The organism is Polaromonas sp. LjRoot131 (assembly GCF_964252805.1).
Classification (GTDB): Bacteria; Pseudomonadota; Gammaproteobacteria; order Burkholderiales; family Burkholderiaceae_C; genus Polaromonas.
The window spans coordinates 55,476-141,942 of the sequence record NZ_CAXUPF020000007.1; the positions used below are offsets into that span (position 1 = coordinate 55,476).

The following is an 86,467-nucleotide window of genomic DNA, read 5'->3' on the forward strand; positions in this document are numbered from 1 at the left end:
CGCTCTCGGGGGAAGGATCGGAGTACGGCATGGACAGCCACTGCCGGATGACGCCGTCGAACTCGACCTCGTGGCGGCGGTGGTGGGCGGGGTTCATCAGGTAGCCGAGCGGCACCTCGAACACGTCGGCCACTTCGCCGGGGTTGGGCTGCAGCGCGAACCCCGGCTTCACCAGCGCTACCACCGGCGTGATGATGAAGGCCGTGCCGGTGACGTAGGTGGGCAAGGTGCCCAACACCTCCACGTGGTCGCGCGGCAGGCCGATTTCCTCGTGGGCTTCGCGCAAGGCGGTGTCCACCGCGTCGCGGTCGGTGTCGTCCGTTCGGCCGCCGGGCAGGGCCACCTGGCCGGAATGCGTGGAGAGGTTGGTGGTGCGTTCGGTCAGCAGCAGGGTCAACTCGGCGCGCATGACCAGCGGCACCAGCACGGCCGCCAGCGCCGGCGTGCGGTCGGTGAATTTTTTCTCGACGCTGTGTTCGGGCGTCCAGACCGGCGGATGCCGGAAGCGCTCACGCAGGGCCTGCGCCGACAGCCGTTCCATCGGCACGCCGGCCAGGTGGTCGTCAATGCCCTGCACCGGGATACTGCGAGGGTCAAACTTGGGCAGCGGCTTGGAGGAGTTCATGAGAAGAGGAAGAGGAGCACAGCGTAACAGGCACAAAAAAGCCGCTCATTGAGAGCGGCTTTTTCAGGGGAAACGCTGCTTTTACGCAGCCTTGGCGCCCAGCTTTTCCTTGATACGTGCGGATTTGCCGCTGCGGCTGCGCAGGTAGTACAGCTTGGCGCGACGCACATCACCGCGGCGCTTGACTTCAATCTTGGCGATCAGCGGGCTGTACACCTGGAAGGTGCGCTCGACGCCTTCGCCATTGGAGATCTTGCGGACGATGAAGCTGGAATTGAGGCCGCGATTGCGCTTGGCAATCACCACGCCTTCAAAAGCCTGCACGCGCTTGCGGGTGCCTTCAACCACGTTCACGCTGACAATGACGGTGTCGCCAGGTGCGTAAGCGGGAATGGTTTTGTTGAGGCGGGAAATTTCTTCCTGCTCGAGAGTCTGGATCAGATTCATGATTTTTCCATCTAACTTTTTCGTTCATGCACGCGCTACGCTAAAGACCGCAAATCCATGGATTCATCCGAAGATGGTTCAGATGGTTGCAGTGGCCGCCAGAGGATCGAAAAGCCTTTGATTATAGCAAGCCAGGGCTTTGCTCAAGCGTCCTTGTCCGGGTTTTCGACCAGATCGGCCAGAAAAGCTTCATCGCTTTCGCTCAAATGGCCGCTTTCACGCGCTTTTTGCACCAATTCGGGGCGTTCGTGTTGCGTCAAAGCCAGCCGCCGCTCGCGCCGCCAGCGCTCGATGTGGGCGTGGTTTCCGGACATCAGGGTGGCCGGCACCGGCTGGCCGCGCCAGCTTTCAGGCCGGGTGTAGTGCGGGCAGTCGAGCAGGCCGTCGAGCGCGGGGTTGAAACTGTCGAACTGGTGGCTGCCCTCGTCGTTGAGCACGCCGGGCTGCAACCGGGCCACCGCGTCCAGCAGGGCCATGGCGGCGATCTCGCCGCCCGACAGTACAAAGTCGCCCAGGCTGATCTGCAGGTCGACGTGGGCCTGGATGAAGCGCTGGTCCAGCCCCTCGTAACGGCCGCAAACCAGCACCGCACCGGCGCCGGCCGACCAGCTTTCGACACCGGCATGGTCGAGCACCTTGCCTATCGGTGAGAACAGCACCGTGGGCACCTTGGGCGCACCGCCGGCAGCGCGGTCGGCGTGTATGGCTTGAAGGCACAGCGCGAGCGGCTCGGCCATCATCACCATGCCGGGGCCGCCGCCAAATGGCCGGTCGTCCACCCGGCGGTAATTGCCGTCGGCATATTCTCGCGGGTTCCAGAGCTTGACCTCTACCAGGCCTGATTCATAGGCACGGCGGGTGACGCCGCTGGCCAGGAAAGGCGCGAAGAGTTCGGGAAACAGGGTGATGACGTCAAAGCGCATGGAAAGGCTATTTTGCGCGAGCCGGGCGCTGAGGGGAAATGGGACTGGAAAGGCCCCGAAAGAGACCCCGGAAAAGCGGCAGGCCTCAGTAGTCGGGCTGCCAGTCCACGGTGATGCACTTGCCGGCGATGTCGACGGCGTCGACATAGACCGAGACAAAGGGAATCATGCGTTCGGCGGTGGCGCTGCTGCCGTCTTCCTGCTGGGCGGTGTATTCCACGCAGAGCACGGAATGCGGGCCGGTGGCCATCAGGTCGCGTACCAGCCCCAGTTCCACGCCTTCGCGGTTGACCACTTTCAGGCCGATCAGGTCGACCCAGTAGTACTCGTCCTTGGAGGCGGCGGGGAAGCTGCTGCGCGGCAAAAAGATGCGCGCGCCGCGCAAGGCCTCGGCGGCATTGCGGTCGTCCAGGCCGGTGAACTTGGCGACGACGGAATCGGAATGGACTTTGGCCTCGTCCACGCTGAGCGTGACGGTGCCGGAAAACACGGTGAAGCCCGGGCGGAATTTGGCGTCAGGCGCCTGCAAAAACCAGGATTTTGCCGCGAAAAGCGCTTCTGGATCGGTGCTGTGCGGCAGGATTTTCACCCAGCCCTTGACGCCCCAGGCATCCAGGATGCGCCCGACTTCGATGGCGTCGTCCGGCAGGCTTGAGGGTGTCAAGCCCGCGGACGGCGAGAGGCCGGGCTGCATCGAAACTTGGAAATAAGTTTCTGGAGATCAGGCGGCCTTGGCGGCGCCTTGCTTGACCAGGCGTTCCACGGTCGGGGACGGCTGTGCGCCGACACCGATCCAGTGGGTCAGGCGGTCTTGCGCAATGCGCAGGCTCTCTTCGCCACCTTTGGCAATCGGGTTGTAAAAACCGATGCGCTCGATGAAACGGCCGTCGCGGCGGACGCGCTTGTCAGCCACAACAATGTTGAAAAAAGGACGGTGCTTGGAACCGCCGCGTGCAAGTCGAATGACGACCATGATTTATCCTTCGGGTGGTGGGGCTTACCGGTAAAGTAGATACCCCAATGTTCTGCAGCGCTTGAGACACACGACATGGCCACCCGGCCAGCGAATTGCTGCAAAGCCTGAGATTATAGCCTGCCGGACGGTTTTCCCGGAAATTCGCCCTTCTTCCCTGCCTTTCGCTGCCTCCAACCGCCCTGCGCGCCCTCCCCCATGCCCCTCATACGCCCCAGCCGCGACGAAGACATTCCCGCCGTTACCGCCATTTACGGCCACCACGTGCTGCACGGCACGGGAACCTTTGAAACCGAACCGCCCAGCGTCACCGACATGGCGGCCCGACGGGCCGACGTGCTGTCCAAGGGCCTGCCCTACCTGGTCGCGGAGCAGGACGGCCAGATCGCCGGCTTCGCCTACGGCAACTGGTTCAAGCCGCGGCCGGCCTACCGGTTCTCGGTGGAAGACTCGATTTACCTGGCCCCCGACCAGCACCGCAAGGGCCTGGGCCGCGCCCTGCTGGCCGAACTGCTGGCACGGTTTGAGGCTGCGGGCATACGCAAGGCCATGGCGGTGATCGGCGACTCGGCCAATGCGGGCTCGGTCGGCGTGCACCGCTCGCTCGGCTTCACCGAAGTCGGCACGGTTCGCTCCTGCGGCTGGAAATTCGGCGCCTGGCGCGACATCGTCATCATGGAAAAGACCCTGGGTGCAGGCGACACGCAGCCGCCGCCCGAGCAGCCCGCCGCATAATCGCCGCATGCAAACCGTCTCCTCCTCTCCCAAAGCCCCCAAAAACAAAACCCTGGCAGCCTGGCTGGCCTTGATCACCGGCCAGCTCGGCGTGCACCGCCTTTACCTGTTCGGCCTGGGCGACGTCTGGGCCTGGCTGCATCCCATCACCGCCGCGCTGGGCTGGTGGGGCGTGGAACGCGTGCGGCAGTACGGCCAGGACGACCACCTGGCCTGGGTGCTGATTCCCCTGCTGGGTTTCACCCTGGCCGGCACGGCCCTGACCGCGATTTACTACGGCCTGATGCCGACGGAAAAATGGAATGCGCTGCACAACGCCGGCACACCGGCCACCCAGGCCGGCAACACCAACTGGCTGACCATAGGCGCGGTGGTGTTTGCGCTGCTGTTCGGCACGATTTCACTGATGTCCAGCATCGTGTTCAGCTTCCAGCGCTACTTCGAATATCAAGTTGAAGAAGCGAAGAAGATAAGCCAGTAGAGCCCCCACGCTTTTCACTGCGTGTAATGCGCTGCCCCCCGAGGGGGCCGCTGCGCCTGCGGCCCGGCAAAGCCGGTTCCGCGGCCCCTGCTTGATTAAGAGCCCTTCTCGCCAGGTGTGTTTCGTCTGATCAGAACACCTGAAGACTGACCCAATACGCGATAGCTGCCACGAAAGCCGAGGCGGGGATGGTGAAAATCCAGGCCCAGACGATGTTGCCGGCCACACCCCAGCGCACGGCCGAGGCGCGCTGCGTGGAGCCCACGCCGACAATGGCGCCGGTGATGGTGTGCGTGGTGGAAACGGGAATGCCCAGCGCAGTTGCCAGGAACAGCGTCAGCGCGCCGCCGGTCTCGGCGCAAAAGCCGCCCACAGGCTTGAGCTTGGTGATCTTCTGGCCCATGGTTTTCACAATGCGCCAGCCGCCGAACATGGTGCCGAAGCCGATGGCGATGTAGCAGACGATGACCACCCAGATGGGCAGGTGCTCGGTGGTCGCCATCATCCAGACCGGCAGGCCCTGCACGTTGCTGGTCGTCGCGGCGATCAGCAGCAGCCAGATGATGCCGGCGGTTTTCTGCGCGTCGTTGCCGCCATGGCCCAGGCTGTAGGCGCCCGCGGACACCAGTTGCAGCCGGCGGAACCATCGGTCGGCCTTCGACGGGGTCGTCCTGCGACACACCCAGGCCACCGCCACCATCATCAGCGAACCCAGCAAGAATCCCAGCAGGGGCGACACGAAAATAAAGGCCACCACCTTGAAGACGCCCGATGCGATCAGCGCGCTGGCACCGGCCTTGGCGATCACGGCCCCGACGATGCCGCCGATCAGCGCATGCGAGGAACTGCTGGGGATGCCGTAAAACCAGGTGACGATGTTCCAGGTGATCGCGCCCATCAACGCGCCGAACACCACATGGGTGTCGACCACACCGGGCATCACGATGCCCTTGCCTATGGTCGCCGCAACGCTCAGGTGGAAGATGAAATACGCGAGGAAGTTGAAGAAGGCGGCGAACAGCACCGCCTGCCCCGGCTTGAGCACGCCCGTCGACACCACCGTGGCGATGGAGTTTGCCGCGTCATGAAAGCCGTTCATGAAGTCGAAGGCGATGGCCAGGAAGACCAGCAGGAACACCACCCACAGGGTGGCCTGTACGGTTTGCATGATTCAGGCGCCCGGGTTCAGGAGTTCTCGAGGACGATGCCCTCGATCAGGTTGGCCACGTCCTCGCACTTGTCGGTGATGGTTTCGAGGAGCTCATACACCGCCTTGAGCTTGATGACTTCGCGCACGTCGGGCTCTTCGCGGAACAGCCGGCTCATGGCCGAGCGCATCACGCGGTCGGCGTCGGATTCGAGCTTGTCGATTTCCTCGCAGGTCTTGAGCGCAGCCTCGGCCGTCGCGGCGTCGCTGACTTTTTCGATCAGCGCCACGGCGTCCTGCAGGCGTTCACAGCATTTGACGCTGAGGTCGGTCAACCGGACGATGTCCTCGGTCATGTGGCGCACGTCATACAGCGCCATGGTTTCGGCCGAATCCTGGATCAGGTCGGCCACGTCGTCCATGGTGTTGATGAGCTTGTGGATCTGCTCGCGGTCTATCGGCGTGATGAAAGTCTTGTGCAGCGCACGGTTGACTTCATGCGTGATGCGGTCGGCGGCGCGCTCGGCGTGGTCGACTTCACGGTTGAAGGCTTCGCGCTTTTCCACATCGCTGTAGTTGGCGACCAGCTTCGAAAAAGCGTGGGCCGCCTCCACGATGCGTTCTGCATGCTGGTTGAACATCTCGAAAAAATTGCCTTCGCGCGGCAGCAATTTGCCAAACAGCATGTCAGTTCCTCAGGAAATATGTCAAAAATATGACGTTTTTGTGACTGCCGGAAGTTTACCTTGCCCCCACGGTCGCTCACTGCGTGTAGCTTCCTGCCCCCCGAGGGGGCCGCTGCGCCTGCGGTCTGGCAAAGCCAGTCCCGCGGCCCCGGCTTGGTTAAAAGGTTGCCCGATCAGGCGCTGCGGAAGATGAAATACACCGCCCCTACCATGCACAGCGCCGCCCACAGGTAATCGAGCTTGAGCGGTTCGTTCAAGTAGAACACCGCGAAGGGCACGAACACGCTGAGGGTGATGACCTCCTGCATGATCTTGAGCTGGCCCACGCTGAACTGGGTGAAGCCTATGCGGTTGCCGGGCACCTGCAGCAGGTATTCAAATAAGGCGATGCCCCAGCTGATCAAGGCCGCGACGTACCAGGGCGAGGTCGCCAGGTTCTTCAGGTGGCCGTACCAGGCGAAGGTCATGAACACGTTGGACAGCAGCAGCAGGCCTATGGTCTGCGCCGACACCGGCAATGACTGGAGGAATTGCATCGAAAGGACTCCGGACTAGGCGTCAGCCGAAATGGCCGACCAGGATCAACACCACGGTCAACGTCACCAGGGCCAGCGCGGTGGAGACCACCACGCTGGCGGTGATCAGCTCTTCGGCGACCTTGTAGCGCTGGGAAAACAAAAATACATTGGCGCCGATCGGCAGGGCCGACGCCACTACCATCACCGCCATGGGCACGCCGCTCACGCCCAGCAGCCGGCACAGGCCGAACACCAGCAGCGGATGCAGCAAATTTTTCACCCCTGCCAGGGCCAGCGCCTGGCGCCAGTGCTCGCCCACACGTGTGTTGGCCAGGGTCACGCCGACCAGCACCAGCGCCAGCGGGCCGAAGGCGGTGGCCAGCAACTCCAGCGGTTTGTCGACGACGGCGGGAATCGTGAACCCGGTCTGCGCGAACAGCAGGCCGGCGATGATGGGCAGCGGCACCGGGTGCAGCAGCGCGTTTTTCACGGCCATCATCACGGTGGCCACCGGGTGCCGCGGCGCGCTCGTCACTTCGTCGCTGGTGCCCTGTTTTTGTTCATGCGCCACCGCAAGCTCCAGCACCACGGTGGCGCTGGTCAGCAGCACCAGCGAATGCACAGAGACCAGGGTGAACAGCGTCACCAGCCCCTGGGGCCCGTACATCAGGCCTATCAGCGCGATGCCGATCATGACGGTGTTGGAAAAGGTATTGGCCAGCGCCAGCACGGCGGCGCGGCGATTGAAGCCCTGCACCAGCAGGGTGCCGCCGAAAAGCACGATGACAGCCAGGAAGTAGGCCAGCACCGGCTTGAAATCGAGCTGCTCGATGCGCACCCGGCTCATGGTGCGAAACAGCAGGGCCGGCGTCAGCAGCAGAAAGATCAGGTTGGAAAGGTCCTTGATGGCATTCGCCCTGATCCACTGCGCCCGGCCGGCGAAAAACCCAGCGGCAATCAACAGCACCACCGGGAACAGGGACTCAAAGACAAGCGTGTTCATTGGCGCAATCTTAGCTTGCCATCCCTGGTCTGCTGCTCCCGGTGGCGGCCTAGAACGCCAGCTGCATACCCACTTTCAGGCTGCGCCCCGGCAACGGCGCCTTGGGAAAAGCCGTGGTCGTCAGCACCGATGACGCGCTGTAGGCCAACTGGTTGGTCAGGTTGTCCACCCTGGCGTACCAGAGGACGTTGCTGGCGCCCGCCTTCATGCGGTAGGTGGCCCCCAGGTTCCACAAGGTGTAGGCCGAGGTCGCACGCTGGCCGGCGGCCACGCGGTTTTGCGCCGTCGAGTGGTCGAAGCCTATGCTGCTGCCCCAGGGCCCGCTGGCCCAGACCAGGCTGGCGCCCAGGCGTGCCGGCGCGATGCGCGGCAGTGGCTGGCCGTTGCTGAGGTTGGTGGCGCGCACGACATCCCCGCGCAAAGCCAGGTCCAGGCTGGACGCGCCTTCCACCAAGCGGATGTTGCCGCTCGCTTCCAGGCCCACGAAGCGCGCGCGCACACCAGTGTAGGCAAACTCCGGCAGCAGGCTGTTGTCCGGGTTGCCGTCGTCCACGCCGTCGCCGTCCAGGTCGGCCGGGTTCAGCGCACCGTCTTCCTGGCCGTAGTTATTGCCCGTGGCCAGCAGGCCGATGTAGTTCTTGAAGCGGTGCACATAGGCGTTGGCGCTGAAGCTGTTGGCGCCCGACTTCCAGCTGGCACCCAGGTCCAGGCTGGTCGACTTTTCCTTGCCCAGGGTGGGATCGCCGGTTTCCCAGGCCTTGGTCGCCACGTGTGGGCCCTGGGCGAACAGCTCATAGTCCTTGGGCGCGCGTTCGGTGTAGGCCAGGTTGCTGGTGAGCTGCCAGCCCGGCGCCGCATTCCACAAAGCGCCCAATGCATAGCTGTGCGGCGTGAAGTCGCGCGTCAGCGGCGCAAAACGCGCCACCAGCGGGTTGCCCAGCGACTCCACCTTGACCGACTCCAGCCGCCCGCCAAAACTGAGTTTGCCCCAGCCCGTGGCGTACTCTTCATAGGCGAAAACGGCGTTCTGCGACGTCTTGCTGTAGGGCGCGAAAGCCTCCGCGCCGTCGGCCGAGAAGCGGTTGTTTTCGGCCTGGAAGCCGACCAGGCCTTCCAGGTTGCCGATGCGCGCATGCCGCGCCTCCAGCCGCACATCGCTGCCCTTGTTCTTGAACACAGTGCCGGGATTCGGGCCTTCGAACTCGGTGTGCTGGTAGTCGGTGTGGCTCAGCTGGCCCTTCACGCTGCGGATGAAGCCGCCCAGGTCGCGCACCTCGCCTTCCAGCGCCACGCGGTTCGACTTCATGTCAATCGTCACGTCGTCTTCCGCCACCGTGCCGTAGTTGCTGCGGTAGGTGCTGACCGACGCGCCCAGGTAGCCGTGGTCAAAAAACACCGAGCCGCCGGCCGCGCCGCCGCGGACTTTGCTGTCAGAGTTGCAGATGCGGTTGGTGATGGTATTGATGCCGCCCTTGCCGCAGGCCAGGTCCGTGGGCACCTTCACGTCGCCGGTTTCCCGGTTGAACACGTCCACATGCAGGGCATAACGGTTGTTGCCGCCTTCGAGCAGCACACCGCTGCTTTTTTCGCGGTTGCCGCTGGCCAGGCCCAGGTCGACTTTGCCGCCCACGCTGCCCTTTTCATCGAACAGCGGCTCGCGCGGGATGCGGTTGTCGATGACGTTGACCACACCGCCCACGGCGCTGCCGCCGTAGAGCAAGGCGCCGGGGCCGCGCAGCACCTCGATGCGTTCGATGCTGATGGGATCGGCCGTCACCGCGTGGTCATAGCTCAGGCTGGAAGCATCCAGCGTCGCGCCGCCATTGCCCAGGATGCGGATGCGGTCGCCGTCCAGGCCGCGGATGATGGGGCGGCTGGCATTGGGGCCGAAGTAGGTGCTGCTCACGCCGGGCACGCCGTCCAGGGTTTCGCCCAGCGTGGTTTTGGAGCGCAACAACAGACCGGTGCCCGAGTACTGCGCCGCGGGCACGATCAAATCGGTGGAACCGAGCGGGTTGCCGGTGACGGTGATTTCTTTCAGGCTGGACGCGGGCGCCAGCGAGGCGGTCTGGGCACTCGCCAGGCCGCAAGAGAGCGTTGCCGCGACGCAGAGCGCGTGGCTAATAAAAGGTGGTTTCATGGTGACTCGCTGAATCGGGAAAAACAAAAAGAGCAAAGCTGCGCCTGGCCTGGCGGCCGGCGCTCAACAAGCAGGGGGAAATTCAGCGAGTGGAAGGCGGGCCGCGCGCGTCGAACAGCGCCGCCCAGCGGGCGAGTGCTTCGCCGCGGGAGATGTCAAAAGCCACACTGGAAAGTACCAGCGGCAAACTCAGCATGGGGAACGTGGGCGCCGCCTGGCCATGGCTGGCCTGGTCGAACAGGCGGCAGTCCGAATCGCCGTCATGCGAGGAAAACAGCGAGGCCAGCCAGCCGGCGTCACCCTCTTCTTCGGCATGCGCAAGCGCGGAATGTTCTTGCTGGTGCTGGTGCTGATGGCTGTCGTGATGCACATTCGAATTCGAATGGATGTGTGCCTGCGGGCCATGCACCACACCGTGCATCAGCCCCAACAGCTGCGCAAGCAGGAGCGCGGCGACCAGCAGCCAGACCAGGCCCCCGTGGCGACTCAGACCCCGGCGCTCACTTGACGCTGGTGGCATCCGTTATGCGGTAGTAAAGGCCATAAGAATCGTCATTGAGGACCAGGAAGCGTCCCTCCACCACGACCGGCTCCATGCTGTATTTCACCGGCGTCTTGGTCTTGACCTCGACCATGCTCTCCGGCCCGCCGGGCAGGCAGAAGGCGCAGGTCAGCGGCACCGACGACAGCAGGAAATGTTTTTGCTTTTCGCCCGGGTCCAGCGGCATCATGAAACCCTGGATGCGCTGCGTCTTCTGGTTCAGCGCCATCTGGTCCAGGGTGAAGACCGGCAGGATGCGGTTCTTCTCGTTTTTGGTTTTCACCGCCGTCAGCACCGACCAGGGCACCACGTCGGTCCGGGCCGCCAGCGGCGGAAACGGGCTGTTGGCGCCATGCACGCCCGCACCCTGGCCCACCGGCAGGTCAAAACCCGGCGCCGCTGCGGCCGGCTTGGCCCCGCCCGCCACCGGCGAAGACAAGGTCTGCGCCTGCAGGCCCACCGCCGTGATGGACAGGCCGCAAGCGAGCGCGGCGGCACGGCTCAGGCAATGGCGAAGGATGGGATGCATGCGGGACTCCTGGAGGTGTGGCGCCGGTTCAGGCCTGGATAATGCCCCAGGCTCAGTGAACGTGCTTCATGCCGCAGTATTTGCCGACGGCCAGTCCTTTGCAAGCGGCCTGCAGTTCTTTTTCGCAGACCTCGTCTTTTTTACCCGACTCCAGACATTTGGCCGCGTTTTCATGGGCGGCGGCCATGGCGCGGTGGCGCTGGATGTCTTCCTTGGTTTCCTTGTCATTGTGCTGCGCATGGGCCAGCGAAAAAACGGCGCTCAGGGCCAGCGCAGCCATGCCGCCCAGGACGGGCGAGAACTTGAGGAATTGCTGGGCGAAACGAAGGCTTGGCATAAAAGTTACCTTGATTGGAGAAGTTCAAACACACTGACCCGGTAGGCCTCCCAGGCGGGCAGCAGCGCGGACGCCAGCGCCACCCCCAGGGCCAATACCGGCACACTTACCAGTTCGACCGGCCACGACATCGCGCCGATCAACACGGATTTTTCGAGCTGCAGCGCCCAGCCCAGCAGCGCCGTCAAGCCCTGCCCCGCCAGCACGCCCAGCACGGTGGCGAGCAGCGCCAGCCACAGGGCCTCGCACAGCAGCAGGCCGGCCACCTTGCCCGGCGGCGCGCCCAGCATGCGCAGCAGCGCCAGGTCGGCCCGGCGCTCGCGCACCGCGCCCCACAGCGCGATGAACACGCTGAGGCCGGCCGTGAGCAGCAGCACGCCGGCCAGCGCGCGCAGCACGTCGGTGCCCACACCCACCATGCTGAGCAGGCGCGTGATCTCCAGCGCCGGCGCGGCGGCCTGCATCTCGGTGCTGCTGTTGATGTAGCGCGGAAAGGTCACCGCCGCCAGCGGCGTTTTGTACTGGATCAGCGCCAGCGTGATTTCACGGTCTTCTTCCAGCACCTTGCGGTCGTCGTCATCCAGCGCGGTGTCGGTCTCGTGCACCTGCCAGACCGATTCGGTGGCGGTGAGCACCAGGCGGTCCAGCACGGTGCGGCTGGGCGCCAGCACGCCCGAGACGACATAGGGGCTCAGCTTGTGCTCTTCACCGCCGCCGCCCAGTCCGTGCGTGCCGGTGAAGCTGTCGCCCACTTTGAGGCCGGTCTGCCGCGCGACCTGCGCGCCTATCACCGCCTGCATGGGCTTGACCCACAGCGTGCCCTGCGCCAGTTGCGCCTCGTAGTGGCTGATGTAGTCGGGCGTGGTGCCCACGATGCGAAAGCCGCGAAAGCTGTCGCCCAGGCTGATCGGAATGACCTTGGCGACCTGCGGGTGCTTTTCGAGTTCCTTCACCGCGGCCAGCGGCACATTGCCGGTCGGCACGTCGAGGTGGAACACGCCCGAGAGAATCAGCTGCATGGGGCTGCCCTTGGCGCCCACCACCACGTCGATGCCCGCCAGGTCGCGGTCAAAGGCCTGGTTGATCTGGTGGCCGACCAGCAGCAAAAAAGTGATGGAGGCCAGCCCCAGCGTGAGCAGCAGCAGGTTGAGCGCCGCGGCCAGCGGACGCGACCACAGGTAGCGCCAGGCGAAAGCAATGGTCTTCATGGCTGCCGACGCCCCAGCTGCAAGGCCTGGAGGCCTTTTTCGTCCCTGAAAAATTCCGCCACGCGCGCATCGTGCGTGGCGATCACCAGCGTCGCGCCCTGCTGCCGCGCCGTGGCCCGCAGCAAGTCCAGCGAAGCCGCCGCGGCCTCGTCGTCCAGGCTGGCCGTGGGCTCGTCCGCCAGGATCACCTGCGGCTTGAGCAATACCGCGCGCGCCAGCGCCACGCGCTGCGCCTGGCCGCCCGAGAGCTGCGCCGGCTTGCGCTGCGCCAGCGCCTGTACGTCAAGCGCGGCCAGCGCCTCGCTGATGCGGCTTTCGTCGGCCGACCGGCCCGCCGCCCACTGCGCCATGGCCAAGTTGCCATGCACCGTAAGCGCCGCGCTCAAATGCAATTTCTGCGGCAGAAAGCCGACGGTGGCGGCGCGCCAGGCATCGCCGGCGGCCTTGCCCAGCGCCTTCATGGCTTGGCCCGCGACCATGATGTCGCCTTCGGCCGGCGCCAGCAAACCGGCGGCCAGCGCCAACCAGGTCGACTTGCCCGAGCCCGAAGCGCCGCGCAGCAGCAGCACGCCGCCCTGGGCCACTTCCAGGTCCTCGAAGCGCAGTTCGGGGCCACCGCCTGCGTAACGGTAAACAAGCTGGCGCGTGCTGATCATGAGGAAGCCGCGCCGGTCGCGCAGTCCGCGCACACGCCGCGCACCGCAAAGTCCATGCTCATGCCCTGGTAGCCCAGTGCCTTCAAGGCTTCCAGCGCGGTCTGCGCGGCGCGCTCCAGGTCTTTCGCGCTGGCCTTCAACGCACCCGAACGCTTGCCGGACAGCGCGCCCGCCAGCGGGCTGTCACGGTGACAGGTCTGGCATTCAAAGTGCGGAATGGCATGCACGCTGCTGGGCATGGCCTGGTAGCGCCGCACGCGGTTGGCATCCACCCGGCACAGCAGCAAACCCACCTGCGTGAGCCGGTCGATCAAGCGATACAGCGTGACACGGTCCAGCACCGATTCGGCATCGCCAGCCAGCGCCGCCCGCAATTGCGCATGGGTGTAGCTGGTGTCCGGGTGCGCCAGCAGCCAACCCAGCACCAGCCGCGCGGCCGCCGTGCGGCGCAGGCCGTGGGCGGAGAGCAGCGTGTCTATCGGGTCGGCCGGGCGGTCAGTCATGGGAGAAAAGTTGGGCGCAACGGGGAAAGCTGCGGATTTTCAATTAACGCAATCGAGTTGCATTATTACCGCAATTGCGCCTGTTTCCAGCCCGGCTTTGTAAAGTCAATCCCGGTAAGGCTTGTGACTCCGGGGAGCCTGCGGCAGCTGTTCGTCGAGCGACTGGCGATAGCGCAGGCAGCCCTGCAAAAACTGCGGCCACTCGGGCACCACAGGAAGCGGGTCCGACTTCTCCGGCAGCAGCGACCATAGCGCGGGATGGTGCCAGCACAACTCGTGCCCGGTGCTGTCGCGATGTTCGCGAATGCCTTGCCGCAGCTTCTTCACTTCCGCGATGAGCTGTTCACGCGACAAGCCTTCAAGGTCAGCGTCCATGATGCCTCCGTAACATGACATGTTCAAGTGTACGAACACCCTCATCATAGGCATCGCCGAAAGTGCCTGCTTTCGGCCTGCATGCATGAAACACCTCATCAGCGGTAAATCAAACCCGACAGCTGCCACGCCATACGCCTGCGTATTTGCGGCAGGCGTGACATCATCGACATCGCGAGATTGCGCAGCGCACGCAGTGCGGGCCGAACCGTGGCCAGCCGGGTCAGGCGATCGGCCAGGGCGACGATCTGGCGGGCCACGGGTTGCCGCTCCGCGGCGTAGGCGTCAAGTGAAGTCGTACTGCCGGCCAGTGCCTCCTCCAGCGCACCAGCGAGGCTGATTGCATCGAGAATGCCGGCATTCATGCCCTGGCCACCGGCCGGGCTGTGCACATGGGCAGCATCGCCTGCCAGCAGGATACGGCCGGCGCGGTAGTTTTCAGCCACGCGATGGTGCACGCGGAAGCGGGAACCCCACACCACTTCTTGCACCACGGCGCGTTGGCGCTGCGGCCCGCGTGCATCCAGGAGCGCCTGCACGTAGGCAGCATCGGCTTGCTCCGGGGCATCGCTGACAGTGGCCACCACGCGATGCACGCCGTCGGGCAGAGGGGCCAACACCACCATGCCGGCAGGCGAGAAGTACAGGATCACTTCGTCGGTCGGAACGCCCCCGCTCAGGCGCACGTCGGCCAGCACAAACGATTCACCGTAGCTGCCGCCGTTGAAGGCGATGCCGGCACTCTCGCGCACAGCACTGTGCATGCCGTCGGCGCCGACCACAAAGCGCGCGCGTATGCAGCTGCCGTCGTCCAAGGTAGCCGTCGCACCTGACGCATCCTGCGCAAGCGCGGCCAATGTACGCGGACGCAGTACGCGCCCTCCCAACTCCACCAGGCGCTGCAGCAACACACTCTCGGTGACAGCTTGCGAGACCATCAACGTGTACGGGTACTGCGTGGGCAACTGATCGAAACCGATGGGCATAAGCACCCGGTCGCGGTCGCGGATGGTGAATCGCCGGGCCTGCAAGCCGCGCGCGACCAGCCGCTGGGTGACGCCCAATGGCTCCAGCACTTCCAGCGTGCGGGCGTGAACGACTGCCGCGCGCGAGGTATTGGCACCTTCAGCCTGCCGGTCGATAACGCAGGCGCGCACGCCACGTGCCAGCAACGAAGTAGCCAGCGTAAGGCCGGTGGGACCGGCACCAACGATCAGGACGTCTGTGTCGAAGCCCGTGGATGAGGCGGGGAAATTGAGATTGCTCGAGGGAAAAGTCATGATTACTCCAAAAAGTCAACAAGTGTTGGTCAACAACCGTTGGCAATAATAATTAACGTTGCCAAAAAAGTCAACAACTGTTGACCTATACTTGTTGACATGACCGAAACATCCCCCATTCCATCCCCTCCCCGCCGCTCCGACGCCACCAAGTCCGCCATCCTGGCGGCCGCGCGAGAGCAATTCGCCGCCAGTGGTTACCAGGCGGCAACCATCCGCGCCATTGCGACGGCAGCCGGGATCGACCCTGCCATGGTCATGCGCTATTTCGGCAACAAAGAGAAGTTGTTTGCAGCTGCCGCCGAGTTCGATTTGCGCCTGCCCGACCTGAGCGATATGCCGCGCAAAGACGTGGGCGCCGCGCTGGTGGAACATTTCCTGAATCGCTGGGAAGACGACGAAACCCTGATGGCCCTGTTGCGTACGGGTGTCACCAACGAGGCGGCTGCCGCGCGCCTGCAGGAGATCTTTGCCACCCAGATGGCCCCTTTGATTGCCAAGCTCAGCGGCGAGCCACGCGCGGCAGCCGCCGGGCGCGCAGGGCTGATCGCCTCGCAAATACTGGGGCTGGCCTTGTGCCGCTATGTGCTCAAGTTGCAGCCGGTGGTCGGGCTAAAGCGCGCGGACATCGTGCGCCACGTGGGCGTCACCGTCCAGGCTTATCTGTACGACAAGTGGGACGACAACTGAATCCAGTTGACAGCCGCCGGGCGTCCACGCTGTGGAAGGGAAAAATCCCTCAGGTTCCAGCACGGGTATCCGGCCATTGATCTGCCGCAGCAATCCGGCCCTGCGCTATAACGTCACATGAACGTAGCATGGCCCGGCACCAGCCCGGAAGATCCGCCCCTCATACTCATCTCACGGTAAATACCATGTCCCCCAAACACCCCACCCATCTGCGCGCCCACACCTACCACGGCCTGGCCCCCGGCCCGCGCCTGCTGGTCACCGGCGCCGTGCACGGCAACGAGACCTGCGGCACACGGGCCATCACGCAGTTGCTTGAAGAAATTGACGGCGGCGCGCTCAGCATCGAACGCGGCACCGTGACCTTTGTGCCGGTGACCAACCCGCTGGCCTACCGCCTCAAGCAGCGCATGGGCGAGCGCAACCTGAACCGCAACATGGCGCCCAGCGCGATTCCGCAGGATTTTGAAGACCGCATCGCCAACGTGCTGTGTCCGCTGCTCGATGCGCACGACGTGCTGCTGGATCTGCATTCCTTCCACACGGGCGGCGCGCCCTTCGTCATGATCGGCCCGCAGAACAACCAGGGCGCGCTGGAACCCTTCACCCACGCGCCCGAGGAAATGCAGCTGGCGCTGCACACCGGGCCGCACCGCATCGTCGAAGGCTGGCTGGAAACCTATGCGCGCGGCGTGAAGCGGCGCACGGCTTTGGCCGAAGCGAGCGGCGGCGGCCGCGCCCAAAGCCTGGTGACCGACCCGAATTACGGCGTGGGCACGACCGAGTACATGCGTTCGCGCGGCGGCTACGGCGTGACGCTGGAATGCGGCCAGCATGAGGACCCGCAGGCGGTTCAGGTGGCGCGTTACGCGATCCTGCAGACGCTGGGCTTGCTGGGCCTGATCGCGCAGCCCGCCGCGCCGGTCCCCATGGAACGCGAAATCCTGCGCCTGGTCGACGTGATAGACCGCGAGCATGCGGGCGACAGCTTCACCCGCGAGTGGCACAGCTTTGACGCGGTCAAGGCCGGCGAGGCCATAGGCACACGGCACGGCGGCGAGGCCATCACCGCACCGGCCGACGGCTTTGTGGTGTTTCCCAACCCGCGCGGCGAAGTCGGCCAGGAGTGGTTTTACTTCGCACAACGGCGGGCGTAAACGCCGGACCGGCCCCTGAGCGCCGGGTTGACAGCGCCACGCCATCGCCTTAATATAGCCAAACAGCTATATAACCAATCAGGAACATGACACCCTCCGCCGACACCCTGAACAAGGCCTTCGCCGCCCTCGCCGACCCGACCCGCCGCGCCATCGTCGCGCGGCTTGCCGCCGGTGAGGCCACGGTCAATGAACTGGCCGCCCCCTTTGACATGAGCCAGCCTTCCATCTCCAAGCACCTGAAAGTGCTGGAACGCGCGGGCCTGATTTCACGCGGGCGCGCGGCGCAGACCCGGCCCTGCCGCCTGGAAGCCGCCCCGCTGCAGGAAGTCGCGAACTGGATGGCGCTGTACCGCCATGTCTGGGAAGACAGCTTCGAGCGGCTCGATGCGTTTTTGCAATCGTCAGCCGCCACACCCTCCACTCCATCGAAAGGAAAGAAAAATGCCGCCAAATGATGACAAGACAGCCGGCAACCCGGCCTTCCTGATTGACCGCGTGTTCAAGGCGCCGCGCGAACGCGTCTGGCAAGCCTGGAGCGACGCCGCCCAGCTCGGCCACTGGTGGGGCCCCAAGGGCTGTGCCATCGAGGTCTTTCGTTTTGAGTTCAGGCCGGGCGGCTTTTTCCACTACGCCATGAAGTTCCCGAATGCGCCCACGATGTGGGGGCGCTTCAACTACCGCGAAATCGCCCCGCAGGAACGCCTGGTCTGGCTCAACTCGTTCTCGAATGAAAACTGCGGCATGGCGCGCGCGCCTTTCAGCGAAGACTGCCCGCTTGAAATCGAAAACTCTGTGAGCTTCACGGAGCGCGATGGCAGCACCATCGTGTCATTGCGCGCCCGGCCCTTCGGCGAGAGCGCCGCCGAACGCCGGTATTTCGAGGACTTGCATCCGTCCATGGCCCAGGGCTACGGCGGGACCTTTGACCAGCTGGCGGCGCACCTGGGCGGCTAGCGCCCGGCTCAGTCCTTCACGCGCGAGGCAAAGGTCTTGCGGAATTTCTCGACCTTGGGGCCGACCACAAAGGCGCAATAACCCTGGTTGGGGTTGTTCTCGAAGTAATCCTGGTGGTAGGCCTCGGCCGGCCAGTAATTTTCAAGCGGCAGTACTTCCGTGACGATGGGCTTGCCGAAGGTTTTGTCCTGGCTGACTTCGCGGATGAAATCGTCAATCACCGCTTTTTGCTCGGGCGTTGAGTAATAGATTCCGCTGCGATACTGCGTTCCGGCATCGTTACCCTGGCGGTTCAGGCTGGTCGGGTCGTGGATCACAAAAAAGATCTCGAGGATTTCCTTCAGCGTGATGTCAGCCGGATCGTAGGTGAGCTTGACCACCTCGTTGCTGCCGGTGCGGCCGGTGCAGACTTCTTCATAGCTGGGCCGCGCGGCCTGGCCGTTGCTGTAGCCGGATTCAACGTCGGTCACGCCGCGCACCTTGACGTAGACCGCCTCGGTGCACCAGAAGCAGCCCCCGCCCAGGGTGATGGTTTGAAGGGATGAGGACATGGCAATCTCCGCTGAAAACCGTTGGTCGTGAAATGAGCGGAAATCTTACGCTGCGGGCGGTGCGCATGCCATGACCAGCCCGCTTGCCCTTGCGAGGCAGGGGCTCAATCGCGGCGGCGCGCGCCCTTGGTGCGGTGCATGGGGCCGACGGCGCGGCGCATCAGCCGCAGCAAGGCCAGCGCGGCAATGGCGCCGGCTACGGCCAGGCCTAGCGAGCCCATGCTGAACACCGTGTCGTTGGTCTTGCCGTGGCTGAGGATGGAGGCCACGAAGTCGCCGCCGATGTAGGCGCCGAACACGCCGACACCGAGGTTTTCGAGGATGAGGATTTTTTCGCGGGTGCCTGCGAGCAGGCAGGCGGCGCCACCGAAAAGAGCACCCACCACACACCAGATATACGGGTTGATGCCGTTCTCCTGAAGACTATGAACTGCCCCATGGTCGCAGCTTTAGGCCCCCAGCGGGCGGACATACTTTCCCCAAGGTCTTTCGCCGGAGGGCGGGCCGGCGATCTTCAGGCCTTTACCGCCGGCGCCATCGCGCGCACCGCCTGCACAAACGCCGACAGCGCCGCATGGCCGCCGCGCGCCGTCTTCCACAGGCAATGTGTGTCGTAGGGCGTGGTGCTGGCATCCAGCGGCACAAAGGCCGCGCCCGCCATGGCCGACTGCCTCAACGCGGCCGGCACCAGCGCCACGCCCATGCCTTGCGACACCAGCGAGACCACACTGAGCCAATGCCGCAGTTCATAACGCATCTCGGGGTAAAAGCCGGCTTCGGTGCAGATCGCCAGGATGCGCTCGTGGTAGTCGGGCGAGACCGCGCGCGACACCACGGCAAAGGGCTCACCCTGCAAGGCCGAAAGCGACAGCGAGCGCTTGCGGGCCAGCGCATGGCCGGCAGGCAGGCAGCAAATGAAAGCCTGGCTGGACACCAGGATTTGCGACAGCTCGGGCGGCACACGCGTGGTGTGCACAAAACCCAGGTCCAGCCGGTCGTGAGCGAGTTCTATCAGTTGTTCGCTGGAACTGAGCTCTTTCAGCGTCAGCCGCAGCAACGGGTGTTCGGCCTGGAAGCGCTCCAGGATATGAGGCAGGCCGCTGTACAGCATGGTGCCCGAGAAACCGATGGCCAGGCTGCCGGCCATGCCCTGGCCCACGTCGCGCGCATGGCCGGCCGCCTGCGCGGCCTGGTCCAGCAGGGCGCGCGCTGCCGGCACAAAGGCCTGGCCGGCGGCCGTCAGCTGCACGGACTTGCTGCTGCGCGTGAACAGCTTCGCGCCTATGGAGGCCTCCAGTTGCTGGATGTTCAGCGACAGCGGCGGCTGGGAGATCGACAGGCGCCGCGCCGCACGGCCGAAGTGCAGCTCTTCGGCCAGGACCAGGAAATAGCGGAGGTGGCGGAATTCCATGAATATGTTTTTTATATCGTTGAATCAATAATTGATATTAGACAACTATTCATGCTTGTCAAACAATCACCCATGGCCGCCGGCGCCCCAGGCCGCGCCCCTACACTGCAAATCAAGCCCCCTTCCCCTCTTTCCGGAGACACAGACCATGAAAACCACCTTCAACTGGCAGGACCCGTTTTTCTTCATGGAGCAGCTCAGCGACGATGAGCGCGCCATCGCCGACGCGGCCCACGCCTTTTGCCAGGAAAAGCTGCAGCCGCGCGTGCTGATGGCGGCGCGCCACGAGAAGTTCGACCGCGAGATCATGAATGAGGCGGGCGCCATGGGTTTCCTGGGCTCCACGATTGAAGGCTACGGCTGCGCCGGCCTCAACTACGTGAGCTACGGCCTGGTGGCGCGTGAAGTCGAGCGTGTGGACAGCGGCTACCGCAGCGCCATCAGCGTGCAAAGCTCGCTGGTCATGCACCCCATCAACGCCTACGGCAGCGAAGCGCAAAAACAGAAATACCTGCCCAAGCTGGCCACCGGCGAATGGGTGGGCTGCTTCGGCCTGACCGAGCCCAATCACGGCTCCGACCCGGCCAGCATGCTGACGCGCGCCAAGCCTGTCGACGGCGGTTTCATCCTCAAGGGCTCCAAGATGTGGATCACCAACAGCCCCATCGCCGACGTCTTCGTCGTCTGGGCCAAGCTGGAAGATCCCGACGGCAAGGTCGGCGGCCAGGAAAGCATCCGCGGCTTTGTGCTCGAAAAAGGCATGAAGGGCCTCAGCGCCCCCAAGATCGAAGGCAAGATGAGCTTGCGCGCCTCCATCACCGGGGAGATCGTGATGGACGACGTGTTTGTGCCCGAAGCCAACCTGCTGCCCAATGTGAGCGGCCTCAAAGGCCCCTTCGGCTGCCTCAACAAGGCCCGCTACGGCATCGCCTGGGGCGCTTTGGGCGCGGCCGAAGACTGCTGGTTCCGCGCGCGCCAGTACACCCTGGACCGCCAGCAGTTCGGCCGCCCACTGGCGCAGAACCAGCTGATCCAGAAAAAACTCGCCGACATGCAGACCGAGATCACGCTGGGACTGCAGGCCTGCCTGCGCGTGGGCCGGCTGATGGACGAGGACAAGGCCGTGCCGGAAATGATCTCGCTGATCAAGCGCAACAGCTGCGGCAAGTCGCTGGACATCGCCCGCATGGCGCGCGACATGCACGGCGGCAACGGCATCCATGACGAATACCACGTGATCCGCCACATGATCAACCTGGAAACCGTCAACACCTATGAAGGCACGCACGACGTGCATGCCCTGATCCTGGGGCGCGCGCAGACCGGCCTGCAGGCCTTCTATTAAGAAGAGCTTCGTTTAGTCACCAGGCGGGGCTGCCACCGGCAGCCGGATGCCTCCGCCTGCGTGAACCTGCGCCCGGCTTTACCGCGGGTTTACGTTCCCGGCCGTGGGCACCCTGCCGCCCCCGTGTAGCCTAGGCGGTTTTGGGTTGACGGTCGGAAAGTAAGCAGATATATTACTAACCAGTCAGTCAGTAACTATGTCACTTACCAAACTCTTCAGCGACAACACCGCCGTCGCCGCCAAACGTGAGCGCCGCAAGGAAGCACGCCCGGGCGAACTGCTCGACGCCGCGCTCGACCTTTTTGTCGAAAAAGGCTTTGCCGCGACCCGCGCCGAGGAAGTCGCCGCCCGCGCCGGCGTCTCCAAGGGCACGCTTTTCCTCTACTTCCAGAGCAAGGAAGAACTGTTCAAGGCCGTGGTGCGCGAAAACATCTCGGGCCGCTTCACCGAATGGCGCGCCGAACTGGACGTCTTTGAAGGCACCACCCCCGAATTGCTGGCCTACTGCATGAACAGCTGGTGGGAACGGGTAGGCCTGACGCGCGCCTCGGGCCTGACCAAGCTGATGATGAGCGAGGCCAAGAACTTCCCCGACATCGCGGCCTTCTACCAGCAGGAAGTCGTCATGCCGGGCCAGGCGCTGATCCGCAGCATCCTGCAGCGGGGCATGGACCGCGGCGAGTTCCGGCCCATGGACCTGGACTACGCGGTCTACCTCGTGATCGCGCCCATGATTTTCCTGATCCTGTCCCGGCACTCCGCCGGCGTGTGCGTCAGCAACGACAGGGAACTGGACGCCCAGAAATACATCGCCTTCCAGGTGGAAACCATCCTGAACGGCATCTCCGCACCGGCCGGCGCCGCCGTCCGGGCCCCCAGGAAGGCCGCGGCATGAAGCGCTGGGTCAAGTGGGCGATCGCCGGGCTCATCGTGCTGCTCATCGCGGGCGGCGTGCTGCGCGCGCTGGCCGCGCGCAAGGCCCAGCAGCAGGCGCTGGCCGCCGGCAGCGCGGCCAAGGACATGGGCCAAGTGGAACTGGCAGGCACCGACGTGGTCAAGGCCCAGCTGCGCGAAGTCGTGCAGGGCCTGCCGGTCTCCGGCTCGCTCAAGGCCGTCAACTCCGCCGTCATCAAGGCCAGGGTCGCCGGCGAACTGCAGGGGCTGGCCGTGCGCGAGGGCGACGTGGTCAAGGCCGGCCAGGTGATCGCGCGCATCGACGCCGCCGAATACCGGTCGCGCGTGCGCCAGGCCCGCGAGCAGGCCGAGTCCGCCAAGGCCCAGGTCGACGTGGTGCAGCGCCAGTACGACAACAACAAGGCGCTGGTGGACCAGGGCTTTATTTCCAAGACCGCGCTGGACACCTCGCTGGCCAACCTCAACGCCGCGCAATCCACCTACAAGGCCGCGCTGGCCGCCACCGACGTGGCCGCCAAATCGCTGGACGACACCGTGCTGAAGGCACCGATTTCCGGCCAGGTGTCGCAGCGCCTGGCGCAGCCCGGCGAACGCGTCGGCATTGACACCAAAATCGTGGAGATCGTGGACCTGAGCCGGCTCGAGCTCGAGGCCACGCTGAGCGCCACCGACTCCATGGAGGTCCGCGTGGGCCAGAGCGCCCAGTTGCAGATTGAAGGCAGCCGCCAGCCCGTGACGGCCGTGGTCGCGCGCATCAACCCCAGCGCGCAGGCCGGCAGCCGCAGCGTGCTGGCCTACCTCAGCATGGACAACCCCGGCGTGACCGGGACTACCGGCGAAACCAGCGCCCCGCCCCTGCGCCAGGGCCTGTTCGCCCAGGGCACGCTGGGCACGGCGCGCGCCTCGCTGCTGTCGGTGCCGGTCAGCGCCGTGCGCACCGACAAACCCGCGCCCTACGTCCAGGCCATTGAAAACAGCGTGGTGGTGCACAAGCCCGTCGAGCTCGGCGCGCGCGGCACCGCCGGCGGCGATGCCGTGGTGGCGGTGAAGGGCCTGGAGGAAGGCGCGCTCATCGTTCGCGGCGAGATAGGCGCGCTGCGCGAAGGCACCAAGGTGCGCTTCACGCAGCTGTCCGCGGCCGGCTCCGCGCAGCCTCCCGCCAGCACGCCCGCCAAACCGGCGCCCTGAGGTTTCACGCGCATGTGGTTCACGCAGGTCAGCCTCAAGAATCCCGTGTTCGCCACCATGGTCATGCTGGCCATCGTGGTGCTGGGCCTGTTCTCCTACCAGCGCATGCAGGTCGACCAGTTCCCCAACATCGACTTCCCGGTGGTCGTGATCACCGCCGAATACCCCGGCGCATCACCTGAAATCGTCGAGAGCGAAGTCACCAAGAAGATCGAGGAAGGCGTCAACTCCATCGCCGGCATCAATGCGCTGACCTCACGCAGCTACGAAGGCCAGTCCGTTGTCATCATGGAGTTCCAGCTCTACGTTGACGGGCGCCGCGCCGCCGAGGACGTGCGCGAAAAAATCTCGGCCATCAGGCCCAACTTCCGCGACGAGGTGAAAGAGCCGCGCGTGCTGCGCTTCGACCCGGCCAGCCGCGCCATCTGGTCGGTGGCCGTCTTGCCCCAGGCAGGCAGCGGCAAGGCCATGGATGCGGTGGAGCTGACCAACTGGGCCGACCAGGTGCTGAAAAAACGCCTGGAAAACGTGCGCGGCGCCGGCTCGGTCACGCTGGTGGGCGGCACCAAGCGCGAGATCAACGTCTACCTGAACCCGCAGGCCATGGAGTCGCTGGGCATCACGGCCGACCAGGTGGTCAACGCCGTGCGCAACGAAAACCAGGACCTGCCGGTGGGCGCCATCCGTTCGCTGCAGCAGGAGCGCGTCGTCAAGATCGACGCGCGCATGAAGCGGCCCGAAGACTTCGGCAAGATCATCGTGGCGCGCAAGGGCGCGGCCGGCGGCACGGCCACGGCCGTCACCGTCGACCAGGTGGCCCGCATCGCCGACGGCGCGCAGGAACTCGACAGCCTGGCGCTTTACAACGGCCAGCGCACCCTGCTGCTGACGGTGCAAAAAGCCCAGGACGAAAACACCATTGCCGTGGTCGACGGCCTGAACAAGGCCGTGGCCGAACTGCAGCCGCTGCTGCCTCCCGGCGCGCGGCTGCAACTCATAGGCGACGGCTCGCGCCCGATACGCGTGGCGGTCGAGAACGTGCGCCGCACGCTGATCGAAGGCGCGCTGCTGACGGTGCTCATCGTCTTCCTGTTCCTGAACTCCTGGCGCTCCACCGTGATCACCGGGCTGACGCTGCCGATCTCCATCATCGGCACCTTTTTGTTCATGAACCTGTTCGGCTTCACCATCAACATGATCACGCTGATGGCGCTGTCGCTGTGCGTGGGCCTTTTGATCGACGACGCCATCGTGGTGCGCGAGAACATCGTGCGCCACGTCCAGATGGGCAAGGACCCCTACCGCGCCTCGATGGACGGCACCCAGGAAATCGGCCTGGCCGTGCTGGCCACCACCTTCTCCATCGTGGCCGTGTTCCTGCCCATAGGCTTTATGGGCGGCATCATCGGCAAGTTCTTCCACGAGTTCGGCGTGACCATCGTGGCGGCGGTGCTGATCTCGATGTTCGTGAGCTTCACGCTGGACCCCATGCTCTCCAGCATCTGGCACGACCCGGCTATCGAAGCCCATGGAAAGCGCGGCGCACCCGTCACCTTCTACGACAAGACCATAGGCCGCGTGACCGGCTGGTTCGACCGCGCCACCGAATCCCTGAGCGACAGCTACCAGGGCATCCTGCGCTGGTCGCTGGGCCACAAGCTGGCCACGCTGGTGATGGCCGTGGCGATTTTTGTGACCAGCATCTTCATGGTGCCGCTGCTGGGCACCGAGTTCGTGCCCAAGGCCGACTTCTCGGAAACCTCGCTGAATTTCTACACGCCGGTCGGCTCCTCGCTGGAGAACACCGAGGCCAAGGCGCGCCAGGTCGAGGCCATCGTGCGCGAGTTCCCGGAGGTGAAGTTCACGCTGGCCACCCTCAACACCGGCAACGCCCAGGGCAAGATGTACGCCAGCGTCTATGTGCGCCTGGTGGATCGCAAGGCGCGCACGCGCAGCGTCGACGAGATGTCGGGCGTGCTGCGCGAACGGCTCAAGCAGGTGCCCGGCATTACGGTGACGCACGTCGGCCTGCTCGACGCGGTGGGCGGCAACAAGCAGGTGGAGTTTTCCCTGCAGGGCCCCGACCTGAAAGAGCTGGAGCGCCTCACCCGCGCCATCAACGACAAGATCCGGGGCATCCCCGGCCTGGTCGACCTGGACTCCAGCGTCAAGGCCGACAAGCCGGTGATCGAGGTCGACGTGCGGCGCGACGCCGCCTCCGACCTGGGCCTGTCGGTCTCGCAGATCGCCGCCTCCCTGCGCACCCTGGTGGCGGGGCAGACCGTCGGCAACTGGCGCGCGCCCGACGACCAGACCTACGACGTCAACGTGCGCCTGGCGCCCGGCGCCCGCACCGCCCCGCAGGACCTGGAGCGCCTGCCCTTCATGAGCAGCGCCATGGGCAGCAATGCAGACGGCTCCTCGCGCATCGTGCGCCTCAACCAGGTGGCGACCGTGAAGGAGACCACCGGGCCCAACCAGATCAACCGGCGCGACATGGCGCGCGAGGTCGCCATCAACGCCAACGTCTACAACCGCTCGGCCGGCGAGGTCTCCGGCGACATCAAGGCGGTGCTCGACAACTTCAGCTTCCCGCCCGGCTACCGCTACCAGTTCAGCGGCTCCACCAAAAACATGGCCGAGTCCTTCGGCTACGCGGTGTCCGCGCTGGTGATGGCCATCCTGTTCATCTACATGATCCTGGCCAGCCAGTTCAAGAGCTTTCTGCAGCCCATGGCGCTGATGACCTCGCTGCCGCTGACCCTGATCGGCGTGGTGCTGGCGCTGCTGCTGTTCCGCTCCACGCTGTCGATGTTCTCCATCATCGGCGTGGTGATGCTGATGGGCCTGGTCACCAAGAACGCCATCCTGCTGGTCGATTTCGCCATCCGCATGCGCGCCGACCGGCTCGACGTGGACGGCCATCGCGTGCCCGGCATGGAACGCGGCGAAGCCCTGCTGCATGCCGCCAAAGTGCGGCTGCGCCCCATCCTGATGACCACGCTGGCCATGATCTTCGGCATGGTGCCGCTGGCCTTCGCCCTGACCGAGGGTTCGGAGCAGCGCGCCCCCATGGGCCAGGCCGTCATCGGCGGCGTGATCACCTCCTCGCTGCTGACCCTGGTGGTGGTGCCCGTGACCTACTGCTATCTGGACGACCTGGGCCAGTGGTTCAAGCGCAAGTTCGGCCCGAAAACCCGGGTTGCCGACCCTTCTGAAACACCGCCCGCCCCTCCCGCACCTGTCATGGCCGGCCGCTAAAATCAAAGGTTTATCTCGTGAACACCCGTTCCGTCCCTCTTTCCCCCTCCATTTCGCCAAACCACAGGTCCGCCATGAACTACGAACAAGCCCGATTCAACATGATTGAACAGCAAATCCGCCCCTGGGAAGTGCTGGACAACCAGGTCCTCTCCCTGCTCGCCGTGGTCAAGCGCGAAGACTTTGTGCCGGCGGTCCACAAGGCGCTGGCCTTTGTCGACATGGAAATCCCGCTGGGCGCCGGACCGGGCCAGTGCATGCTGGCGCCCAAGGTCGAAGCCCGCATCCTGCAGGAGCTGGCCGTGCAGAAGCACGAAAAAGTCCTCGAGATCGGCGCCGGTTCCGGCTACATGGCGGCCCTGCTGGCGCACCGCGCGCAGCAGGTGATCACACTCGAAATCGACCCCGTGCTGGCGCAAACTGCGCGCGACAACCTGCAGCGCGCCGGCGTCTACAACGCCGAAGTGCGCACCGGTGACGGCGCCGCCAAGCTGGCGCAGGCTGTTGCCGGCAACGATCCGCTGCGCGGCCCCTTCGACGTGATCGTGCTGAGCGGCTCCGTCGCCGAGGTGCCGGCCTCGCTGCTGTCCCTGCTCAAGGTCGGCGGGCGCCTGAGCGCCATCGTCGGTTTCGAGCCCGTGATGCGCGCCACCCTGGTCACGCGCGTGGCCGAAGACGCCTGGCGCACCACCCAGGCCTGGGATACCGTCGCACCGCGCCTGCTGAACTTCCCCGAGCCCTCGGCCTTCAGCTTCTGACACAACGCCCGAAAGCACCGTCCATGATTCCCCAGCTCAACCCCGCCGATTTCAGCGCCTGGCGCGACAACGCCGGCGCCGGCGCGCCCACCCTGCCCGTGGTGCTCGACGTGCGCGAGCCCTGGGAGCTGCAGACGGCCTCGGTCAAGGAAGACGGCTTCAGGCTGGTCCACATCCCGATGCGCGAGATCCCGCAGCGCCTGGCCGAGCTGCAAGAGGCCGGCGCCGGCCAGCCGATCGCCTGCCTGTGCCACCACGGCATGCGCAGCCTGCAGGTGGCCAACTATCTGATGCAAAGCGGCTTCACCGAAGTGGTCAACCTGCAGGGCGGCATCAATGCCTGGTCGCAGCAGGTGGACCGTTCCGTGCCGCTTTACTGAATCCAGCCGTTTTTTATCCGCCGATCCCTCCATCTCTTCAGGACCTTTATGACCACGCCCAAGAAACCGCCGGCCCGCCCGGCGATGTTGCCCTTGTCGATTGCGGCCGCCGTGGCACTGCTGGCCATGGCGCCCCTGGCGCACGCTCAGAGTCTCGTCGAGTTGTATGAGTCGGCCCGCGCCTTCGACGCCTCCTACCAGTCGGCCAAGCTGCAATACGACGCCAACCTCGCCAGGGCCGACCAGGCCAAGGCCGGCATCCTGCCGACGGCGGGCATTTCGGCCGGCGTGTCGCGCACCTCGTTTGAAAACACCACCCCGGCGATAGACCGCAGCTTCAACACCCAGAACGCCGCGCTCAACCTGTCCCAGCCGCTGTACCGCCCGGCCAATTGGGCCACCTACCAGCAGGCCTCCCGGCAGGTGGAACTGGCCCAGGCGCAGCTGCAGGGCGCCGACCAGGACCTGATCGTGCGCACCAGCCAGGCTTACTTCGACGTGCTGGCCGCGCAGGACACCCTGACCTTTGTGCGCGCCCAGAAAGCCGCGGTGGCCGAGCAGCTGGCATCGGCCAAGCGCAACTTCGAGGTCGGCACCTCCACCATCACCGACACGCGTGAAGCGCAGGCCCGCTACGACCTGGTGGTTGCCCAGGAGATCGCGGCCGAGAACGACCTGCGCGTCAAAAAACTGGCGCTGGACACCCTGGTCGGCAAAACCGAAACCCAGCCCAAGCCCCTGGCCACCCCCGTCGGACTGCCGGTCATCACGCCCGCCGACGTCAACACCTGGGTCGAGCAATCCGAGCTGGTGCACCCCAGCATCCGCCAGGCGCAAAGCAATGTCGAGATCGCCGAGCTTGAAGTGAACAAGGCCGAGGCCGGCCACAAGCCCACGCTGGACGCGCAGGCCAGCTACAACGTCACGCGCAACCCCTCGGGCACGGCGACCACCATCCCGCCCTTTGCCTTCCGCACCAACACCACCACCGTCGGCGTGGTGCTCAACGTGCCGCTCTTCGCGGGCTTCGCCACGCAAAACCGCGTGCGCGAAACCCTGTCGCTGCGCGACAAGGCCAAAAGCGACCTCGAAGGCGCGCGGCGCACCGTGGCCCAGGCCACACGCACCGCCTACTTCGGCGTGCAGTCAGGCCAGGGCCAGGTCAAGGCGCTGGAGGCGGCCGAGCTGTCCAGCCAGAGCGCGCTGGACGCCAACAAGCTGGGCTACCAGGTCGGCGTGCGCATCAACATCGACGTGCTCAATTCACAAAGCCAGCTGTTCCAGACCAAGCGCGACCTGGCCAGGGCGCGTTACGACGTGCTGCTGGGCGACCTGAGACTGCGCCAAGCCAACGGCACGCTGACGCCCGAAGACCTGCTCAAGATCAACGCGCTGCTCGCCCCCTGAATTCGCTGCCCGCTTCACAACACTCCAACAAAGGCCGGTCCGCCGGCCAGAATTTCCATGTTGATGCCCGCACACAATCCCCTGCCCCTGCCGATAGAGGCCGAACGCGTGACCGATGCGCCGGTGCACGCTCTAAAAGGCCCCAGCTTCGAGCTGATCGAGGAAACCACCTGGGAAGAACTCAAGCGCGCGGGCCGCACGCAGCCGTTCGACAAACCCGTGCTGGTCAAGGGCGGCATCCACCACTGGCCGGCCTGGAAAAAATGGTCGTTTGAATTCCTCGCCGACGTCTGTGCCGGCAAGGGCGCCGAGGTGCCGGTCAAGTTCACCGACGGCCTGGTCGAACAGGGCGTGACCAAGGGCCGCCCCTTTCTCCCGGTCGCGCCCTACCTGCGGGAACTCGGCAAGGCGGCGCAGCGCGCGCCGGACCCCATGGCCGGCCTGCTGCCCAAGCCGGTGCGGGACGGCTACAAACCCGGCGAGCGCTTTCACCTGAACTGGGCCCACATGCAGTCGTTCAAACCGACGACCCTGTACCTGGCGCAGTGGGACATCCTCGAGAAATACCCCGAGCTGCGCCGCGACCTGCTCATCAAGAGCCTGTGGCCCGGCCGCATGACCTGGGAATACGTGTTCATGGGCCCGGCCAATACCGTGACCGGCCTGCACAACGATTTCCCGCACAACTGGTTTGTGCAGCTCCAGGGCGTCAAGGAGTTCATCCTTTTCTCGCCCGACCAGCGCCAGCACATGTGCCCCGCCGCCAAGTACGACTGGGGCGCCACGCTCAGCGACATCAACGTCTCGCGCCTGCCCGAACAGGTCCGCGAACTCGCGTCCTTCGAAAAAGCCCACGGCTACCATGCCCGCGTTGAAGCCGGCGATGCCCTGTTCATCCCCAGGCGAACCTGGCATTCGGTGGTGTCGGTGGAGCCCTCCATCAGCCTTGGCATGTTCGGCCTCACGCCTTACGAAGTCGCCACCGGCGGCGCCTGGGCCACGCTGCGCGACTGGGCGCATCACCTTCGTATGTACGCGTGGGGCAATTGCACCTGTCATCAGGTACTGCCCAAGCGGAGCTAGGGTAGCGTCGCGATCACGTAGGCGCCGAAGCCGGCCAGGCAGGCCGCCATAAAAAGCAGCATCCAGAACCAGACCGGAACACGGCGTTTCTTCGGGTCGCCTTCCGGGAAATTTTCGGAGTCCTGGAAGTTTTCGGGCATGGCCTATCCTGCTTTGCCCTGTGCCAAAAAAGCCTGCAGGGCATTGACCGTCCGCTCCGTGGCGCCACGGTTGCGGTCGGCAAAGGCCAGGCCCGCCGCCACCGCCGCGGCATGCGCGTCTGGCCTGTCCATCCACTTGCGCGCGGCACGCACGCCCTGTTCCATGTCGACCACGCGCTTCGCCGCACCGGCTTCCACGGCCAGTTCGGCGGCTTCGGTGAAATTGAAGGTGTGGGGACCCATGACCACCGGACAGCCGCAAGCCGCCGCCTCGATCAGGTTCTGGCCGCCCAGCGGCGCGAAGCTGCCGCCCAGCAGGGCGACGTCGCTCATCGAGAAATACAGCGCCATCTCACCCAACGAGTCGCCCAGCCAGACGTCGGCCTGCTGGGCATCGCCGCTGCCCGGGCCACCGGCCGCATCGTCCCAGCCTGAACGCCGCGACACGCGCAGGCCGTGCTGCCGCACCAGCGCTTCGACCTCATTGAAGCGCTGCGGGTGGCGCGGTACCAGCAAGACCTTGAAGCGGCTTCCCGCCTCCTGCGGTGGGGCATCCACCGGTGCATGTTCCGACTGGGCCATGGCGCTGATCTGCTGGAGGAACTGATCTTCCTCGCCCTCGCGCGAACTCGCGAACATCATCACCGGCTGCGCCAGCGTCCGGCGCCAGGCTTTGCCTTTTTCCTGCTGGGCTTCGTCCGGCGAGGCATCGAATTTAAGGTTGCCGAACACGCCGCCGACCACCGCACCGGCCTGGCGAAAGCGGCGCGCGTCCTCGTCCGTCTGCGCATACACGGCCGACAGCGCGGCATAGGCCGGAAAGGACAGCGGCGAGATCCTGAGCGCCTGTTGCAGGGATTTTTCGGACAACCTGCCGTTGGCCAGCACCAGCGGCATGCCGCGCGCTTTCGCGGCGGCCAGCATATTGGGCCAGACCTCGGTTTCCATCAGCAAGCCGAGCCGCGGCTTGAAGTGTTCGAAAAAACGGGCGACGGCGCCCGGGCTGTCCCAGGGCTGCCAGACCTGCACGTCGCCGGGCTGCAGCAGGGCCACGCCCTCGGCGCGTCCGGTGGCCGTGCCGTGCGTGAGCAAAATGCGCAGGCCAGGGTGGCGCGCGCGCAAGGCCGCAAGCAGCAGCGCCGCCGTCCGGGTTTCGCCCAGCGAGACCGCATGCACCCAAATCAGCTCGGAGACGGCCTCGACCGGCTGTGTGTAGCGGCCGAAGCGTTCTTCCACCGCCTCCAGGTAGCCGGGCTCCTGCTTTGCGCGGCGCGCCAGCTTGCGGCGCAGCAGCGGCTGCACGCAGTACATCAGCAGCGAATAGAGCTTCAGCACGAAGTCACTCATGCGGCGGCCCCGGCCGCGCTGCAGGCCAGCCAGGCCTGCCAGACGTCTTCCACACCCGGGGCGGGCTGCGCATACACGCTGAGCTGCCGGCCATCCTGACTATCGGGCCCGGTGCGCCAGGCCGTGTCGAAGTTGTAGATCTGCACATGCGGCAGGTCCAGCGCGACGGCGATGTGGCTCACGCCGCTGTCCACGCCGATCACGCCGGCGCATTGCGCGAGCTCTTCGGTCAACGCGTCCAGCGCCAGCAGGGGCAGCACCACGGCGGAATCCGCCGCCGTGCCGTTCAGCGCCTCGGCAATCGCCCGGCTGGTGGCCTGCTCGGCGGCATTGCCGTGCGGCAGCACCAGCTGGTAGCCGGCCGTGTGCAGGCGCTGCCCCAGCGCCACCCAATGGCTGAGCGGCCATTCCTTGTCGGCGCGCGAGGTGCCGTGGACAAACGCGATACGGCCCTGGGGGAAATGCTCATGGATCTTCGCGCTTGCTGCGGGCACTTTCAGCCCAAACTGTGTGGCGGCCGCGGGGCTGTAGCCCAAGGCGCGCGCGGCCAGTTCGCGGGATCGCCGCACCGCATGGATGTGCGGCTCGACGGAGATCGCCACGTCGGCCACCCAGCGCGTGGGCGCCTCGTAGCCCGAGCCGTCGGTCTGGTTGGCCAGCGCATAACGTTTGCCGCCGGGCGCCAGCCGGGCCAGCCGCGCCACCAGCGCGGACTTGGTCAGGCCCTGCAGGTCGATGACGGCGTCGTAGGCCTCCCGCTGCAGCTCGGCCCTGAAAGCGCCCCATTCCTGCCGCGTGGCGGCCGTCCAGAAGGATTTGCGCCAGCGCCGGATCTCGCAGGGAATCACGCAGTTCAGGCCCTCGCAGCGCGCCAGCAAGGGGGCGAAGGCCTTTTCCACCACCCAGTCAATCTGCGCTTCGGGGAATGCGGCGCGTATGTCCTGCACCACGGGCAGGGTGTGCACCACATCGCCCAGGGACGAGAGCTTGACCAGGAGAATTTTCATTAAAGGCGATTCTATGGCCCCCACGGTCGCTCACTTCGTGTAGCCTGCGGCCTTCTCCCTGCCCCCTTCATCACAAAAGGGGCCGCCCGCCTGTGGCCCGGCAAAGCCGGTTCCACGGCTCATGCTGGGTTGAAGATTCTGTGCGTGCGACCCGTGATGGAGGTATTTCACCAGTGGGGGCCGCGGGTCCGGCTTCGCCGGCCCCAGGCGCCGCCCCCTTGAGGGGGGAACGGGCTACACGCAGTGAGCCTGGACGGGGGTGTGCTCAGTGCGCCGCAGCGGCTAGGCTGGCATCAGGCTTGACGGTCCGCAGCAAGGCCAGCATGTCGGCCTCTATGCGTTCCAGCGCCGCCTGGGTATGGCCCTCAAAGCGCAGCACCAGCACCGGCGTGGTGTTGGACGCGCGTATCAGGCCGAAGCCGTCCGGCCAGTCCACGCGCACGCCGTCGATGGTCGATATCCTGGCCGGCGCCGCGAATTTCGCGGACTTGATCAGCGCTTCCACCACCGTATGCGGCTCGCCTTCCTTGCAAGCCACATTGAGTTCAGGCGTGCTGAAGCTGGTCGGCAAGGCATTGAGGACGATGCCGGCATCGGGCACACGGCTCAGGATTTCCAGCAGGCGGGCGCCGGCATAGGTGCCGTCGTCAAAACCGTACCAGCGTTCCTTGAAGAAGATATGGCCGCTCATCTCGCCGCCCAGCGGCGAATCGACTTCCTTCATCCTGGCCTTGATCAGCGAATGGCCGGTCTTGTACATCATGGGCACGCCGCCGGCGGCCTCGATCTCGGGCGCCAGGCGCTGCGAGCATTTGACGTCGAACAGAATCGTGGCGCCCGGCACGCGGGACAGCACGTCGCGGGCAAACAGCATCATCTGCCGGTCGGGGTAAATGTTCTGGCCGTCCTTGGTGACGATGCCCAGCCGGTCGCCGTCGCCGTCAAAGGCCAGGCCCAGTTCGGCGTCGCCGCTTTGCAGGGCCTTGATCAGGTCCTGCAGGTTTTCGGGCTTGCTCGGGTCGGGATGGTGGTTGGGAAAGTTGCCGTCCACTTCGCTGAACAGCTCGGTGACTTCGCAGCCCAGGGCGCGAAAGATGGCGGGTGCCGAGGCGCCGGCAATGCCGTTGCCGGAATCGACGACGATTTTCATCGGGCGTTCCAGCTTGATGCCCGAGACGATGCGGTCGCGGTAGGCCGTGCCCACGTCGACCTGGCGGATGGTCCCGCCCTGCGCGGGCAGCTCCCATTTGCCTGCCTCGATGACGCGGCGCAGCGCCTGGATCTCCTCGCCGTAGATCGCGCGGCCGGCCAGCACCATCTTGAAGCCGTTGTAGTCCTTGGGGTTGTGGCTGCCCGTGACCTGTATGCCCGAGCCGGCCAGCGTGCTGGCGGCAAAGTACAGCATGGGCGTGGTCACCATGCCCACGTCGATCACCTCAATGCCCGTGGCGGCCAGGCCGCGCATCAGCGCCGCGCTGAGTGAAGGCCCGCTGAGCCGGCCGTCGCGGCCCACGGCCACGGCTTTTTCGCCCTCCGCCAGCGCCGCCATGCCAAAGGCCTTGCCCAGGGCCTCGGCCATCGCTTCGTGGATGGTGGACGGCACGACGCCGCGTATGTCATAGGCCTTGAAGATGGACGGGTTGATTTGCATCGGGTGCGGTTCCTGGGAAGTGCGGGACTGTGCTGAAGAAGCTGGATTTCATTGTAGGTGGCGCCCCTGGCGCCGCCTGTAGGCGGCAGCCGTTTTCGGCCAGTCCGTTCAGACTATTGCGGGCTGCCCCGGAAGCCGGAAACCCGCCTAAAAGCAGGCCCGCGGCGGGGTGAGGGACATGTCCGAAAACGGCCAGTCAAAGCCGGCCCGCGGCGTATCATTTCTTCCATGGACCGCGACAACACCCCTCTAGCCGACAACGACTGCTACCTCGCCCTGAAGGCGCGGGACGCGCGTTTTGACGGCAGCTTTTTCACCGGCGTGACCTCCACCGGCATCTATTGCCGGCCGGTCTGCAGCGTGAAAACGCCCAAGCGCGAGAACTGCCGTTTCTTCCACCATGCGGCGCAGGCCGAGAACGCCGGCTTCCGCCCCTGCCTGCGCTGCCGGCCCGAGCTGGCGCCGCATTCGGTGGTGTGGTCCATCCAGGACGCTTCCTACATCCTGGCCCACCAGGCGGCACGTTTACTGGATGAACCGGAAGTCTGGGCCGGCGAAGCGCCCTCGGTCGAAAAACTCGCCGCCCGGCTGGGTGTGAGCGACCGCCACGTGCGGCGCATCTTCGAGGCGCAGTTCGGCGTCTCGCCCATGCAGTATTTGCAGACACACAGGCTGCACACCGCCAAGCAGCTGCTGGCCGACACCAACCTGCCGATCACGCAGATCGCGCTGATCAGCGGCTTTGCCAGCGTGCGGCGCTTCAACGCGGCTTTTGTTGAGCACTACAAGCTCAACCCCACGCAGCTGCGGCGCCAGGGGCCGGCGCGCAGCGGCGACGTCGGCGAAGGCGCGACCATACGGCTGGGCTACCGCCCGCCCTACGACGTGCAGGCCATGCTGGCCTTCTTCAGCAAGCGCTGCATCAGCGCCATCGAGTTCATTGATACCGAGGCCGCCCTGCCCTGCCTGGGCCGGACCCTGGGCATCGAGTCCGGCGGCAAGCTCTACACCGGTTGGCTGCTGGCCAGTTTTGAAGAGGATCGTTCGCGCCTGGTGCTGCGCGTGAGCGACTCGCTGCGCGAAGTGCTGCCGCTGGTGATACGCCGCGCGCGCACCACCTTCGACCTGGACGCCGACCCGACGGCCATCAACAGCGTGCTGCATGCCGCCTTCCCCGAAGGCGACGGCCTGCGCGTGCCGGGCGCGCTCGACGGCTACGAGCTCGCGGTGCGCGCCGTGCTGGGCCAGCAGATCACCGTGGCCGCCGCGCGCACCCTGGCGCAGCGCATGGTGGACCGCTTCGGCGAACCCATCGAAACGCCGTGGCCCAAGCTGACTCGCCTTTTTCCCGCCCCGACCGTGCTGGCCGCCGCCAGCGGTGACGCTCTGGGGCAGCTGGGCATCGTCAAGCAGCGCCAGGCCGCGATTGTCGGCATCGCGCAGGCGGTGGCCGACAAGCGCCTGCAGCTGCACAGCGGCGCCGACGTCAGCGCCACGCTGGCCACGCTGAAAGAATTGCCCGGCATAGGCGACTGGACCGCGCAGTACATCGCCATGCGCGCGCTGCGCTGGCCCGATGCCTTTCCGGCGGGCGACGTGGCGCTGCACAAGGCCCTGGGCGTGCAGGGCCAAAAGAACCCTGCCCGGGAAGCCGAACTCGCCTCGGCGGCCTGGAAACCCTGGCGCAGCTACGCGGTGATACGCGCCTGGAGCGGAACGCTGGAGCGCCCCGGCTGACGGCGTGCAGCGACAACCTGGCCATTCATGCGCGGGCGGAATGAATGCGGCGCCTCGATTTCATTGGACGGTACAGCGCCCAGGCGCGAACATCGCCGCTGAATGATCGAGCCAGCCTTTGCCCCGCGAAACAACAAGCCAGCCAAAGCCGCCTGATCAGGACTGAAAAAGACCTGATAAGGCAGACACTCGAAACCATTCAAAAGGTGATTCAGATGAAATTCGACAACTCCATCGTCCAGACAACCTTCCACAGCCCCCTGGGGGAAATGATCATTGCCGCCACCGACAAAGGCCTGGCCGGCACCTGGTTCGCGGGCCAGCGGCACCTGCCGCCGCAGCTTGTGAAGCCTTATGTGTGGCGCGAAGACCCTGAGCATCCGGTGCTGAAACAAACCATCCAGCAGTTGACCGAATACTATGCCGGCACGCGCACGACCTTCGACCTGCCGCTGGACCTGGGCCACGGCACGGCCTTCCAGCAGTCGGTGTGGCAGGCGCTGCTGGCCATCCCGCAGGGCGGCACCCTGAGCTACGGCCAGGTGAGCCAGAACATCGGGAAACCCGCAGCGGTGCGCGCCGTGGGCGCGGCCGTCGGGCGCAACCCGGTCAGCGTGATCGTGCCCTGCCACCGCGTGCTGGGCTCCGACGGTTCGCTCACGGGCTACGCCGGCGGCCTGCACCGCAAAACCGCCTTGCTTAAACTCGAAGGCGCACTACAGGAGAGCATGTTATGAGTTCCAGCCCTTCCGGCATCGCCGCGCCCCTGGGCGCGGCCGCCGCCCAACCCAAAAGCTGGGCCGCCGATTTTGTGATGCTGGCCGCCATCTGGGGCTCGTCCTTTTTGTTCATGCGCATCAGCACGGTGGAGTTCGGCCCGCTGCCGACCGCCGCCGTGCGCGTGGGCATCGCCGCGCTGTTTTTGCTGCCCATCGTCTGGCTGCGCGGCCTGCTGCCGGACCTGAAGAAAAACTGGAAAAAGATTTTTTTCATCGGCGTGCTCAATTCCGGCATTCCGTTTGCCTGCTTTTCGTTTGCGCTGCTGTCCATCACCACCGGCCTCTCGGCGATTCTCAACGCCACCGTGCCCATGTTCGGCGCGCTGATCGCCTGGCTGTGGCTCAAGGACAAACCCAATGCCTCGCGCATCCTGGGCCTCATCGTCGGTTTTGCCGGCGTCGCCATGCTGGCCTGGGACAAGGCCACCTTCAAGCCCGATGCCTCGGGCGTGGCGCCCGGCTGGGCCGTGCTGGCCTGCCTGTTTGCCTGCATCTGCTACGGCATCTCGGCCAGCTACACCAAACGCTACCTGACGGGCATGCCGCCGCTGGTGACCGCCGCCGGCAGCCAGATAGGCGCGACCCTGGGCCTGGCCCTGCCCGCCGCCTGGCTGTGGCCGGCGCAGATGCCGGGCACGCAGGCCTGGCTGGCGCTGCTGGCCGTCGGCGTGGTCTGCACCGGACTGGCCTATATTTTGTTTTTCCGCCTGATCGAAAACGCCGGCCCGCCGCGCGCGCTGTCGGTGACCTTCCTGGTGCCCGTGTTCGCCGTGATCTATGGCGTGCTCTTCCTCGGTGAGCACGTGACGGCCTGGATGGTGATCTGCGCCGTGGTGATTGTGATCGGCACCGCGCTGTCGACCGGGCTTCTCAAGCTGGGCCGCAAAGCTGAACAGCAAAAGAAGGCATGACCTCGGCCCGCAAGACCAAACTCAAGCTGACCGCGCCCAAGCCGCGCAATCCGCTGGTGGCACCCGCGGCGCAGCGCAAGGCGGGCTCGCACCGCAAGTCGGAAGCCAGCCTGCGCAAGAAGGAAAAGATGGTGCTCAAAAAGCAGCTGTTTCAGCTGTAATACGCGCGTCGCCCTGGCCGGGTGGGAATCAGGGCGCCAAACATTCTCCGCCTGCAGTTGGCGTCCGTGCGGGTCGACCTGTCAGCCGCTGTTGGTGTTCTCAGCTTCCAGCGCGAACACAGGTCTGAGGGCCAAACAGGTTTTTCAAGTCCATCTTCGTCAGTGGCACTTGCTTGACGCCGGCAGACGTTTGCGCCGTTGCACGCAGGGTGCATGCACCCGCCGAGCCTCCGTAGGTGAGCTCGTAGGCCGCATTGGGCTCGGCGACGAAGCCCACGTTGAACGTGCAGGAAGAAACGGAGAACGAACCTGCAGCGCCTGTTCCCGCGCCCACCCCCACATTGCCCACGACGTTCAGCACGAGGAAGGTGCCTGGGGCGACCGTCGTGACCCGAGCCGTTCCGGAGTTGATGTTCTCCTTGTTGTCACCGAAGAACCACATGTCCGTGCAATCGCCCTTATGTGACTCCATGGCCCGAACCCAGCCTCCGCTCGCGTTGCGAAGCCGGACCGTCGCAACGTCAGGCCCTTCCGCGGCCTTGTACACGAAGGGCGTGCCGCATGACGACAACAGCACTGTCGCCGCCAGCAAAGAGAGGCGGGACCACATGGAATTTTTGGTTTGAGTTGGGGTGTGCATGGTCATGGTTAAGGTTGGAGGTGGGTTTCCGGAAAGTTTTCGCCTCTCCCGTCTTCGCTCGATTTTGGTGAATCAATGCTTGAGCGCTACCGTGAAACGATGGGGTAGAAGTCTATTTCTCCATCGCCGTCAGGTCCGATCCGGTAACGAGTTGGCTCGGCTGAGCTGGGATGAATCTCCAGATGCGCGAGACCGCCGCCGCACACACCGAAAGGAATGGCGCCCAGCGTCACGGGCTCTTGGGGTAGATACAGCGTGACGGTTTCGCCGGCCTTCACCAGCGCCGCCATCTTGCCATTGACAAACAAGGTGGTGGGGCAATCGGATCCGGCAAAGCCGGAGTCTCGCGTGACCGATACCGTGGCCTTGTCGGGCGCCGCCTCCGAGAACAGCAGATGCCGGGTCGAGGGGACTGTGGCGGCCTCACCGCCTGGCCTTTGAAGGGTGGCGCAACCGAGCAGTGTGGCGAGCAGGGCCAAAGAGGCGACTAACTTCATGGTGATTCTTTAACTTTGTAGGGGGCCGTCCGACCTGGAAAGGCTGGAGTCCAAGAGCGTGGCCAGGTGCGCCCGCTCACCGATTCTAGGTGGACAGCCTGCCAGGCGCCTCCTCAATATGGACGAGCGCAGGCCCAAACAATATGAGCGGTATGTGAAATCGGCGAAGCAGAAAAATGCAGGGTGACGGCAATGCATTGCAGTGCCCTTGCCGGTCCATTTCGGGGATATATTGGCGGAACTTGTTACCCACACACCACGGAGGAAGGCATGAGCGACACCATCTGGGTCCGCAGAAAGTCAAGAGTCGGCACCGATGATTCAGGCGACGACTACGACCACTCGCTTTTTTGCAAGGCCTCTGAAGCACTCGATGAACTCGCCAAAAGCCTGGGCGTGCCTCTGCTTTCAGACTTCATCGACACCACCGACATGCAGTACAACTTTTCCGAGGAAGAACTCCCTGAGTCGTGGATCGCCGAGAACGAAAAGTGGTTTGCACCCGCGGATGCCTTGCCGTCGCTCACGAAGATCGTCGAGCGTTTGAAATCGGGCGAAGTCAAGGGCATCAAGGAAAAGCTGCGCCCCGGGCTCATTGAGGAACTTGAAGACTGCCTGACCAAAGTATCCGAGGCCGAGCGAGAGGCAGACCAGTTCCATTTCTGTCTCGTGATGTGAGGCCTGCTCAGGAGAATCCATGTTTGACCATGTCAAATTCGGCGTCAGCGACTATGCAGCGAGCAAGGCCTTCTTCCTCAAGGCACTTGAGCCGCTCGGCGTGACTGTTGCCTCGGAGGGACCGCCGGCCTACGGCGTCGAGCTTGTTAGCCCAAAGGCCAAGGCTTCTTTATGCCTGTTCCAAACCGGGGAGAAGCCGGCGCATCTTCACCTGGCGTTCGCAGCCGAAAATCGCCGGCAAGTCGAAGCCTTCTATCGCGCGGCCCTGGAGGCGGGTGGCCAAGACAATGGCGCACCCGGCCTTCGCCCGCACTACCACGCGAACTACTATGCGGCTTTTGTCATTGGCCCGGATGGGCACAACATCGAGGTGGTTTGCCACGAATCTGAGGCCTGAGCCATCCTTCACCTGCGCATCATCTTCGGAGGTGACCTCAGTCCGACCTTGGCCGCGAAAGATTGGGGAAAACTTCAACACCGATGGCAATCCCCAGCTTTACCGCAAGAGACATAGTCTCCAATTTAAGGTTATCGCCAATATTGATCGCGCCGGGCAGTTGCACGATCACTTGCAACTCGCCACCCGATGCCAACAAACGAGAAACGAATGCTTGTTTCTCATGTAGCCACACCAGAACCTCGTGAACTTCGTCGAAGAACAGCCGTGCGTCCTCAGTCCATGACGTATGGTTCCACATCATGTTCTGGGTGAATTTGCGCTCACCGGCATTCCACGCGTGATCAGGCTCCATATCCAACGCAGTGGTGACTTCGTCTGCCAGCATGGTCGGATGGCCGATGAGCAACCTGACGCTGTAGTAATACGCAAACTCTCTTTCGATATCGCCCTTGATCTGCTTATCCAGCATGAATCTCCCTCTGCTTGGGTGTTGGCCGGCTGCTGGATTCCTAGCGGTCCGCCTTATTAAAACGACCTGCGGCCACGCCAAATGCGAACCCGCAGAAAATCCCTCCCAGTACGCCAATAGCCTTGAACGTCGTACTCCGGCTCTGCTCAATTCCCGCAACATCTTCTTTGCTGGGCGCACCGGGTGAAACCGCGGCAGCCACAGCGTCTACCTTTCGATTGAAGTAAGGGTCAACAATCAGCCATCCGATGCCAAACCACCCCACCGAAAGCCAAAAGGCGACGGCGGCGACGATCCAGCTCACCCAATAGATTTTGCGATTCATCCGGCTCCGCCACTTGATTGCGAATTTTCAGTCGAAGTACGGCTCCCCACCCGGCCATTGCACGACTTGATTCGCCGTACGGTTTTTCAACACTGACTTTACAAAATCGAGCGCACATTCCAAAGCGTTGAGCAGGTCAGAACCGAAGATATTCAGAGGTTCACTCATGAGGCCACGAATATAAACAGGGCAGACTGCCTCAATTTCAGGCTCCGACCACCGGGGGCGTCCAATTTCGATGTAGAGGTCTACCCGACTTCCCTCTATTGAATCGACAAGCCACAGTTTGCGTTCGATTATCTTGTCAAAGGACATGGGTGACTTCACTCTTGTTGGCATGGCCCGGTCATTTACTGCAACGCCCCCGCCACCACATTAATGCTGAGCGCCAATATCAGCATGTTGAAGCCGAAGGACAGCACGCTGTGCACCAGCGTGAGCCGGCGCATCTCGCGCGAGGTAACCTGCACGTCGGAGACCTGCGAGGTCATGCCGACTACGTGGGCGTAGTACAGAAAGTCGAAATAGTCCGGGTCCAGACCGCCGGGAAAACACAGGCCGGGGCCGTCGGGTTCGTTGAGTTTTTCTTCCTGGTAGTAGCGGTGCGCGTACCGGAAGGCGTAAATCGTCTGCATGAACAACCAGGAGGCGGCCAGGGCCGCGACGGCGAGCACGATGTGCAGGGTGCGCTCCATGCCCGAGAGGTTTTTGGCCTGCTGCATCATGACCGTGATGGCCGCGACGCAGGCCATGGTGGCCAGCAGCATCAGCAAAAACAGCACGACGCTGGGTTCGTCCTGGGCTTGCGCGCGTTCGCGTGTGCGTTTGGCGTCGAAGCGCACGCAGAGCCACCAGGCCAGCCCGAGGTAAACGGCGATGCCGGCGCACCAGCCCAGCAGGCCGCAGAACTGCCAGCCCAGGGGCAGCGGCAAGGCCGCCACGATCAATCCCGCGACCAGACCCAGGGTGAGGCGCTGCGGGCCCGTGGTTTCGGAGAAATGTTTGCGCATGGGGTGGATTGTGAAGCAGCACCCGCGAAACCCCAAGACAAAGGGCCTGCAAGAAACTTGCAAGCCCTTTTCGGATTTGGCGGAGTGGACGGAATTCGAACCCGCGCCCCCCCTACGTTACAGCCGGCTTTTGGCGAATTCCCTGGATTTTTATTGCCGGATTCTTCCGTTGCCGCTGATGATGGTCATCTCCACGAAGCGCGAACCATTGCGCATCCCCGGCCGAAATCCGATGACGTATCCTCCGAGATCAAGGCTTTCCAGTCCATCCAGAGCGGAAGCAAAACCTTCACGGGTCACACGCGTGCCTTGCCGCCGGGCGGCTTCAACGATCACCTTTGCAGCGATGAAGCCTTCCATCATGGCGTAGCTGATCGGAACATCCTGCGCTCCGGCGGTTGCCGCGACGTCGTTGAATTCCTTGGAAAGCCGGTTGGTCATTTTGTAGGGGCTGGGCGTGACCTGGGCGATCGCGATGCCTTGCATCTGCTCTTCCGACAGCCGTTTCGACATCTGCTCAATGTCCGCGCCCGAATGCGCGAACAGTTGGGCCGTTCCCCCGGCTGAACGGTATTTCTCAACAAAGTTCGAAGCAGCGCCTCCACTCGCAATCATGATGATCGCCTGCGGTGCTGCCTGCAGCATGGCGTCAGCGGCGGCACTCACGCGGTTGGTTCCGGTGTCATAACCCGCCGTTTGCACGATCCTGGCCTTGGCATTCGCTGCTGCTTCCTGTGCGGCGGCGATGAGTGGCGCAGCGCCGGAGCCATTTTCGTGAAACAAGCCAAGCCGGGTGATTCCGACCGTGGCCAGGTGCGCCGTGATTCTGGCAAGTTCGTCTCGCAAGGTGGCGCGCACACCGTAAAGTTGCGGAGCGTCCAGGTTCAGTTCGGTCGCGCGGAAGCCGACCAGCACGATGCGCTCGCGCTCGAAGACGCCCGCGCTGATCAGTTGGGCGATATTGCGGCTTCCAAAGTAGCCGGCAAGCACCACCGGCTTGTCCTCGGCCAGAAGCGCGCGTGTCTGGCTGAGCGTTTCATCGGGTCGCCCGGCGTCGTCGCGGCGCGCCAGGGTGAAGGTGTTTCCGTTGACGCCACCCGCCTTGTTCACGGCGTTGAAATGCAACAGCATGCCGGCCGCGTAGGCGCGGCCCTGGCTCGCGTCGATACCGGTCAACGGCGCCACTTGACCGACTACAAGCTGCGCGGCCGGCACGGACGACGTTATGCCGCCTGCGATGACCAGGCCCGCCAGGCGGGCAATCCACTGAGCAGTTCTCATTTTCAGTTTCCTTCACGAGGTCCAACCCGCGCGTGCAACGTTTTCACCTGTCAAGCCCAAGACCGTCGACGGCGAATCCGGTCCCGCGGGCAAGCATCCCCGCCGGCGGCCACGGCTACGCTCAATCGACCCGGATGTTGGAGCGCAGAACAACCGCGCGCATGCGGGGGAGTTCGTTTTCGATGCGCGCCGCCACCGCGGAAGCGGGTTCCCAGGCTTGCTCGAGTCCGTTCGCCACGAGCTTGTCGCGAATCTCGGGATCCTTCATGGTGTCGGCCAGCGCCTTCTGCAGTTTGGCTTTTACGTCCGCCGGCAAGCCCTTGGGCGCGGCAATGGCGAGCCAGGAATCGGCCGAGAAGCCGGTGAAACCGCTCTCCGCAACGGTCGCCACGGTGGGCATTTGTGTCGCGCGGCTCGCGCCGGTGACGGCGATAGCCTTGATCTTCGGTTTCGCCGCCTTCAGCTGCGGCAGCGCCGCTGCGACGGTGTCAATCGCGAACGGGATCTGGCCGGCCATCAAGTCGGTCATCGCCGGCGCGCTGCCCTTGTAAGCGATGTGCTGCAGCCTGATGCCGGCGGTGCTCCAGAGCAATTCGCCGGCGAAGTGCCCCGTGGTACCGTTGCCGAAGGAGCCGTACACGTACTTGTCCGGTGCGCGTTGCACCGCCGCGATCAGCTGCTTCAGGTCGTTGATCGGGACATCGGCGTTGGCCAGCAAAACCAGGGGAACGCGCGCCACCATTCCGACAGGCTCGAAACTCTTGATCGGGTCGTAAGGCAGCTTGGGCATGAGTGCCGGGTTGACCGTGAAGGTCGATCCCGAGCTGATCAGCAGTGTGTAGCCGTCCGGCGCCGCCTTGGCGACGAATGCGGCACCGACGATGGTGCCGGCACCCGGGCGGTTGTCGATAACCACAGGCTGCCCCAGGCGCTCGCCGAGCTTTTTGGCGACCAGCCGTCCGGCGATGTCGGTGGCACCTCCCGGCGGAAAAGGGATGACCAGCTGGACCGGCTTGGACGGATAACCCTGCGCATGGACGCTGGCCCAGGGGGCCAGCAAGACCAGCGCCATGGCCAGGAAGAAGCGCTTCTCATAGCTTGGTTTCATCATCGTGGTGCTCCTCTTGATACGGCATGGGCCGCGTTGAAAGAAAGTCTATCGCCGAGGCTGTGTAACAGGGTTGCAATATGATCGACTTTTTAGATGAAATATTCTGAATTTCTCGATAAAAAGTTTTGAAAATTGTGCAATTAAATAAACTAAAGAAATAAAAATTCGCTTACAGAATGAAACCATTGCCCGACAGCGCATCGTCGCGCTGCTCAATCCTGCTTCGCGGAACCTTGGCATGCAGGTCGTGATCGGCGTGGTATTGGAGCGGCCCACACCTCGGTCTTCACCGATTTCGAAAAAGCGGTGATGAAGGTGCCGGGCTGCCAGGAGTGCGTGGTGGTGACGGGCGAGTTCGACCATTTCGTCACCGTCCGCACGCAGGACATGAAGGGAAGGCCGAAAACGAAAAAAGGGCCTGCAAGAAATCTTGCAGGCCCTTTTCGGATTTTGGCGGAGTGGACGGGACTCGAACCCGCGACCCCCGGCGTGACAGGCCGGTATTCTAACCAACTGAACTACCACTCCTGGTAGTGACAACATTCGCTCTTTCGAGCCAAGTCGCTTGCCCTTGCGGGCCGGCGGTTGTCAACTTGCGCCTTGGGCATCACACGAGGTGATGAATGCTGGCGACCCTAAGGGGATTCGAACCCCTGTAGCCACCGTGAAAGGGTGGTGTCCTAGGCCTCTAGACGATAGGGTCAAAACCTTGGAACTTCTGGATGGCCCTGCTGTGACACAAGGACCGTACAACTCTCAAATTCTTCGCGACAAACTTTGGTGGAGGTAAGCGGGATCGAACCGCTGACCTCTTGCATGCCATGCAAGCGCTCTCCCAGCTGAGCTATACCCCCTTCAAGCTATTGCAAGTTGCCCTGCAATTGTGTCGAGCCTTGAATTATAGCCCGAAAATTTGATGTTTTTCAAATCCTCAAACAAGCTTGAGCCGGGAGACCACATCTTCGCGTTTCATGAGCTCCAGAAGAGCGTCGAGTGACGGCGTCTGCGGCGTGCCCATGACCAGCACGCGCACCGGCATGGCCAGTTGCGGCATCTTGAGGCCGGTGTCGGCCAGCACCTGCTTGATGGCCGCGGAAATCGCGGCCTTGTTCCACTCGGCCGAGCCCAGGGCTTCGGCGAGTTTGGCGAGCGCTGGGCGCACGGCATCGGTCACGTGCGTGGCCAGGTCTTCGGCGCCGGGCTGGCCGCCTGTGACCAGGCGTTGCAGCCACCCGGCCAGTTCCACCAGCGTGCTGCAGCGGTCCTTGAACAGGCCGCAGCCGCGCGCGATCCATGCAGTGTCTTGCCCCGTGACGCCTTGCGCCGCGAGGAAAGGTGCGACCGCCTCGGCGAGCTTGTCGTCGGCCATGGCCTTGAGGTGCTGGGCATTGACCCAGCGCAGCTTGGCTTCATCAAACTGCGCGGCGCTCTTGCCCAAATGGTCGAGGTTGAACCAGGCGATGAACTGTTCGCGGCTGAAGATTTCGTCGTCGCCGTGGCTCCAGCCCAGGCGCGCCAGGTAGTTGACCATGGCGTCGGGCAGATAGCCTTCGGCGGCGTACTGCGTGACCGGCTTGGCGCCGTTGCGCTTGCTGAGTTTTTCGCCCTGCTCGTTGAGCACGGTTGGCAGGTGGGCATACACCGGCGGCTCCTTGCCCAGGGCCCTGAAGATGTTGATCTGGCGCGGCGTGTTGTTCACGTGGTCGTCGCCGCGAATCACATGGGTCATGGCCATGTCGATGTCGTCGACCACCACGCAGAAGTTATAGGTCGGCGTGCCGTCGGGCCGCGCGATGACGAGGTCGTCGAGTTCGTCGTTGCTGATCTCGATGCGGCCCTTGACCTTGTCGTCCCACACCACGCTGCCGCCCTGCGGGTTCATGAAGCGCAGCACCGGCTGCACGCCTTCGGGCACGGGCGGCAGGGTCTTGCCGGGCGCGGGGCGCCAGGTGCCGTCATAGCGCGGTTTTTCCTTGGCGGCCATCTGCTTTTCGCGCAGGGCGTCAAGCTCGGCCACGCTCATGTAGCAGGGATAGACCAGGCCGTCGGCGCGCATCTGCGCGAGCACGGCCTTGTAGCGGTCCATGCGCTGCATCTGGAAGAACGGGCCTTCGTCGTGGTTCAGGCCCAGCCAGCGCATGCCTTCGATGATGACGTCGACGGCCTCCTGGCTGGAGCGCTCCACGTCGGTGTCTTCGATGCGCAGGATGAAGTCGCCGCCGGTGGCGCGGGCAAAAGCCCACGGGTAAAGCGCGGAGCGGATGTTGCCGAGGTGGATGAAACCTGTCGGTGAAGGAGCGAAGCGGGTGCGGGTCTTTTGAGTCATTACTGCAGTCATGCGATGAGGCTGAGGCCGCGGGAGAGGTCGGCCTTGATGTCGTCCACGTGGTCCAGCCCGACGGCCACGCGCACCAGGCCCTGGCCTATGCCGGCGGCCTGGCGCTGCTCTTCGCTGAGGCGCCCATGCGAGGTGGTGGCCGAGTGGCTGATGATAGTCTTGGTGTCGCCAAGATTGGTGGCGATGCTGAGCACCTGCGTGCTGTTGATGACCTGGAAGGCGTTGGCGCGCGCCGTTTCCGGTGTGTCGCCGCGCACGTCGAAGGACAGCACCGCGCCGCCCAGCCCCGACTGCTGGCGCATGGCCAGTTCGTGCTGAGGATGCGATGCCAGGCCCGGGTAGTACACACGCTTCACGGCGGGCTGGGTTTCCAGCCACTGCGCGACGGCCAGCGCGTTGGCACTTTGCGCCTGCATGCGGATGCTCAAGGTCTCCAGTCCCTTGAGCACGACCCAGGCATTGAAGGGCGCCAGCGTCATGCCGGCGGTGCGCACGATGGGGCCGAACACGTCGACGATGAGTTTTGAAGGACCACACAGCGCGCCCGCCATCACACGGCCCTGGCCGTCCAGGTACTTGGTGCCCGAATGCATGATGAGGTCGGCGCCGAATTCCACCGGGCGTTGCAGCGCCGGCGAGCAAAAGCAGTTGTCGACGGCCAGCAAGGCGCCCACGCTGTGCGCCAGGTCGGCCAGCGCCCGGATGTCGCAGACTTCGGTCAGCGGGTTGGTCGGCGTTTCGGCGAACAGCAGCTTGGTGCCGGGACGCAAGGCGGCCTTCCACTCGCTGAGGTCGGTCTGCGAGACAAAGGTGGTCTCAACGCCGAACTTGCCGAACTCGCGGCCTATCAGGGCGATGGTCGAGCCGAACATGGAGCGCGAGCAGATCACGTGGTCGCCGGCTTTCAGCAGGCCCATGCACATCATGAGGATGGCGCCCATGCCGGTGGAGGCGCCAATGGCCGCTTCCGTGCCCTCGAGCGCGGCGAGGCGGCGCTCAAAGCTCGTGACCGTGGGGTTGGACGTGCGGCCGTAGGTGTAGCCCTCCGTCGGGTCGGCAAAGCGCCGCGCCGAGGTCTCGGCATCGGGTTGCACGAAGCCGCTGGTCAGGTACAGCGCTTCGGAGTTTTCGCCGTGCTGGCTGGGCTCCAGTGCCACGCGCACGGCCAGCGTGTCGCGGTGCAGGTTGCGCGGCAATTCTCTTTTCTTGGTCATGCTCAGGCTTCCTGCGGATTCGGCAGCGCCAGGCGTGACACGTCCACGTCGCTGTCTTCGCCGATTTTTTCGGCGGTGTCGGCGCGCTGCGAGTTCATCGCGGCAATGGTTTCCGCCGTGACGTCGCCGGTGATGTAGACGCCGTCGAAACAGGAGGCGTCAAAGCCGTCGAGCTTGCCGTTGAGCGAGCCGATGGCGCGTTTCATGCCTTCCACGTCCTGGTAGATCAGCGCGTCGCAGCCAATGACTTCGCGGATCTCTTCAATCGTGCGGCCGTGCGCCACCAGTTCGCCCGGCGTGGGCATGTCGATGCCGTAGACGTTGGGAAAACGCACCGGCGGCGCGGCGCTGGCCAGGTAGACCTTTTTGGCCCCGGCGTCGCGCGCCATCTGCACGATCTCACGGCTGGTGGTGCCGCGCACGATGGAGTCGTCGACCAGCAGCACGTTGCGGCCCTTGAATTCGCTGGCGATCACGTTGAGCTTCTGGCGCACGGATTTCTTGCGCACGCCCTGCCCCGGCATGATGAAGGTGCGGCCCACGTAGCGGTTCTTGACGAAGCCTTCGCGGTAGGGAATGCCCAGCAGGTGCGCCAGCTGCGTGGCGCTGGGGCGGCTGGATTCGGGAATCGGGATGATCACGTCGATCTCGTTGGGCGGCACGGTGGAGACCACACGCTTGGCCAGCGTCTCGCCGAGGTTCAGGCGGGCCTGGTAGACCGAAATGCCGTCCAGCACCGAGTCGGGGCGTGCCAGGTAGACGAACTCAAAGATGCAGGGGTTGAGCTTGGCGTTGGGCGCGCATTGTTCGGCGTGCACCACACCCTCCATGTCCACGTACACGGCTTCGCCCGGCGCGATGTCGCGCTCGAACTGGTGCGAGGTGCCTTCCAGGGCCACCGATTCGCTGGCCACCATGACGGTGGCGCCGCCCTCGTTCTGGCCGCGGCCTATGCACAGCGGGCGGATGCCGAAGGGATCGCGGAAAGCCAGCAGGCCGTGGCCGGCGATCAGCGCGACGACGGCGTAGGAGCCCTTCACACGCTTGTGCACGCCGCGCACCGCGGCGAACACGTCGACGGGCTTGAGCGGCAGGCCGCGCGTGGTTTTTTCGAGCTCGTGCGCCAGCACGTTGAGCAGCACTTCGGAGTCGCTGTCGGTGTTGATGTGGCGGTGGTCGGTGTTGAAGAGCTCGGCCTTGAGCTCGGCCGCGTTGGTCAGGTTGCCGTTGTGCGAGAGCACCAGGCCGAAAGGCGCGTTGACGTAAAAAGGCTGGGCCTCGTCTTCGCTGTAGGCGTTGCCGGCCGTGGGGTAGCGCACCTGGCCCAGGCCCACCGTGCCCGGCAGCGCGCGCATGTTGCGGGTGCGAAACACGTCGCGCACCATGCCCTTGGCCTTGTGCATGTAGAACTTGCGCCCCTGCTGCGTGACGATGCCCGCCGCATCCTGGCCGCGGTGCTGCAGCAGCAGCAGGCCGTCATAGATGAGCTGGTTGACGGGGGCTTTGCTGACGACGCCGACTATCCCGCACATGGTGTTCCGATCATGATGAGTTGACTCTTCAAAGTTAAGTTAAATACTTGGCAAACTGTTCGGGCAACACCGGCTTCAGGGCTTTGAGCGTGGCCGCCAACACCGGCGCGCCCTTGGATTCCCGCCACCAGCTGCTGGTTTTCAGCGCCGTCATGTCGATCACGACGGTCGCCGCCAGCAACAAAATCACGCCGCGCAGCACGCCGAAGGCCGCGCCCAACACACGGTCCACGGGCGCCAGGCCGACCGCGGCCACCAGCTTCTTGACCAAAAACGCCAGCAACCCCGCCGCGAACACCGAGGCAATGAAGATCAGCACAAAGGCCGCCGCATAACGCACCGGGTCGGCCGCCGACTGCAGCGGCAGCCGGGTGGCCAGGTCGGGCGCAAACCATTGCGCCACAAAAAACGACACGACCCAGCCCAGCACCGACAACACCTCGTACACCAGCCCGCGCCATGCGCCCAGCAGCATGGAAAAAACCAGCACCCCCAGCAAAATCCAGTCAACAGCCGTCACGAGTCAGCCAGATGCCAGTACTGCAACCCGGAAGTAGCGAAACACAATGAAAGTGATGGATTCGCGCTCAGGGCAAGGCGCAAGCCGCAGCGAAGGCTGGACGCCTTCGCAAGGCTTGCAACGCCGCCATGGGTGCGAAGACGCGCTTTCATGTTTCGATACTTTCGGGTTGCAGTACTAAATTACAAGGTCAGGATGGCGGCGGGTAAATCAAGGCTCTTGATTTTTCCGGCGGCTTTTTCAGCCTCGGCCTTGGTGGCAAACGGCCCCACACGGACCCGTATGCGCTTGCCGTCCTTGGTTTCCGCGACCTGTGTATAGGTTTTCAGCCCGGCTTTTTCGAGCTTCAGGCGCGCCTCGCGCGCCTTGGCGACGTCGGCAAAGGCGCCCACCTGCACCACCAGCCGGCCTTCGGCCTCGGCGGCGGCCGGTTTGGCGGCGGGCGGTGGCGTGTTGCCGTTGAGCAGCGCGCTGGCGCGGGCGGCGTCGGCATTGGCCACGGGTTTGGGTTCAGGCTTGGCGACCGGCTTGGGCTCAGGCTTGGCCGCAGGTTTTACCTCGGGCTTGGCTTCGGGCTTGACCGCTGCCGGCGCAGACGCTGCAGCGGCGGGTTTGGACGGCAGGATTTCTTCCTTGGGTGCCAGGCTGGCGGCGGCGGCCACCTTGTCGGCGGGCGCAGAGGCGGGCGTTGCGGTTGCCGCCGGCGCGGGGGCCGTAGCGGCCGGTGCTGGCGGCACGGCCAGCGGCTTGACCGTTCCCTTGCCGGGGATTTCGATGGGGATGTCGACCGGGATGGGCCGGGGCTGGGTGTCGAACAGCAGCGGGAAACCCACCACGCCGATGAGCACCAGCACGGCCGAGCCGATGAGGCGGTGTTTGGCGCGCTTGCGCATCACTTCCACGCTTTCCGGTTGAGCGGCTGGCCCGGCATTGGAGGCAGCGTTGGAGCCGCCCCGGCGGAAGTTGAAAAACGGCATGGTGTGGCTTGGATCCGATAAGGGTGGCGTTAACGGTGACGTGGGCTCCAGGCCCTCCGGAACGCGAGGCCGGGCCGGTGCGTCCGGCTTTAGTTGGCCAGGTGCGGGGCCGAAAGACGCGGCACGCCGTCCTTCAAAATACCGCCCACCGTGTAGAACGAGCCGAACACGACAATTCTATCAGCGGGGGTCGCGGCCTTGACCGCCGCCTGCAGCGCCGCTTCGGGGGACGGATGGGTGCCGGAGGTGGCGTCGGGCCGGGTATTGGCCGCCGTCCAGCGCGCCTGCAAATCCGCCGCCGTGGCGGCGCGCGGCGTCGGCAGGTCGGTGAAATACCACTTGTCGATGAGCGGCCCGACCCGCGCCAGCATGGGGGCGAGGTCTTTGTCCGCCATGGCGCCGAACACCGCATGGGTGCAGGGATAAAAGCCCATGGCGTCGAGGTTTTCGGCCAATGCGGCCACCGAATGCGGGTTGTGCGCCACGTCCAGCACCAGCGTGGGCTGGCCGGGCACGATCTGGAAGCGGCCCGGTAATTCGACCATGGACAGCCCGTTGCGCACCGCCTGGGCCGTGACCGGCAGGCGGTCGCGCAGCGCCGTCAGCGCCGCCAGCACGCCCGAGGCATTGACGAGCTGGTTGGCGCCGCGCAGCGCCGGGTAGGCCAGCCCGGCATAACGCCGGCCGCGGCCGGCCCAGCCCCATTGCTGTTTGTCGCCCGAGAAATTGAAGTCCGTGCCGAAACGCCACAGGTCGGCGCCCACGGCGGCGGCATGGTCCACCACGCTTTGCGGCGGCACCGGGTCGCTCACGATGACCGGCTTGCCGGCGCGCATGATGCCGGCTTTTTCACGGCCTATGCTTTCGCGATCGGGCCCCAGGTATTCCATGTGGTCCAGGTCTATGCTGGTGATCACCGCACAGTCGGCGTCCAGCATGTTGACGGCATCCAGCCGCCCGCCCAGGCCGACTTCGAGGATGACGACGTCCAGCCTGGCATCGGCCAGCAGTTGCAGGATGGCCAGGGTGGTGAATTCGAAGTAGGTCAGCGAGATCGCCTCACCCTGCGTGCGGGCCGCCTCGACACGCGCGAACTGGGTGACGAGGTCGGCCGCGCTCACAATGTCACCGCGCACGCGGCAACGCTCTTCAAAATGCACCAGGTGCGGCGAAGTGAAAACACCGGTGCGGTAGCCGGCCTCCAGCAGGATGGCTTCGAGCATGGCGCAGGTCGAGCCTTTGCCGTTGGTGCCGGCCACCGTGATGATGGGGCAATCAAAGGCCAGGCCCATGCGTTGGGCCACCGCGCTGATGCGCGTCAGGCCCATGTCTATGCCTACAGGGTGCAGGTGCTCGCAGTAGGCCAGCCAGTCGTCAAGAGTGTTCGGGTTTTGCATACAGGCCCGAATTGTCGCGCACGGGCCAAAACCTTGGGCTCAGCGGGCGAAGCGGTCTGTGGCTGCTACCAGCTGGCGCTGGATGCCGGGTTCGCTAAAGGCATGGCCGGCATCAGCGACCAGCTGGAAATCGGCCTCGGGCCAGGCACGGTGCAGGTCCCAGGCGGTTTTGGCCGGTGTGGCCACGTCGTAGCGGCCCTGCACGATCACGCCGGGAATCCCGGCCAGCTTGTGCGCATCGCGGATCAGCTGGCCCTCTTCGAGCCAGCCGGCATGCACAAAATAATGGTTTTCGATGCGCGCGAAGGCCAGCGCGAAGTCGTCGTCACCGTGCAGCGCGGTGAAAGCCGGGTCGGGCAGCAGCGTGATGGTCTGGCCTTCCCACAGGCTCCAGGCGCGGGCGGCCGCCAGTTGCGCCGCCCTGTCGCTGCCGACCAGGCGTTTGCGGTAGGCAGCCATCAGGTCGCCGCGTTCGGCCTCGGGAATCGGCGCGAGAAAGCCTTCCCACAGGTCGGGGAACAGCCAGGACGCTCCTTCCTGGTAGTACCACAGCACTTCGGCGCGCCGCAGCGCGAAGATGCCGCGCACCACCAGCTCGGATACCCGGGCCGGATGGGTTTGCGCATAGGCCAGCGCCAGCGTGCTGCCCCAGGAGCCGCCGAACACCAGCCAGCGCTCCACGCCCAACAGGCTGCGCAGCCGCTCGATGTCGGCCACCAGGTGCCAGGTCGTGTTGTTGTCCAGCGAGGCGCTGGGGCGCGAGCGGCCGCAGCCGCGCTGGTCGAACAGCAGCACGCAGTAGCGCTCGGGGTCGAACAGGCGGCGGTGCTCGGACGAGCAGCCCGCGCCCGGGCCGCCGTGCAGGAAAACCGCCGGCTTGCCTTTGGGATTGCCGCACAGCTCCCAGTAGACCGAGTGGCCGTCGCCGGTTTCCAGGACGCCGGTGCGAAACGGCTCTATAGGCGGATAAAGGACGGTTTGGGAAGAATCGGTGGGCGTGGCCGAAGCAGCGGTCATGAAGGGAGCATCCGTGAAAGGTTGAAGCGAACAGGAGGCGGCCGGGCGGCCGGCATCGCTTGATTATTCCAGCCTCGCGGGCCGCAGGCGCAGCCGCCACATCTGCCAGAATCACCGCATGATCATTCTGTACGGCATCCCCAATTGCGACACGGTCAAAAAAGCCCGTGGCTGGCTCACCGAGCACGGTGTCGAGCACCAGTTCCATGATTTCAAAAAACAGGGCGTGCCGCCCGAACAGCTGGCGCGCTGGGCCCAGGCCGCCGGCTGGGAGACGCTGCTCAACCGCAAGGGCACGACCTGGCGCAAGCTGGACGCGGCGACCCAGGCCGGCGCGCAGGACAGCGCGGGCGCCCAGGCCCTGATGCTGGCCAACCCCAGCGTCATCAAGCGCCCCGTGGTGGACTGGGGCAAGGGCATCACCGTCGGCTTTGATGCCGCGGCCTGGGCGGCGCGGGTCTGAACACCGATGCGCATGCCGCGCGCCTTTACGCACCAAGTGTTAGGTGTTTTTTTCACGTTTTTGGGCCGCTTTGGCAGTTCTTTACCGTTCCTGAAGAGCTTTACAGCCGATTTACCGAACTCCGCGCCCCAAAACGGCTCTGACTTACTAAAATCGCAGTAGCCGCCAGCGCCGCCGCCCGCACCCCGGGCAGCACCACCAGGCGGCGCAACTTCAGCCATTGGCTGAAAAGGGATTCGAACCATGAAAAAAGCACTCGTCCTCTCCACCCTCGCCGCGGCCGCAGGCCTTGCCGCCGTACCCGCCTCCGCCATGGACATTCTGGCGCGGGTGATTTCCAGCACGCCGGTGGTGCAACAGGTCGCCGTGCCGCGCCAGGTGTGCAGCAACCAGCCGGTCATCACGCAATCTCCGAATTCAGGCGCCGGCGCACTCATGGGCGCCATCGCCGGCGGTGCAGCCGGCAACGCCATCGGCAATGGCGGCGGCCGTGCGGTGGCCACGGTGATAGGCCTGGTCGGCGGCGCGATGATTGGCGACCGCATCGAGGGCTCGAACAACCAGGTCCAGAACATGCAGCAATGCACGACGCAGACCTATTACGAGAACCGTCCCAGCCACTTCAACGTGGTCTATGAATACCAGGGCACGCAGTACAGCACGCAGATGGCCAACGACCCCGGCCAGTACGTGCGCCTGCAGGTCACGCCGGTCGGCGCCATGACACCCGCTCCCCAGACCTTCCAGTCCGCGCCCCAGCAGCCCCAGGCCTACAGCCAGCCGATTCCCGTGCAACCGGCTTACGTCGAGCAATCCCCGACCTATGTGCAACCGGCTTATGTGCAGCCCGTGGTCTACCCGGCTTATTACGCACCGACCTACTACCGCCCCTACTACCCGCCCATCGGCCTGTCGCTGAATTTCGGCTACAGCCGGGGTTACGGCGGACATCGCCACTGGCGCTAAGGCCCTGAGGCCGCCGCTTCCGGTTCCATCAAAAAAGGGCGCAACCAGCGCCCTTTTTTATTGCCTGCTTCTGATGGTCCTTATTTAGGCGTCTCGATCAAGGCGCCCTTGAACAGCACGGGCCCCGTAGGCCCGCTGCCCGGCGGCACGCCGCCCTTGGGCTCCAGCGTGATCGCCAGCGTCGGCACCTGCCGCATGTCGGTGCCCGCGGCGGCCAGGCGCACCACCGGGTCCGTATTGAGCACCCCCAGCGACCTGGGCGCCGCGCCGGGGGGCAAGGCCCACAGCTCCAGCGACTTGTCGGCCTGCTCCCGGAAGCCACCCACGCGCTTGAGCACCAGGGTCTTGTTCTTCGGGTCAAAAGTCACCAGCAGCGAGGCCGACGCCTTGTCATCCGTCAGCACGGCCACGTATTCGATCTCCGGCGTGGCCGTGAGTTTGGCCGACAGCTCGCTGACCTGCCCGCTCAGCCGCGAATTGACATTCAGGCCGACAACGACGGCTACAGCCGCCGCCAGGGCACCCGCAGCACTGGCACCGCGCCACAACCCCAGGCTGGCCCACCAGCCGCCCGCCGCCGGCGCGGCGCCGCGCGCGGCCTGCATGGCGCGCGCTTCCTTGTCGGCCTTGACGAGGTTTTCAATGCGCGTCCAGACCGCCGGGCTGGGCGCCGCCTGCGGCTGCAGCTCGGCGACGGAGGACAGCCGGCTTTGCCAGACCAGGGCCGCGGCGCGCAGGGTGGCGTCGTCGCGCGCCAGGGCCTCAAAACGGCGGCGCGCACCGCCGCGCAAGGTGCCCAGCGCGTAACTGGCAGCGAGTTGGTCCATCAAGGAGGGGTTGTTCCGGATGTTCATCAGGCGAACCTCGCCATGCAGCCGCGCAGTTGCTCAAGGCCGCGGCGTATCCAGGTTTTGACCGTCCCCAGCGGCAGTTTCAATTGCTCAGCCAGTTCGCTGTGGCTCAGGTCCCGCAGGTAGGCGAGGCTCACCACCTCGCGCTGCTTCTGTTCCAGCTTGTCCAGGCACTGGTGCAGGGCCCAGGCCTGTTCGCTGGCCTGGGTGGTGTCCATGGGGTTGGGCGAGTCGCCCGCCACGGTGTCCGACAGCACCTCGTCCAGTTCCTGCATCAGGTCGGCGCGGTCCGAGGCGCGGCGGCGCAAGAAATCCAGGCCGCGGCTCCTCACAATCAAGCCCATCCAGGCCATGGGCGGCGAGAGCGTGGCCTTGTAGTCGCCGGCAATGCGCCAGATGTTCAGGAAAGCCTCCTGCAGCACGTCTTCGGCCCATTCACGATTGCCCACCACACGCACCGCGACGCCGTAAAGCTTGGACGAGCTCAGGTCGTACAGCTGCCGCAGGGCCAACTCGTCGGCCCGGGCCACGCGGTCGATCAGCGCGATCAATTGAAGGTCAGGGCTTTCTGATTTCATGAGGATCATTGTGAGGTATTGACAGGGGATACGCGGCAGAAGGCCCAACGGATTCACGGCGGCCCGGCCCCGGGGCGCGGCGTGACCTAAAATCAGGGGTTTTTGGCGCCGCCCCAGCCCCTTTCCCCGCTTTTCCCCGCCCTTTCCCGCCTTTTTCCGCCTTTTCCCGCCCCTCCCTGTTTTTTCAGACCCATTCCTCATGCCCACCGAAAAAATCGACAACGTCAGCGTCAGCACCCAGGCCAATGTGTACTTTGACGGCAAATGCGTGAGCCACGGCATCACCTTCGCCGACGGCAGCAAAAAATCGGTGGGCGTGATCCTGCCGGCCACCCTGACCTTCAACACCGGCGCCCCCGAGATCATGGAATGCGTGGCCGGCGCCTGCGAATACAAGCTGGCCGGCAGCGACAGCTGGGTGAAGTCCTCGGCCGGTGAAAAATTCAGCGTCCCCGGCAATGCCACATTCGAGATCCGCGTTGCCGCAGGCGAAGCCGCCTATCACTACATCTGCCACTTCGGTTAATCCTTCCACGTCTTCACGCCTTCACGTTTCACGCCTTTCAGGAACCCCTCATGGCCACCATCCTCCAGAACCTTCCCGCCGGCCAGAAAGTCGGCATCGCCTTTTCCGGCGGACTCGACACCAGCGCCGCCTTGCACTGGATGAAGCTCAAAGGCGCGATCCCCTACGCCTACACCGCCAACCTGGGCCAGCCCGACGAGCCCGACTACGACGAAATCCCGCGCAAGGCCATGCAGTACGGCGCCGAAAAAGCCCGCCTGATCGACTGCCGCAGCCAGCTGGCGGCCGAAGGCATTGCCGCGCTGCAAAGCGGCGCCTTCCACATCACGACCGCGGGCGTGACCTACTTCAACACCACGCCCCTGGGCCGCGCCGTGACCGGCACCATGCTGGTGTCGGCCATGAAGGAAGACGACGTCAACATCTGGGGTGACGGCAGCACCTTCAAGGGCAACGACATCGAGCGCTTTTACCGATACGGCCTGCTGACCAACCCCGGCCTGAAGATCTACAAGCCCTGGCTGGACCAGCTCTTCATCGACGAACTCGGCGGCCGCGCCGAAATGTCGGCCTTCATGACCAAGGCCGGCTTCGGCTACAAGATGTCGGCCGAAAAAGCCTACTCGACCGACTCCAACATGCTGGGCGCCACGCACGAAGCCAAAGACCTGGAAGAGCTCGCCACCGGCATGAAGATCGTGAACCCCATCATGGGCGTGGCCTTCTGGAAAGACGAAGTCGAAGTCAAGCGCGAGGAAGTCACGGTGCGCTTTGAAGAAGGCCGGCCCGTCGCGCTGAACGGCAAGACCTTCAGCAGCATGGTCGAGCTGATCCTCGAAGCCAACCGCATCGGCGGACGCCACGGCCTGGGCATGAGCGACCAGATCGAAAACCGCATCATCGAAGCCAAGAGCCGCGGCATCTACGAGGCCCCGGGCCTGGCCCTGCTCTTCATTGCCTATGAGCGCCTGGTCACCGGCATCCACAACGAAGACACCATCGAGCAGTACCGCGACAACGGCCGCAAGCTGGGCCGCCTGCTCTACCAGGGCCGCTGGTTCGACCCGCAGGCCATCATGCTGCGCGAAACCGCCCAGCGCTGGGTGGCCAGCGCCATCACCGGCGAGGTCACGGTGGAACTGCGCCGCGGCAACGACTATTCGATCCTGAACACGGTCTCCAGCAACCTGACCTACAAGCCCGAACGCCTGAGCATGGAAAAAGTCGAAGATGCGCCCTTCTCGCCGGCCGACCGCATCGGCCAGCTGACCATGCGCAACCTGGACATTACGGATACGCGGGCCAAGCTGGGGATTTATTCCGATGCTGGGATGTTGGAGTTGGGCAAGGGGGATGATTTCTTGAAGCTGGGAAAATAAGCCGGCACGTCCATCCCAAACAAGGCCCGTCAAGTGAATGCTTGGCGGGCTTCTCTTTTGGGAAGCGACCACAACCGACTGAATAACATCAGTGTGTTGTTCCGTAATGAGCGATTAATGGCCTTCAAATTTCCCTCTACTTGAATAAGTTGTGACATCGGACTGATTGAAACGCAATCAGCACATTGAATTCGCAACATGGAGGGCGAAGCATGCCGACCTTTGACTTCAGCGCTCGAGTCGCAAAAGTTTAAGTATTTCGGCTGGCCTATCCCACTCCCCGTCAGAGAACCAGATTGGCGTTATGCCGTGCGCGGCCATGAAGCGATCTCTTGCAGAAAACTCGTCGGTATCTTCGGGGGCATTCAATATCGCGAAGTGTTCTGGCAAAAATTCCCAATCGGCGTCACGCACTTCTCGCAAGATTTGAAGGTACCTGTCAGAAATTAAGCTACAGCCCACGAACAGAACCGTGAAGCTACCGAATACCCGATTCAGGGTTTTCGGGATCGGAAGGGAGTAATCGATACCTACTGCACCATATGCTGCAACGTACTCCGCCTGCGTCAGAACGCGATCCCTTTGCTCATCGATGTTGCCGTGCAATTTCAGCAAATATTTCTCGCTACGGTAAATCGCCTTCAAAAACCTTCCGGTGTGTTCTTTCCCAACCACCTTTTCTTCAAACCCGCGCTTCTCTGCGTGGCATCTCTCAAGCACTCGATCAAAGTTCGTAGTGATGTAGCTACCGTCGAAAAGGCCTATAAGCTCTGTTGCCGGACTGAGAGAAGGAGTAATCCGTCCTCCCTCAAACTGGGTGGTGAAGTCTCTTCTAAACACATCGATGGAGAGACGGTTGATAACCTCGTCCATCAGCTGTTCATGCTGCCCTTGCTTGAGTCGTTGTCTGACATCCAACTCCTCCATGCCAGAACGGACGGCCTGACTGACAATGTAGTCAGACCATGAAGGACAACCCGCGGCCACTGAAATTCCGGCACCTACGAACGGCAAGACGGTCGCATTCTGCATGACCATACTGAGAAGCTTGTCGTAGGCTCCTTCGTTAGTCGGGAAATCATCCAGCGCGAGAATGTCTCTGCGCCGCAATAGAAAATCGTCTTTTACGAGCTGTCGGTAGGTTGGAATGTCAGACACAAATAGCGCCGCGCTGATTGGAGCTATTGGTATCTCGCCTCCATCCGGAGTCCTGAATACCAGCTGGAATCCCTCTATATCTCCGTCATCAAGGCGCTTGTTGAAATCCTCGTTAGTTTTGTATTCTTGGCTCTCCTGCGCATGCTCGGCGTAATGTGAAAGTAAATCCTTGAGGTTCATGGACTCGTCACTCCCATTTGAATCGCATCAACCATGGCAACCTGAGTTGCTTGAGCTTCCGAAATTAGATGTCCGAGGCGATCACAAAGCACCATGAGTTCGTTGACTTTGGCAACAATGCGGAGTTGTTCAGCAAAAGGTGGCACCGGAGTTAACGTATCTCTAATAAACCCGATGTTCAGGGTCGGTTGCGCTAGTGTTCTTGTGTCTCCAATAAAACTTTTTCGCATGAAGTTCGATTGCAGTATCTGGACGATGTATTCCTTGTGCAGAAATTTCGTTGGAACTATTCTGCATACCGCTCTGGCGATGTTTGCACCGCGCCAACTTTCAGGCGCTATTCCGAGTTTGCCGATGCTGCCAACAACACCCATGAGAATTTCGCCACCGACCAAACGCGTTCTTGCGTATTGTTGGTCGACATCGGGTGAAATCTTTTTGTTTGGCTGCACAGATGGATTCTTCAAACTCAGGTCTTCGATCCGAACAAATGGGATGCCATCTTCAACATCAGGACCGGGAACAAGCACGCCGTATGAAATCTGATACTCCGGGTCGATGAGACTGTCGAATCGAGACCAAGACCAACCTATGGGCAACACAAAAGGTTTTTCTTCTTCGGCAATCGCAGTCAGCGGTTTGTCCGACTTGATCTTGCCTTCCTTTGCCAACTTCGTCTTCTCGGTTGTGATCTTCTTGAGAAGTTCGCTGGCGGGCTCGTCCGCGGGGTCTTGGGCGACGAGCTTGCCCATCACGGCGAGTTGCAGGATGGTTTGCGTGAGCCGGTCGATGCTCTCTTCGGTGGTGAAGAGAGTGTCAAAGTGCTCAGCAATGCGTTGCCAACTGATGGCGAACTGTGCGTGGTCGACGGCGCTGGTCAACGTGTTCAGCAAGGTTTCTACCAGCGTCTGATGGGCGCTGACGCTGGCATCGGTCTGTCGCTCCAGCTGATCGCACAACGTCATCAGCTCGTCGACTTTAGCGACGATGCGGTGTTGCTCTGCTAACGGTGGAATAGGCAACACTAGCTTTTCCATCCGCTCTTTCGTCATGTGAATCATGGCAATCCCATTGCCAGACTCTTTGATTGCTGCGGATATTGCTTGCAAGTAATGCCTGAAGTAATACTTGTTTACATCAGCCTTGCTGAAGAAGTCCATTTTCCAAATGTGGTAGTGGTAAATGACCCTGCCACCTTGCCAAATGAATGGACCGAATGAGGCAGACCACGCATAAATCAGATCTCCATCGTCAATGTACTTTTCGGGCTCCAGCTCAAGATCGGAAAAGTACCATTCGTTGGATGTGAACAAATTGCCAACGCGTAGGAGCGGCGTGCCTTCTGAGAGCATCTCGTGCTTTTTATAAGCACGTCCGTTAAGCACGTTGATGACGTCAGCCAAACGAGCAAGCGCCCAGCCGCTCGGTATTGCAAACGGAGCTTCATCTTGGGCAATAGGAGGGAAAAGCTTGTCAGCCTTGATCTTCCCGTCCTTCACCAGCTTCGCCCTCTCGGCGGCGATCTTCTTGAGCAGTTCGCTTGCAGGTTCTTGCTGAGGGTCTTGCGCCACCAGCAGGCCGCGCACGGCCAGTTCTAAGATCAGCTCGCGCAACTTCTTGATGCCGTAGAGCTCAGCCTTACTGGATGAGCCTCGGCCTGCGGTGGAGCGGCGCTTGATGGCCGCAGTCCACAGGTCAAGATGCTCGGTGATGAATTGCTCGGCGGCCATGCTCAATTCGCCCCAGTCAGCGTGCTGTTGAGGATGGCCTTGAGCTGGTCGCGCAGGTTCTGGATATCTTTCTGCTGGCTTTGATACTGGCCCAGCAATTGTTTGGGGTCGTGGCTGATCTGTTCGCCGACGTGGGGGTTCTTGATGTCGAGGTTGTAGTTGCGCGCAGTGATGTCTTTGAGGCTGACTTTCCAGGCCTGTGGGGATTCCTTGCGGGCCTTGAAGCCATCGGCCTCGTCACCCCACCAGGCGCACTCGGGGTCGAACTCTTCGACCTGCATGGGGCGGGTTTTGTTGTAGCTGGTGACGCCCTCGGGGTAGGGGTGTTCGTAGAACCAAACTTCCTTGGTGGCCGGCCATTCGCTCTCGGGTTTCTTGGTGAAGAAGAGGATGTTGGTCTTGATGCCGGTGTAGGGGTTGAACACACCATTGGGCAGCCGCACGATGGTGTGCAGGTGGCATTGCTGCAGCAGCATCTCCTTCAGGCGGGTCTTCATACCTTCGCCGAATAGAAAACCATCAGGCAACACCACAGCAGCTCGGCCATTCACCTTGAGCAGCTTGACGACTAGGGCCATGAAGAGGTCGGCCGTTTCGCGGGTACGTAGGGTAGCGGGGAACTGGTTTTCGACGCCGTCTTCTTCCATACCACCGAAGGGTGGGTTGGTAATGATGATGTGGACACGGTCGGCATCGCCATAGTCCTTGTAAGCGCGGCGGCTAAGCATGTTGTCGTGCTCTATCTGCGTGGGAGTGTCGATGCCGTGCAGGATCATGTTGGTAGTACACAGCAGGTGCGGCAGGGCCTTCTTCTCTACGCCGTGGATGCTCGCGACGAGCACTGCCTCGTCATCCGAGTTCTTCGCGTAATTGCTGCGCTTGTGGTCCACAGTGCATGCAAGGAAGCCACCGGTTCCGCAGGCGGGGTCGAGCACGCTTTCGTGCAGCTTAGGGTCCACGCGATCGACGATGAACTTGGTGACAGCGCGAGGGGTGTAGAACTCGCCCGCGTTGCCGGCGCTTTGCAGGTCTTTGAGGATCTGCTCGTAGATGCCGCCGAAGGTGTGACGGTCGGCGGTGTTGTTGAAGTTGATCTCGCAGATTTTGTTGATGACCTGCCGCATCAGCGTGCCGGACTTCATGTAGTTGTAAGCGTCCTCAAACACGTTACGGATAACCTTGGCGCGTTCGCCTGTCGGGCCGCTGAGCTTTAGCTTGGTTTTGAGCGTGGGGAAGAGCTGGAGGTTGACGAAGTCGCTGATTTCGTCACCCGTCATACCTTCAGGGTCGGCTGCCCAACTGCGCCAGCGCAGGTGCTCGGGTAGAGGAGACTTGTAGGCGTCTTCCAGCAGCTCGATCTCGGCTTCTCGATCATCGTAGATCTTGAGAAAGAACATCCAGACGAGCTGACTAATGCGCTGCGCGTCGCCGTCGACGCCGACATCCTTGCGCATGATGTCCTGGATGGATTTGATGATTCCGCTGACGTTGCTCATTGAGATTCCAGGTTTCTGATTAACTTGCTTGCTTGAAGAGCTCAGTTTCAAGCTCTTGCACAGCGGCTTCATATTGGGCCTTGCCGCCGAAGACACCGTTGATGATTTCCACTGGGGTGCCCAGCTGTTTGAAAGGGTCTAGCTTCAAGACGTTATTGTTCTCGATGCTAGTGATGCCTTCGTCAGCGTACTTATCCAGCAGGGCTTCAAGCACCTCCCGGGCCCTATCGCCATACTTGGTGAAGTAGTTTCGTTTTTTGACGTTGTAAGCCCGCTCGCTGCGGGTGAGCGGCGGTTGGTCAAAGGCGATATGACAAATCAGGTCGAAATCGCCGTAGTCCTTGCCCACTTCCTTGACTAGATTCGGCAGCTCGATGCCGTATTCAGCTAGGGCTTCGAGTATCGCAGCCTTCTTCTTGGCGCCGTTCCACTTTTGCAGGAAGTCGTCGAGCGACGTAAATTCCTTGAGAATGTTCTTGCGGCTGTAGTCGCGATAGCTCTCTGTGATCATTTGGCCGTCTTCCCCCAGGTATTCGACACGTTCCGCGAGAACGCGCACTTCCAGGCCGCTAACGACGAACTTCTTGATGGTGGGTTCACCGTCATCGCCCTCGGAGGGCTCATCGTCATCCGGCGGGGGATCGGGCGGAACAGGGTCGTCGTCATCGCCGGGCTCGTAAATCACCACCGGATCGCCATCGAATTCTGGATCCTTAAAAAGTTCGGTTGCCTTCTTAAAGTCCAGAATGGTGAAGAAGAACTTGTTTTGCGATTCATCGATGCGCGTGCCGCGACCCACGATCTGCTTAAAGGTGGTCATCGAGTTGATGGTCTTGTCCAACACAATGAGCTTGCACGTCTTGGCGTCTACGCCGGTGGTCAAGAGTTCTGAGGTGGTAGCAATGACGGGATACTTACTTTCGGGATCGATGAAGTTGTCGAGCTCGGCCTTGCCTTCCACACTGTCGCCAGTGATGCGCATGACGTATTTACTGTTCTCTTTGGCCAACGGGCCAGCCGCGTTGACGATGGCCTTGCGCATGCGCTCCGCGTGATCGATGTCCTCGCAAAAGACAATGGTTTTCTGAAAGGGGTCGGTGGCGTTAAGCAGTTTCATGACCCGTTCTGCCACCAGCTTGGTGCGCTTGTTCAGGACTAACACGCGGTCCATGTCGACCTGGTTGTATTCGCGCTGCTCAATCGCGTTGCCGAGGTCGTCCGTCATGCCGGCGGGTGGCGTCCAGCCTTGAAGGTCTTTGTCGATGTCGATGCGGACGACCTTGTAGGGCGCTAGAAAGCCGTCTTGGATACCTTGCTTGAGCGAATAGGTGTAGACCGGCTCGCCAAAATAGGTGATGTTGGAGGCGTACTTGGTTTCCTTGGGCGTGGCGGTGAGGCCGAGCTGGATGGAACTGTCGAAGTACTCCAAAATTTCCTTCCAGGCCGAATCTTCATTCGCGCTGCCTCGGTGGCATTCGTCGATGACGATCAGATCGAAAAAATCTCGTTTCACGGACTTGAAGATCTTGTCCTCTTCATAGGGCCCGGTGAGTGACTGGTAGAGCCCAAGATAAATCTCGTACGCCGGGTCGATCTTTCGATTGCGGATCTTGGTCATGACCGAGCCGAAGGGCTTGAAGTCATTGACCAGAGTTTGGTCGGCCAAGATGTTGCGGTCCACCAAGAACAACACCCGCTTTACCTTCTTGGCCTTCCACAGGCGATAAATGATTTGGAAGGTGGTGTAGGTTTTGCCTGTACCAGTCGCCATGACCAGGAGCAACCGCTTGTCGCCCTGCGCGACCTTTTCAACCACGCGGTTAATTGCCTCGACTTGATAGTAGCGCGGCTCTTTCTTGCTGCCATCGTCGTAGTAGGGCTCGGTGACTAAAGCCTCTTGGGCGTCGGTGATCCCTCGGAACAGCTTGTAGCGGCGCCACAGCTCGTCCGGTGAGGGGAAAGTATCGAGACCGAATTCTGTCTCTATATCTTCGCCGGGAGCAGCGGTCTTGTTGTGGCTGGCAAAACCGTCACCATTGGAGCTGAAAGCGCAAGGGACATCGAGCAGGTCCCCATAGCCGAGCGCCTGCTGCATACCGTCGCTGATTGTGTGGTTGTTGTCCTTGGCTTCAACGACTGCAATCGGGACGCCCTTCTCTTTCTGAAGGACGTAGTCTGCAAACTTTTTCTTCTTCTTGTTGCGTGAGGAGAGATTGCCGCGCACCACGACGGGCCCTGGCGTGAGCGTGACTTCGCGCCGAATTTGGGTCAGCTCATCCCAGCCGGCTTTGACAATGGCTGGGGTGATGAACTTGGCCTTTATATCGGCTTCACTAAGTTCTTTCTTTTCTTTCGAATTCACCACAGCCCTCCCGTTGTGCCGGCCACTGAGGCACACCGTCTGGATGCCTGCAGAAATCGCCGGATGCACTTTCTGCCTCCAGCACCCGCGCGCCCAATTATCACCATGAAAAACGGGGGCCTACCTAGAAGGATTTGGAGACGCACAGGAGTTGTCATTTGACGGTGGCGTCCAGCAGGGGTGACTGCTGTAAATCCTGCAGCAAGGCCAGGCGCCTGGATTTGTCGTCCGCTGATTTGATAAGCATGCTCCCCTCCCTCGAATTTCTTATTCAGCCAGCAGTGCAATGTACGCCGTGTAACTGTAGCTGCGGTTTTTTTTCTGCCCGGTCAGCTCGGTGACGATACCCAAATCCTCCAGCACCTTGACGGCTGCCGTGGCGGTGGGGAAGCTGGTGGCCAGCTTCTGGCGCACCTGGTCGATGGTGAAACGCGGCATCATGGGCAGCATTTCAAACAAACGGTAGCTGCTGGGCGTTGCCTTGGGTGAAGCCAGCAAACTGCGACGGTCTGAAGCCAGCAGCGTGGCGATGGCCACAATATTGCGCTCGGCATCATGCGCGGCGACAGCCACGCCTTCGAGGAAAAACGCCACCCAGCCTTCCCAGTCGCCTTCGGTGCGCACATTCGACAGGCGGCGGTAATACTCGGCCTGGTGTTGCTTCAGGTAGCCGCTGAGGTACATCAGGGGCTCGGGCAACAAGCCCCAGTGCTCCAGCAGCGCGACAATCAGCAGGCGCCCGATGCGGCCATTGCCGTCCAGGAAGGGGTGAATCGTCTCAAACTGCAGGTGGACCAGTGCGGTTTTCACCAGCGGCGGCAAGGGCTGTGAGGCATTGTCCTGGTCGTGGATGAAACGCTCCAGGTCTGCCAGCAAGGCGGGCACCCGCTCCGGCGGTGGCGGCACAAACGCCGCATTGCCGGGCCGGGTGCCGCCAATCCAGTTTTGTGATCGGCGCAACTCGCCCGGCTGCTTGCCGTTGCCGCGGGCACCGTCCAGCAGCAGCCGGTGTGCATCGCACAGCAAACGCACGCTCAATGGAAGCCCGGCAGGGTCACGCAGTTGCGACTGCACCAGACGGAAGGCTCGCAGGTAGTTGGTGACCTCTTCCACGTCGTCGGTGTTGCTGACCGCAAAGCCGGCTTCTTCGTCAAACAGGTCCGCCAGCGTGGCCTGGGTGCCTTCAATCTGCGAGGTCAGCAGCGCCTCTTTGCGGATGGCGCTGTACAGCAGCCAGTCCACCGAGGGCACCAGCCCGGCCACGCCGGACAAGCGAGCCAGCGCCAGCTCGGCCACCCGGTTGGCTTCCACATAGCACTCGGGCGCCAGCGCTGGCTTGGCGGGCGGCAGTGCGTGCGGCACAAACGCCTGCACGGACTCGCCCGAGGTGGTAGAGGGGACGTAGGTGCCGGTGCTGCGCATGGTGCTAAAGAAGTCTTTAATGGAATCGAACCACATTAAACCAATCTTTAATATGAAGCGCAAGTATAAAAACAGGCTTGAGCAGAGGGCAGATGCCCAGAATTCAGCCTCCCCATCCCACGCGCACGCCAACCCAGCCGCTTTTGCCTGACCAGGTACTTCCGGACGGCGCAAATACGTGGTGACACCCAGCGAGGGCCTGTTAACGCTATTTATGCAAATGCGAATGGGGTGAAAACAGCCCCAATCAAGGCGCGCGACGACGCCCAGACCGGGCGTCTGCGCTAGGAGCGCAACGCGGAGTGGGGCTGTTTTCACCCCATTCCCTCTGGGTTGCGATCAAAAAGGCCCTGCGCGGCGTTGCAAAGCCTTGACGGGGTCTACCCCGCCTGCGTTTTGCGCCTTGCTCAAGGCCTTTTTGACTCGCAACGCATCTTGCATAAATAGCGTTAACAGGCCCTAGTCACCCCCACCGCCACAACCCGAGCCGCATCCCCTGCTGTCATCGGAACCGCTGCCGGAACCGGTGCTACCGCTGCTGGAGGACTCGCTGCCGCGAAACCCGTCGGCCAACTGACCATGCGCGGGCGCAGCGCCGGTCCCGCGAGCTGCTCGGCTAAACTGCCCGCCAAGGGAGTCAAAGCAATGGACCAAATGGCCACTGAACGCGGGACGGCACCGGACGCCGCCCGTTTTGCGCAGCGCATCGTGCGGAACATCGAGAAGGTGCTGGAGGGCAAGCACCAGGGCGTTGAACTCGCGCTGGCCGCCGTCATGGCCGGCGGCCACCTGCTGATCGAGGACGTCCCCGGCCTGGGCAAAACCATGCTGGCCAGGGCCCTGGCCATTTCCATCGGGCTGGAATTTCGCCGCATCCAGTTCACCGCCGACCTGATGCCTTCGGACATCGTGGGCGGGCCGGTCTACAACCCCAAGGACGGCAGTTTCGCGCTGCGGCCGGGGCCGGCATTTTCCAACGTCGTGCTGGCCGATGAGATCAACCGCGCCAATCCGCGCGCGCAGTCGGCCTTGCTGGAATGCATGGAAGAGGGCCAGATCACCCTGGACGGCCAGACGCTGCGCCTGCCCGAGCCCTTCCTGGTGCTGGCCACGCAAAACCCGATCGACATGGCGGGCACCTACCCGCTGCCCGAAGCGCAGCTGGACCGCTTCCTGATCCGCCTGTCGCTGGGCTATCCCAGCCCCGAAGTGGAAACCAGCCTGATCGCCACCCAGCAGTTCGAGCACCCGATCACCCGCCTCGCGGCGGTGTGCCGCCCGGCAGAGTTCGCCCAGCTGGTGACCAGCGCCAAAAGCACCCTGATTTCGCCGGAGATCTCCCAGTACATCACCGCCATCGTGGCGGCCACGCGCAAGCATCCCGGCATCCGTTTTGGCGCCAGCCCGCGCGGAACGCTGGGCCTGGCCCGCATGGCCCGCGCGCTGAGCTGCATCCGCGGCCTGGCCTATGTCGACCCGGCCATCGTGCGGGAACTGGCCATACCGGTGCTGGCGCACCGCATCATCGTGCAGACGCAGGGCGCGCAGGCCAAGACCCCGGCCGTGCTGATCCAGGAAATTCTGGCCTCCCTGCGCACGCCGCAATAAGAAAGACGGCATGGAACGCTGGCTGAGCAAACCCCGCGTGCTGCTGGCCTTGAGCGGCGTGCTGCTGCTGTCGGCGCTGAACCGGCACGACCCCATGGTGTTCGGCATGTTCCTGTTTTTGGCCACACTCAGCGTGCTGGGCCTGCTGCTGCCCTGGCTGTCCTTGAGGTCGCTGCAGGTGCTGGCAAGCGGCACCTCGGAAACCGTCGAAGGCCAGGCCTCGAACGTGCAGCTGCTGGTCGAGCGCCGGGCCTGGTGGCCGGCTTTCATGGTGGACGTGGAAACGCACTGGCAGTGGGGCCCCAGGACCATCGTGCTGAGCCACACGCTGCCGCTCATACGCGCGCGCCAGCGCTGCGCGCTCGGCCACCAGATCACTTTCCCCTGCCGCGGCGACTACCGCCTAGCCAAGGTGGTGCTGGCCAGCGGCTTCCCGCTGGGGCTGGTCACGGCCCGCCGCACCATGGCCCAACAGGGCGTCGCCGTCCTGGTGCTGCCGCGGGCGCAAGAGGTGTTCCTGCCCGCCGACTTGAGCGCGGCCCACGACCCGCTGGGCAACCAGGTGACGCACCGCCTGGGGCAGTCCTTCGAACTCGGCAACCTGCGCCACTATGTGGCCGGCGAACCCCTGGGCCGCGTCAACTGGCGGGCGTCGGCGCGCTCCGGCGAACTGGTGATCCAGCAATTCCAGCAGAGCGGCTCGCCGCTGCTGCACGTGGTGACGGACATTCCCTCCGGCAACGAACTGGCGCGGCCCGACGCCCCTTCCGAACAGGCTTTGCGTGTGGTCGCCGGCCTGTGTGAAGCGGCGGAAGAAGCCGGCGCTCGCATACGCGCCTACCTGCCGCAGCAGGCCGAAGCGCTGCGCGATACCCTGGCCATCCGCCGCGCGCTTGCCGGCGCGATGCCCGACAGCCTGCCCCTGCGCGAGGCGCTGGGCCGGGTCCAGGGCCGGCTTTCGGAGGGCTCCCAGCTGCTGGTGGTGGTGAGCCCGCGCTGGGCGGCTTCGCTGCTGATGCGTGAGTTCTCGGCCCTTGACCTGGGCCGTTGCCCGGTGACCGTGTACATCGCCACCCATCCGGCGCAAGCGGTCGGCGACCAGGCACTGGCGCCGGCATTGGCCCTTGCGCTGGCGCAAGCCGGCTTCCAGGTCATTTCACACTACCCGGGGCAGCGCTGATGCCACCGGCAAGCCTCACAGCCGCCTCGCCGGCCCCCGCCCGGACCGCGCAGGACAGGCTGTCCAGCCGCCTGATCGTGGTGTTCACCGGGCTTTGTTACCTGTGCGTGGCCGTCGGCTTTTCTTACCTGGACAGGCGTTACGGCCACTTCCAGGCGGAAAGCCTGTTCTGGGTCGCATGGGCCGCGCTGGGCTTTACGGCCGGCTCCTTCGCGAAAAACCGGGCCGCCCCGGCGGGCAAAGGCCTCAGCATGGTGCTGATGGTTTTCGCCGTGGTGCTGGCGATTTTTCCCGCGTTCTTCATGTACATGCTGCTGCGCTGGATGTGCGTGCTGCTGCTGCTGGTCACGGCCGCGCGCGCACCCGTCATGCACACCCGGCGCGACCTCTACCTGTGCCTGACGACCTGTTTCGCCGTGAGCTTCATGGCCGCGGCCCATGGTTCGGCCGACTGGACCCTGTGGTTCTACCTGGGCCCGGCCTGGATTTTTGCCGGGCTGGCCTTGACCTGGGACTATGCGCCGTCCAGGGCCATCGGGCACGCGACGCGGCTGGGCATGAACCTGGGCTTTGTCGCGGCCACCACGCTGATCGCCGCCCTGCTGTTTTTCTTCGTGCCCCGCCCGCCGGTGCTCGGCTTCGGTTTTATCCCGCCCGCGGCCGACGCCTCGGGCCTGCTGGGCCAGCCTGCCGGCAACTCTTCTGGCGGCGCCGGGACAGGGCAAAAGCCAAGCGCCGGCAAGGCCTCCGGTCCGGGGGAAGGCGAGGGGAAAGGCGAGGGAGACGCCAGGGGAGACAGCACGGGCGAAGGCCAGGGCAGCGGGTCAGGCCAGAGCTGGCAGGACCGCTGGCAGGACATGCTCGGAAAAATGCGCCCCGCGCTCAAGGACCCGGCCATGCCGCAATGGCAGAAAAACCTGCTCGAAAAACTGCTCGGCCTGGGGGAGATGCTCGGGGACGGCCAGGCCCCTTCCGGCGGCGCCGCTCCGGGCGAGAGCCCTTCGTCGCTCGAAAAAACAGCGAACACCATCGCTTCGCTGCTGGCCTTGCTGCTGGCAGGGGTGCTGGCCTGGCTGATCTACCGCTGGCGTTACTGGGTCGGCATTGAGCTGCTGCATTTCGGCGCCTGGCTATCGGGGCCCATCCGCCCCTTGCTGTCGATGCGCCTGTCGGCGCAGGCCATCAAGCTGTGCCTGCGCGAAGCCGGCCACAAAAGCCAGGCCGGCCAGTCGGTGCGGGAATATGTCGCGGCCGCGCCCGGCCAGCCGCCGCTGGTGCGGCGCTGGCTGGGCCATGCGGTGGAACTGTATTGCGAGACCCGCTTTGGCGCGGTGCAGGCCACGCCCGCCAGGGCCAGAAGCATGCGCCGGGCGGTCAGCGCCGCCACCCAGGTGGTCAAAGGCTACGCGCCCGAACTCAGGAAGCCCTGAAGCAAGACCCTGCGGCAAGCGCAGGCGCGCTCAGTCGCCCCCGCCGCCGCAACTCGAGCCGCATCCGCTGCTGCCACCCGAATCCCCGCCGCTGCTGGAACCGTCGCTGCTGCTTGAAGAGTCGCTGCCGCCAAAGCCGTCGGCATCGCCGCTGTAGCTGCCGTCCGAAAAGCTTTCGCCGCAATAGGCGCCTGCCGAGCCGCCTGTTCCGTCGTCACGGCGTACGCCCTTGCAGTCGGCCAGGTACACAAACCCACCGGGAATCGCGAACTTGGCGTCCAACGCGAACAGCAGCGGCAGCCGGCTGGGCTGCTTGGGGTTGATGGACTCGTCGCGGCAGGACCAGAACCAGGCGCGGCGCAGGCCGTCGTTGGTCGAGGCTTTGCGGCCCAGCACCTCGGCCGGCACATGGTCGATGAAGCGCCCTATCACCAGGTCGCACCATTCGCGATAGGCCGAGGTGTGCAGGATGAACTCATGCCACATGCTGTCGACGACCTGCGAGGGCATGGCGACGAAGCGCTTGTTGCTGCGCTGGCAGGCGATGAAAAACTGGCGCAGCCCGCGCTCGACCAGTTCGGCATCCCTGAGGGTGAGGTGCGGGTAGCTGTCCATCAGCTTGCGCCGCAGGAACCTGGGCAGCGGCGCTTCACGGACCAGACGGCTGCGTTCGCGCGTCGCCCAGACCCCCGCGGTCAGCATGAAAACGAACATCACGGAAATCGTGGTCATCGTCCAGCCCGGTGGACGCCAGCCCGCGAACAGGGCGACCAGCAACAGGCTGACCCAGGCAAATGCCAGCATGGCGGCGGTGGAACGCGAATAACGCAGCGCCAGCCGGCGCCAGGGCGATACCTCGGGGCCCCTGTAGACCTTGGCCAGCCGCACCATGCTCAGACCACCACCGGTTCAGGCTCGAGCAGGATGCCGAAACGCTCGTAGACGCTGGTCTGGATCGCCTTGGCCAGGGTCATGACCTCGCCGCCGGTGACGGGGTCGGCTGTGCCGCCGCGGTTGACCAGCACCAGCGCCTGTTTTTCGTAAACACCGGCATTGCCGACGGATTTGCCTTTCCAGCCGCAGGCGTCTATCAGCCAGCCCGCGGCCAGCTTCACCGAGCCGTCGGCCAGGTGGTAATGGACGATCTTGGGCTCGCGCTGGATGATGTCGGCGCACTGCTCGGGCGACACCGTGGGGTTCTTGAAAAAGCTGCCGGCATTGCCGATCACCTGCGGATCGGGCAGTTTGGCCTTGCGGATCTCGCAGATCCACTCGTAGATCTGCTGCGCCCCGGGCGCCTGGATGCCGGACTGCTGCATTTTTTTCTCGATGTCGGCGTAGCCCAGCACCGCCTTCCAGGCCTTGGGCAGGGCCAGGCGCACGCGGGTGATGAGGGCCTTGTCCGCCAGGCCGAAGCCGTGGCCGCCCGGCCCGGGCGCCGCGCTGCTGTGCTTGAACACCGAATCGCGGTAGCCGAAAGCGCATTGCGCGGCTTCGAGGGTGAAGGGCTGGCCCGTCGTCAGGTCCACGGCGTCCAGCGACTCGAAGCGGTCCTGCAGTTCCACGCCGTAAGCGCCTATGTTCTGCACCGGCGATGCGCCCACCGTGCCCGGGATCAGCGCCAGGTTTTCCAGCCCCGGGTAGCCGTTTTGCAGGGTCCAGGCCACCAGCTCGTGCCAGTTCTCGCCGGCGCCCGCCTCCACGATCCAGGACTTGGCGGTTTCTCCCACCAGGCGTTTGCCCATGATTTCGACCTTGAGCACCAGCGGCTTGACGTCGCCGGTCAGCACAATGTTGCTGCCCCCGCCCAGCACGAACTTGGGCGCGGCCTTCAGGGCCGGGTCTTGCAGCACGGCGGCAATATCGCCCTCGCCGGCCACCCGGACCAGGCTCAGGGCCTTGGCCACGATGCCAAAGCTGTTGGAATGCTGGAGCGGAACGTTTTTCTCGACTAACATCCGGGAGATTGTCTCACCCCAACACCCGTAACAAAGATTCGCATCATGCCCTCTTTCGACACCGTTCTTGAAGCCGATCTGGTCAAGGTCAAAAACGCCGTGGAAAACACAGCCAAGGAAATCGCCACGCGCTTCGACTTCAAGGGCACTTCCGCCTCCATCGAGCTGAAGGAAAAAGACATCACGCTGATCGGCGACAGCGACTTCCAGCTCGACCAGATCAACGACATCCTGCGCAACAAGCTCACCAAGGCCGGCGTCGACATCCGTTTCCTCGACATCGGCAAGTCCGAAAAAATCGGCGGCGACAAGGTCAAGCAGGTCTCCAAGGTGCGCAACGGCATCGAGGCCGAACAGGCCAAAAAAATCCAGCAGCTCATCAAGGGCAGCAAGGTCAAGGTGCAGGCCTCCATCCAGGGCGACGCGGTGCGCGTGACCGGCGCCAAGCGCGACGACCTGCAGGCCGCCATGGCCATGATCCGCGCTGAAATCAGCGACTTCCCGCTGAGCTTTAACAACTTCCGCGACTAGAAAATGGCCCCCACGCTCCCCACTGCGTGTACCTTCGGCGGTTCGCTGCCCCTTGCCATAAAAGAAGGGGCCGTTTTTTCCTTGGGGCGGCCCGGCGGAAAAATGTCGCGCCCCACGCTTGCCACTGCGTATGCGGCAGGTTTGCTGCTGGCGCTCGCGCTATTGCAGGGCGCCGCGCAGGCCCAGACCGTGGGCCTGGCCGGCATGCTGGGCAACAAGGCCCTGCTGATTGTGGACGGCGGCCCGCCCAAGACCGTCGCCCCGGGGGAAACGCACCAGGGCGTCAAGGTCGTCTCCACCTCCGGCGACCAGGCCGTGGTGGACCTCGGCGGCAAGCGCCATTCCCTGCGTATCGGTGATGCACCCATGAGCGTGGGCGCGGGCGGCGGTCCCGGCACCCAGGCCGGACAGGGCAACCGCATCGTGCTGACGGCCGGCAGCGGCGGGCACTTCATGACGCAGGGCCAGATCAACGGCAAGATGGCCCAGTTCCTGGTGGATACCGGCGCCAGCGCCGTGTCGATGTCGCTGGCCGACGCCGAGCGCATGGGCGTCGACTACAAATCGGGCCGGCCCGTGCAGCTGACCACCGCCAACGGCGTCATCATCGGCTGGCAGACCACACTCGCGTCGGTGCGCGTCGGTGATGTGGAAGTCTTCAATGTGCCGGCCGTGGTGGCGGCGCGCGACATGCCGTTTATCCTGCTCGGGAACAGCTTCCTGACACGCTTTCAAATGAACCGCACCAACGAAGAGATGGTTTTGACCCGTCGCTTCTGACCCCGCTTCGATCAAGAGCGGCTCAACCCTTCTTGCCGCTTCCCAGTTTCGACTCTGTTCCCTTGAGCAGCTTGCTGATGTTTTCGCGGTGGCGGTACACCAGCAGCGCGCTGATGGCGAACATCACCACCAGGATGGCCTTGTCGACATACCAGGCCTCGCGGTCGCCGAACAGGTAATACAGGGGCGCGAAGGCCGCCGAGACCAGCGAGGCCAGCGAGGAGTAGCGCGAGAAGAAAGCGATGATCACCCAGGTGGCCAGCGTCGCCAGGCCCAGGATCCAGCTCACGCCCAGCAGCACGCCCGCCGCCGTCGCCACGCCCTTGCCGCCTTTGAACTGGAAGAACACCGGGTACAAATGCCCTAGGAAAGCCGCAAAGCCGACAGCCGCCACCGTGCCGTCGCCCAGGCCGTAGTCGGCGCCAAACCACTTGACCAGCACCACCGGCAGCCAGCCCTTGAGGCCGTCCAGCAGCAGGGTCGCGATGGCGGCCGGCTTGCTGCCGGAGCGCAGCACGTTGGTGGCGCCCGGGTTTTTGCTGCCGTAGCTGCGTGGGTCGCTCAGGCCCATGAGCTTGCTGACGATGACCGCGAAGGACAGCGAGCCGAGCAGGTAGGCCAGCAGCGTGGCGCCGATTGAGTATGCGTAAACCATGGGTCTCCCTCTTTATATATATGTGGTGGCTGCGGGCCCTGGGGGCCGGGGTCAGCCGTAGCCGGCGGCATTGTCCAGGCTCAGCGCGCAATTCACCGATTTTGCACCGAGCAATGTGACACAAACCTGCGGGTCCATCCCGACCAGGTAGCCGCGCCGCCCGCCGTTGATGGCGATTCTAGGCAAAGCCAGGATGCTTTCCTCGATATAGACCGGCATGGCTTTGCGCGTGCCGAAGGGCGAGGTGCCGCCCACCAGGTAGCCGCTGTGGCGGTTGGCGACTTCTGGCTTGCAGGGCTCGACCGACTTGGCGCCTATCTGCCGCGCCAGGTTTTTGGTCGAGACCTTGCGGTTGCCGTGCATCAGCACCAACAGCGGTTTGGCGTCCTGGTCCTGCATCACCAAAGTCTTGACGACGGTGAAGGGGTCCAAACCCAGCACCTCGGCGCTGTGCTGGGCGCCGCCGTGCTCCAGGTACTCGTAGGGGTGCTCGGTGAAGTCGACCTTGTTGGCCTTCAGCAGTTGCGTGGCCGGCGTTTCACTGACGTGCTTCTTAGCCCCCACGGTCGCTCACTCCGTGTAGCTCCCTGCCCCCCGAGGGGGCCGCTGCGCCTGCGGCCCGGCAAAGCCGGTTCCGCGGCCCATGCTTGCTTAAGAGTGAGTAGCGAACCATGCGCCGCGCTCCCCGGATCCAGTCACAGTGCCGGGTCGCGCGAGTCCCAGCGGATTTTGTCGATGTCGGCGAGTACTTCCGGCGTCAGCGTGGTGCCCCAGACATCCAGGTCCTCATCGAGCTGCGCGACCGAGGTCACACCGATGATGGTGCTGGCCACTTGCCACTTGGTGTAGCAAAAAGCCAGGGCCAGCTGCGTGGGCGTCAGGCCGTTGGCGCGCGCCAGTGCGTTGTAGCGGCGCGCGGCGGCCAGCGCCTCGGGGCGGCCCCAGCGCTGCTTGCGCGTCGATTCGAACTTGGCGATGCGCGCCTCTTTCGGCGCGGTCGGGCCTTCAAAGCCCGACTCGTCGTACTTGCCGGTCAGCAGGCCGAAGCCCAGCGGCGAATAGGCCAGCAGCGAGACGCCCAGGCGGTGCATGGTTTCGTCCAGGCCGTTTTCCACGGTGCGATTCACCAGGCAGTAGGGGTTTTGCACCGCGGCCACGCGCGGCAGGCCGTGCTGCTCGGCCAGGCGCACGAACTCATGCACACCGTAAGGGGTTTCGTTCGACAGGCCGATGGCGCGCACCTTGCCCGCCTTGACCAGGCCGGCCAGCGCCTGCAGCTGTTCGTGGAGGGAGGTGGCGGAACGCTCCTGCGCGGGGTTGTAGTACAGCGCGCCGAAGGCCGGCACGTGGCGCTCGGGCCAGTGGATCTGGTAGAGGTCTATCACCTCGGTCTGCAGGCGCTTGAGGCTGGCGTCGCACGAGGCCACGATGTCCTTGGCCGTCATGCCGCTGCCGTCGCGCACCCAGGGCATGCCGCGCGAGGGGCCGGCCACCTTGGTGGCCAGCACCACCTTGTTGCGCGCCGACGGGTTTTTGGCAAACCAGTTGCCGATGATGGTTTCGGTCGAGCCGCAGGTTTCGGCGCGCGCCGGCACCGAATACATCTCGGCCGTGTCGATGAAGTTGACGCCGCGCGTCAGCGAACGGTCCAGGATGGCATGGGAGGTTTTTTCATCCACCTGTTCGCCGAAGGTCATGGTGCCCAGGCAAATAGGGGTCACCTGCAGGTCGCTGGAGCCGAGTTGGACTTTGTTCATGGGATTTGGATTGAGAGGAAGGGACGAAAAAAGCGCTGTTGCGCCAATGGGAAGGCCGTGTGACGGAGTTCACGAAACGGCTAGTTTAAGGGCTTCGTTCGCGGCTTGCTGGAAGGCCAATTCGCGCCTTTGTCTTACAACTGCTCACCAATTGCCTGCCTAGTATTCACACACCAACGATTTAATCGCTCGTGGCTGAATCCTGAATCGCCGGCACGGCTTCAAAAAAGCAGCTTCATAACGACATCGTCCAATCTTTCCCGAGGAGAACTTCCATGAACAAACTGACCACCACTTCCCTGAGCTGCGCCGTCCTGGCCGCCGCCATGCTCTCCGGCTGCGCCAACATGAGCGAAACCCAGTCCGACACCGCCAAGGGCGCCGGCATAGGCGCTGTCGCGGGCGCACTGCTGGGCGCGGCCACCGGCGGCTCCAAGGGTGCCGCCACCGGCGCGGTGCTGGGCGGTGCGGTCGGCGCGGGCGGCGGCTACATCTGGTCCAAGAAAATGCAGGACCAGAAAGCCGCGATGGAACGCGCCACCGTGGGCACCGGCGTGGCTGTAAGCCAGACCACCGACAACCGCCTGAAGCTGGACATCCCCAGCGACGTTTCCTTTGACGTGGGCCGCTCGGCCATCAAGCCCAACTTCGCGCCCATCCTGAACCAGTTCGCGACCAGCCTGAACCAGAACCCGGTCACGACGGTCACCATCATCGGCCACACCGACAACACCGGCTCCGACGCCATCAACAACCCGCTGTCGATAGACCGTGCCGACTCGGCCCGCGACTACCTGGTCAGCCGCGGCGTGGCCCGCACCCGCATCGTGACGGACGGCCGCGGTTCGCGCGAACCTGTGGCTGACAACAGCACGCAGCAAGGCCGCGACAAGAATCGCCGCGTCGAAATCTACGTCGCCGAACAAGTTGCTGCACGCTGAGCATCGGTTTCACTCTTAAAAAAAGCACCTTCGGGTGCTTTTTTTATGTCTGCGTCAGATTAGTTAACGAACCAGGGTCTTCCAGAAATTCAATTGTCGGGATGCAGGGCAAGGCGCCCGGAGCACAGGACACCGGAATGCACTCCGGTGCATGAGGATTCCGAGCACCGCGCAACGCCGCCATGCGCCCGAAAATTGGATTTATGGAAGCGCCCTGAAGCGTTCTTCTTCTTGCAGCCGCAGCACCCTCCGCTGTACTTTTCCAGTCGTCGTCATCGGCAACGCGTCAATAAACTCAATCTCCTTGGGGTACTCATAAGGCGCCAGCAGGTTCTTGACGTGGGCCTGCAGCTTGGCGGTGAGCTCTTCGTCAAAGCCGGCCGCGCCGCCCGGGTGCGCCGCACGCGCCGCGGCCTGGTCGGGCGCGATCACCACATAGGCCTTGACAACGGCACCGCGCTCGCGGTCGGGTTTGGGCACCACGGCGGCGTTGGCGACGGCCGCGTGCTTGACCAGGCAGTTCTCGATCTCGCCGGGGCCTATGCGGTAGCCGGCGGCCTTGAACACGTCGTCGGCGCGGCCCTCGTACCAAAGGTAACCGTCGGCGTCGCGGCGCGCCAGGTCGCCGGTGCGGCACCAGTCGCCGGTGAACTTGTTGCGGGTCGCGGCCTCTTTTTTCCAATAGCCCAGAAAGAAAATCGGTCGGGGTCGCCGTGGACGTCGTAGCGGTTCACCGACACGTCGCCCGGCACGCCCACCGCGCATTCATGGCCTTCGTCGTCGATCACCGCCACGCGGTGGCCCGGGTAGGCCTTGCCCATGCTGCCGGGGCGCGCGGGCCACAGGCGGCTGCAGTTGCCGACCACGTAATTCATCTCGGTCTGGCCGAACATCTCGTTGACCGTCACGCCCAATTGTTCGCGGCAGTAGGCGAAGACGGCGTCGCCCACCGCTTCGCCGGCGCTCATCATGGCCTGCAGCGTCATTTTGAAATGCTGCTTCGGTTTGGGATAGGCCTTCATCATGGCCTTGAGGGCCGTGGGGAACAAAAAGGTGTGCGTCACGCCCTGCGCTGCCATCAGGCTGAAAGCCAGCTCGGGGCTGAAGCGCCCGTTGAAGGCGACGATGGGCCTGCCGAAATACAGGCTGGGCAATAGCGCATCCATCAGCCCCCCGGTCCACGCCCAGTCGGCAGGAGACCAGAACACCGCGTCGGACTTCGTGTTGGCCTTGCCGTCAAAGCCAAACCAGTTGTGGCTGCAGACAAACCCCGGCAGGTTGCCGATCAGCGCCCGGTGCGGCAGCAGCGCGCCCTTGGGCGGGCCGGTGGTGCCGCTGGTGTAGATCAGGATGGCGCCTTCTTCGGCCTTGGTCTTGACGGCCGTGAAGGCACCCTTCTGCGCCGCGATAGCGCTGCCGTAATCGACATCACCCTGGCCCTGGGCCGTGCCGGCGGCGATCACCGTGCGCAGCGCCGGGCAATGGCCGCGAATCGCCTTGAGGCTGGCGATCGAGCTTTCGTCGCAAATGGCCACCACCGCATCGCTGTCCTGCAGCCGGTACTCCAGCGCCTCGGGGCCGAACAGCATGGACAGCGGCATAGCGACCCCACCCATCTGGAACACCGCCATATAGGCCACCGCGGTTTCCAGGCGCTGAGGCATCACGATGGCGACACGGTCGCCGCGCTTGACCCCGAGCCCCGCCAACACATGGCTCAGCGCATCAGCGGCTTTCTGCAGTTCCTGGTAGCTATGGAGAACGGTTTTTGCGCCCGGTTTGTGCACGCGTATCGCCGTCCGGGGCGCGGTGCGCGCCCAGCGGCTGCAGCAGGCCTCGGCGATGTTGAAAAATTCATCCACCTGCCAGCGAAAGCCGGCGTGCAGCGCCGCGTAGTGGTCGGCTTGCCTGGTGGCGGGGGATTTGGGGACGGCCGGCTTGTCCCTGTTTTGACTGCGCTTGGCTTCGTGTCTCTTTATCATGGGCACCAATGTACAAAGAAAAACGATCTTCCCGCAGCGAGTTTGTCCCTATACGTGACCTCCGTTATCACGTCCGCCTCTGGGAAAGTCCCGCGAGCGCCGACCCCACGCTGCCGCCGCTGGTGCTGGTCCATGGCTGGATGGACGTCGCCGCGTCCTACCAGTTCATGGTCGACGCCCTGTCGGACGCCTTCGCGCAAGGCCGCACCATCATCGCGCCCGACTGGCGCGGCTTCGGGCTGACGGCTTCCGGCCCCGAAGGCAGCCCCGCCGACAACTACTGGTTCGCCGACTACCTCGCCGACCTGGATTTTTTGCTTGACCACTATGTGGGTGAGCAGCCCGTGGACCTGGTCGGCCACAGCATGGGCGGCAATGTCGCCATGCTGTATGCCGGCGTGCGGCCCGCGCGCGTGCGCCGCCTGGTCAACCTCGAAGGCTTCGGCCTGCCGCCCAGCCAGCCCGAACAGGCGCCGGGGCGCTATGCCAAATGGATGGACGAGCTCAAAGGCCTGCGGCGCGGCGAACTCGAACTCAAGTCCTACGACAACGTGGACGGCGTGGCGCGCCGCCTGATGAAAACCAACCCGCGCCTGTCGGCCGACAAGGCCGGCTGGCTGGCCAGCCACTGGGCACGCCCCGATGCCGCGGGGAAATGGCAGATACTGGGCGAAGCCGCGCACAAGATCGGCAGCGCGCAGCTTTACCGCGTCGACGAGACCCTGGCGATCTACCGCCGCATCAGCGCCCCCACGCTGGCCGTCGAGGCCTCCGACGATTCGCTGGCGACCTGGTGGCAGGGTAAATACAGCCTGGCGGAGTACCACGAACGGCTCAAACAGGTGGCCCAGGCCCGCGTCGCCGTGATCCAGGACGCCGGCCACATGCTGCACCACGACCAGCCGGAACAGCTGGCAACACTGATTGAGGGCTTTCTCGGCTGAAAGCCGGCGTGTCGTGAGAAAATGACGGGTTAGGCAGCCCCCTGGCGGCCACCACACTTTCAGGACAGAAGAACCATGGACGCAGAACGCATCAACCTCATCAGCAACCAGCTCGTCGACCTCAGCAACCGGGTCAACGAGCTTCGGGGGTATCTTTGACTACCCTGCCAAAGAACGTAAGCTAAACGAAGTCAACGCCGCACTGGAAGACCCCAAGGTCTGGGACAACCCCAAGCGGGCGCAGGAACTCGGCAAGGAAAAGAAGTCGCTGGAAGACGTGGTCCACGTCATCGACCGCCTGAGCTCCGAGCTCTCCGACAACACCGAACTTTTCGAGATGTCCAAGGGCGAAGGCGACGAAGCCGGCATGCAGTCGATTGAAGGCGATGCCGCCAAGATCGCCGCCGAGGTCGAAAAAATGGAATTCCGCCGGATGTTCAACAACCCGGCCGACCCCCTGCCCTGCTTCCTGGACATCCAGGCCGGCGCCGGCGGCACCGAAGCCTGCGACTGGGCCAGCATGCTGCTGCGCCAGTACCTCAAGTACGCCGAGCGCAAGGGCTTCAAGACCACCGTCGAAGACGAATCCCCGGGCGACACCGCCGGCATCAAGGGCGCAACCATCAAGATCGAGGGCGAGTACGCCTTCGGCCTGCTGCGCACCGAGACCGGCGTGCACCGCCTGGTGCGCAAGTCGCCTTTTGATTCCTCGGGCGGGCGCCACACCTCGTTTGCCTCGGTCTTCGTTTACCCCGAGATCGACGACTCCATCGAGATCGAGATCAACCCGGCCGACGTGCGCACCGACACCTTCCGCGCCAGCGGCGCCGGCGGCCAGCACATCAACAAGACCGACTCGGCCGTGCGCCTGACGCACATCCCGACCGGCATCGTCGTGCAGTGCCAGGACGGCCGCAGCCAGCATAGCAACCGCGACGTGGCCTGGAAGCGCCTGCGTTCGCGGCTCTACGACTTCGAGTTGCGCAAGCAGCAGGAAGCCCAGCAGAAGCTGGAAGACACCAAGACCGACGTGGGCTGGGGCCACCAGATTCGCAGCTACGTGCTGGACAACAGCCGCATCAAGGACCTGCGCACCAACGTCGAAGTCTCGGCCACGCAGAAAGTGCTGGACGGCGACCTGGACGTCTTCATCGAGGCCTCGCTGAAGCAGGGCGTCTGATGCCCCGGGCGGCCGGCGCCGGCCGCCCAGGGTTTGTTTTTGATGGATTTTTGAGTTTTAGACCGTTTTGATTTTGAGGAAGCAGCCATGTTGCAAATGCCCGATGACAGTGGATCAGGACAAGGACCCACGGTGGTCATCAACCGCGCCGACTACATCGCCCCCGCCTACTGGATTGACACCGTCGACCTGTGCTTCGACCTGGACCCGGCGAAGACCCGCGTGCTCAACAAGATGCGCCTGCGCCGCAACCCCGGCGTGCCGGCCCAGCCGCTGAAGCTTGACGGCGAAGAACTGAATCTCGCGCGCGTGCTGGTCAACGGCCAGGGCACGTCCTTCAAGATGGAAGGCAACCAGCTGGTGCTGGAAAACCTGCCCGAAGGCAGCGAGCCCTTCGACCTCGAAATCTTCACCACCACCTGCCCGGCCAAGAACACCAAGCTGATGGGCCTCTACGTCAGCAACGATTCCTTCTTCACGCAGTGCGAGGCCGAGGGCTTTCGCCGCATCACCTACTTCCTGGACCGCCCCGACGTGATGGCCAGCTATACCGTCACCCTGCGCGCCGACAAGGCCCAGTACCCGGTGCTGCTGTCCAACGGCAACCTGGTCGATCAGGGCCCGCTGGAGCCCGGCCCCAACGGCGCGCGGCATTTCGCCAAATGGGTGGACCCGCACAAAAAGCCCAGCTACCTGTTTGCCCTGGTGGCCGGCAAGCTGGTCAGCCGTGAGCAACGCATTACCTCGCGCGCCGGCAAGCAGCACACGCTGCAGGTCTACGTGCGCCCCGGCGACCTCGACAAGACCGAGCACGCCATGACCTCGCTGATGCATTCCGTCGCCTGGGACGAAGCCCGCTTCGGCCTGCCGCTGGACCTGGAGCGCTTCATGATCGTCGCCACCAGCGACTTCAACATGGGCGCCATGGAAAACAAGGGCCTGAACATCTTCAACACCAAGTACGTGCTGGCCAACCAGGCCACCGCCACCGACGTGGATTTTTCCAACATCGAGAGCGTGGTCGGCCATGAGTACTTCCACAACTGGACGGGCAACCGCGTCACCTGCCGCGACTGGTTCCAGCTGAGCCTGAAAGAAGGCCTCACGGTGTTCCGCGACCAGGAGTTCAGCCAGGACCTGGCCGGCGCCCCCTCGGCCCGCGCCGTCAAGCGCATCGAGGACGTGCGCGTGCTGCGCACCGCCCAGTTCCCCGAAGACGCCGGCCCCATGGCCCACCCGGTGCGGCCCGACAGCTATGTCGAGATCAGCAACTTCTACACCGTCACCATTTACGAAAAAGGCGCCGAGGTCGTGCGCATGATGCAGACCCTCTGCAGCAATGCAGAGTCCGATCCTTTGGGCCGCGACGGGTTTGCCCGGGGCATGACGCTGTACTTCGAGCGCCACGACGGCCAGGCCGTGACCTGCGACGATTTTGCGCAGGCGATTGCCGACGCCAACCCGATGTCCGACCTGGCGCGCCTCTTGCCCCAGTTCAAGCGCTGGTACAGCCAGGCCGGCACGCCGCGCGTGCGCGCGCACGGCCGCTATGACGCGGCTGCCCGCACCTACACCCTCACGCTGGCGCAAAGCTGCGCGCCCACCGTGGGCCAGCCCGTCAAGCAGCCTTTTGTGATCCCGGTCGGCCTGGGCCTGCTGGGCGCGGATGGGCAAGACCTGCCGCTGCAGCTCGCCGGCGAGAGCCAGCCGCCCGCCAGCACACGCACCGTGGTGCTCACGCAGCCCAGCGAGACACTCGTCTTCACCAACATCGATGCCGAGCCCGTGCCCTCCATCCTGCGCGGCTTCACCGCCCCGGTGGTGCTCGAGTTCGACTACACCGATGCCCAGCTGCTGCACCTGCTGGCGCACGACAGCGACCCCTTCAACCGCTGGGAAGCCGGCCAGCGCCTGGCCGTCAACCGCGCCATCGCGGCCATCACCGCGATTTCAACACCCGCTACTGTGCTTGACGAGGCCTACCTGGACGCCATGCGCCAGGTGCTGCGCCACCCCACGCTCGATTCGGCTTTCAAGGAGCTGGTGCTCACGCTGCCGTCCGAAACCTACCTGGCCGAACAGCTCGAGGTGGTGGACCCGCAGCGCATTCACGCGGTGCGCGAAGCCATGCGCCTGCAGCTGGCCACGGCCCTGGCCGCCGACTGGGAAGCCGCCTACCAGGCCAACCACGACACCGGCGCCTACACACCCGACGCGGTTTCCTCGGGCCGGCGCGCGCTGGCCGGCCTGGCCCTCACCCACCTGTGCCTGGCCGCGCAGGCCGGCGGCGACACCGTCTGGCCGCAGAAAACCCTGCAGCGCTTCAAGGACGCCGGCAACATGACCGACCGCTTCAACGCGCTGGCCGCGCTGGTCTCCAGCGGCCATGCCCTGGCCGGTGAGGCGTTGCCCTTGTTCCATGCCATGTTCAAGGACGAAGCCCTGGTCATCGACAAATGGTTCGGCCTGCAGGCCGGCGCGCCTGACCGCAACGGCAACATCCTGCCCGCCGTCAAGCAGCTTATGAAACATGCCGACTTCAGCCTGCGCAACCCAAATCGCGCGCGCAGCGTGGTCAGCACCTACTGCCAGGGCAACCCCGCCGCCTTCCACCGCGCCGACGCCGCCGGTTATGTGTACTGGAGCGACCGCGTGATGGAACTCGACGCCATCAACCCGCAGGTCGCCGCCCGCCTGGCGCGCGCGCTGGACCGCTGGAGCAAGCTGGCCGAGCCCTACCGCAGCGCGGCGCGCGAAGCGATCGCCCGCGTCGCGGCCAAGACCGACCTGAGCAAAGACACCCACGAGGTCGTCTCCCGCGCACTGGCCGACTGAACGCGGACGCAGGCACCCGCCATGGCATTCTTCCCATTCACCAGCCCCGCACAGCGGTTTGCGAAGAAGTTCAAGCCGCTGCGCGACACGGTGTACGACGCCGGCGGCATGTTCAGCGGTTCGCGCATGTCGGCCGACCTGGCCGCGCTGGAGCCCCTGGCCGAGGCCGTGGGCGCAGGCTCCGCCGAGCAGGCTGACTTGCTGTGGCTGCAGTTCGTGGTGTTCCGCAAACGCCAGCAGCATGCCGAGGGCCTGCCCCTGGGCCTGCGCGCGCTGGCCATCCGCGCCGCCAGGGGCAGCCTCACGCCCACCGAGCGCTACGAACAGCATTACGCCCTCGGCGAGTCGGCCCTGGAGGCCGAGGACTACGACACCGCCGTCGAGCACCTCCAGCAGTCGGCCCACTGGGCCGCGCACGAAGGCGCCACGCTGGGCACCGAGCAGAAGCTGGGCATCCGCGAAGAGATTGGTTATGCCCTGCACGAGGCCGGCCGCTTCGCCGAAGCGCTGGCGCACAACCGGCAACTGCTGGCCGATGCCCAAAGCGCCTTCGGCTCCGGCACGGACAAGCGCCTCTCCGGCCTCATCAACAACCTGGCGCAAAACGCCTACGAGCTGGGCGAACAGGCCCAGGCGCTGGCCTGGCTGCAACAGCGCCTGGCGCTGGGCCAGGCCTTGCAGGACACCGACATCGTGCTGGACACCTTGTTCCAGCTCGGCGTGCTCGCGCATGAAGCGGGCCAGCCCGCCGAAGCGCGCGCCCTCTTCCAGCAACGCGTGGACATTGCGCGCGCCAAGGACGACGAAGACCTGCTGGACGACGCCCTGGCCACGCTGGCCGAATTTGAAGAACGCGAACAGCAAGGCGAACCCGGCTAGGCGCCCCGCCCAACCCTACCGCCGCCCCAACACCACCCCTCAACCGAACGGAGCACCCCATGTCCCAAAAGATCTCCCTGACCCGCTACCTGATCGAGCAGCAGCGCATCGACGGTCATATTCCCTCGCAGCTTCGCCTGCTGCTCGAGGTGGTCGCCCGCGCCTGCAAGAGCATCAGCCAGGCCGTCAACAAGGGCGCGCTCGGCAGCGGCATGGGCAGCGCCGAAAGCGAGAACGTGCAGGGTGAGATCCAGAAGAAGCTGGACATCATTGCCAACGAGGTGCTGATCGAGGCCAACGAATGGGGCGGCCACCTGGCCGGCATGGCCAGCGAGGAAATGGAAGGCATTTACGTGGTGCCGAATCGCTACCCTCAAGGTGAATACCTGCTGCTGTTCGACCCCCTCGACGGCTCCAGCAACATCGACATCAACGTCAGCATCGGCACCATTTTCAGCGTGCTGAAAATGCCCGAAGGCGACCGCGGCGTGGATGAAGGCGACTTCCTGCAGGCCGGCCACAAGCAGGTGGCAGCGGGTTACTGCATCTACGGCCCGCAGACCACGCTGGTGCTGACCGTCGGCGACGGCGTGGCCATGTTCACGCTGGACCGTGAGCAGGGCTCCTTTGTGCTGACCGAGGAAAACATCAGGATTCCGGAAGACACCAAGGAGTTCGCCATCAACATGAGCAATATGCGGCATTGGGACGCACCCGTGAAGCGCTACGTGGACGAGCTGCTGGCCGGTAAGGACGGCCCGCGCGGCAAGGACTTCAACATGCGCTGGGTCGCCGCCATGGTGGCCGACGTGCACCGCATCCTGTGCCGCGGCGGCATCTTCCTCTATCCCTGGGACAAACGCGAACCCGAAAAAGCCGGAAAACTGCGCCTGATGTACGAAGCCAACCCCATGAGCTGGCTCATAGAACAGGCCGGCGGCGCCGCCACCAACGGCAAACAGCGCATCCTGGACCTTCAGCCCACCAAGCTCCACGAACGCGTCAGCGTCATCCTCGGCTCCAAAAATGAGGTCGAACGGGTGACCTCCTACCACTCCGGGCTATAATCTCGGGCTGTATTCCATAAAACGCCGGTGTAGCTCAGTCGGTAGAGCAGCTCATTCGTAATGAGAAGGTCGGGTGTTCGATTCATCTCTCCGGCACCATTTACCGCGGTAACGCGATAGTGGTTACTAACAGGAAACAGCTGATGTCAGATTTGATTGCGGTTGGTTTTCCATTCAAGCAAAAGCCCTCGATTGAGGGCTTTTTGCTTTCTGGGATCGATTAACGCTACCCCTATTGCAGGATGGAGAACACAAATTTACATTGTGTTTGTCTGCGAAT

The 86,467-nt window shown here is 64.0% G+C and carries 87 protein-coding genes, 4 tRNA genes and 1 pseudogene (1 of these 92 running past the window's edge); 36 read left to right on the top strand and 56 right to left on the bottom strand.

Annotation, left to right across the window (positions count from 1 at the left end; translation table 11 throughout):
• From ACSQ27_RS23150 to rpsP, 5 genes are all read right to left on the bottom strand, one after another.
• A protein-coding gene (locus ACSQ27_RS23150) for a CoA pyrophosphatase (RefSeq protein ID WP_436157849.1) crosses the window boundary here: on the bottom strand, positions 1-625 show its 5' portion. It extends 83 nt beyond the left edge of the window; only the first 625 of its 708 coding nucleotides appear in the window; its start codon is at positions 623-625; its stop codon lies off the left edge, out of view.
• A gap of 81 nt (positions 626-706) precedes the next feature.
• Entirely contained in the window at positions 707-1,072 is a 366-nt protein-coding gene (gene rplS, locus ACSQ27_RS23155) for a 50S ribosomal protein L19 (protein WP_436157850.1), read from the bottom strand.
• A 143-nt stretch (positions 1,073-1,215) separates the two neighbouring features.
• On the bottom strand, positions 1,216-1,995 hold the full coding sequence (trmD, locus tag ACSQ27_RS23160; protein WP_436157851.1) for a tRNA (guanosine(37)-N1)-methyltransferase TrmD: 780 nt from the start codon (positions 1,993-1,995) through the stop codon (positions 1,216-1,218).
• A gap of 85 nt (positions 1,996-2,080) precedes the next feature.
• On the bottom strand, positions 2,081-2,689 hold the full coding sequence (gene rimM, locus ACSQ27_RS23165; RefSeq protein WP_436157852.1) for a ribosome maturation factor RimM: 609 nt from the start codon (positions 2,687-2,689) through the stop codon (positions 2,081-2,083).
• A 27-nt stretch (positions 2,690-2,716) separates the two neighbouring features.
• Positions 2,717-2,968, bottom strand: a complete 252-nt coding sequence (rpsP, locus tag ACSQ27_RS23170; protein ID WP_436157853.1) for a 30S ribosomal protein S16 — start codon at positions 2,966-2,968, stop codon at positions 2,717-2,719.
• 198 nt (positions 2,969-3,166) lie between these two features.
• On the opposite strand from rpsP, the gene ACSQ27_RS23175 reads away from it, so the two are divergent.
• Both ACSQ27_RS23175 and ACSQ27_RS23180 read left to right on the top strand, forming a co-directional pair.
• Entirely contained in the window at positions 3,167-3,703 is a 537-nt protein-coding gene (locus ACSQ27_RS23175) for an N-acetyltransferase family protein (protein ID WP_436157854.1), read from the top strand.
• Between the two features lie 7 nt (positions 3,704-3,710).
• Positions 3,711-4,184 (top strand): hypothetical protein, encoded by a 474-nt coding sequence (locus tag ACSQ27_RS23180; protein ID WP_436157855.1) that lies wholly within the window; start codon positions 3,711-3,713, stop codon positions 4,182-4,184.
• 130 nt (positions 4,185-4,314) lie between these two features.
• On the opposite strand, the gene ACSQ27_RS23185 is transcribed toward ACSQ27_RS23180, so the two are convergent.
• The 13 genes from ACSQ27_RS23185 to ACSQ27_RS23245 form a co-directional block, all read right to left on the bottom strand.
• Positions 4,315-5,352, bottom strand: a complete 1,038-nt coding sequence (locus ACSQ27_RS23185; RefSeq protein WP_436157856.1) for an anion permease — start codon at positions 5,350-5,352, stop codon at positions 4,315-4,317.
• Positions 5,353-5,369: 17 nt separating this feature from the next.
• Entirely contained in the window at positions 5,370-6,017 is a 648-nt protein-coding gene (locus ACSQ27_RS23190; RefSeq protein ID WP_413327724.1) for a DUF47 domain-containing protein, read from the bottom strand.
• 173 nt (positions 6,018-6,190) lie between these two features.
• Positions 6,191-6,553 carry a DMT family protein gene (locus ACSQ27_RS23195; protein ID WP_436157857.1) on the bottom strand — a complete coding sequence of 121 codons (363 nt, stop codon included), beginning with the start codon at positions 6,551-6,553 and terminating at the stop codon, positions 6,191-6,193.
• 22 nt (positions 6,554-6,575) lie between these two features.
• Positions 6,576-7,538, bottom strand: a complete 963-nt coding sequence (locus ACSQ27_RS23200; RefSeq protein WP_436157858.1) for an AEC family transporter — start codon at positions 7,536-7,538, stop codon at positions 6,576-6,578.
• A 49-nt stretch (positions 7,539-7,587) separates the two neighbouring features.
• The gene (locus tag ACSQ27_RS23205; protein WP_436157859.1) at positions 7,588-9,678 is read right to left on the bottom strand and encodes a TonB-dependent receptor; all 2,091 of its coding nucleotides are present in this window, start codon (positions 9,676-9,678) and stop codon (positions 7,588-7,590) included.
• A gap of 82 nt (positions 9,679-9,760) precedes the next feature.
• A complete protein-coding gene (locus ACSQ27_RS23210; RefSeq protein ID WP_436157860.1) occupies positions 9,761-10,198 on the bottom strand; it encodes a hypothetical protein in 438 nt (145 codons plus the stop codon).
• Positions 10,179-10,748, bottom strand: a complete 570-nt coding sequence (locus ACSQ27_RS23215; RefSeq protein ID WP_436157861.1) for a DUF3299 domain-containing protein — start codon at positions 10,746-10,748, stop codon at positions 10,179-10,181. The genes ACSQ27_RS23210 and ACSQ27_RS23215 overlap by 20 nt, the downstream gene beginning before the upstream one ends.
• 52 nt (positions 10,749-10,800) lie before the next feature.
• A complete protein-coding gene (locus ACSQ27_RS23220) occupies positions 10,801-11,028 on the bottom strand; it encodes a hypothetical protein (RefSeq protein WP_436157931.1) in 228 nt (75 codons plus the stop codon).
• 62 nt (positions 11,029-11,090) lie between these two features.
• The gene (locus ACSQ27_RS23225) at positions 11,091-12,293 is read right to left on the bottom strand and encodes an ABC transporter permease (protein WP_436157862.1); all 1,203 of its coding nucleotides are present in this window, start codon (positions 12,291-12,293) and stop codon (positions 11,091-11,093) included.
• On the bottom strand, positions 12,290-12,949 hold the full coding sequence (locus ACSQ27_RS23230; protein WP_436157863.1) for an ABC transporter ATP-binding protein: 660 nt from the start codon (positions 12,947-12,949) through the stop codon (positions 12,290-12,292). The genes ACSQ27_RS23225 and ACSQ27_RS23230 overlap by 4 nt, the downstream gene beginning before the upstream one ends.
• On the bottom strand, positions 12,946-13,452 hold the full coding sequence (locus ACSQ27_RS23235; RefSeq protein WP_436157864.1) for a Fur family transcriptional regulator: 507 nt from the start codon (positions 13,450-13,452) through the stop codon (positions 12,946-12,948). Before ACSQ27_RS23235 ends, ACSQ27_RS23230 begins: the two co-directional genes overlap by 4 nt.
• A gap of 105 nt (positions 13,453-13,557) precedes the next feature.
• Positions 13,558-13,827: a hypothetical protein gene (locus ACSQ27_RS23240; protein WP_436157865.1), complete on the bottom strand. Its 270-nt coding sequence runs from the start codon at positions 13,825-13,827 to the stop codon at positions 13,558-13,560.
• A gap of 98 nt (positions 13,828-13,925) precedes the next feature.
• Positions 13,926-15,107 carry an FAD-dependent oxidoreductase gene (locus ACSQ27_RS23245; protein ID WP_436157866.1) on the bottom strand — a complete coding sequence of 394 codons (1,182 nt, stop codon included), beginning with the start codon at positions 15,105-15,107 and terminating at the stop codon, positions 13,926-13,928.
• A 99-nt stretch (positions 15,108-15,206) separates the two neighbouring features.
• Here ACSQ27_RS23245 and ACSQ27_RS23250 point away from each other — a divergent pair, with 99 nt between their 5' ends.
• From ACSQ27_RS23250 to ACSQ27_RS23265, 4 genes are all read left to right on the top strand, one after another.
• Complete coding sequence (locus ACSQ27_RS23250) at positions 15,207-15,797, top strand: TetR family transcriptional regulator (RefSeq protein WP_436157867.1); 591 nt, start codon at positions 15,207-15,209, stop codon at positions 15,795-15,797.
• A 185-nt stretch (positions 15,798-15,982) separates the two neighbouring features.
• A complete protein-coding gene (locus tag ACSQ27_RS23255; protein ID WP_436157868.1) occupies positions 15,983-16,954 on the top strand; it encodes a succinylglutamate desuccinylase in 972 nt (323 codons plus the stop codon).
• A gap of 86 nt (positions 16,955-17,040) precedes the next feature.
• Entirely contained in the window at positions 17,041-17,412 is a 372-nt protein-coding gene (locus tag ACSQ27_RS23260) for an ArsR/SmtB family transcription factor (protein ID WP_436157869.1), read from the top strand.
• Complete coding sequence (locus ACSQ27_RS23265) at positions 17,399-17,911, top strand: SRPBCC family protein (RefSeq protein ID WP_436157870.1); 513 nt, start codon at positions 17,399-17,401, stop codon at positions 17,909-17,911. Before ACSQ27_RS23260 ends, ACSQ27_RS23265 begins: the two co-directional genes overlap by 14 nt.
• Positions 17,912-17,919: 8 nt before the next feature.
• Here the strand turns inward: ACSQ27_RS23265 and msrA are convergent, their stop codons facing one another.
• From msrA to ACSQ27_RS23280, 3 genes are all read right to left on the bottom strand, one after another.
• Entirely contained in the window at positions 17,920-18,462 is a 543-nt protein-coding gene (gene msrA / locus ACSQ27_RS23270; protein ID WP_436157871.1) for a peptide-methionine (S)-S-oxide reductase MsrA, read from the bottom strand.
• Between the two features lie 104 nt (positions 18,463-18,566).
• Complete coding sequence (locus ACSQ27_RS23275) at positions 18,567-18,845, bottom strand: hypothetical protein (RefSeq protein WP_436157872.1); 279 nt, start codon at positions 18,843-18,845, stop codon at positions 18,567-18,569.
• Positions 18,846-18,976: 131 nt separating this feature from the next.
• Positions 18,977-19,873, bottom strand: coding sequence for a LysR family transcriptional regulator (locus ACSQ27_RS23280; protein WP_436157873.1), 897 nt, complete (start codon positions 19,871-19,873; stop codon positions 18,977-18,979).
• Between the two features lie 148 nt (positions 19,874-20,021).
• Here ACSQ27_RS23280 and ACSQ27_RS23285 point away from each other — a divergent pair, with 148 nt between their 5' ends.
• The 8 genes from ACSQ27_RS23285 (at position 20,022) to ACSQ27_RS23320 (ending at position 30,210) form a co-directional block, all read left to right on the top strand.
• The gene (locus ACSQ27_RS23285; RefSeq protein WP_436157874.1) at positions 20,022-21,218 is read left to right on the top strand and encodes an acyl-CoA dehydrogenase; all 1,197 of its coding nucleotides are present in this window, start codon (positions 20,022-20,024) and stop codon (positions 21,216-21,218) included.
• Positions 21,219-21,414: 196 nt separating this feature from the next.
• The gene (locus tag ACSQ27_RS23290) at positions 21,415-22,113 is read left to right on the top strand and encodes a TetR/AcrR family transcriptional regulator (protein ID WP_436157875.1); all 699 of its coding nucleotides are present in this window, start codon (positions 21,415-21,417) and stop codon (positions 22,111-22,113) included.
• On the top strand, positions 22,110-23,321 hold the full coding sequence (locus tag ACSQ27_RS23295) for an efflux RND transporter periplasmic adaptor subunit (protein ID WP_436157876.1): 1,212 nt from the start codon (positions 22,110-22,112) through the stop codon (positions 23,319-23,321). The genes ACSQ27_RS23290 and ACSQ27_RS23295 overlap by 4 nt, the downstream gene beginning before the upstream one ends.
• Before the next feature lie 12 nt (positions 23,322-23,333).
• Positions 23,334-26,582 carry an efflux RND transporter permease subunit gene (locus ACSQ27_RS23300; RefSeq protein ID WP_436157877.1) on the top strand — a complete coding sequence of 1,083 codons (3,249 nt, stop codon included), beginning with the start codon at positions 23,334-23,336 and terminating at the stop codon, positions 26,580-26,582.
• A gap of 74 nt (positions 26,583-26,656) precedes the next feature.
• Complete coding sequence (locus ACSQ27_RS23305; RefSeq protein ID WP_436157878.1) at positions 26,657-27,340, top strand: protein-L-isoaspartate O-methyltransferase family protein; 684 nt, start codon at positions 26,657-26,659, stop codon at positions 27,338-27,340.
• A 23-nt stretch (positions 27,341-27,363) separates the two neighbouring features.
• Positions 27,364-27,720, top strand: coding sequence for a rhodanese-like domain-containing protein (locus tag ACSQ27_RS23310; protein ID WP_436157879.1), 357 nt, complete (start codon positions 27,364-27,366; stop codon positions 27,718-27,720).
• A gap of 48 nt (positions 27,721-27,768) precedes the next feature.
• Entirely contained in the window at positions 27,769-29,127 is a 1,359-nt protein-coding gene (locus tag ACSQ27_RS23315; RefSeq protein ID WP_436157880.1) for a TolC family outer membrane protein, read from the top strand.
• Positions 29,128-29,184: 57 nt separating this feature from the next.
• A complete protein-coding gene (locus ACSQ27_RS23320) occupies positions 29,185-30,210 on the top strand; it encodes a cupin-like domain-containing protein (protein ID WP_436157881.1) in 1,026 nt (341 codons plus the stop codon).
• On the opposite strand, the gene ACSQ27_RS23325 is transcribed toward ACSQ27_RS23320, so the two are convergent.
• The 4 genes from ACSQ27_RS23325 to ACSQ27_RS23340 form a co-directional block, all read right to left on the bottom strand.
• Complete coding sequence (locus ACSQ27_RS23325) at positions 30,207-30,350, bottom strand: hypothetical protein (RefSeq protein WP_436157882.1); 144 nt, start codon at positions 30,348-30,350, stop codon at positions 30,207-30,209. The two genes, ACSQ27_RS23320 and ACSQ27_RS23325, sit on opposite strands and share 4 nt — an antisense overlap.
• A gap of 3 nt (positions 30,351-30,353) precedes the next feature.
• Positions 30,354-31,697, bottom strand: a complete 1,344-nt coding sequence (locus ACSQ27_RS23330) for a 3-deoxy-D-manno-octulosonic acid transferase (protein ID WP_436157883.1) — start codon at positions 31,695-31,697, stop codon at positions 30,354-30,356.
• Complete coding sequence (gene waaC / locus ACSQ27_RS23335; protein WP_436157884.1) at positions 31,694-32,704, bottom strand: lipopolysaccharide heptosyltransferase I; 1,011 nt, start codon at positions 32,702-32,704, stop codon at positions 31,694-31,696. The genes ACSQ27_RS23330 and waaC overlap by 4 nt, the downstream gene beginning before the upstream one ends.
• Before the next feature lie 265 nt (positions 32,705-32,969).
• Positions 32,970-34,355 (bottom strand): phosphomannomutase/phosphoglucomutase, encoded by a 1,386-nt coding sequence (locus ACSQ27_RS23340; protein WP_436157885.1) that lies wholly within the window; start codon positions 34,353-34,355, stop codon positions 32,970-32,972.
• A 228-nt stretch (positions 34,356-34,583) separates the two neighbouring features.
• Between ACSQ27_RS23340 and ACSQ27_RS23345 the strand changes: the two genes are divergently transcribed.
• The 4 genes from ACSQ27_RS23345 to ACSQ27_RS23360 all read left to right on the top strand — a co-directional run bounded on the left by ACSQ27_RS23345 (position 34,584) and on the right by ACSQ27_RS23360 (position 37,943).
• Positions 34,584-36,092 carry a DNA-3-methyladenine glycosylase 2 family protein gene (locus ACSQ27_RS23345; RefSeq protein WP_436157886.1) on the top strand — a complete coding sequence of 503 codons (1,509 nt, stop codon included), beginning with the start codon at positions 34,584-34,586 and terminating at the stop codon, positions 36,090-36,092.
• Between the two features lie 215 nt (positions 36,093-36,307).
• Positions 36,308-36,829, top strand: coding sequence for a methylated-DNA--[protein]-cysteine S-methyltransferase (locus tag ACSQ27_RS23350; protein WP_436157887.1), 522 nt, complete (start codon positions 36,308-36,310; stop codon positions 36,827-36,829).
• Entirely contained in the window at positions 36,826-37,782 is a 957-nt protein-coding gene (locus tag ACSQ27_RS23355) for a DMT family transporter (RefSeq protein ID WP_436157888.1), read from the top strand. The genes ACSQ27_RS23350 and ACSQ27_RS23355 overlap by 4 nt, the downstream gene beginning before the upstream one ends.
• Complete coding sequence (locus tag ACSQ27_RS23360; protein ID WP_436157889.1) at positions 37,779-37,943, top strand: hypothetical protein; 165 nt, start codon at positions 37,779-37,781, stop codon at positions 37,941-37,943. Before ACSQ27_RS23355 ends, ACSQ27_RS23360 begins: the two co-directional genes overlap by 4 nt.
• Positions 37,944-38,043: 100 nt before the next feature.
• On the opposite strand, the gene ACSQ27_RS23365 is transcribed toward ACSQ27_RS23360, so the two are convergent.
• Together ACSQ27_RS23365 and ACSQ27_RS23370 are read right to left on the bottom strand one after the other, a co-directional pair.
• A complete protein-coding gene (locus tag ACSQ27_RS23365) occupies positions 38,044-38,589 on the bottom strand; it encodes a hypothetical protein (RefSeq protein WP_436157890.1) in 546 nt (181 codons plus the stop codon).
• A gap of 80 nt (positions 38,590-38,669) precedes the next feature.
• Positions 38,670-39,080: a hypothetical protein gene (locus ACSQ27_RS23370; RefSeq protein ID WP_436157891.1), complete on the bottom strand. Its 411-nt coding sequence runs from the start codon at positions 39,078-39,080 to the stop codon at positions 38,670-38,672.
• 270 nt (positions 39,081-39,350) lie between these two features.
• Here ACSQ27_RS23370 and ACSQ27_RS23375 point away from each other — a divergent pair, with 270 nt between their 5' ends.
• Together ACSQ27_RS23375 and ACSQ27_RS23380 are read left to right on the top strand one after the other, a co-directional pair.
• The gene (locus ACSQ27_RS23375) at positions 39,351-39,758 is read left to right on the top strand and encodes a hypothetical protein (protein ID WP_436157892.1); all 408 of its coding nucleotides are present in this window, start codon (positions 39,351-39,353) and stop codon (positions 39,756-39,758) included.
• Between the two features lie 19 nt (positions 39,759-39,777).
• On the top strand, positions 39,778-40,155 hold the full coding sequence (locus tag ACSQ27_RS23380) for a VOC family protein (protein WP_436157893.1): 378 nt from the start codon (positions 39,778-39,780) through the stop codon (positions 40,153-40,155).
• 37 nt (positions 40,156-40,192) lie between these two features.
• Here the strand turns inward: ACSQ27_RS23380 and ACSQ27_RS23385 are convergent, their stop codons facing one another.
• The 16 genes from ACSQ27_RS23385 to pip all read right to left on the bottom strand — a co-directional run bounded on the left by ACSQ27_RS23385 (position 40,193) and on the right by pip (position 53,349).
• Positions 40,193-40,627: a hypothetical protein gene (locus tag ACSQ27_RS23385; protein ID WP_436157894.1), complete on the bottom strand. Its 435-nt coding sequence runs from the start codon at positions 40,625-40,627 to the stop codon at positions 40,193-40,195.
• A 40-nt stretch (positions 40,628-40,667) separates the two neighbouring features.
• Positions 40,668-40,952 (bottom strand): hypothetical protein, encoded by a 285-nt coding sequence (locus ACSQ27_RS23390; protein WP_436157895.1) that lies wholly within the window; start codon positions 40,950-40,952, stop codon positions 40,668-40,670.
• Positions 40,953-40,979: 27 nt separating this feature from the next.
• The gene (locus ACSQ27_RS23395; RefSeq protein WP_436157896.1) at positions 40,980-41,267 is read right to left on the bottom strand and encodes a hypothetical protein; all 288 of its coding nucleotides are present in this window, start codon (positions 41,265-41,267) and stop codon (positions 40,980-40,982) included.
• A gap of 35 nt (positions 41,268-41,302) precedes the next feature.
• On the bottom strand, positions 41,303-41,962 hold the full coding sequence (locus ACSQ27_RS23400) for a DUF1345 domain-containing protein (protein ID WP_436157897.1): 660 nt from the start codon (positions 41,960-41,962) through the stop codon (positions 41,303-41,305).
• Between the two features lie 150 nt (positions 41,963-42,112).
• On the bottom strand, positions 42,113-43,243 hold the full coding sequence (locus ACSQ27_RS23405; protein WP_436157898.1) for an ABC transporter substrate-binding protein: 1,131 nt from the start codon (positions 43,241-43,243) through the stop codon (positions 42,113-42,115).
• A gap of 121 nt (positions 43,244-43,364) precedes the next feature.
• Positions 43,365-44,315 (bottom strand): Bug family tripartite tricarboxylate transporter substrate binding protein, encoded by a 951-nt coding sequence (locus tag ACSQ27_RS23410; RefSeq protein WP_436157932.1) that lies wholly within the window; start codon positions 44,313-44,315, stop codon positions 43,365-43,367.
• 490 nt (positions 44,316-44,805) lie between these two features.
• Positions 44,806-44,882 (bottom strand) — tRNA-Asp (locus ACSQ27_RS23415).
• A 99-nt stretch (positions 44,883-44,981) separates the two neighbouring features.
• Positions 44,982-45,057, bottom strand: a tRNA-Glu gene (locus ACSQ27_RS23420).
• 75 nt (positions 45,058-45,132) lie between these two features.
• A tRNA-Ala gene (locus ACSQ27_RS23425) sits at positions 45,133-45,208 on the bottom strand.
• 77 nt (positions 45,209-45,285) lie between these two features.
• Complete coding sequence (gene gltX, locus ACSQ27_RS23430; protein ID WP_436157899.1) at positions 45,286-46,680, bottom strand: glutamate--tRNA ligase; 1,395 nt, start codon at positions 46,678-46,680, stop codon at positions 45,286-45,288.
• 8 nt (positions 46,681-46,688) lie between these two features.
• Positions 46,689-47,906: an O-succinylhomoserine sulfhydrylase gene (locus ACSQ27_RS23435; RefSeq protein WP_436157900.1), complete on the bottom strand. Its 1,218-nt coding sequence runs from the start codon at positions 47,904-47,906 to the stop codon at positions 46,689-46,691.
• A gap of 2 nt (positions 47,907-47,908) precedes the next feature.
• A complete protein-coding gene (gene purF / locus ACSQ27_RS23440) occupies positions 47,909-49,438 on the bottom strand; it encodes an amidophosphoribosyltransferase (protein ID WP_436157901.1) in 1,530 nt (509 codons plus the stop codon).
• A 34-nt stretch (positions 49,439-49,472) separates the two neighbouring features.
• Positions 49,473-49,958, bottom strand: a complete 486-nt coding sequence (locus ACSQ27_RS23445) for a CvpA family protein (RefSeq protein WP_436157902.1) — start codon at positions 49,956-49,958, stop codon at positions 49,473-49,475.
• Positions 49,959-50,140: 182 nt separating this feature from the next.
• Positions 50,141-50,935 (bottom strand): SPOR domain-containing protein, encoded by a 795-nt coding sequence (locus ACSQ27_RS23450; RefSeq protein ID WP_436157903.1) that lies wholly within the window; start codon positions 50,933-50,935, stop codon positions 50,141-50,143.
• An 89-nt stretch (positions 50,936-51,024) separates the two neighbouring features.
• Positions 51,025-52,332: a bifunctional tetrahydrofolate synthase/dihydrofolate synthase gene (gene folC, locus ACSQ27_RS23455; protein WP_436157904.1), complete on the bottom strand. Its 1,308-nt coding sequence runs from the start codon at positions 52,330-52,332 to the stop codon at positions 51,025-51,027.
• 39 nt (positions 52,333-52,371) lie between these two features.
• Positions 52,372-53,349 carry a prolyl aminopeptidase gene (pip, locus tag ACSQ27_RS23460; protein WP_436157905.1) on the bottom strand — a complete coding sequence of 326 codons (978 nt, stop codon included), beginning with the start codon at positions 53,347-53,349 and terminating at the stop codon, positions 52,372-52,374.
• A 118-nt stretch (positions 53,350-53,467) separates the two neighbouring features.
• Here pip and ACSQ27_RS23465 point away from each other — a divergent pair, with 118 nt between their 5' ends.
• Both ACSQ27_RS23465 and ACSQ27_RS23470 read left to right on the top strand, forming a co-directional pair.
• Positions 53,468-53,812: an ArsC family reductase gene (locus ACSQ27_RS23465; protein ID WP_436157906.1), complete on the top strand. Its 345-nt coding sequence runs from the start codon at positions 53,468-53,470 to the stop codon at positions 53,810-53,812.
• 243 nt (positions 53,813-54,055) lie between these two features.
• Positions 54,056-54,778 (top strand): glycine zipper 2TM domain-containing protein, encoded by a 723-nt coding sequence (locus tag ACSQ27_RS23470; RefSeq protein WP_436157907.1) that lies wholly within the window; start codon positions 54,056-54,058, stop codon positions 54,776-54,778.
• Positions 54,779-54,858: 80 nt separating this feature from the next.
• On the opposite strand, the gene ACSQ27_RS23475 is transcribed toward ACSQ27_RS23470, so the two are convergent.
• Both ACSQ27_RS23475 and ACSQ27_RS23480 read right to left on the bottom strand, forming a co-directional pair.
• Positions 54,859-55,632: an anti-sigma factor gene (locus ACSQ27_RS23475; protein WP_436157908.1), complete on the bottom strand. Its 774-nt coding sequence runs from the start codon at positions 55,630-55,632 to the stop codon at positions 54,859-54,861.
• Positions 55,632-56,207, bottom strand: a complete 576-nt coding sequence (locus ACSQ27_RS23480) for an RNA polymerase sigma factor (RefSeq protein WP_436157909.1) — start codon at positions 56,205-56,207, stop codon at positions 55,632-55,634. The genes ACSQ27_RS23475 and ACSQ27_RS23480 overlap by 1 nt, the downstream gene beginning before the upstream one ends.
• A 199-nt stretch (positions 56,208-56,406) precedes the next feature.
• Between ACSQ27_RS23480 and ACSQ27_RS23485 the strand changes: the two genes are divergently transcribed.
• Positions 56,407-56,733: a pyrimidine/purine nucleoside phosphorylase gene (locus ACSQ27_RS23485; RefSeq protein ID WP_436157910.1), complete on the top strand. Its 327-nt coding sequence runs from the start codon at positions 56,407-56,409 to the stop codon at positions 56,731-56,733.
• A gap of 50 nt (positions 56,734-56,783) precedes the next feature.
• Positions 56,784-58,112 carry an argininosuccinate synthase gene (gene argG, locus ACSQ27_RS23490; protein WP_436157911.1) on the top strand — a complete coding sequence of 443 codons (1,329 nt, stop codon included), beginning with the start codon at positions 56,784-56,786 and terminating at the stop codon, positions 58,110-58,112.
• Positions 58,113-58,340: 228 nt separating this feature from the next.
• Here argG and ACSQ27_RS23495 read toward each other — a convergent pair whose 3' ends face one another.
• The 5 genes from ACSQ27_RS23495 to ACSQ27_RS23515 all read right to left on the bottom strand — a co-directional run bounded on the left by ACSQ27_RS23495 (position 58,341) and on the right by ACSQ27_RS23515 (position 66,496).
• Positions 58,341-59,450 (bottom strand): SIR2 family protein, encoded by a 1,110-nt coding sequence (locus ACSQ27_RS23495; RefSeq protein WP_436157912.1) that lies wholly within the window; start codon positions 59,448-59,450, stop codon positions 58,341-58,343.
• On the bottom strand, positions 59,447-61,180 hold the full coding sequence (locus ACSQ27_RS23500) for a restriction endonuclease subunit S (RefSeq protein ID WP_436157933.1): 1,734 nt from the start codon (positions 61,178-61,180) through the stop codon (positions 59,447-59,449). The genes ACSQ27_RS23495 and ACSQ27_RS23500 overlap by 4 nt, the downstream gene beginning before the upstream one ends.
• Positions 61,181-61,182: 2 nt before the next feature.
• Complete coding sequence (locus ACSQ27_RS23505) at positions 61,183-62,676, bottom strand: N-6 DNA methylase (RefSeq protein WP_436157913.1); 1,494 nt, start codon at positions 62,674-62,676, stop codon at positions 61,183-61,185.
• A gap of 19 nt (positions 62,677-62,695) precedes the next feature.
• On the bottom strand, positions 62,696-65,038 hold the full coding sequence (gene hsdR / locus ACSQ27_RS23510; RefSeq protein ID WP_436157934.1) for an EcoAI/FtnUII family type I restriction enzme subunit R: 2,343 nt from the start codon (positions 65,036-65,038) through the stop codon (positions 62,696-62,698).
• A gap of 267 nt (positions 65,039-65,305) precedes the next feature.
• Complete coding sequence (locus tag ACSQ27_RS23515; protein ID WP_436157914.1) at positions 65,306-66,496, bottom strand: Fic family protein; 1,191 nt, start codon at positions 66,494-66,496, stop codon at positions 65,306-65,308.
• A gap of 618 nt (positions 66,497-67,114) precedes the next feature.
• On the opposite strand from ACSQ27_RS23515, the gene ACSQ27_RS23520 reads away from it, so the two are divergent.
• From ACSQ27_RS23520 to ACSQ27_RS23530, 3 genes are read left to right on the top strand one after another with little or no spacing between them, the layout of a single operon-like run.
• Positions 67,115-68,068 (top strand): AAA family ATPase, encoded by a 954-nt coding sequence (locus tag ACSQ27_RS23520; protein ID WP_436157915.1) that lies wholly within the window; start codon positions 67,115-67,117, stop codon positions 68,066-68,068.
• Positions 68,069-68,078: 10 nt separating this feature from the next.
• Positions 68,079-69,248 carry a DUF58 domain-containing protein gene (locus ACSQ27_RS23525; RefSeq protein WP_436157916.1) on the top strand — a complete coding sequence of 390 codons (1,170 nt, stop codon included), beginning with the start codon at positions 68,079-68,081 and terminating at the stop codon, positions 69,246-69,248.
• A complete protein-coding gene (locus ACSQ27_RS23530) occupies positions 69,248-70,678 on the top strand; it encodes a transglutaminaseTgpA domain-containing protein (RefSeq protein WP_436157917.1) in 1,431 nt (476 codons plus the stop codon). The genes ACSQ27_RS23525 and ACSQ27_RS23530 overlap by 1 nt, the downstream gene beginning before the upstream one ends.
• A 30-nt stretch (positions 70,679-70,708) precedes the next feature.
• On the opposite strand, the gene ACSQ27_RS23535 is transcribed toward ACSQ27_RS23530, so the two are convergent.
• Both ACSQ27_RS23535 and murB read right to left on the bottom strand, forming a co-directional pair.
• Positions 70,709-71,569, bottom strand: coding sequence for a glycine-rich domain-containing protein (locus ACSQ27_RS23535; protein WP_436157918.1), 861 nt, complete (start codon positions 71,567-71,569; stop codon positions 70,709-70,711).
• A gap of 2 nt (positions 71,570-71,571) precedes the next feature.
• The gene (gene murB, locus ACSQ27_RS23540; RefSeq protein WP_436157919.1) at positions 71,572-72,636 is read right to left on the bottom strand and encodes a UDP-N-acetylmuramate dehydrogenase; all 1,065 of its coding nucleotides are present in this window, start codon (positions 72,634-72,636) and stop codon (positions 71,572-71,574) included.
• A gap of 45 nt (positions 72,637-72,681) precedes the next feature.
• On the opposite strand from murB, the gene ACSQ27_RS23545 reads away from it, so the two are divergent.
• Together ACSQ27_RS23545 and ACSQ27_RS23550 are read left to right on the top strand one after the other, a co-directional pair.
• The gene (locus ACSQ27_RS23545; protein ID WP_436157920.1) at positions 72,682-73,167 is read left to right on the top strand and encodes a YajQ family cyclic di-GMP-binding protein; all 486 of its coding nucleotides are present in this window, start codon (positions 72,682-72,684) and stop codon (positions 73,165-73,167) included.
• 102 nt (positions 73,168-73,269) lie between these two features.
• On the top strand, positions 73,270-73,947 hold the full coding sequence (locus ACSQ27_RS23550) for a retropepsin-like aspartic protease family protein (RefSeq protein WP_436157921.1): 678 nt from the start codon (positions 73,270-73,272) through the stop codon (positions 73,945-73,947).
• Positions 73,948-73,969: 22 nt separating this feature from the next.
• Here the strand turns inward: ACSQ27_RS23550 and plsY are convergent, their stop codons facing one another.
• The 3 genes from plsY to ACSQ27_RS23565 all read right to left on the bottom strand — a co-directional run bounded on the left by plsY (position 73,970) and on the right by ACSQ27_RS23565 (position 76,359).
• The gene (gene plsY, locus ACSQ27_RS23555) at positions 73,970-74,602 is read right to left on the bottom strand and encodes a glycerol-3-phosphate 1-O-acyltransferase PlsY (protein ID WP_436157922.1); all 633 of its coding nucleotides are present in this window, start codon (positions 74,600-74,602) and stop codon (positions 73,970-73,972) included.
• Between the two features lie 51 nt (positions 74,603-74,653).
• Positions 74,654-75,166 carry an aminoacyl-tRNA deacylase gene (locus ACSQ27_RS23560; RefSeq protein ID WP_436157923.1) on the bottom strand — a complete coding sequence of 171 codons (513 nt, stop codon included), beginning with the start codon at positions 75,164-75,166 and terminating at the stop codon, positions 74,654-74,656.
• 131 nt (positions 75,167-75,297) lie between these two features.
• Complete coding sequence (locus ACSQ27_RS23565) at positions 75,298-76,359, bottom strand: aldo/keto reductase (protein WP_436157924.1); 1,062 nt, start codon at positions 76,357-76,359, stop codon at positions 75,298-75,300.
• 275 nt (positions 76,360-76,634) lie between these two features.
• On the opposite strand from ACSQ27_RS23565, the gene ACSQ27_RS23570 reads away from it, so the two are divergent.
• Positions 76,635-77,300: an OmpA family protein gene (locus ACSQ27_RS23570; RefSeq protein ID WP_436157925.1), complete on the top strand. Its 666-nt coding sequence runs from the start codon at positions 76,635-76,637 to the stop codon at positions 77,298-77,300.
• 201 nt (positions 77,301-77,501) lie between these two features.
• Here the strand turns inward: ACSQ27_RS23570 and ACSQ27_RS23575 are convergent.
• Positions 77,502-79,282, bottom strand: a pseudogene (locus ACSQ27_RS23575) (acyl-CoA synthetase).
• An 8-nt stretch (positions 79,283-79,290) separates the two neighbouring features.
• On the opposite strand from ACSQ27_RS23575, the gene ACSQ27_RS23580 reads away from it, so the two are divergent.
• The 6 genes from ACSQ27_RS23580 (at position 79,291) to ACSQ27_RS23605 (ending at position 86,286) form a co-directional block, all read left to right on the top strand.
• The gene (locus ACSQ27_RS23580) at positions 79,291-80,226 is read left to right on the top strand and encodes an alpha/beta fold hydrolase (RefSeq protein ID WP_436157926.1); all 936 of its coding nucleotides are present in this window, start codon (positions 79,291-79,293) and stop codon (positions 80,224-80,226) included.
• 75 nt (positions 80,227-80,301) lie between these two features.
• Positions 80,302-81,406 (top strand): peptide chain release factor 2 gene (gene prfB, locus ACSQ27_RS23585; RefSeq protein WP_436157927.1). Its coding sequence is split into 2 segments (ribosomal slippage): positions 80,302-80,382 and positions 80,384-81,406, totalling 1,104 coding nucleotides; the frame shifts between segments, so codons are not numbered across the junction.
• Positions 81,407-81,493: 87 nt separating this feature from the next.
• Positions 81,494-84,241: an aminopeptidase N gene (gene pepN / locus ACSQ27_RS23590; protein ID WP_436157928.1), complete on the top strand. Its 2,748-nt coding sequence runs from the start codon at positions 81,494-81,496 to the stop codon at positions 84,239-84,241.
• Positions 84,242-84,262: 21 nt separating this feature from the next.
• Positions 84,263-85,120: a tetratricopeptide repeat protein gene (locus ACSQ27_RS23595; protein WP_436157929.1), complete on the top strand. Its 858-nt coding sequence runs from the start codon at positions 84,263-84,265 to the stop codon at positions 85,118-85,120.
• 59 nt (positions 85,121-85,179) lie between these two features.
• Positions 85,180-86,187: a class 1 fructose-bisphosphatase gene (locus tag ACSQ27_RS23600; RefSeq protein ID WP_436157930.1), complete on the top strand. Its 1,008-nt coding sequence runs from the start codon at positions 85,180-85,182 to the stop codon at positions 86,185-86,187.
• Between the two features lie 23 nt (positions 86,188-86,210).
• A tRNA-Thr gene (locus ACSQ27_RS23605) sits at positions 86,211-86,286 on the top strand.
• Positions 86,287-86,467: the final 181 nt, after the last annotated feature.

Bases quoted from the DNA above. Each gene is read 5' to 3' on its own strand.
- ACSQ27_RS23500 (WP_436157933.1), bottom strand. From the start codon at position 61,180: ATGGCCGCCGAGCAATTCATCACCGAGCATCTTGACCTGTGGACTGCG.
- argG (WP_436157911.1), top strand. From the start codon at position 56,784: ATGGCCACCATCCTCCAGAACCTTCCCGCCGGCCAGAAAGTCGGCATC.
- ACSQ27_RS23350 (WP_436157887.1), top strand. From the start codon at position 36,308: ATGAAATTCGACAACTCCATCGTCCAGACAACCTTCCACAGCCCCCTG.
- ACSQ27_RS23475 (WP_436157908.1), bottom strand. From the start codon at position 55,632: ATGAACATCCGGAACAACCCCTCCTTGATGGACCAACTCGCTGCCAGT.
- ACSQ27_RS23515 (WP_436157914.1), bottom strand. From the start codon at position 66,496: ATGTGGTTCGATTCCATTAAAGACTTCTTTAGCACCATGCGCAGCACC.
- ACSQ27_RS23375 (WP_436157892.1), top strand. From the start codon at position 39,351: ATGAGCGACACCATCTGGGTCCGCAGAAAGTCAAGAGTCGGCACCGAT.
- rplS (WP_436157850.1), bottom strand. From the start codon at position 1,072: ATGAATCTGATCCAGACTCTCGAGCAGGAAGAAATTTCCCGCCTCAAC.
- ACSQ27_RS23345 (WP_436157886.1), top strand. From the start codon at position 34,584: ATGGACCGCGACAACACCCCTCTAGCCGACAACGACTGCTACCTCGCC.
- murB (WP_436157919.1), bottom strand. From the start codon at position 72,636: ATGTTAGTCGAGAAAAACGTTCCGCTCCAGCATTCCAACAGCTTTGGC.
- ACSQ27_RS23200 (WP_436157858.1), bottom strand. From the start codon at position 7,538: ATGAACACGCTTGTCTTTGAGTCCCTGTTCCCGGTGGTGCTGTTGATT.
- rpsP (WP_436157853.1), bottom strand. From the start codon at position 2,968: ATGGTCGTCATTCGACTTGCACGCGGCGGTTCCAAGCACCGTCCTTTT.
- ACSQ27_RS23565 (WP_436157924.1), bottom strand. From the start codon at position 76,359: ATGAACAAAGTCCAACTCGGCTCCAGCGACCTGCAGGTGACCCCTATT.
- ACSQ27_RS23285 (WP_436157874.1), top strand. From the start codon at position 20,022: ATGAAAACCACCTTCAACTGGCAGGACCCGTTTTTCTTCATGGAGCAG.
- ACSQ27_RS23470 (WP_436157907.1), top strand. From the start codon at position 54,056: ATGAAAAAAGCACTCGTCCTCTCCACCCTCGCCGCGGCCGCAGGCCTT.
- purF (WP_436157901.1), bottom strand. From the start codon at position 49,438: ATGTGCGGGATAGTCGGCGTCGTCAGCAAAGCCCCCGTCAACCAGCTC.
- rimM (WP_436157852.1), bottom strand. From the start codon at position 2,689: ATGCAGCCCGGCCTCTCGCCGTCCGCGGGCTTGACACCCTCAAGCCTG.
- ACSQ27_RS23280 (WP_436157873.1), bottom strand. From the start codon at position 19,873: ATGGAATTCCGCCACCTCCGCTATTTCCTGGTCCTGGCCGAAGAGCTG.
- ACSQ27_RS23245 (WP_436157866.1), bottom strand. From the start codon at position 15,107: ATGACTTTTCCCTCGAGCAATCTCAATTTCCCCGCCTCATCCACGGGC.
- ACSQ27_RS23320 (WP_436157881.1), top strand. From the start codon at position 29,185: ATGTTGATGCCCGCACACAATCCCCTGCCCCTGCCGATAGAGGCCGAA.
- plsY (WP_436157922.1), bottom strand. From the start codon at position 74,602: ATGGTTTACGCATACTCAATCGGCGCCACGCTGCTGGCCTACCTGCTC.
- ACSQ27_RS23255 (WP_436157868.1), top strand. From the start codon at position 15,983: ATGTCCCCCAAACACCCCACCCATCTGCGCGCCCACACCTACCACGGC.
- ACSQ27_RS23505 (WP_436157913.1), bottom strand. From the start codon at position 62,676: ATGAGCAACGTCAGCGGAATCATCAAATCCATCCAGGACATCATGCGC.
- ACSQ27_RS23480 (WP_436157909.1), bottom strand. From the start codon at position 56,207: ATGAAATCAGAAAGCCCTGACCTTCAATTGATCGCGCTGATCGACCGC.
- ACSQ27_RS23525 (WP_436157916.1), top strand. From the start codon at position 68,079: ATGGAACGCTGGCTGAGCAAACCCCGCGTGCTGCTGGCCTTGAGCGGC.
- ACSQ27_RS23390 (WP_436157895.1), bottom strand. From the start codon at position 40,952: ATGAATCGCAAAATCTATTGGGTGAGCTGGATCGTCGCCGCCGTCGCC.
- ACSQ27_RS23370 (WP_436157891.1), bottom strand. From the start codon at position 39,080: ATGAAGTTAGTCGCCTCTTTGGCCCTGCTCGCCACACTGCTCGGTTGC.
- ACSQ27_RS23250 (WP_436157867.1), top strand. From the start codon at position 15,207: ATGACCGAAACATCCCCCATTCCATCCCCTCCCCGCCGCTCCGACGCC.
- ACSQ27_RS23210 (WP_436157860.1), bottom strand. From the start codon at position 10,198: ATGCCACCAGCGTCAAGTGAGCGCCGGGGTCTGAGTCGCCACGGGGGC.
- msrA (WP_436157871.1), bottom strand. From the start codon at position 18,462: ATGTCCTCATCCCTTCAAACCATCACCCTGGGCGGGGGCTGCTTCTGG.
- ACSQ27_RS23385 (WP_436157894.1), bottom strand. From the start codon at position 40,627: ATGCTGGATAAGCAGATCAAGGGCGATATCGAAAGAGAGTTTGCGTAT.
- trmD (WP_436157851.1), bottom strand. From the start codon at position 1,995: ATGCGCTTTGACGTCATCACCCTGTTTCCCGAACTCTTCGCGCCTTTC.
- ACSQ27_RS23290 (WP_436157875.1), top strand. From the start codon at position 21,415: ATGTCACTTACCAAACTCTTCAGCGACAACACCGCCGTCGCCGCCAAA.
- pepN (WP_436157928.1), top strand. From the start codon at position 81,494: ATGTTGCAAATGCCCGATGACAGTGGATCAGGACAAGGACCCACGGTG.
- ACSQ27_RS23205 (WP_436157859.1), bottom strand. From the start codon at position 9,678: ATGAAACCACCTTTTATTAGCCACGCGCTCTGCGTCGCGGCAACGCTC.
- ACSQ27_RS23225 (WP_436157862.1), bottom strand. From the start codon at position 12,293: ATGAAGACCATTGCTTTCGCCTGGCGCTACCTGTGGTCGCGTCCGCTG.
- ACSQ27_RS23535 (WP_436157918.1), bottom strand. From the start codon at position 71,569: ATGGTGCGGCTGGCCAAGGTCTACAGGGGCCCCGAGGTATCGCCCTGG.
- ACSQ27_RS23185 (WP_436157856.1), bottom strand. From the start codon at position 5,352: ATGCAAACCGTACAGGCCACCCTGTGGGTGGTGTTCCTGCTGGTCTTC.
- folC (WP_436157904.1), bottom strand. From the start codon at position 52,332: ATGCAAAACCCGAACACTCTTGACGACTGGCTGGCCTACTGCGAGCAC.
- ACSQ27_RS23295 (WP_436157876.1), top strand. From the start codon at position 22,110: ATGAAGCGCTGGGTCAAGTGGGCGATCGCCGGGCTCATCGTGCTGCTC.
- ACSQ27_RS23190 (WP_413327724.1), bottom strand. From the start codon at position 6,017: ATGCTGTTTGGCAAATTGCTGCCGCGCGAAGGCAATTTTTTCGAGATG.
- ACSQ27_RS23435 (WP_436157900.1), bottom strand. From the start codon at position 47,906: ATGACCAAGAAAAGAGAATTGCCGCGCAACCTGCACCGCGACACGCTG.
- ACSQ27_RS23380 (WP_436157893.1), top strand. From the start codon at position 39,778: ATGTTTGACCATGTCAAATTCGGCGTCAGCGACTATGCAGCGAGCAAG.
- ACSQ27_RS23215 (WP_436157861.1), bottom strand. From the start codon at position 10,748: ATGCATCCCATCCTTCGCCATTGCCTGAGCCGTGCCGCCGCGCTCGCT.
- ACSQ27_RS23235 (WP_436157864.1), bottom strand. From the start codon at position 13,452: ATGACTGACCGCCCGGCCGACCCGATAGACACGCTGCTCTCCGCCCAC.
- gltX (WP_436157899.1), bottom strand. From the start codon at position 46,680: ATGACTCAAAAGACCCGCACCCGCTTCGCTCCTTCACCGACAGGTTTC.
- ACSQ27_RS23310 (WP_436157879.1), top strand. From the start codon at position 27,364: ATGATTCCCCAGCTCAACCCCGCCGATTTCAGCGCCTGGCGCGACAAC.
- ACSQ27_RS23330 (WP_436157883.1), bottom strand. From the start codon at position 31,697: ATGAGTGACTTCGTGCTGAAGCTCTATTCGCTGCTGATGTACTGCGTG.
- ACSQ27_RS23315 (WP_436157880.1), top strand. From the start codon at position 27,769: ATGACCACGCCCAAGAAACCGCCGGCCCGCCCGGCGATGTTGCCCTTG.
- ACSQ27_RS23175 (WP_436157854.1), top strand. From the start codon at position 3,167: ATGCCCCTCATACGCCCCAGCCGCGACGAAGACATTCCCGCCGTTACC.
- pip (WP_436157905.1), bottom strand. From the start codon at position 53,349: ATGACCGCTGCTTCGGCCACGCCCACCGATTCTTCCCAAACCGTCCTT.
- ACSQ27_RS23300 (WP_436157877.1), top strand. From the start codon at position 23,334: ATGTGGTTCACGCAGGTCAGCCTCAAGAATCCCGTGTTCGCCACCATG.
- ACSQ27_RS23305 (WP_436157878.1), top strand. From the start codon at position 26,657: ATGAACTACGAACAAGCCCGATTCAACATGATTGAACAGCAAATCCGC.
- ACSQ27_RS23265 (WP_436157870.1), top strand. From the start codon at position 17,399: ATGCCGCCAAATGATGACAAGACAGCCGGCAACCCGGCCTTCCTGATT.
- ACSQ27_RS23520 (WP_436157915.1), top strand. From the start codon at position 67,115: ATGGCCACTGAACGCGGGACGGCACCGGACGCCGCCCGTTTTGCGCAG.
- ACSQ27_RS23405 (WP_436157898.1), bottom strand. From the start codon at position 43,243: ATGAGAACTGCTCAGTGGATTGCCCGCCTGGCGGGCCTGGTCATCGCA.
- ACSQ27_RS23240 (WP_436157865.1), bottom strand. From the start codon at position 13,827: ATGGACGCTGACCTTGAAGGCTTGTCGCGTGAACAGCTCATCGCGGAA.
- ACSQ27_RS23530 (WP_436157917.1), top strand. From the start codon at position 69,248: ATGCCACCGGCAAGCCTCACAGCCGCCTCGCCGGCCCCCGCCCGGACC.
- ACSQ27_RS23465 (WP_436157906.1), top strand. From the start codon at position 53,468: ATGATCATTCTGTACGGCATCCCCAATTGCGACACGGTCAAAAAAGCC.
- ACSQ27_RS23595 (WP_436157929.1), top strand. From the start codon at position 84,263: ATGGCATTCTTCCCATTCACCAGCCCCGCACAGCGGTTTGCGAAGAAG.
- ACSQ27_RS23545 (WP_436157920.1), top strand. From the start codon at position 72,682: ATGCCCTCTTTCGACACCGTTCTTGAAGCCGATCTGGTCAAGGTCAAA.
- ACSQ27_RS23180 (WP_436157855.1), top strand. From the start codon at position 3,711: ATGCAAACCGTCTCCTCCTCTCCCAAAGCCCCCAAAAACAAAACCCTG.
- ACSQ27_RS23495 (WP_436157912.1), bottom strand. From the start codon at position 59,450: ATGAACCTCAAGGATTTACTTTCACATTACGCCGAGCATGCGCAGGAG.
- ACSQ27_RS23260 (WP_436157869.1), top strand. From the start codon at position 17,041: ATGACACCCTCCGCCGACACCCTGAACAAGGCCTTCGCCGCCCTCGCC.
- ACSQ27_RS23230 (WP_436157863.1), bottom strand. From the start codon at position 12,949: ATGATCAGCACGCGCCAGCTTGTTTACCGTTACGCAGGCGGTGGCCCC.
- ACSQ27_RS23410 (WP_436157932.1), bottom strand. From the start codon at position 44,315: ATGGCGCTGGTCTTGCTGGCCCCCTGGGCCAGCGTCCATGCGCAGGGT.
- ACSQ27_RS23365 (WP_436157890.1), bottom strand. From the start codon at position 38,589: ATGACCATGCACACCCCAACTCAAACCAAAAATTCCATGTGGTCCCGC.
- ACSQ27_RS23220 (WP_436157931.1), bottom strand. From the start codon at position 11,028: ATGGCTGCGCTGGCCCTGAGCGCCGTTTTTTCGCTGGCCCATGCGCAG.
- ACSQ27_RS23360 (WP_436157889.1), top strand. From the start codon at position 37,779: ATGACCTCGGCCCGCAAGACCAAACTCAAGCTGACCGCGCCCAAGCCG.
- ACSQ27_RS23550 (WP_436157921.1), top strand. From the start codon at position 73,270: ATGTCGCGCCCCACGCTTGCCACTGCGTATGCGGCAGGTTTGCTGCTG.
- ACSQ27_RS23450 (WP_436157903.1), bottom strand. From the start codon at position 50,935: ATGCCGTTTTTCAACTTCCGCCGGGGCGGCTCCAACGCTGCCTCCAAT.
- ACSQ27_RS23400 (WP_436157897.1), bottom strand. From the start codon at position 41,962: ATGCGCAAACATTTCTCCGAAACCACGGGCCCGCAGCGCCTCACCCTG.
- ACSQ27_RS23355 (WP_436157888.1), top strand. From the start codon at position 36,826: ATGAGTTCCAGCCCTTCCGGCATCGCCGCGCCCCTGGGCGCGGCCGCC.
- ACSQ27_RS23325 (WP_436157882.1), bottom strand. From the start codon at position 30,350: ATGCCCGAAAACTTCCAGGACTCCGAAAATTTCCCGGAAGGCGACCCG.
- ACSQ27_RS23485 (WP_436157910.1), top strand. From the start codon at position 56,407: ATGCCCACCGAAAAAATCGACAACGTCAGCGTCAGCACCCAGGCCAAT.
- ACSQ27_RS23395 (WP_436157896.1), bottom strand. From the start codon at position 41,267: ATGTCCTTTGACAAGATAATCGAACGCAAACTGTGGCTTGTCGATTCA.
- ACSQ27_RS23195 (WP_436157857.1), bottom strand. From the start codon at position 6,553: ATGCAATTCCTCCAGTCATTGCCGGTGTCGGCGCAGACCATAGGCCTG.
- ACSQ27_RS23340 (WP_436157885.1), bottom strand. From the start codon at position 34,355: ATGCAAATCAACCCGTCCATCTTCAAGGCCTATGACATACGCGGCGTC.
- waaC (WP_436157884.1), bottom strand. From the start codon at position 32,704: ATGAAAATTCTCCTGGTCAAGCTCTCGTCCCTGGGCGATGTGGTGCAC.
- ACSQ27_RS23600 (WP_436157930.1), top strand. From the start codon at position 85,180: ATGTCCCAAAAGATCTCCCTGACCCGCTACCTGATCGAGCAGCAGCGC.
- ACSQ27_RS23570 (WP_436157925.1), top strand. From the start codon at position 76,635: ATGAACAAACTGACCACCACTTCCCTGAGCTGCGCCGTCCTGGCCGCC.
- ACSQ27_RS23580 (WP_436157926.1), top strand. From the start codon at position 79,291: ATGTACAAAGAAAAACGATCTTCCCGCAGCGAGTTTGTCCCTATACGT.